The sequence below is a fragment of the Lysinibacillus sp. FSL K6-0057 genome (genome assembly GCF_038630885.1).
Classification (GTDB): Bacteria; Bacillota; Bacilli; order Bacillales_A; family Planococcaceae; genus Lysinibacillus; species Lysinibacillus fusiformis_F.
In genome coordinates this window covers 4,720,599-4,835,941 of sequence record NZ_CP152047.1, presented here as the reverse complement: position 1 = coordinate 4,835,941, position 115,343 = coordinate 4,720,599, and the positions used below count along the sequence as shown (strand labels likewise).

Annotated in this window: 109 protein-coding genes, 5 pseudogenes and 1 riboswitch (2 of these 115 cut by a window edge); of the genes and pseudogenes, 81 read left to right on the top strand and 33 right to left on the bottom strand. The window is 36.5% G+C overall.

What is annotated here, in order from left to right:
• From MHB40_RS24165 to MHB40_RS24135, 7 genes and pseudogenes are all read left to right on the top strand, one after another.
• A protein-coding gene (locus MHB40_RS24165) for a transposase (RefSeq protein WP_342533593.1) crosses the window boundary here: on the top strand, positions 1-988 show its 3' end. 1,169 nt of this gene lie to the left of the window's left edge; 988 of the gene's 2,157 nt are visible here — the last part of the coding sequence; its start codon lies off the left edge, out of view; it ends in the stop codon at positions 986-988.
• A pseudogene (locus MHB40_RS24160) lies at positions 963-2,642 on the top strand (ATP-binding protein). Before MHB40_RS24165 ends, MHB40_RS24160 begins: the two are co-directional and overlap by 26 nt.
• Positions 2,643-2,783: 141 nt before the next feature.
• Positions 2,784-3,092 (top strand): hypothetical protein, encoded by a 309-nt coding sequence (locus MHB40_RS24155; RefSeq protein ID WP_342442002.1) that lies wholly within the window; start codon positions 2,784-2,786, stop codon positions 3,090-3,092.
• A 27-nt stretch (positions 3,093-3,119) separates the two neighbouring features.
• Entirely contained in the window at positions 3,120-3,707 is a 588-nt protein-coding gene (locus tag MHB40_RS24150) for a hypothetical protein (RefSeq protein WP_342442001.1), read from the top strand.
• Positions 3,701-5,578: a TnsD family Tn7-like transposition protein gene (locus MHB40_RS24145; RefSeq protein ID WP_342533592.1), complete on the top strand. Its 1,878-nt coding sequence runs from the start codon at positions 3,701-3,703 to the stop codon at positions 5,576-5,578. The genes MHB40_RS24150 and MHB40_RS24145 overlap by 7 nt, the downstream gene beginning before the upstream one ends.
• Positions 5,559-7,115 (top strand): Tn7-like element transposition protein TnsE, encoded by a 1,557-nt coding sequence (locus tag MHB40_RS24140; RefSeq protein WP_342533591.1) that lies wholly within the window; start codon positions 5,559-5,561, stop codon positions 7,113-7,115. Before MHB40_RS24145 ends, MHB40_RS24140 begins: the two co-directional genes overlap by 20 nt.
• Before the next feature lie 56 nt (positions 7,116-7,171).
• The gene (locus MHB40_RS24135) at positions 7,172-9,583 is read left to right on the top strand and encodes an ATP-binding protein (RefSeq protein WP_342441998.1); all 2,412 of its coding nucleotides are present in this window, start codon (positions 7,172-7,174) and stop codon (positions 9,581-9,583) included.
• A gap of 602 nt (positions 9,584-10,185) precedes the next feature.
• Here the strand turns inward: MHB40_RS24135 and MHB40_RS24130 are convergent.
• The gene (locus MHB40_RS24130; protein ID WP_342533590.1) at positions 10,186-10,764 is read right to left on the bottom strand and encodes a GNAT family N-acetyltransferase; all 579 of its coding nucleotides are present in this window, start codon (positions 10,762-10,764) and stop codon (positions 10,186-10,188) included.
• Between the two features lie 588 nt (positions 10,765-11,352).
• Positions 11,353-11,712 carry a hypothetical protein gene (locus tag MHB40_RS24125; protein ID WP_342533589.1) on the bottom strand — a complete coding sequence of 120 codons (360 nt, stop codon included), beginning with the start codon at positions 11,710-11,712 and terminating at the stop codon, positions 11,353-11,355.
• A 509-nt stretch (positions 11,713-12,221) separates the two neighbouring features.
• Between MHB40_RS24125 and MHB40_RS24120 the strand changes: the two genes are divergently transcribed.
• The 6 genes from MHB40_RS24120 (at position 12,222) to MHB40_RS24095 (ending at position 17,888) form a co-directional block, all read left to right on the top strand.
• On the top strand, positions 12,222-12,395 hold the full coding sequence (locus MHB40_RS24120; protein WP_342533588.1) for a hypothetical protein: 174 nt from the start codon (positions 12,222-12,224) through the stop codon (positions 12,393-12,395).
• 700 nt (positions 12,396-13,095) lie between these two features.
• Positions 13,096-14,115, top strand: coding sequence for a hypothetical protein (locus tag MHB40_RS24115; protein WP_342533587.1), 1,020 nt, complete (start codon positions 13,096-13,098; stop codon positions 14,113-14,115).
• A 341-nt stretch (positions 14,116-14,456) separates the two neighbouring features.
• Entirely contained in the window at positions 14,457-14,723 is a 267-nt protein-coding gene (locus MHB40_RS24110) for a hypothetical protein (protein WP_342533586.1), read from the top strand.
• Positions 14,724-14,893: 170 nt separating this feature from the next.
• Entirely contained in the window at positions 14,894-15,118 is a 225-nt protein-coding gene (locus MHB40_RS24105) for a hypothetical protein (protein ID WP_342533585.1), read from the top strand.
• Entirely contained in the window at positions 15,102-16,097 is a 996-nt protein-coding gene (locus MHB40_RS24100) for an ABC transporter substrate-binding protein (RefSeq protein ID WP_342533584.1), read from the top strand. Before MHB40_RS24105 ends, MHB40_RS24100 begins: the two co-directional genes overlap by 17 nt.
• 132 nt (positions 16,098-16,229) lie before the next feature.
• Positions 16,230-17,888: an AraC family transcriptional regulator gene (locus MHB40_RS24095; protein WP_342533583.1), complete on the top strand. Its 1,659-nt coding sequence runs from the start codon at positions 16,230-16,232 to the stop codon at positions 17,886-17,888.
• Positions 17,889-18,226: 338 nt separating this feature from the next.
• On the opposite strand, the gene MHB40_RS24090 is transcribed toward MHB40_RS24095, so the two are convergent.
• The 4 genes from MHB40_RS24090 to MHB40_RS24075 form a co-directional block, all read right to left on the bottom strand.
• Positions 18,227-19,273 carry an NAD(P)/FAD-dependent oxidoreductase gene (locus tag MHB40_RS24090; protein ID WP_342533582.1) on the bottom strand — a complete coding sequence of 349 codons (1,047 nt, stop codon included), beginning with the start codon at positions 19,271-19,273 and terminating at the stop codon, positions 18,227-18,229.
• The gene (locus tag MHB40_RS24085) at positions 19,274-20,251 is read right to left on the bottom strand and encodes an ABC transporter substrate-binding protein (protein WP_342533581.1); all 978 of its coding nucleotides are present in this window, start codon (positions 20,249-20,251) and stop codon (positions 19,274-19,276) included.
• Between the two features lie 99 nt (positions 20,252-20,350).
• The gene (locus MHB40_RS24080) at positions 20,351-21,952 is read right to left on the bottom strand and encodes a helix-turn-helix domain-containing protein (RefSeq protein ID WP_342533580.1); all 1,602 of its coding nucleotides are present in this window, start codon (positions 21,950-21,952) and stop codon (positions 20,351-20,353) included.
• A gap of 300 nt (positions 21,953-22,252) precedes the next feature.
• Positions 22,253-22,786: a DUF3267 domain-containing protein gene (locus tag MHB40_RS24075; protein ID WP_342534818.1), complete on the bottom strand. Its 534-nt coding sequence runs from the start codon at positions 22,784-22,786 to the stop codon at positions 22,253-22,255.
• A 473-nt stretch (positions 22,787-23,259) separates the two neighbouring features.
• Here MHB40_RS24075 and MHB40_RS24070 point away from each other — a divergent pair, with 473 nt between their 5' ends.
• The 27 genes from MHB40_RS24070 to MHB40_RS23940 all read left to right on the top strand — a co-directional run bounded on the left by MHB40_RS24070 (position 23,260) and on the right by MHB40_RS23940 (position 53,514).
• Positions 23,260-24,852, top strand: coding sequence for a sensor histidine kinase (locus tag MHB40_RS24070; protein WP_342534817.1), 1,593 nt, complete (start codon positions 23,260-23,262; stop codon positions 24,850-24,852).
• A gap of 115 nt (positions 24,853-24,967) precedes the next feature.
• Positions 24,968-25,645 carry a response regulator gene (locus MHB40_RS24065; RefSeq protein ID WP_342533579.1) on the top strand — a complete coding sequence of 226 codons (678 nt, stop codon included), beginning with the start codon at positions 24,968-24,970 and terminating at the stop codon, positions 25,643-25,645.
• A gap of 51 nt (positions 25,646-25,696) precedes the next feature.
• A complete protein-coding gene (locus tag MHB40_RS24060; protein ID WP_342533578.1) occupies positions 25,697-26,641 on the top strand; it encodes a tripartite tricarboxylate transporter substrate-binding protein in 945 nt (314 codons plus the stop codon).
• Positions 26,642-26,978: 337 nt separating this feature from the next.
• Positions 26,979-28,271: a CitMHS family transporter gene (locus tag MHB40_RS24055; RefSeq protein ID WP_342533577.1), complete on the top strand. Its 1,293-nt coding sequence runs from the start codon at positions 26,979-26,981 to the stop codon at positions 28,269-28,271.
• 325 nt (positions 28,272-28,596) lie between these two features.
• The gene (locus MHB40_RS24050) at positions 28,597-29,085 is read left to right on the top strand and encodes a VOC family protein (protein WP_342441975.1); all 489 of its coding nucleotides are present in this window, start codon (positions 28,597-28,599) and stop codon (positions 29,083-29,085) included.
• 366 nt (positions 29,086-29,451) lie between these two features.
• Positions 29,452-30,450, top strand: a complete 999-nt coding sequence (locus tag MHB40_RS24045) for an ABC transporter substrate-binding protein (RefSeq protein ID WP_342533576.1) — start codon at positions 29,452-29,454, stop codon at positions 30,448-30,450.
• Positions 30,451-30,587: 137 nt separating this feature from the next.
• The gene (locus tag MHB40_RS24040) at positions 30,588-32,249 is read left to right on the top strand and encodes a helix-turn-helix domain-containing protein (RefSeq protein WP_342534816.1); all 1,662 of its coding nucleotides are present in this window, start codon (positions 30,588-30,590) and stop codon (positions 32,247-32,249) included.
• Between the two features lie 213 nt (positions 32,250-32,462).
• A complete protein-coding gene (locus MHB40_RS24035) occupies positions 32,463-33,155 on the top strand; it encodes a stalk domain-containing protein (protein ID WP_342441972.1) in 693 nt (230 codons plus the stop codon).
• A gap of 501 nt (positions 33,156-33,656) precedes the next feature.
• Complete coding sequence (locus MHB40_RS24030; RefSeq protein ID WP_342534815.1) at positions 33,657-35,015, top strand: TraB/GumN family protein; 1,359 nt, start codon at positions 33,657-33,659, stop codon at positions 35,013-35,015.
• Between the two features lie 184 nt (positions 35,016-35,199).
• Positions 35,200-36,153 carry a sugar kinase gene (locus MHB40_RS24025; protein ID WP_342533575.1) on the top strand — a complete coding sequence of 318 codons (954 nt, stop codon included), beginning with the start codon at positions 35,200-35,202 and terminating at the stop codon, positions 36,151-36,153.
• A 12-nt stretch (positions 36,154-36,165) separates the two neighbouring features.
• Positions 36,166-36,786, top strand: a complete 621-nt coding sequence (locus MHB40_RS24020) for a bifunctional 2-keto-4-hydroxyglutarate aldolase/2-keto-3-deoxy-6-phosphogluconate aldolase (RefSeq protein WP_205446105.1) — start codon at positions 36,166-36,168, stop codon at positions 36,784-36,786.
• Positions 36,787-36,799: 13 nt separating this feature from the next.
• The gene (gene uxuA, locus MHB40_RS24015) at positions 36,800-37,864 is read left to right on the top strand and encodes a mannonate dehydratase (protein WP_342441970.1); all 1,065 of its coding nucleotides are present in this window, start codon (positions 36,800-36,802) and stop codon (positions 37,862-37,864) included.
• Positions 37,865-37,873: 9 nt separating this feature from the next.
• On the top strand, positions 37,874-38,896 hold the full coding sequence (locus tag MHB40_RS24010) for a zinc-binding alcohol dehydrogenase family protein (RefSeq protein ID WP_342441969.1): 1,023 nt from the start codon (positions 37,874-37,876) through the stop codon (positions 38,894-38,896).
• Positions 38,889-39,722: an SDR family oxidoreductase gene (locus MHB40_RS24005; protein WP_342441968.1), complete on the top strand. Its 834-nt coding sequence runs from the start codon at positions 38,889-38,891 to the stop codon at positions 39,720-39,722. Before MHB40_RS24010 ends, MHB40_RS24005 begins: the two co-directional genes overlap by 8 nt.
• A 36-nt stretch (positions 39,723-39,758) precedes the next feature.
• Complete coding sequence (locus MHB40_RS24000) at positions 39,759-41,024, top strand: MFS transporter (RefSeq protein WP_205446101.1); 1,266 nt, start codon at positions 39,759-39,761, stop codon at positions 41,022-41,024.
• A 21-nt stretch (positions 41,025-41,045) separates the two neighbouring features.
• Entirely contained in the window at positions 41,046-42,545 is a 1,500-nt protein-coding gene (locus MHB40_RS23995) for an altronate dehydratase family protein (RefSeq protein WP_205446100.1), read from the top strand.
• 12 nt (positions 42,546-42,557) lie between these two features.
• Positions 42,558-43,823 (top strand): hypothetical protein, encoded by a 1,266-nt coding sequence (locus MHB40_RS23990; protein WP_342533574.1) that lies wholly within the window; start codon positions 42,558-42,560, stop codon positions 43,821-43,823.
• Positions 43,811-44,818 (top strand): zinc-binding alcohol dehydrogenase family protein, encoded by a 1,008-nt coding sequence (locus MHB40_RS23985; protein WP_342533573.1) that lies wholly within the window; start codon positions 43,811-43,813, stop codon positions 44,816-44,818. Before MHB40_RS23990 ends, MHB40_RS23985 begins: the two co-directional genes overlap by 13 nt.
• Positions 44,819-44,833: 15 nt before the next feature.
• On the top strand, positions 44,834-45,832 hold the full coding sequence (allD, locus tag MHB40_RS23980) for an ureidoglycolate dehydrogenase (protein ID WP_342533572.1): 999 nt from the start codon (positions 44,834-44,836) through the stop codon (positions 45,830-45,832).
• A gap of 75 nt (positions 45,833-45,907) precedes the next feature.
• Positions 45,908-46,906 (top strand): LacI family DNA-binding transcriptional regulator, encoded by a 999-nt coding sequence (locus MHB40_RS23975; RefSeq protein ID WP_342533571.1) that lies wholly within the window; start codon positions 45,908-45,910, stop codon positions 46,904-46,906.
• 144 nt (positions 46,907-47,050) lie between these two features.
• Entirely contained in the window at positions 47,051-48,262 is a 1,212-nt protein-coding gene (locus MHB40_RS23970) for an MFS transporter (protein ID WP_342533570.1), read from the top strand.
• A 163-nt stretch (positions 48,263-48,425) separates the two neighbouring features.
• The gene (locus tag MHB40_RS23965; RefSeq protein WP_205446094.1) at positions 48,426-48,662 is read left to right on the top strand and encodes a small acid-soluble spore protein Tlp; all 237 of its coding nucleotides are present in this window, start codon (positions 48,426-48,428) and stop codon (positions 48,660-48,662) included.
• A 316-nt stretch (positions 48,663-48,978) separates the two neighbouring features.
• Complete coding sequence (locus MHB40_RS23960; protein WP_205446093.1) at positions 48,979-49,512, top strand: RNA polymerase sigma factor; 534 nt, start codon at positions 48,979-48,981, stop codon at positions 49,510-49,512.
• Positions 49,499-51,133, top strand: a complete 1,635-nt coding sequence (locus tag MHB40_RS23955) for a DUF4179 domain-containing protein (protein WP_342533569.1) — start codon at positions 49,499-49,501, stop codon at positions 51,131-51,133. The genes MHB40_RS23960 and MHB40_RS23955 overlap by 14 nt, the downstream gene beginning before the upstream one ends.
• Positions 51,134-51,282: 149 nt before the next feature.
• The gene (locus tag MHB40_RS23950) at positions 51,283-51,564 is read left to right on the top strand and encodes a transporter suffix domain-containing protein (RefSeq protein WP_205446091.1); all 282 of its coding nucleotides are present in this window, start codon (positions 51,283-51,285) and stop codon (positions 51,562-51,564) included.
• Positions 51,554-51,985 (top strand): MarR family transcriptional regulator, encoded by a 432-nt coding sequence (locus MHB40_RS23945; RefSeq protein ID WP_342533568.1) that lies wholly within the window; start codon positions 51,554-51,556, stop codon positions 51,983-51,985. Before MHB40_RS23950 ends, MHB40_RS23945 begins: the two co-directional genes overlap by 11 nt.
• A gap of 248 nt (positions 51,986-52,233) precedes the next feature.
• Positions 52,234-53,514 (top strand): histidine--tRNA ligase, encoded by a 1,281-nt coding sequence (locus MHB40_RS23940; protein ID WP_342534814.1) that lies wholly within the window; start codon positions 52,234-52,236, stop codon positions 53,512-53,514.
• Between the two features lie 62 nt (positions 53,515-53,576).
• On the opposite strand, the gene MHB40_RS23935 is transcribed toward MHB40_RS23940, so the two are convergent.
• Both MHB40_RS23935 and MHB40_RS23930 read right to left on the bottom strand, forming a co-directional pair.
• Positions 53,577-55,199 (bottom strand): hypothetical protein, encoded by a 1,623-nt coding sequence (locus MHB40_RS23935; protein ID WP_342533567.1) that lies wholly within the window; start codon positions 55,197-55,199, stop codon positions 53,577-53,579.
• Complete coding sequence (locus MHB40_RS23930) at positions 55,196-55,978, bottom strand: ABC transporter ATP-binding protein (RefSeq protein WP_342533566.1); 783 nt, start codon at positions 55,976-55,978, stop codon at positions 55,196-55,198. The genes MHB40_RS23935 and MHB40_RS23930 overlap by 4 nt, the downstream gene beginning before the upstream one ends.
• Before the next feature lie 219 nt (positions 55,979-56,197).
• Here MHB40_RS23930 and MHB40_RS23925 point away from each other — a divergent pair, with 219 nt between their 5' ends.
• Positions 56,198-56,719, top strand: coding sequence for a GrpB family protein (locus MHB40_RS23925; protein ID WP_342533565.1), 522 nt, complete (start codon positions 56,198-56,200; stop codon positions 56,717-56,719).
• A 50-nt stretch (positions 56,720-56,769) separates the two neighbouring features.
• Here the strand turns inward: MHB40_RS23925 and MHB40_RS23920 are convergent, their stop codons facing one another.
• Positions 56,770-57,981, bottom strand: coding sequence for a Zn-dependent hydrolase (locus MHB40_RS23920; protein WP_342441957.1), 1,212 nt, complete (start codon positions 57,979-57,981; stop codon positions 56,770-56,772).
• Positions 57,982-57,986: 5 nt separating this feature from the next.
• Complete coding sequence (locus MHB40_RS23915) at positions 57,987-58,682, bottom strand: L-2-amino-thiazoline-4-carboxylic acid hydrolase (protein WP_342441956.1); 696 nt, start codon at positions 58,680-58,682, stop codon at positions 57,987-57,989.
• 136 nt (positions 58,683-58,818) lie between these two features.
• Between MHB40_RS23915 and MHB40_RS23910 the strand changes: the two genes are divergently transcribed.
• From MHB40_RS23910 to MHB40_RS23895, 4 genes are all read left to right on the top strand, one after another.
• A complete protein-coding gene (locus tag MHB40_RS23910) occupies positions 58,819-59,700 on the top strand; it encodes a LysR family transcriptional regulator (RefSeq protein WP_205446082.1) in 882 nt (293 codons plus the stop codon).
• A gap of 86 nt (positions 59,701-59,786) precedes the next feature.
• Positions 59,787-61,226 (top strand): sodium/proline symporter, encoded by a 1,440-nt coding sequence (locus MHB40_RS23905; protein WP_342533564.1) that lies wholly within the window; start codon positions 59,787-59,789, stop codon positions 61,224-61,226.
• Between the two features lie 192 nt (positions 61,227-61,418).
• On the top strand, positions 61,419-62,867 hold the full coding sequence (locus tag MHB40_RS23900) for a PLP-dependent aminotransferase family protein (protein ID WP_342533563.1): 1,449 nt from the start codon (positions 61,419-61,421) through the stop codon (positions 62,865-62,867).
• 4 nt (positions 62,868-62,871) lie between these two features.
• Complete coding sequence (locus MHB40_RS23895) at positions 62,872-63,780, top strand: D-alanine--D-alanine ligase (RefSeq protein ID WP_342533562.1); 909 nt, start codon at positions 62,872-62,874, stop codon at positions 63,778-63,780.
• Here MHB40_RS23895 and MHB40_RS23890 read toward each other — a convergent pair.
• Together MHB40_RS23890 and MHB40_RS23885 are read right to left on the bottom strand one after the other, a co-directional pair.
• Complete coding sequence (locus MHB40_RS23890) at positions 63,757-64,152, bottom strand: hypothetical protein (RefSeq protein ID WP_342441952.1); 396 nt, start codon at positions 64,150-64,152, stop codon at positions 63,757-63,759. The genes MHB40_RS23895 and MHB40_RS23890 overlap by 24 nt on opposite strands.
• A 50-nt stretch (positions 64,153-64,202) precedes the next feature.
• Positions 64,203-65,042, bottom strand: a complete 840-nt coding sequence (locus tag MHB40_RS23885) for a YitT family protein (RefSeq protein ID WP_036079667.1) — start codon at positions 65,040-65,042, stop codon at positions 64,203-64,205.
• Between the two features lie 157 nt (positions 65,043-65,199).
• On the opposite strand from MHB40_RS23885, the pseudogene MHB40_RS23880 reads away from it, so the two are divergent.
• The 4 genes and pseudogenes from MHB40_RS23880 to MHB40_RS23865 form a co-directional block, all read left to right on the top strand.
• Positions 65,200-65,387, top strand: a pseudogene (locus tag MHB40_RS23880) (ATP-binding cassette domain-containing protein); the annotation flags it as partial.
• 197 nt (positions 65,388-65,584) lie between these two features.
• The gene (locus MHB40_RS23875; RefSeq protein ID WP_342441951.1) at positions 65,585-66,028 is read left to right on the top strand and encodes an SRPBCC family protein; all 444 of its coding nucleotides are present in this window, start codon (positions 65,585-65,587) and stop codon (positions 66,026-66,028) included.
• A gap of 11 nt (positions 66,029-66,039) precedes the next feature.
• On the top strand, positions 66,040-66,591 hold the full coding sequence (locus tag MHB40_RS23870) for a DUF4303 domain-containing protein (protein WP_342441950.1): 552 nt from the start codon (positions 66,040-66,042) through the stop codon (positions 66,589-66,591).
• A gap of 13 nt (positions 66,592-66,604) precedes the next feature.
• Positions 66,605-67,726 carry a serine hydrolase gene (locus MHB40_RS23865; RefSeq protein ID WP_342441949.1) on the top strand — a complete coding sequence of 374 codons (1,122 nt, stop codon included), beginning with the start codon at positions 66,605-66,607 and terminating at the stop codon, positions 67,724-67,726.
• 31 nt (positions 67,727-67,757) lie between these two features.
• On the opposite strand, the gene MHB40_RS23860 is transcribed toward MHB40_RS23865, so the two are convergent.
• Positions 67,758-68,216, bottom strand: coding sequence for an SMI1/KNR4 family protein (locus MHB40_RS23860; RefSeq protein WP_342441948.1), 459 nt, complete (start codon positions 68,214-68,216; stop codon positions 67,758-67,760).
• Between the two features lie 127 nt (positions 68,217-68,343).
• On the opposite strand from MHB40_RS23860, the gene MHB40_RS23855 reads away from it, so the two are divergent.
• Together MHB40_RS23855 and MHB40_RS23850 are read left to right on the top strand one after the other, a co-directional pair.
• Positions 68,344-68,871 (top strand): cupin domain-containing protein, encoded by a 528-nt coding sequence (locus tag MHB40_RS23855; RefSeq protein WP_342441947.1) that lies wholly within the window; start codon positions 68,344-68,346, stop codon positions 68,869-68,871.
• A gap of 687 nt (positions 68,872-69,558) precedes the next feature.
• Complete coding sequence (locus MHB40_RS23850) at positions 69,559-69,978, top strand: Rrf2 family transcriptional regulator (RefSeq protein ID WP_342441946.1); 420 nt, start codon at positions 69,559-69,561, stop codon at positions 69,976-69,978.
• 50 nt (positions 69,979-70,028) lie between these two features.
• Here the strand turns inward: MHB40_RS23850 and MHB40_RS23845 are convergent, their stop codons facing one another.
• Positions 70,029-70,433: a carboxymuconolactone decarboxylase family protein gene (locus tag MHB40_RS23845; RefSeq protein ID WP_048393996.1), complete on the bottom strand. Its 405-nt coding sequence runs from the start codon at positions 70,431-70,433 to the stop codon at positions 70,029-70,031.
• 110 nt (positions 70,434-70,543) lie between these two features.
• On the opposite strand from MHB40_RS23845, the gene MHB40_RS23840 reads away from it, so the two are divergent.
• The 6 genes and pseudogenes from MHB40_RS23840 to MHB40_RS23815 all read left to right on the top strand — a co-directional run bounded on the left by MHB40_RS23840 (position 70,544) and on the right by MHB40_RS23815 (position 73,600).
• Positions 70,544-70,963, top strand: coding sequence for an Lrp/AsnC family transcriptional regulator (locus tag MHB40_RS23840; RefSeq protein ID WP_342441945.1), 420 nt, complete (start codon positions 70,544-70,546; stop codon positions 70,961-70,963).
• A 15-nt stretch (positions 70,964-70,978) separates the two neighbouring features.
• A complete protein-coding gene (locus tag MHB40_RS23835) occupies positions 70,979-71,314 on the top strand; it encodes a GNAT family N-acetyltransferase (RefSeq protein WP_342441944.1) in 336 nt (111 codons plus the stop codon).
• A gap of 21 nt (positions 71,315-71,335) precedes the next feature.
• Positions 71,336-71,503: a hypothetical protein gene (locus MHB40_RS23830; protein ID WP_342441943.1), complete on the top strand. Its 168-nt coding sequence runs from the start codon at positions 71,336-71,338 to the stop codon at positions 71,501-71,503.
• Between the two features lie 87 nt (positions 71,504-71,590).
• A pseudogene (locus MHB40_RS23825) lies at positions 71,591-71,856 on the top strand (hypothetical protein).
• A gap of 137 nt (positions 71,857-71,993) precedes the next feature.
• Positions 71,994-72,587, top strand: coding sequence for an NADPH-dependent FMN reductase (locus MHB40_RS23820; RefSeq protein WP_205446069.1), 594 nt, complete (start codon positions 71,994-71,996; stop codon positions 72,585-72,587).
• A gap of 74 nt (positions 72,588-72,661) precedes the next feature.
• Positions 72,662-73,600 carry a ring-cleaving dioxygenase gene (locus MHB40_RS23815; RefSeq protein ID WP_342441942.1) on the top strand — a complete coding sequence of 313 codons (939 nt, stop codon included), beginning with the start codon at positions 72,662-72,664 and terminating at the stop codon, positions 73,598-73,600.
• 141 nt (positions 73,601-73,741) lie between these two features.
• Here MHB40_RS23815 and MHB40_RS23810 read toward each other — a convergent pair whose 3' ends face one another.
• The 3 genes from MHB40_RS23810 to MHB40_RS23800 are packed head-to-tail and all read right to left on the bottom strand — an operon-like array spanning position 73,742 to position 76,965.
• Positions 73,742-74,683 carry an alpha/beta hydrolase gene (locus tag MHB40_RS23810; protein WP_342441941.1) on the bottom strand — a complete coding sequence of 314 codons (942 nt, stop codon included), beginning with the start codon at positions 74,681-74,683 and terminating at the stop codon, positions 73,742-73,744.
• Between the two features lie 29 nt (positions 74,684-74,712).
• Positions 74,713-75,786, bottom strand: coding sequence for an LLM class flavin-dependent oxidoreductase (locus MHB40_RS23805; RefSeq protein WP_342441940.1), 1,074 nt, complete (start codon positions 75,784-75,786; stop codon positions 74,713-74,715).
• Positions 75,787-75,789: 3 nt separating this feature from the next.
• Positions 75,790-76,965: an MFS transporter gene (locus MHB40_RS23800; protein WP_342443787.1), complete on the bottom strand. Its 1,176-nt coding sequence runs from the start codon at positions 76,963-76,965 to the stop codon at positions 75,790-75,792.
• 293 nt (positions 76,966-77,258) lie between these two features.
• Between MHB40_RS23800 and MHB40_RS23795 the strand changes: the two genes are divergently transcribed.
• Together MHB40_RS23795 and MHB40_RS23790 are read left to right on the top strand one after the other, a co-directional pair.
• The gene (locus MHB40_RS23795; protein WP_342441939.1) at positions 77,259-77,840 is read left to right on the top strand and encodes a TetR/AcrR family transcriptional regulator; all 582 of its coding nucleotides are present in this window, start codon (positions 77,259-77,261) and stop codon (positions 77,838-77,840) included.
• 275 nt (positions 77,841-78,115) lie between these two features.
• On the top strand, positions 78,116-79,513 hold the full coding sequence (locus MHB40_RS23790) for an amino acid permease (RefSeq protein ID WP_342441938.1): 1,398 nt from the start codon (positions 78,116-78,118) through the stop codon (positions 79,511-79,513).
• A gap of 89 nt (positions 79,514-79,602) precedes the next feature.
• Here MHB40_RS23790 and MHB40_RS23785 read toward each other — a convergent pair whose 3' ends face one another.
• Positions 79,603-79,992 carry a RidA family protein gene (locus MHB40_RS23785; RefSeq protein ID WP_342441937.1) on the bottom strand — a complete coding sequence of 130 codons (390 nt, stop codon included), beginning with the start codon at positions 79,990-79,992 and terminating at the stop codon, positions 79,603-79,605.
• A 422-nt stretch (positions 79,993-80,414) separates the two neighbouring features.
• On the opposite strand from MHB40_RS23785, the gene MHB40_RS23780 reads away from it, so the two are divergent.
• A complete protein-coding gene (locus MHB40_RS23780; protein WP_342441936.1) occupies positions 80,415-81,467 on the top strand; it encodes an AI-2E family transporter in 1,053 nt (350 codons plus the stop codon).
• Positions 81,468-81,797: 330 nt separating this feature from the next.
• Here the strand turns inward: MHB40_RS23780 and MHB40_RS23775 are convergent, their stop codons facing one another.
• Complete coding sequence (locus tag MHB40_RS23775) at positions 81,798-83,021, bottom strand: IS110 family transposase (RefSeq protein WP_342440652.1); 1,224 nt, start codon at positions 83,019-83,021, stop codon at positions 81,798-81,800.
• Positions 83,022-83,286: 265 nt separating this feature from the next.
• On the opposite strand from MHB40_RS23775, the gene MHB40_RS23770 reads away from it, so the two are divergent.
• Entirely contained in the window at positions 83,287-83,820 is a 534-nt protein-coding gene (locus MHB40_RS23770; RefSeq protein WP_342441935.1) for a GNAT family protein, read from the top strand.
• A gap of 240 nt (positions 83,821-84,060) precedes the next feature.
• The gene (locus tag MHB40_RS23765; protein ID WP_342441934.1) at positions 84,061-85,092 is read left to right on the top strand and encodes a S66 peptidase family protein; all 1,032 of its coding nucleotides are present in this window, start codon (positions 84,061-84,063) and stop codon (positions 85,090-85,092) included.
• 128 nt (positions 85,093-85,220) lie between these two features.
• On the opposite strand, the gene MHB40_RS23760 is transcribed toward MHB40_RS23765, so the two are convergent.
• Positions 85,221-86,564 (bottom strand): MATE family efflux transporter, encoded by a 1,344-nt coding sequence (locus MHB40_RS23760; protein ID WP_342533561.1) that lies wholly within the window; start codon positions 86,562-86,564, stop codon positions 85,221-85,223.
• Positions 86,551-87,018: a GNAT family N-acetyltransferase gene (locus MHB40_RS23755; RefSeq protein ID WP_342441932.1), complete on the bottom strand. Its 468-nt coding sequence runs from the start codon at positions 87,016-87,018 to the stop codon at positions 86,551-86,553. The genes MHB40_RS23760 and MHB40_RS23755 overlap by 14 nt, the downstream gene beginning before the upstream one ends.
• Positions 87,019-87,104: 86 nt before the next feature.
• Here MHB40_RS23755 and MHB40_RS23750 point away from each other — a divergent pair, with 86 nt between their 5' ends.
• Positions 87,105-87,935: a MerR family transcriptional regulator gene (locus MHB40_RS23750; RefSeq protein WP_342441931.1), complete on the top strand. Its 831-nt coding sequence runs from the start codon at positions 87,105-87,107 to the stop codon at positions 87,933-87,935.
• 92 nt (positions 87,936-88,027) lie between these two features.
• Here the strand turns inward: MHB40_RS23750 and MHB40_RS23745 are convergent, their stop codons facing one another.
• Positions 88,028-88,381, bottom strand: coding sequence for a hypothetical protein (locus MHB40_RS23745; RefSeq protein WP_342441930.1), 354 nt, complete (start codon positions 88,379-88,381; stop codon positions 88,028-88,030).
• Positions 88,382-88,403: 22 nt separating this feature from the next.
• Complete coding sequence (locus tag MHB40_RS23740) at positions 88,404-89,087, bottom strand: DUF2225 domain-containing protein (RefSeq protein ID WP_205446054.1); 684 nt, start codon at positions 89,085-89,087, stop codon at positions 88,404-88,406.
• 336 nt (positions 89,088-89,423) lie between these two features.
• On the opposite strand from MHB40_RS23740, the gene MHB40_RS23735 reads away from it, so the two are divergent.
• Together MHB40_RS23735 and MHB40_RS23730 are read left to right on the top strand one after the other, a co-directional pair.
• Positions 89,424-90,197: a Cof-type HAD-IIB family hydrolase gene (locus MHB40_RS23735; RefSeq protein WP_342441929.1), complete on the top strand. Its 774-nt coding sequence runs from the start codon at positions 89,424-89,426 to the stop codon at positions 90,195-90,197.
• A gap of 71 nt (positions 90,198-90,268) precedes the next feature.
• Entirely contained in the window at positions 90,269-90,865 is a 597-nt protein-coding gene (locus MHB40_RS23730; RefSeq protein ID WP_342441928.1) for a DedA family protein, read from the top strand.
• A gap of 30 nt (positions 90,866-90,895) precedes the next feature.
• Here the strand turns inward: MHB40_RS23730 and MHB40_RS23725 are convergent, their stop codons facing one another.
• From MHB40_RS23725 to MHB40_RS23705, 5 genes are all read right to left on the bottom strand, one after another.
• Positions 90,896-91,633, bottom strand: a complete 738-nt coding sequence (locus tag MHB40_RS23725) for a cyclase family protein (RefSeq protein WP_342441927.1) — start codon at positions 91,631-91,633, stop codon at positions 90,896-90,898.
• 89 nt (positions 91,634-91,722) lie between these two features.
• A riboswitch (SAM riboswitch) is annotated at positions 91,723-91,829 on the bottom strand.
• Positions 91,830-91,925: 96 nt separating this feature from the next.
• The gene (locus tag MHB40_RS23720) at positions 91,926-92,324 is read right to left on the bottom strand and encodes a hypothetical protein (RefSeq protein ID WP_205446050.1); all 399 of its coding nucleotides are present in this window, start codon (positions 92,322-92,324) and stop codon (positions 91,926-91,928) included.
• 126 nt (positions 92,325-92,450) lie between these two features.
• Positions 92,451-94,022, bottom strand: coding sequence for a helix-turn-helix domain-containing protein (locus MHB40_RS23715; RefSeq protein WP_342441926.1), 1,572 nt, complete (start codon positions 94,020-94,022; stop codon positions 92,451-92,453).
• A 74-nt stretch (positions 94,023-94,096) separates the two neighbouring features.
• Positions 94,097-95,047, bottom strand: a complete 951-nt coding sequence (locus MHB40_RS23710) for an ABC transporter substrate-binding protein (protein WP_342533560.1) — start codon at positions 95,045-95,047, stop codon at positions 94,097-94,099.
• 159 nt (positions 95,048-95,206) lie between these two features.
• Positions 95,207-96,391, bottom strand: coding sequence for an MFS transporter (locus MHB40_RS23705; protein ID WP_342533559.1), 1,185 nt, complete (start codon positions 96,389-96,391; stop codon positions 95,207-95,209).
• Between the two features lie 109 nt (positions 96,392-96,500).
• Between MHB40_RS23705 and MHB40_RS23700 the strand changes: the two genes are divergently transcribed.
• Positions 96,501-96,884, top strand: a complete 384-nt coding sequence (locus MHB40_RS23700) for a helix-turn-helix domain-containing protein (RefSeq protein WP_205446046.1) — start codon at positions 96,501-96,503, stop codon at positions 96,882-96,884.
• A gap of 55 nt (positions 96,885-96,939) precedes the next feature.
• On the opposite strand, the gene MHB40_RS23695 is transcribed toward MHB40_RS23700, so the two are convergent.
• Positions 96,940-97,785 (bottom strand): aldo/keto reductase, encoded by an 846-nt coding sequence (locus MHB40_RS23695; protein ID WP_342533558.1) that lies wholly within the window; start codon positions 97,783-97,785, stop codon positions 96,940-96,942.
• A gap of 331 nt (positions 97,786-98,116) precedes the next feature.
• Here MHB40_RS23695 and MHB40_RS23690 point away from each other — a divergent pair, with 331 nt between their 5' ends.
• Positions 98,117-98,557, top strand: a complete 441-nt coding sequence (locus tag MHB40_RS23690; protein ID WP_205446044.1) for a VOC family protein — start codon at positions 98,117-98,119, stop codon at positions 98,555-98,557.
• 406 nt (positions 98,558-98,963) lie between these two features.
• On the opposite strand, the gene MHB40_RS23685 is transcribed toward MHB40_RS23690, so the two are convergent.
• Positions 98,964-99,842 carry a LysR family transcriptional regulator gene (locus MHB40_RS23685; RefSeq protein WP_205446043.1) on the bottom strand — a complete coding sequence of 293 codons (879 nt, stop codon included), beginning with the start codon at positions 99,840-99,842 and terminating at the stop codon, positions 98,964-98,966.
• 173 nt (positions 99,843-100,015) lie between these two features.
• Here MHB40_RS23685 and MHB40_RS23680 point away from each other — a divergent pair, with 173 nt between their 5' ends.
• From MHB40_RS23680 to MHB40_RS23625, 12 genes and pseudogenes are all read left to right on the top strand, one after another.
• Complete coding sequence (locus tag MHB40_RS23680) at positions 100,016-101,212, top strand: MFS transporter (protein WP_342533557.1); 1,197 nt, start codon at positions 100,016-100,018, stop codon at positions 101,210-101,212.
• Positions 101,213-101,251: 39 nt separating this feature from the next.
• Positions 101,252-101,923 (top strand): annotated as a pseudogene (locus MHB40_RS23675) (ankyrin repeat domain-containing protein); the annotation flags it as partial.
• A gap of 69 nt (positions 101,924-101,992) precedes the next feature.
• Entirely contained in the window at positions 101,993-102,562 is a 570-nt protein-coding gene (locus MHB40_RS23670) for an ankyrin repeat domain-containing protein (protein WP_342534813.1), read from the top strand.
• A gap of 378 nt (positions 102,563-102,940) precedes the next feature.
• Positions 102,941-104,233, top strand: a complete 1,293-nt coding sequence (locus MHB40_RS23665) for a cytosine permease (RefSeq protein WP_205446040.1) — start codon at positions 102,941-102,943, stop codon at positions 104,231-104,233.
• Positions 104,234-104,442: 209 nt separating this feature from the next.
• Positions 104,443-105,110: pseudogene (locus MHB40_RS23660) on the top strand (response regulator transcription factor).
• Positions 105,107-106,480 carry a HAMP domain-containing sensor histidine kinase gene (locus MHB40_RS23655; RefSeq protein ID WP_342533556.1) on the top strand — a complete coding sequence of 458 codons (1,374 nt, stop codon included), beginning with the start codon at positions 105,107-105,109 and terminating at the stop codon, positions 106,478-106,480. Before MHB40_RS23660 ends, MHB40_RS23655 begins: the two are co-directional and overlap by 4 nt.
• A 109-nt stretch (positions 106,481-106,589) precedes the next feature.
• On the top strand, positions 106,590-107,501 hold the full coding sequence (locus tag MHB40_RS23650; RefSeq protein WP_342533555.1) for an ABC transporter ATP-binding protein: 912 nt from the start codon (positions 106,590-106,592) through the stop codon (positions 107,499-107,501).
• Positions 107,498-108,208 (top strand): ABC transporter permease, encoded by a 711-nt coding sequence (locus tag MHB40_RS23645; RefSeq protein WP_342533554.1) that lies wholly within the window; start codon positions 107,498-107,500, stop codon positions 108,206-108,208. The genes MHB40_RS23650 and MHB40_RS23645 overlap by 4 nt, the downstream gene beginning before the upstream one ends.
• Complete coding sequence (locus MHB40_RS23640; RefSeq protein ID WP_205446035.1) at positions 108,208-108,945, top strand: ABC transporter permease; 738 nt, start codon at positions 108,208-108,210, stop codon at positions 108,943-108,945. Before MHB40_RS23645 ends, MHB40_RS23640 begins: the two co-directional genes overlap by 1 nt.
• Before the next feature lie 20 nt (positions 108,946-108,965).
• The gene (locus MHB40_RS23635; RefSeq protein ID WP_342533553.1) at positions 108,966-110,228 is read left to right on the top strand and encodes an erythromycin esterase family protein; all 1,263 of its coding nucleotides are present in this window, start codon (positions 108,966-108,968) and stop codon (positions 110,226-110,228) included.
• Positions 110,229-110,297: 69 nt separating this feature from the next.
• Positions 110,298-111,182, top strand: a complete 885-nt coding sequence (locus tag MHB40_RS23630; RefSeq protein ID WP_342533552.1) for an AraC family transcriptional regulator — start codon at positions 110,298-110,300, stop codon at positions 111,180-111,182.
• Between the two features lie 96 nt (positions 111,183-111,278).
• Positions 111,279-111,437 carry a DUF1540 domain-containing protein gene (locus MHB40_RS23625; RefSeq protein ID WP_004231699.1) on the top strand — a complete coding sequence of 53 codons (159 nt, stop codon included), beginning with the start codon at positions 111,279-111,281 and terminating at the stop codon, positions 111,435-111,437.
• A gap of 47 nt (positions 111,438-111,484) precedes the next feature.
• Here the strand turns inward: MHB40_RS23625 and MHB40_RS23620 are convergent, their stop codons facing one another.
• Both MHB40_RS23620 and MHB40_RS23615 read right to left on the bottom strand, forming a co-directional pair.
• Entirely contained in the window at positions 111,485-111,727 is a 243-nt protein-coding gene (locus MHB40_RS23620) for a group-specific protein (protein WP_205446032.1), read from the bottom strand.
• 73 nt (positions 111,728-111,800) lie between these two features.
• The gene (locus tag MHB40_RS23615) at positions 111,801-113,138 is read right to left on the bottom strand and encodes a PLP-dependent aminotransferase family protein (RefSeq protein ID WP_342533551.1); all 1,338 of its coding nucleotides are present in this window, start codon (positions 113,136-113,138) and stop codon (positions 111,801-111,803) included.
• A gap of 118 nt (positions 113,139-113,256) precedes the next feature.
• On the opposite strand from MHB40_RS23615, the gene MHB40_RS23610 reads away from it, so the two are divergent.
• Positions 113,257-114,168 carry a DMT family transporter gene (locus MHB40_RS23610; protein WP_342533550.1) on the top strand — a complete coding sequence of 304 codons (912 nt, stop codon included), beginning with the start codon at positions 113,257-113,259 and terminating at the stop codon, positions 114,166-114,168.
• On the top strand, positions 114,165-115,082 hold the full coding sequence (locus MHB40_RS23605) for a DMT family transporter (protein WP_342533549.1): 918 nt from the start codon (positions 114,165-114,167) through the stop codon (positions 115,080-115,082). Before MHB40_RS23610 ends, MHB40_RS23605 begins: the two co-directional genes overlap by 4 nt.
• Before the next feature lie 17 nt (positions 115,083-115,099).
• Here MHB40_RS23605 and MHB40_RS23600 read toward each other — a convergent pair whose 3' ends face one another.
• Positions 115,100-115,343, bottom strand: the end of a protein-coding gene (locus tag MHB40_RS23600) for a HAMP domain-containing sensor histidine kinase (protein ID WP_342533548.1). The gene runs 851 nt beyond the window's last position; only the last 244 of its 1,095 coding nucleotides appear in the window; the start codon falls outside the window, past its right edge; it ends in the stop codon at positions 115,100-115,102.

Sequence of the window (115,343 nt, the reverse complement as noted above, 5' to 3'; positions counted from 1 at the left end):
TAACTTAAATATTAAAATCGAAAACACAACAGCATACCGAGGCGATTTAAAGGGGATTGTAGAACGCAAATTCCGCACCATTAACGGCAAAGTGAAGCAAAAAGCCCCTGGTGCTATTCAAAAAGAATACAGAGAGCGTGGAGACAGAGATTACAGATTAGATGCTACGTTAAACTTAAAAGAGTTTACAGCGCTCATCATTACGCTAGTTTTGCAGCACAACCATAAAATTATTGATAAGTACCCAATGGAAAAAGAAATGATTACGGATGGAATTGTGCCAACGCCAATTAACTTATGGAACTGGGGCATTCAAAATCGTAAAGGGCGTCTTCGAACTGTGGACCGAGATATTTTACGATTAAATGTATTGCCTCGTGATAGAGCAACTATTTCACGAGCAGGCATTAAGTTTAAAAACTTACTATACGGTTCGAAACGAGCGATTGAAGAACAGTGGTATGCAAAGTTGAAAAATAAAAGTATTGATATTGTTTATGATCCGCGTCATTTAGAAAAAATTTATATCCCGAATGATAATGGAATGGATTACGAAACATGTATATTGCTAGAGCCAAGCCAGCAATACAAACTTGATTTTTTAGAAGATGTTGTGTTCCAGCAACAACTAAGAAATGAGCTAGAAGAAGAGGAACGAGCGAAGCAAATACAGCTAACAATTAATGCAGATACAATGATGGAGCAAATTATTAAAGCAGCGGAGAAAAAGAAAAAACAGGCACAGCATCAACCAAAAAGCAAAAAAGAAAAGCTCGATGCTATTCGAGATAATAAAACGATTGAAAAAGCCGCTAATCGTGAAGAAGAAAAATTTGATTTAGCCCCTATTGTCGCGGAGCAACCGGCAGAAATTATTGACTTTGCATCGCATACAAAGTTAGAACAGCAGCCAGAAAAGAAAACATCTTCACGCTTGATGGAAAAACTAAAACGGAAGCGAGATGAGCAGTTTGGAAAAGATGAATAATGTCGTTTTAAAAGGCGATGTAGAAGTAGCAAACTATAAGCCACAACAACTGACAGAATATGCTCAAAATCCGTTCATCGAAGCGCTCCCTCCTATTTTTAGTGAAGATGATGTATTGGACCGCTTTATGGTAACACCACGTATTAGCGAGCAAGATAAGCAAAGTGAAACGAACATTCGCTATCACGTACTAAAGCGAGTAAAAAACTTCATTCAGCCATTACCAATTCATTTTGAAGTAGAACGTCGTTTATCAACATTAATCCGTAGAGGTTATTTAGCACGTAATCCATTAGATAAATCATTCCTTGAACGAATTCGAGTGTTACACCACTTACGCGAAGATGAAGAACAGGCACACAAATATATTGATGAACGATTGAATCATATTCGCTCAACGGCAGACAGTTTATCCATTATAGGCATTTCAGGTATCGGTAAAACAACAGCGATTGAACGTTTGTTGTTAATGTATCCACAAGTGATTAAACACCAAACGTATGAAGAGCAGCCTTTTAATAATACACAAATCGTTTGGCTCAAAATTGATTGTCCTTACGATGGTAGCCTTTCAACATTATGCAAAAGCTTTTTTAAAGCAATTGATGATTTATTAGGGACGCGCTATTTAGAGAAGTTTGGCTATTTAAATCGTGTTACTTCAACAATGCTATTGCATATGACCTCATTAGCAAGCATGTACGGTATTGGTTGGTGTACTTGTGATTGATGAGATTCAACACTTACTACATGCGAAAAATGATCAAGAAGAAATGCTGAATTTCTTTGTAACACTTTCAAATACTGTCGGGATTCCAACTGTTTTAATTGGAACATCCAAAGCCCAGCAATTATTTAAAGGCAACTTCCGTCAAGCAAGACGCGCGGCGAGTGATGGTGCAATTATTTGGGATCGGATGGATGAGCAAAGTGAAGAATGGGAATTCTTTTTAGAAACGTTATGGGAGTTGCAATGCCTAAAAATACGCTCACCGCTTACAGAAGACGTTAAAAAGACATTTTACGAGGAATGCCAAGGGATAACGTCTGTAGCCGTAAACCTCTTTATACTGGCTCAGGAACGGGCGTTGTTTGATGAAAATAATGAAGATGAAATTATTACATCCAAAGTGCTTAAGCAGACAGCAAAAAAGGATATGAAAATTATCCAGCCGATGTTAAATGCCATTCGTAATAATGACTTTGCAGCGATGTATAAGTACGAGGATATTATGATTAATTTAGATGAGTTGATGATGAATCATAAGAGGAATACGCAGTATGAAGGGAAAGTTAAGGCTGCGATGCGGGAACGACAAAAATCGAATGAGTACAAGCGTATAGAACTAATAGAAACAATTAATTTTGAAATTAATGCATTAGGGATTTTTTCTACATTATCTTCAAAAGAAATTAATAATGTGATTAAAAAATTGTAGAGTCTACTGCTTTAAATATAGACTCCATCTCCTTAAAACAACAAATTATTGAGGAATTATTAGTTTTAAGTAAAAAGAGAGAAACAGGGGGGGTTACTTCTACGGGAACGGTATTGTTAGAATTGCATAAGAAAGCTAGAAACCAAAAAGTTCATATTTATAAGGTCTTCAGAGAGAATAATTTTATAAAAGATACCATACAAGAAATGTACTGAAAAAAGCGGTAATCAATCCGCTTTTTTTATTGACAAAAAAAGTTGGGAGTTATAAAGTTTTCATATATAAAACATTATTAGTTTTTAATTCCCGAATAAAAAAACTTTTGTTTTGAATAACTTATAGAAAAGAGATTGAAAATGAGTGTTAAACAATCTAAAAAGTTTTATGCTACTAGAATAGACCATGAATTATTACTGAGATGTGCAGAAAATAAAAATTTAAGCAAGAAGGCGTATCGAGTATTACTTTATTTGTTTTCAGTAGCTAATTCCCAAGATTTTGTAGAGGTTAGTCAAAAAGAAATTGTTATGAAAATTGATATGGATAAGACATCAGTTTCTTTAGCATTAAAGAACTTAAAAGAAGAAGGTATTATTTATCACTTTCCTTATGGGCAAAGTATTAAATTTGTTGAAGAAGATACTGAAGATGAGTTCTTTTACTAAAATAAATGAAAGTGAGTGATTGATTTTATGGTTAGTTCATTAGAAGAGAAAAGAATAAAGGATAGTCATCATGAATTACGGAATATTAGATTGAAACATGGAATTACTAAAAAAACAGATTTAGAGGAAGTGTTAAGTAGTTATTTGAATGGTAATTATAGACTAGCTTTTTTAGGAGCCTACATTTATTTGATCACACCTATAGCTATAAATTCGAAAAGACTATACAAAAATAAAAATAAAAGAAAATTTGACAAAAAAGAAGACCCATATAAATTTAATTTAATTAAAGCTTTGGAAGAATGTACATTTCTTAACTCAAAAGTTAAGGAGGAACTTGGACAATATCATGAGATACACTTAAAATCATTAAAAAATAATAAAAATTTTATAAAAAATTTATCCCTCTCTCGAATTAGAAATATTACAGTACATCCAGAAGATGACTTGCATAAGTTGTTGAAGGAACAGTTGGATTATAAAAAATTCACACTTTTATTACTACAATTAGCCCCAGTAGTTCATAGGGAGTACCAAAACTATTTTAATAGTAATAATGGTAAACTAAAACGCAAATCAAGAGAAAAGCAGCTTTATCTTGAAAGAATTTGTTAGAAATCTTAGTTGGAGGAACTAAAAAAGTGCTACCTTTCTTCACAAACCCATATCCGAATGAATTGTTGTATTCAGCCATTGCGCGTTACCACTTTTATAGTGGGAATCTTGATTGTAAAGATACGTTGGAAGAGTTGTTTGGCAGTCGTTGTGTGATACCGAGTGTGGAGATTGGTAGTTATTTTTCTGTTCTGGCGGAAAAGTTAGGTCCGCACTACTCGGTGGAATCGCTTTTAGCCAATCATACCATTTATCCATACTATGCTTCGTTTTTATCGAAAGCGCGGCAACAGGAAATTTTGCAGGATGTATTACAAGATGGACAGGCACTATATGCAAGACTTGGCATGATAGCAGGTAGCGTTTGTAAAAAAGATGGCTTATATTATTGTGCTGAATGTGCAAAAGAGGACAATGCAAAGTACGGAGAGCCATACATTCATAGGGAGCATCAGCTTCAAGGTAGTGATTATTGTCCACATCATGAAGTGCCGTTACGTAAATATCCAACCGTATCGGATAGTCGGATACAATACATTCGATTTGAATTGAAGCATATGAATTTAACAGCTATTTATGACGTTGATCCGTATCAAGAAATAGCTGTAACAATAGCAAAGCAAGCCTACCAATTATTGCAGTTACCATTGCATAGGCTTTCAAGAGAAGTCGTCACATCAAAGTACCGAGCATTATTAAGAGAGCAAAATTTAATAACAGCCTCTAATCGTATTCGACAAAAAGAGCTGTACCAAGCAGTAAGTTCACATTTTACCAACAGCTTTTTACAGCGTTATGAAAGTGAGCTAGATGAGGCGTATGAATACAATTGGTTGAAGGTGTTATTACGAAATAGTAAACGTCATGTTCATCCATTGCGTCATTTATTTTTATTGCATTTTTTACAACAAGATATAGAGCGTTTAATAACAGCTTCAACAGATAAAGGGGCATTCGGTTCTGGTCCATTTCCTTGTTTAAATAAGGCTGCATCACATTATAAGCAGTTGGTTATTCAGGATGTAGACGTAACAAGGGATTTTAAAACGAAAAATTTAATTGGTACATTTACATGTTCATGTGGGTTTATTTATGCAAGAAAACATACAACGGATATTTTTAAAATAGGACGAGTAAAGGCTTTTGGAGAAGTTTGGCTACAAAGATTAAACGAACTAGCGAATGAAAAACTAAGCATCCGAGCTATGGCTAGAGAATTAGGCGTAGATTCGAAAACAATTAAAAGGAATTTAAATGGAAATGTCGAATTGAAACACTGTAAGGATTCTAGAGAAGCAGAAGCCAAACTGGCATTATATAAAAATGAATTGCTGGATGGTATAAAACAATTTCCGTCTTTTTCAAGAACTGAGTTGAGACAGCAATTTGAGAAGCAATATATTTATCTATATCGCCATGATAGGGCTTGGTTAGAAGCAAATTTACCAGAGAGACAACTGAAGCAAAAACCAACGAAGTTTGTTGATTGGACGAGGCGAGACCAACAGTATGTAAAACAAATAAAGTTACTGTATAAGGAGTTGTTGCAACAGGAAAAACCTGTACGCATAACAACTACAACATTAGGTAAGCGTTTAGGGATATTAGCTAACTTGGAACTTCATTTAAATAAGCTTCCTCAAACGAAACAGCTACTACAGGAAATCACAGAATCTGTGCAACAGTTTCAATTACGTCGTTGCTACAAAATCATCGATGAACTACTACAAAATAACGAGCCAATAATTTTATGGCAAGTGCAACGAGTAGCAGCAATTAAATCACATCATTTTCATGAAATAAAACCTATATTAGAGCGTTATATAGCGATGAAACAGGAAGTGACGAACGATGAGCGAACAACCAGTTAAACTACAGCATTGGCCTTTCAATAAAGAAGAGCAAGCACAATTAATTTGGATTAGCTCTCCTTTTTGGCATGAGAAAAAAATAATGATTTATGTTTATTTTAGAGCAAACGGCAAGACTGAGAAAGTTTTAGCGGATTGGGGTACACTTCCAGCTTTAGCTATTCAGCATTATTATATGGGTGGGGACATTACAAAAAGTATTCCCCCTCAAGGTATCAACGAAATAGAGCTAACGATTTATCCAAATAGTGTGTCTACCCATGAGCGAAATTGGCAAGTGCAAGGTACTAATGATAAAGATGTATCGAGAAGTTTTGGTGTTAAGCAAGGAAATAAATATTACACATTGCCTGTAATAGAAGTAGTTCGTAGTATTCTAGCACCAAATCGCTTTTTACTTTACCGACTTTTTGAAATGAATTCATTTCCGCAATATTTTATTGAAAATTATTACCCAGACAAAATTCATTTAGATTTTTCATCACTCTATAATATTAAATATACAAAAACAACTTTCTTATATCAGCTTGTATGGCTAATTACAAATCGCGATTTAAGAAACGTATTTGAAAATGTTGCTTATACGTTTAATCAAAAAGGAACTCTAAAGTTTGATTGGTCTTTTACAAACTCAATTACGATTAGAGCTATCGTAAAACCGAATGCTATTGGTGGTACTGTGTTACGAGTGATAAGCGTAAAAAACAAACAGATTCCGTACAAAGAAATTACATACGAACATCCAGAAATAGCTCAATCTACTAAAGCAAATGAGCCGAAGAAATATACATTACAGACTAAAAAGAATTTAACTGGTCAGCAAGATGAAATAATTTTGGATGAAGAAATCAAGGGTACAACAGATGATTTTGATGTCATTGAAATGGACAATCAAATGCATGAATATATCGAAATGCCGAAAGTGACTAAAATCCCCCGTAGGACTAATAAAAAGCGTGAATTTGAAAATGAAAATACGAAGAAGAGATTTATTAATGCTGACAGCAAACGATCCACAGCAGATGTAGGAGGAAATCAAGTTGCTAGAGGATTGGAGCAACAGTCGTTAATCGATATTCAAATTGAAGGCGAGCTAGGCGAGTTTATAAAAGTAATGCGAGTGCTGCAAGATTTTCCAGAATTACAATCTATCAACATTATTCAAGGTAGTTTGAAAGAGTTTTCTGATACGAAACGTTTTGTTTATTTGAGTGATGGTTTGATGGAGAGGAAGTATGTGATTGCAGAAGTGAGGTTATTCTCAGGAAAGGTCGTTAATGTGATAGAAGTTGAAAGAGAAGAAAAAGCAATTTCAACTTTCATTTATTTTTCTAATAGACTTGAGGATAAACTGTACGAACTAAATGTAATACTCAAAGGTTTAATAGATAACAATGGTGTATGGGATAAGGCACAGTTAAGTTATAAGCGGATAAATTATTTAACTTTGAGACATGGGAAAAAGCAAAAAAATCACAGAGCAAAATTATTAGAGAGGAAAATAGAGGAATTATCTCGTGTGTGTGTATTAAATTAGATAATTGGAATATAATTGAATTTTGGTTAATAAAATTGATATAGAGGTGGAGTAGCGTGTATTTATCACAGATTCAAAATAATGAGTTAGATAAAATAGTGAAGAATTTTGAAGTAGCGTACAGATCATATATTGCGGAAAAAGTTTTTTTAAGTTTCACAAGTGAATTATTGTTTGAGCAACAGATAAATAATCTATTGAGTACAACAAGTCAAACGTCCATTATACAAACAGGTAAATTTGAATCGAAATTAAAGAAAATAAAAGCCAACAAAAAAGATTTTTATAAATCTATTCAATACAGTATCAATTGTTTAAATACAAAGGACTATGAATCTGGACAAGACAATTCAGTTTTATATGTAAGTGAAATTGTAGACCTGACATTGCTTTTATATAATCCTCTTTTTCTTGAGATTGGGCAACCTTTTGAAACAATAGAATCCTTTATATATTCATCGGAAAAGTATAAATCAATTAGGAATGATTTATCTCATCCTGCTTCAAGTAAAGTTTTAATGAAAGATGCTCAAGAAGTATTACTGTTCATAACACAAATTATGAAGGTCATAAAAGATAAATATTTTTGGTATTGTGATAAAAAAAATATTGAAAACTATATAAGTGATTTTTTTACTATAGGGAAAGAACAGGTTTTTAAAATACATAATTTAAATGAGATAGCTTGGGATACTAATACTATTTTGTTTAGAGAACCGGAAATACAAGAATTGCAGGAGGCTATCTTAGGGAAAGATGAGTTCTATAGGCGAGCAGGTTCTTTGGTGGTATATGGATATGGTGGAGTAGGTAAAACTTCATTAATTTTAGAATTTATAAGAGTTTTACATAGGAAAGCATTTGATAAGGAATTAAGAGTAGATTTAGATTTCTTACTTTATTTTTCTAACAAAAAGGAAGAATTATCGATAAATGATAGTACTGGTGATTTGAAAATAAACCAATTAAGATGTCAAATTCAAAATTCTAATGAATTAAAAGTGAATATTTTAAATTATTTAAAATTAAGTGCCATATCTGAAGCTGGAAGTACCTACAGAAATGGTGGGATAGTAGTTATTGATAATTTTGAAACTTTTTCTGAATTTGATAAACAAGAAGTAATGAATTTTATTCAACAAAGTCCACGGAACATCCAATATATCTTGACATCTAGAAATGAAGAATCATGTGAATATAAATTAAATTTAAAAGGTTTTAGTGAACAAAATAATGGTTTAGGATTTATAGAGAAGTATGCTCAAATAATGGGTATAGATTTAGAACATATTTCAGAAGAAGATAAAAAATCTTTACTTTATGAATCACAAGGAAATACTCTTATTATTTTATTAGCTATGGACAGAATTAGTTCTAAAAAGAAAACAATAAATGAAATAATAGCAGAGTTAAGTACAATTTCTACTGAAAATACAGAAATAATAGCTGAATTCATGTATAAGAATACTTTTGATCAAACCATAGCTGAGCTTCAGGAAAGAGATTTAGAAGCAGTGGAAATATTAAGAATAATTGCTTTATATGATGAACCTATAGATATTTTTTCTATAAGTAAAATAGCAGATTTAAAAATAAAAAATGTAGAAACTACATGTGTATATTTATCAACTAAATTAATTGTAACTAAATCAGCGGAGTTATATTCTATGTCTGAATTTGCAACTAAATTTATATTTTTCAATCTTTTACCAAATGATGTTGAAAAGAAGAAATTAGAATTAAAAATAGCAGAGCATAAACAAGAAGTGAAGCAAAATATCAGTTTTTTAGAAGAGAAAATAGAGAAGTTTACAGATTTAAAAAACATTATGGCAGATTGGAAGCCAACTAACTATGTTGATAAAATTGCCATTACAGAAGTTTATGCAATGTATCAACAGAATAAAAATAATCAAAGTATCTCGATGAAAAAGTTAGAGGAAATTGAATCAAAGATACACAGTATTGAAGTTAGAACCCCTCACCCGTATATAAGGTTTCAAAAGGCACGTATTTTTAAAATGTTAATGGATGAAAGAGCCAAAAATCAGTATGAAAAATTATATTGTTTAAATATAATAGGCGAGTCTTTAGAAAGAACTATTATGACTATTAAATACAAATATCCAAATATTAAAAGTACTAAGTCTTATGCAGCTGTTTTATGGATTCATGCTCTTTCATTAGATGATGAAAGAGGTATTGAAATAGGTGAAGTTATAAAATATTTGGAAGAGGCTTGCTTAATCTGTGAAAGATATAATCATAAAGGTGATATGTACCATAAGATTTTAATGAAATTATCAACTGTGAACAGAAAATATTCTGAGCAAGGTGGAGATAGAATATATTTAGAGAACAGTAAAAAGTGTTTAGAAAAAATATTAGCAGACAGTCCTAGAGGGAAAATTAAGCAATCTTGTAATAAGAAGATTAAAGAAATTGAGGATATGCTTTTAACAATTTAATTAATCTTTTTTACAAAAATCTACTTGTAATAAAAATCAGCCCAAGTGTTTTGATCAATCTTTTTTCAAAATACTTGGGTTCCTTCTATATATTAAATCAATGTTTGTAGCCTACATTTGATCAAACTTTATTCCAAATCAACAATTGTTGTGTCCATATACAACTCAAACGTGATGCACACAACTTAGTCTCGATGTAAACAACTCTATCGTGACATACACAATTTAGTCGTGACGTAAAACGTTTGGAAAATATAAAAAATGATTAGTTTAGATATGGAATAAAATTTTAATTTAACGATATTAACCTATATATGAGAAAAAATCTAAAGAGCATGTTTTGATTAATCTTTTTCCAAAACATGCTCTTTTTGTAGCTTTGGAATAAAAATTGATTAAAAAATATCCCTCACCTCTTATCTAATTGCAACTTCAAAAACTCCACTTTGAAAAAGGGTTGATCAAAATGGAGTTACTCTTTTTATATAAGTATGAGATTTTTATAAAAAAGGTTGATCATTTTCCAGCTATGTTACTCAACAATCGCGCCCGATTGTTGAATAGTATTATTGATAAATATGTCATTCATAACTTAGAAATGATTAAAATGATTTTTCAAAACAAACACATTGGTGAATACGTTTATTATTTGTAAATTGGTCAATATCTTTCCCAACGTAATGAGTAAAAGCATTAACTAAGTATAGATTGGGCATATTACTTTGAATTCGATGATTCATTTCATTTCCTTCAAAATAAACGTGATAATAGGAATCAACGATATTAAAATTCATTTTTTCATACCAGTTCTGAACCCATAAATCATCTCTTGTCCAAGCCTCAAAACGATTTAAATTCACTCTTCTAGCTTTAGTTTCAGCAGCATAGAGTAATTGTTGTCCTATTCCACGTCGGGAGAAATCCGGATGAACAGCGATATGCCAAATCATCCCTCCTAACCCTTCTCCTCTGGAGCAAACTGTTCGTTCTTCTATTTCATATTCTACATCAATAAGCCCAACGATTTGACCGTCCAACTCTGCGACTAGCTCGATTGCTGGATTTTCATAACATTCTTTCTTATTTAGTACATTATCAAAATAGGCAGTCTGTAAAAACGCAAGTGTTCGGCATCTTACCCAACCAGTCTCGTCATTAACCCTATAGTCTCTAATAATCACTTTTTTCCCTCCGGATTTTAGGGACCACGTAGTTTATAGGGGATTTATACGCTCGTCCCTTAAAATAGATTCACCCCATTAAATATGTTCGCGATTTTCATAATATACCGCCTCCTTCTAATTATAATTATTTAAATTTTATCAAATTCCCCCAAAATATACACTGACAAAATGACAGTTTTCATACACTATAAAATGGCTGCCAAAAAAGAAATAGCGCAATTCTTGCTACAGAATTGCGCCCGATTGTTGAATATTGTTTCATCTAAATCCCCAGCAATTAAAGTATAGGATTGAGAAAAATAAAGATTTACAACATCTCTATATGCAGTTTTTTATTCAGAAAATACCCCCTACAACGTTTTCTGCAAAGTATCGAAAAGTCTTATTGTGGCTATCTTTATATACCTTTGTATAAAAAGCTGTATAACCAATATCCAAAGAAAAAGCCAAGAAACGTTTGTTTTACAGCGTTTCTTAGCCCTTTGCGTCTGCCCAACTTTGATTTGGGAACGTTATTAAGATTTAGTTTGTATATATTATAATCTCTGAAACTTAAAGATTTCTGATAACAAAACATATAAATTTTTAACCAGTTTCCGTTGTTATTTGTTCAAGTGTTTTCCATACAACAATTTTTTCAACTTCTTCTCCGTCACTATCAAATTTAATTTTCAACCTCCGTGCTTTATCTGCTTTTACATCACCCAGCGAAAGCTTTATCACAATTTTTCCTTCACCATTAATTTCTAAACCGTTTATATTTTTTAACTCCCTATCATATGTTTCGCCGTGTATACCAGTTCTCCTTAATGGGTCTGCTCCAAAAATCTCATACTTTATACCATCTTCTTCGTATGTAGTAAGCGGGTCTGGATAATCTTTAACGAATTCAATCGATTTTAACGTTATCGGTGAATCACCCGTCCATTGAATTGGTACTACCACATGATAAGTTTCTTTTTCCAATCAGTACCGAATTGCCCTAATAAAAATTCACCGTCCAACTCCTTGACCTGCTCGCTACACCCCCCTAATAAAACTAAACAGAATAGGACACTTAAATACTTTAGAACTCCCTTCATATAAACACTTCCTTTGAAAATATTCTACTACAGCAAACTATATTCCATTATTAAATTTAAATTCCGTCAACAATCATTAATACCTTATAATGGTTTAATAAACTATATTTGTTGATGAAAGATGTGTAAATATGGACATAGGACTTGCTGTGGTTATTTTTGTTTGTTCATTTGCTATCTTTGATGCAATTAGAAAATTAAATAACAACATTATCGAACAAACAGAAGAAATAAAAAAGCTTTGGGAAGGTTATACTTCAACTAACGGGTGCAGTTGTTGAATAAGCGCTGTGCTTTAATCGGATTAGATTGAAAAAAGTGTATGTTAAAATTCGAACAAAATAAATTTATATGTAGGGAGATGACTACTTTATGAAAAAGAGAATTTCTATAGTATTAGCAACGATAGCTATTATTACTTTTGGTGTTTTTACTTATTATGGGTCTTTGACCGAGGGTAATAAGGAAACCGACAGTATTGTAATAGATAAAGATGGAGAAGTAGTAGAACCACTTAGTGGTAATAACGATAATATGGGTCATTAATACACATTAATATCGGCAGACATTTTTCTTGATGTTCTATTTGTACCAATACTCTCCTAAGCAATCGGGCGCTTTAGTGCAACAAGGACTTATAAGCTATACAAAACAATCATAATAAACATTCCCAAATGAAAGTTTGGAAACACATGAAAAAGCCACAAAATGAAGTTTAGTTATTCTATCTAAAGGGCGCTTTCCTTGAATAGGAGAGTGTCCTTTTTCATGAAAAGGGCCATTTAATTGAATAAAATATAATAATTATTGGATGCGGAGATTGTGAAGAAAAGTACTTTAACTAACGAAGAAGATTAGTGAAAGAAAATGGTTTTATTACATAGGGAGTAGCAAGGGAATAATAAAAGTTGGCTTGTTTCAGCATTAAACAACAATGAATAAAGCGGTAGTCAACTATGACTGATTGGCACTTTTTTCAAGGCCCTAAAGATAGATTAAGATGTTGAGAAAAAAATAAAAGAATGATAGACTTTGAACGGAAATGTAGTAAATACCTACCACGAAAAAGAAAGTTGATTAATAAAAATACAACAACAAACTTCGGAAAAATGCTATATAATAATGATTTTACTATGTTGCTTTATAGGTGGTCTAGGAATACAGCGCAAATTTATACAATATATACTTAACCGATTTTCTAGTGAAAGAAGAAATATTTTTCTTTATATTTAAAAGGGGTACAATCATGAAATTCAAAAGCAAATTTTTAATATTATGTGGCTTAGGCGCTGCATTACTTGTAGGGTGTTCAGATACCGAAACAAAAGATGGGAAAGAGTTAACCGATACACAATCAGAACTTTCTCAGGAAACAGTTACAAATCAAGAAGTCGTGGAATTAAGTAATTTAAGAAACAGTTTGCTTGAATTTGTTTGGGATTACAAAAGATACGGGAGTTACAATTTTGAAAATACAACAGTCTTTGAAAATGCTAAAGTATTAACAGAAGAAGAGCGTATACAAAAAATAAAACGGATTTATCAACATTTAAGCAATCTAAGCATGATCGATGACAAAATACTGCAAATTTATCAGGCTTCTTTAAAGGATGCTGCGATTCAATTAAACAAAAAGAATTTAGAGCTAATTGAATTAGAACCTAAAGTTTTTAAAGATGGCGGATACGGTCTTATGCTTAAAGCAGAACCTGAAGAAAAAGATTTAACTCGTTACAAAGAATTGTTAAATGAAATGATCAAAATAATTGATACGGAAAAAGAAAATATTTTACGATTGGAAATTGCGATCGTGAATACTTTTGATGTTTCCGAAGAAGATGTGAAGGATTTCATAGAATATAAAAAAATGATTCCGTCACAATTAAAAGACAAATACTCTCTTTATTCAGAAGATATATGGAATATAAACGTCAAACCAATGTTACCACTTGAGAAATATGCCGATTTATTGGCATATACAAGTGATGTGAAAGCAATTTTAGAAGATCACCTAGAAAATAAATATGCTAAAAAAGATTATGAATTCATCAGTCAATTGAAAACTATTGAAGAATATGAAAATATACTTTCAGCGTATAAAACTAATTTAAACGAAGAGACTTTTAAGGATTATTATAAAGCCTCTTTATCGATTCATAATTATTTAGTCGCAAAAGATTCTTTCCTTTTAACTAATTTAGACTTAACAACGTATTATGAAGTGATTAATTATGAAGGACAATTCTACAGTTTGAAATTATTCTAGCTCTTCAGTAAACAATAATAACCCCCGTACTTTATAAGAGAGTGATTGAAGAGAAAGTTTATTTAAATTAGGTAAACAGGTATGGATATTGAAATACGAAGAGCAACTAATGAAAGTTGGGATTATTTAAATATTAACTAATGAGAGTTCTCATTAAATAGTTGCGTTATTATCACTGTAAAGTTTATGAAAAAATGTACTTAAACTAACGGTGCAGGTTCATTAGATAAAAATCGGGTATATTTGGTAAAGTTAATAAAAGAAATTGAAATATAATGGATGACAAAGTGGAAAATGAGCTTTTACTTTTTGAGCAATCAAAAATTTAGGGGTGATTAGTGATGACACTTAAATGGTTGTGGATATTGGTTATTGTATTTTGCGTACTAGAATGGATTTCAATCCCATTCATAAGTGCATTTACAGGAAAACTGTATCAAGTAGTTGATGGTGTATTAATAATTACTTTTATTATTTATCCATTATTTTTCTTAACTGCTCTTTTATTATTACAAAAGGGGAATAAAACAATTGGTGCGGTAATTTTGCTTATTCCACTAATTGTGTACGCCCCCGTGTTAATAAGCCTTCAAACGTTGGTTAAATAATGTATTACTAATTGAGCTAATGGGGTGCTTTAGTGCAACAAGGGTTAAAAAATTATCGAACTTTTTTATAAAAAATTTAATCTATCCCATTAAATAAGAGCATGTTTTGATCAATCTTTTTTCAAAACATGCTCTTTAGCGTTGTTCTCATATCAAGGTTGATATCGTTGATGAAAACTTTACCATTGAATATTTATGGAGGTGAAAATCGTGCAGATGGCCCGTCCATTACTCCTATACAAACGCTGTGGCTATTGACATTTATTCAATTAAATAGTTGCGTTTTCTTTATTGTTTCCCCTATTTGTACAAGCTATAATAATGCTGTAAATGATAATCATTTTCAATTAAGGATTGGAAGGAAAGGGGCAACAAAGTGTGAAGAAATTACTTGAAAAGCGAATTATATTATGGGCAGGGGTGTTATCCCTGCTGTTGATATTATCGGCATGCAGCAGTTCTAATGGAAACGTGTCTGATGAGAAGGTAGAGGATAGTCAGGAAACAGTTCAATCTGATGAGTCAAAAGAGGAAAGTGCGACAACTGTTCAATATACAACAATTACAGGTGAACAGGTTGAAATACCTGCAGATCCAAAACGAGTGGTTTATTTGGGTCCGACGCTTGGCGATTTCTTGGTGATGGATATTCCAATTGTTGGTAGTAACCTTCTTCATGCTACTAATCGTAGTTACTATGAGGGTAAAACGGCTGGAATAGTTGATGTTGGAAATCCTGGTGACCTAGAGGCGATTTTGGCTTTAAAACCTGATCTCATTATTAATAGTTACCACAAGGATGCAGAACGGAATGAGGCATTGTCAAAAATTGCTCCTACTATCCCCTTTAACCCATCTCTACCTTATATAGAGCGTGTAAAGGAGATTGGAAATATCTTTGACCAACAGGAAGAGGCAGATCAATGGATTGCTAAGTTTGAAACTCAGTCGAAAGAAATGTTTGATAAGCTTCAATTAGCAGAAGGGGAGACAGCAACAGTTTTCATACAGGAAGGTAAAGCGCTTTATGTTATGGGCAATCGATCACTTGGTGCTTTTATTTATCAAGAGAACGGCTTCACCATACCACCTGCTATAAAGCAACATGTTATTGATGAAGGGCAAACTTTCGTTGCAATTTCAGAAGAGCTAATTCCAGAGTATGCTGGTGATCATTTGTTTGTACTTATACTCGCTAATGATGAAGAAAGTAAAAAAGGAGCTGACCAACTGCTGCAAAGCCCGATATGGGAGACTTTGCCCGCTGTCCAAAAGGGAAATGTTTACGTTACTTCTGCTGAATGGAATGCAGATAACTTGTTAGCTATGGAACAATTATTAAAAGAACTGCCACAATGGATGAACAAACAGTAAGAAACCGGATCTGCCAATTCAGTTCTTTAAACCGTTATTTTTCTATAATAACGCATACTCGACCGATAGTTGAAAGCGGGTCATTATATGTTATGATAATGATAATCACTTTCGATTATTGGAGAGTTGCTTATGAATCTTTCATCCCTGTATATCAGGCTACAACACTATGATCGGTTTCAAGTTGACCAGATGATGTCAGCGATTAGCCATAATGAGGGAGTTAATTACAATGAAAAAAACTTCTGTACATTATTAATAGCACTTAGCCATGACATACGGCTGTATGTAGACAAAATTGCAATCAATTTGCGACAAGGAAGTTGCATACTAGTTTTACCTGTACAAAGCTACACTGTGGAATCAACTAACAAAGAGGCACAGCTTGCACGCTTTACTTTTGAAACCTTTGAAGTAGAGGAATTGACTTTGAATAAGGTTGCTTATCCACCCTTGCTTTATGGTTATCCCTATAATCTGTTATTTTCTCAAGTCAAGCAAGTATTAGGAAATGAAGCTAATCGATTTTGTTCCTCTCTATCCATATTAGAAATGGCGATGATGCAAGGAAGACTTCAGCTAATTCTAGGTATGATGGCTCAATTAGATCAGCAAGCTACCCAGTTGCACAACGAAGAAAAGATAAACTTAGTTCAACAGACTGTACAGTATATGGAGCAGCATTATGATGAGAGCTTGACAGTAGAACAACTTGCTAACATGGCCGGAATGGTTAGATGGCAATATAGTCAACAGTTTAAAATATTAACTGGCAAAAAGCCAACTGATTATTTGACTCATTTACGTATAAACCAGGCTAAAGAGCTTCTGTGTAATTCTGCCGAGCCATTAAGAAAAATATCTCGGCAAATTGGGTTTAAGGATGAATCTTATTTCAGTCGGTGCTTTCATAAATTAACTGGAAACACTCCACGTGAATATGTGAATATCTATTTTCATACTCAGCAAAAGACAGTTATCGATTCATTTGGCAGAGAGATTCATGTCCCTAAGGATGCAACACGTATTGTGACGGATGGTAAATTTACACTTGGAGAATTACTCGTTCTAGGCATATCTCCTATAGGAGCAGCCATCTCTGTCATGAAAAATAGTTTGATTTATCACAATAAGCTGCGAAATATTCATAGTGTCGGGTATTGGGTAGATCCGGATAAAATAGCACAGCTGCAACCCGAGATATTATTGCTTAGCTATTTTCATCCTGAACAAGATTTGCAGAAACTAGATGCGATCGCACCTACTGTTATACTAGATAGTAAGTTTAGTTTATTTGAGCGGTTACGGTATATCGCTAAACTATTTGAACGGAGTACAACGGCAGAGAAGTGGATTACTACATATGAGGACAAAGTAAGAGTGGTACGTAGGCAATTAGCAGATGCTTATGTTGCTGGGGAGACAGCTGCTGTTTATCTCAAGTTGGGTGAAAAATTTTATATTATGGGCCAGAACGGATTGGCTGCTAGCTTGTATGAATCGCTTGGCTTTCGACCCTCTGCTAAAGTGATGCACCTAATCGAACAAAAGCAAGCATGGATAGAAATTCAGCAGCATCAAATGAATCACTATGCTGGAGATCGTAATTTCATCTTGGCTGCTCCACAAGAATTGCAAACTGTTGCAAACTGTCCACAGATTGCGGCATTAACCGAATTAACTCTTGGTAAGACTCATATTATAGATTATACATGGAATTATGATGATCCCATTACACGTGGACGATTGTTAGAGGTATTGCCGTATATTTTTAAGAAGAAAACGATGTGATTAGATTTAGCATCAAAAAGGTACATACTAAGCATGCTGAGTTTTATTTGATTTACTAGTTATTATTCACTCAACTTTCACAGCTTGAAAATCTAATTCTCAATGTGACTTGTAAATCTGTAAAAATAATTACATTAACAGAAATCCTGTGTTTACTATGCAGGATTTTTTTTATTATTGCGCAACAACAAGCTGGTTGGGCTGCGGCAACAATCTCTTGATAAGCCATAGTTAACAATTCAAGATGTGCCTTCTAGTGGATGTGTACAACGTTTTAGATAAAAAACCCATTAGATAAACAGATGATTTGTTTATCTAATGGGGGAGATATTAGCCAATCACTTATGTGTAGCTACAGCTTTATTCTTTTGTTGTAACGCTTCGTTTTTTTCAGCGAAGCGGTCATTGTGAGAAGAAACGCCTGCCATTTTTGATTCAGTAGGGTCGATGTATAATTTGGCGCTATTGACAGCAAGGACAGCATCATTAAATGCGCCTGCTATCAGTCTTATTTTCCCTTCATTCGTTACAATATCACCTGCGCCAAAGATGCCTGACATGCTTGTGCACATTTTTGGTGTAACGGAAATGCCCCATTCTTCAGTGGCTAAGCCCCAATCCATAATGGCGCCACCAAAGTGTCGGTCAAACCCATGATTAACAAGTACTTCGTCTACTTCAATCTTTGTCGTATCATCTGAATCAACATGATGTAATGTAACATGTTCGATTTTATTGCCATTGCCATGTAAACGCGAAACCGTATAAGGAACATAGGTTGTTGCCATAGATTTCATGCGTGTTACAGACGATTCAAAGGCACTAAAGTCATCCCGTCTATGAATGACATATACTTCTTTGGCGATAGGAGCCATTTCAATAGCCCAATCTACAGCTGAGTCGCCTCCACCAGAAATGAGTACACGTTTATCTTTAAACCTATTGATGTTCGTTACCGTATAGTGAAGGTTGTTTAGTTCATAACGGTCAGCGCCTTCAACTGTTAATTTCTGAATGCGTGTGATACCGCGTCCTGTAGCTAAAATAATCGTTTTCGTATAATGCTTCTCGCCTGTTTTAGCTGTTAAGACGAAAATGCCATCATCTCGTTTTTCCATACCAACAACTTCTTGACCAAATACGATTGTCGGATTAAATGTCATAGCTTGCTTGATTAAGGAGTGAATAATATCTTCACAGCGAACAGGCTCAATGCCACCAACATCCCAGACTAGCTTCTCAGGATAGGTGCGCATAAACCCTCCTAATTCCTGTTTTACTTCGATAATTTTTGTTTTCATTTCACGCATGCCACTGTAAAAGGCAGCATACATGCCTGCTGGCCCACCACCGATAATAATTACATCATAAATTTCTTGCTCCATTTAAGGCACCAACTTTTCAACTAAATAATCAAGGAATAGTGGAGAGCCAATTAAACCTTCACCTACAACATAATCTGCTGTTTTTAATGGGTAAACCTTGCCTGCTTTCACAGCATCCATAGCTTGCCACATTGGGCTATTCTCTAAATCTTTCATGGATTGTTCGCTACTATAATTTTGCATTTGACGTTGTTCGACAAAAATATGATCTGCGTCAAGTTCAGGAAAAACTTCTAAGGAAATAGGCGTGAACCACTCATTATTATCTTTCAACATAGTTGGAATATTTAATCCAAGTTGTGTGTATAGCATGTCACTACCAGGGCTACCCTTTTCAGTGCCTAGCACACGATATTGATTTTGTTCTACACGTAATACGAGAATTTTTTCGTCACCTATAGCATTGTGTAGCTTTTCTTTGGTTTCTTCTATTTTTTCCCTAAATTTTTCGAGAGCAAGTGTAGCTTCTTTCTCTTTATTGAACAGTTCACCAAGCACAGGAACATATTCATCTATTGCAACGCCTGCTTCAACAGCAACAGTAGGGGCAATTTTACTTAAAGCTTCGTATTTTTTAGCATCAATCGCTGCACCTTGAGCAATAATGACATCTGGTGCTGCTTCAAGAATAACTTCTAAATTCTCCTCATATTGCACAGTCGGAATGATTTTAACATTGTTGTCATTGAATAATTTGAAACGATACGCAGGTTCAATTTCTTCAACGACTGTCACCATTTGAGGCATTACACCGATTTCAATTAAGTTTTCAGCATAGTTAGAGTTAAGGACTAACATATTTTTAGGTTCGGTAGGGATCGTGACATCACCGTAGGCATCTTTCACAACACGTGTTGTAGGCTCGCTTTTTTCTTCTTGCTCCTTTGCCTCATTTCCGCTCTCTTTGTTAGTGCTTGAGCAAGCCACTAATGTTAAAGCAACTAACATAAAAAGTATATATTGCATCGTTTTTTTCATTGATTAAAGCTCCTTTTCTATTTGATAATGATTATCACTATCAAATAATAACAGGTTATGAGAGCGTCTAATATAGCATAAAGTGCCTTAAAAATTGGATTATTGTGTTTTAGGGTAAACAGCTAAAATTGATTGTTCAATCTGTTGCATAATTTTCCTTTTGCCAAATACACTGCAATTGTTAATCCATAAACCAGTATCCACATAAAAAACACGCTTATTTTTCACAGCATCTAAATTTGCCCACTGCTCACTTTTTTGTAGAGTAGCTAAGCTAAGGTCTGCAGTATAATAATCCATTATGCGCTTTTCAATAAACAAATAGGTAGGATTGGCTGCCACTAATTGTTGTAAAGAACATGTGTTGAAACTATTTTCATTTGCACGCAATATGTCAGGCATTTGTAGGCCAAGTTCCTGATATAAAAGGATAGCCGAGTCACTAGAAGACTCACCGAAATAGCGATAACCCAACTCCTCCACACGTAAATAAAGTACAGTAGCATCCTTTGCAATATGCTGTTGTATTTTATTTTTTAGAACCTCTACATGTGTCGCAAGTTCCCGAATGATTTGTATAGCTTCCTTCTCTTTATGAAACAATTCACCAAAATAACGAATGAGTGATTTTAAATCATAAGGTAGCCCAGTGATAACAGGGGCGATCGTTTGGAAATGTTGTTTGGTCTCTTCCGTTAAGTCGACACCGATAATTAAATCGGGTTGTTGCTGTACAATGGTGTCTTGTTGAATCACATATTGTGGCATTTCTAAAATGGTTATACCAACTTCATGAAAAAGCATCTTTTGATATGTTGGCGTTAGGGAGCTAGTCACAGTAACACAATGAGGTGCAACACCTAATGCAATCGCAATTTCTGCGTGTGCAGGTGAGAGAAAGCAAACACGATAATCACCAATGCTCTTTTTGAATTGCTTAGGTGGGCGACCAACAATGCGTTTAAACTGTCGACTAAAGTTTTGCACATCATCAAAGCCCACTTTCTTTGCGATGTTTTGTGATAAATCATCTGTTGTTAATAGCATTTCTTGTGCACGGAAAATACGATAGCTAATTAAATAAGCGATCGGTGTTTTATCATATAACTCAATGAACTTTCTCGAATAATACCATGGGCTGTATCCAGCAATAGCTGCTAGTTCATCTCTTGTCATCATTTGATTATATTTATTTTGCATATAAACGACAGTCTGTTCAATTCTTTGCTCAAGTGTGTATGCATCTGTTGGTCGCTCCTGTTGTAATTCCTTCAGCAAGCTGTATAAAATAAATTGTTTAATGGTGATAGGGAGAGGGTCTATGTTTTTAGCGAGCGACATGCGAATATCTGCGATGACCGTTTCAGGCACTCGTTGAATGGAGTAACCATTCATTGTATCGATAGACCAATTACAGATTGATTTCATTTCTATATCATACAGATCAAAGCTAATTAAATAGCCTGAAAAATCAAGCCGGTTTGTATATGTAAGTTGGATAACCGCACCACTATCAAGGGCAATTAAATGCCCAAATACAATATGTTCATTGTGCCCATTAATGGATAGAGTGGTTTGGCCATCCGTAATCAATAACAGAGCCGCACTATCAAGATGTATCGTTGATTTTTGAAATAATGATTTGGCTAAATCTTTTATTTCTGTGCAATGTGCCAGCCAATTAGGATTAGAATCAAGCATTTTTATACTCCTTTAATTCGTTGTGATAAAAGTATACTACGGAATATCACTGCAGCAGCATAAAAGCGGCAAGTCATTACAGAACGTTGAAATGTATAGAAACCTCCCTACGAAAAGGGAGGTTTCTAATAAAGCGAATATATGGGAATAAGAAATCTTAAACTCACCTTAAGATATATGGATAGGTTTGAGTTTTTTAAGCTTTTAGTGATGAGGTTATAATACTGTTCTAACAGGTTTGTTTGAAGAGTATGTGCAAGGTTGTCACATACCTTGATTGTATGAGTAACTCTATAAACCCTATTTAACTCTATAAAAACCTCTGTAAAAAACAGCGCTTTTCGGTTTAATGGCAATTAAAAATGAATTAATGATATCTGAAGCGGAAATGACTGCGTTAATCCAGCTTACAAATACTATGATTGGTTTGATATTACTTGGTACATATAAGGCCATAATGGCAGGGATTACTGATAATACAATAAAGGGTAAGCTCATAAAGAACCAAAATCTCGATTTGGATAAGACTGCGTTGGTATTTAGCCAAAAAAATCCACTGAAAGTTAAGCTAATATCGCCTTTTTTGTTTATGGTAACAATATGTATATACTCATGAATGATGAAAACTATAATAACGATTATAATGAGAGAAAAATTATTAATATAAGTGAAATGTGTTTCAAAGAAAAAGGGCATCAAAAAAATGATAAACTGAAGTAGATAGACAAACTTCATATAATGTTTGCGATACCAATCATTCTGTATGAAAGGAGTCCAATCTGATAAATCCATATCTATCTGTGGTAAGTGTCGAAACCAAAATATGATAAGTATTACCTCCTTAATTAAACCAATTCATCTCAATTATTTTAACATAAAATTCCATAAAAAATCAGGGGATTTGTATAATTAGCTCGATAAAGATAAATGCACCTATTTAGTGATCAGGTATACTTTAATCATTAGGGGCGTTAGTTCAAATAAAACATTGTTATCTCTTATATGAAACCTTCTACTGATTTAGGTGGAAGGCTTTTATAAATTCAAAAATCCCTTTGAATTATAGTATAATCAAGAAATTAAGCTGGATTCAAACTAGGCTTTCCTCTGATATTTTAGTAAGTTCTTTAGATTTTTCTAATTAAAACAATCATAACAGTCAAATTACCATGAACTGCGTCTGTGGTATCCTCTTAAATCAACAACAAAGGGATTTAAACCTTTTAGTTAAGCGCAATGGTATATTCTTAATAAAAGTAGGGTGAAAATTAATAATAATGAATTACACTAGTTGAAAAGGGTTAAGTATATTGAACAAAAAAAAGATTCCATTACAAACAAAAATATTGGGACTAATTAGCACGTTAATTCTTTTTATTGTTTTTCTTCTCGCCAGCATATTTGCTTATTTGCAATATGTTGATGCTAGGACTCAAGTTAAACAATTGGCATTGCAATCGGCTATGACTATCTCGCTTATGCCAGAACTGAAAGAATCCATTGAAAAAAGTGATTTAGAGCTACGTTTTCGCCCAATTGCTGATCAAGTAATAGATCAGGTAAATGCAGAAAATATTATTATTGAAGATCGGGAGAAGATTATTTATTCGCATCAAGACCCAAGTCAAGTTGGTCAGAAGAATTTTGATCATACAAATAATTATGGGTTAATATTTGGCGGTTCTAATAATTTTGAAGTGGAACGAGAGAGTGGTTCTGTTTTAATAGGGAAGGTTCCGATCATTGCAGACAATGGAGAGTACACTCGTGTAATTGGAACCGTAGCAGTTGAATACGCGGAAAAAGACATCTATCAAAATATTTACAAACGAATTAAATCCATTCTTATTGCATCTCTGATTGTTTTAATTTTAGGAATCATTGGTGGTATTTTTTTAACCAAAAGTATTAGAAAAGATACGATGGGGCTGGAACCGCATGAAATCTCCTCATTATATAGAGAAAGAAGTGCCATTCTATTATCAGTCAAGGAAGGAATCATTGCAGTTGATCAAAATGGATTCTTAACTTTAATCAATCATTCTGCAAGGTCAATGTTGAACCTCATGGATGAATCCTTGATGGGTCAACATATCCAATATGTCTCACCAATAATTAATATTGATCATGTATTACAGAAAGGTAAGCCCATTCATAGTGTAGAGATATTAATTAATGATAAAGTATTTATTTTTAATTTTATTCCAATCATCGAAAATGAACAGATTGTAGGTGTAGTTTCAAGTTTTCGTGATAAAACGGAGCTTAAAAAGCTTATTGATACGATCACAGAGGTTCGTGAATATTCAGAGGGACTTCGTGCGCAAACGCATGAGTACTCTAATAAACTTTACTTATTATCAGGATTAATCCAATTAGAGAGATATCAGGATGCATTTGAATTTATTCAAAAGGAGTCAGCCAATCATCAGCACCAGAACAGAATACTATTCAATCAAATTCATGATACAAATGTTCAAGCTATATTATTAGGGAAACTAGGCAATGCATCGGAAAAGAAAATTGCCTTTGAAATTGATCCCGATAGTTATGTAGATATCTTACCAAATCACATTGAAATCACGGATATCATTACAATCATTGGAAATCTTATTGATAATGCATTTGATGCCGTAGCCAATCAAAAAGAGAGAACGGTGAACTTTTCAATTACAGGAATTGGGAATGATATCATTATTGAAGTAGCAGATAATGGCAAGGGAATTGCTGAAGACATGTTAGATTCTATATTTGATTTACGTAGTTCATCTAAAGGAGAAAATAGAGGGTACGGATTATTTAATGTTAAACAAATTGTAGAATCTTTAGGTGGAACAGTAGAAGTAAAAAATGACAAAAATGGTGGGGCCATTTTCACGGTATTCCTACCGAAAAAATGAAACTTACTCAGTGAAATAATCTATAGTTCTACTGATGTTGAAATTGGGGGTTTACTCCCATCTAAGTCGGTTGTCTAAATGCCAGTAAAGCAAGATAAAAGAAGGAGAGGGAACAATGATTAAGGTTGTCATTGCGGAAGATGATTTTCGTATTGCACAAGTGCAAGAACAGTTTTTGCAAAAGCTACCAGATGTAAAGGTCGTTCAGAAAGCATTGAATGCAAAGGAAACGATGGACATACTAGAGAAACACGAAGTTGACTTGCTTTTTTTGGATATCTATATGCCGGATGATCTTGGAACAAATTTATTAGCAAAGATACGGGATCATTATCCAACAATCGATATTATTATCGTGACTGCTGCAACGGAAAAATCGATGCTTGAGACGGCAGTCAGATATGGTGTCAGTAACTATTTGTTGAAGCCAGTGACAATGGAGAAATTTGTGGAAGCCGTTGAAGAATATAAAAAAAAGAAACGGCTACTAAGCCATCGTGATGAGGTGGATCAAACATTGATTGATCGATACTTTGGTGTCGCTAATCAATCATCTGCAACTCAAAAGGATTTACCCTCAGGTGTAGATCGTCATACTTTGGACAAAGTGACAAATGTAATGAAAGAAATGAAAGGCGGCATTTCCATTGAGGAAATGGGTGAACAAATTGGGGCATCTCGAACAACTGCAAGAAGGTATTTAGAGTTTCTCGTTTCAATAGATGTCTGTACGGCAAAACATGAATATGGAGTTGTTGGAAGGCCTGAGAGGAAATATTACTATAAAGAATAACAAGGTTGACTCAAAAATAAGGACAAGGAATGAACAATGAGAAAAAAAATAATGAGTATTTTCGTGCTTGTTGTCATGCTTTGCTTTGGGTGTTCACAAGATGAGGGGCAAGAAGCGATAAAAGATACCGTAACAATCATTGCCCCAAGCTCTATTGGCGGAGGTTGGGATAAAACAGCAAGAGCCATACGGGACATTTTACGGAGTAACAACTTGATTGATGAGGACATTCATATACTGAATAAAATTGGTGCGGGTGGAGAGCTAGGGTGGAAATATACTAAACAGCAAAAAGATCATGTGCTAGCAATGAATTCAAGCCTACTCATTACCAATCATTTATTGGGGCAGAGTAAGTTAACCTATAAAGATTTTACACCGATTGCCACTTTGGCTACAGAATGGGATGTTGTAATTGTCTCGAAGGATTCAGAAATAAAAAGTGCAAAAGGTTTAATGGAAAAGCTGAAAGAAACACCCCAAGCCTATAAAATAGGTGTCTCCCCGAGATTAGGCAATGATGATCAAATTTCTTTTGTTTTAGCGAGTAAACAGGCTGGAGTACGCCCTGAAAAACTAGATTTTTTAGTGTATGAAAATAGTGGTCAAGTAGTTGAGGCATTATTAAAAAAGCAAATAGATGTGGCAACGATGACTTTATCCGAGGCTAAAAAATATTATGATTTGAATCAAGTACAATTGCTCGTCATTTCATCAGAGAAACGATTAAAGGAGCTCCCCGAAATTCCTACATGGACAGATGAAGGAATAGAGGTTGTTTTTAAACATTGGCGCGGTATTATGGGACCACCTAATATGTCAAAAAAGGAAATCGAATTTTGGGAGATGACATTTGCAAAAATGGTCAAAACCGAAGAATGGAAACATATTTTGCAAAAATATATGTGGGAAGATTTTTATATGAACAGTAGTGAAACCTCTAGATTTCTTGATGAAGAAAATAAGAAATATGAGAAATTATTGGAGATTTACTAAGTAGATTTATTCTTATTATGCACAGTAATATATTTGCTTTATTAGGTTGACTATTGAGACCTATGTGTTTGCTTTTTTACCGTTTCATACAGATGGTAGAGAGAATACATAGTCCAAGGTTAGCCTCTTTTTTTTTGCACATCTAAAGTAGACGGTACATGAATCGAATGCTTTTTCGTGAACAAAATGTACGAAATAGCTATAAAGAAATTAATAAACATTAATTTGTAAACGATTACATTTGCTCGATGTTATTTTATTATTAGGTGTAATATTCGGAAAATTAATTATTTATCAAATTGATAAATAATTTTGAGGAGCAATTGGGGGGAGTATTATGCTAGCAATTTTAGGCTTTTTAATGATAATAGTATTTATGATTTTGATTATGACTGGCCGTCTTACAGCAATGATTGCATTAATTGTAGTTCCAATTACGTTTGCAGTTATTGGTGGATTCGGAAGTGAGATGGGTCCTATGATGTTGGATGGGATTAAAGGTGTCGCTCCAACAGGGATTATGATTTTATTTGCCATTCTTTTCTTTGGTATTTTGATTGATGCTGGAGTCTTTGATCCAATCATTAAAACGATTCTTAGGTTAGTAAAGGGTGATCCTGTTAAAATTGCTATCGGAACAGCTGTATTAGCTCTACTGATTTCTTTAGATGGTGATGGCACGACAACATACATGATTACTATTTCTGCCTTTCTACCGCTTTATAAAAGAATTGGCATGCGACCAATTGTATTAGCGGGTATTGCCGTTTCAGCTTCAGGTGTGATGAACCTTCTACCTTGGGGAGGACCAACTGCAAGGGTTATGACCGCTTTGAATCTGGAAATGTCTGAGGTTTTTACACCAGTGATTCCCGCGATGATTGGCGGAGCTATCTTTGTTCTGTTCATGGCATTTACGTTCGGAAGACAGGAAAGAAAGCGGATTGGTATTATAGAATATGATTATGAAGCGGCAGCTCAGCCTGCTGCTACAGTCGAAGATGACTATTTGAAACGTCCAAAACTAATTATCTTTAACTATGCTCTGACAATCGTTCTTTTAGTAGCGTTAATTATGGAGTTATTACCACCTGTTACATTATTCATGCTTGGTTTTGCGATTGCGATTACTGTAAACTATCCAAAATTGAAAGATCAAAAAGAACGTGTTGCGAATTATGCTGACAATGCATTATCTGTTGTTTCGATGGTTTTTGCAGCTGGGATCTTTACAGGCATTCTTTCAGGTACATCGATGGTAGATGCGATGGCAAACTCAGTGATTCATTATATTCCAGATGCAATGGGTTCTCATTTTGCTGTTGTGACAGCCATCCTAAGCGCACCTTTTACATTCTTTATGTCAAATGATGCTTTTTACTATGGAGTACTGCCGTTACTTGCCAAGGCAGGAGCAGTATATGGTATCGACCCAGCCTTAATTGGTAGAGCTTCTCTTTTAGGAATGCCAGTACACCTTCTAAGTCCGCTTGTTCCCTCTACGTATTTATTAGTAGGTATGGTTGGAGAGGATTTCGGCAAACTACAACGTATCTTCTTAAAGTGGGCTTTCGGTTCTACGATTGTCATGATTATTGTCTGTGTAGTATTGGGGATCTTCCCCCTTTAAAAGCTATAGCACATGGGGTTACCTAATGAAAAACTTTTATCTATAAGTGTAGAAGAAGCCTTATTTTAATGGGCTTCTTTTTTATATTGCTATTGGGGTGCCAGCTATAAGGTTTATAGAGTTGTTTCAGAAAAGGCACTTTAAAGCGTTTTTGTTCGTAAAAAGGACCATCCTAATATACGATAAAAAAGATTAAGAAATAGGATTATTAGTTCATGTTAGTTATAGATATTTGCCAATGGTGGATAGTTTGTTGAATAGGGGGAAAAAGCTATTCAGCAATCAAAAAGAAATGATTAAAATTAGGAGAAAGGTGGTATGAAATATGAAAATCCGTAAGATTGATCATGTGGGGATAATCGTAAATGATCTTCCTGCAGCGAAAGCATTTTTTCTTGACTTTGGCCTTGAGGTGTTGGGGGAAGGAAAAGTGGAGGGTGAATGGGTGAAAAGGATGGAGCGGGTAATAGGGCTTCAAGATGTTAAAGAGGGCGTTGCAAGGTTGCGAACGTCAGATAGTGACGCAAATCTAGAAATAGTAATGTTGCGAACGCCAGACGGTGAGACGAATATTGAACTAGTAAAGTTTAACGCACCATCAAATGAAATAGGCATCCAGCATCCTTTAGCAAATACTCTGGGTATCCAGCATATTGCCTTCAATGTTGAAGATATTGAAGCCCTTGTTAGCAAATTGACAAAGAAAGGCGTAGAACTTGTTGGTGAAATCTATAACTACGAAAACGTTTATAAATTATGCTATGTTCGCGGGCCAGAAGGGATTATTTTGGAGCTGGCTGAAGAAATCAAATAGAATAGCCAATCAGAAAACTAATTGATAAGAAAAGAAACCACTTTGAGCTAATCCTTTTTCAAAGATGGTTTCCTTTTTGCTTCTAAAGGGAGCTAATACTTATACTTAAATTTCCCCATTTTCTAACTTGAAGGTCTAAATTGAACAAATAATCAATACAGACCAAACCCTATAATGGCACCAAGGGTATTTAGTCTAGATGCTCAGTTGCTTTCTAAATTTAAACTTTTCATATCCTGACTATTGACATTTATCCAAATAAATCGTTGCGTTTTTTCCATTGTTTACGCTTTTTATACCAACTATAATAATGCTGTAAATGATAATCATTTTCAATTAAAAGAAAGAAGGAAAGGGGCAATAATTGTGAAGAAACATCGTGAAAAGCGAAATATACTATGGGGAGGGAGTTTCCTCCTGTTATTGATGTTGATATTATCGGCATGCAGTTCTAATGGCAACGCATCTGATGTGAAGGAAAAGGAAAACGAGAAAACAGCTCAATCTGATGTGCAAGCAGAGGAAAGTGAGACAACAGTTCAATATACAACGATTACAGGCGAACAGGTTGAAATACCTGCAGATCCAAAACGAGTGGTTTATATTGGTCAGACGACGGGTGATTTCTTAGCGATGGATATTCCCCTTGTTGGTAATAATCTTCCTCAAGATCCTGCTAGTTACTATGGAGATAAACTTGAAGGCATCGTTGATATTGGAAATCCTGCTAGCTTAGAGACGATTCTGACTTTAAAACCTGATCTGATTATTAATGTTTATTACAAGGCGGATCCAAATCTTAACGAAGAATTGTCAAAAATCGCTACTACGATTCCCTTCAACCCAGCTCTTCCTTATGCAGAACGTATAAAGGAGATGGGGAATATATTGAGTAAACAGGAAGAAGTAACGAAAATTATTGCTAAGTTTGAAACACAGTCTAAAGAAATGTTTGATAAGCTTCAATTAGCAGAAGGGGAGACCGCAACAGTATTCTACCAGTTAGGTAAAATACTTTATGTTATGGGCGATCGTAACTTTGGTGCCATTATATATGGAGAAAACGGTTTTGCTGTCCCACCAGCTGTACAGAAGAATATTATTGATGTAGAAGGGGTATCTTTCCTTGAGGTTTCCGAAGAGGTACTTCCAGAGTTTTCTGGTGATCATTTGTTTGTAATTGTACAAGAGGATGAGGAAAGTGAAGCAGAAGCTGATCGACTGCTACAAAGCCCAGTATGGGGAACTTTGCCTGCAGTCAAAAAGGGAAATGTTTATGTTGTTCCTAATGAATGGAACACAGATAATTTATTAGCTTTGGAGCAATTGTATAAAAAGTTACCAGAATGGATGCACAAACAGTAAAAATTGTATTTGCCCAAGCAATTTTTTAAATCATTTGTATTCTAAAATAGCACATACTCGAACAATAGTTGATAGAGGGTCTTTATATGTTACAATAACAGTAATGAGAATCATTTTCAATGGTTGGAGAGTTGCTTATGAATCTAGCACCCCTATATATTAGGCTACAACAGTATGATCGATTTCAAATTGATCAGATCATGTCAGCCAGTAGCTACGATGAGGGAATAAATGGTAATGAAACAAATTTATGCACATTATTGATAGCACTCAGTCATGACATACGGCTGTATGTAGACAAAATGGCTATCGATCTACGACAAGGAAGCTGCATTCTAATTTTACCTGTACAAAGCTACACTGTAGAATCAAGTAACAAAGAGGCACAGTTTGTGCGTTTTACCTTTGAAACTTTTAAAGTAGAAGGAATGACTTTGAACCGGGTTGCCCATCCACCCTTGCTTTGTGGTTATCCCTATAATCTGTTATTTTCTCAAGTCAAGCAAGTATTAGGAAATGAAGCATGGATAAATAATCAACTTTGCTCCTCTCTATCCACATCAGAAATGGCGCTGATGCAAGGTAGACTTCAGCAGATACTAGCTATGATGGTCCAGTTAGATGAGCAAGCTAACCAGTTACTGAACGAAGAAAAGATACAATTGGTTCAAAAAACTGTACAGTACATAGAGCAGCATTATGATGAGGACTTGACAGTAGAACAACTGGCTAACATGGCTGGAATGGTCAGATGGCAATATAGTCAAAAGTTTAAAACGTTGACTGGCAAAAAGCCGACTGATTATTTGACTCATTTACGTATAAATCAGGCAAAAGAACTTCTGCGTCATACCACCGATCCATTGAGCAAAATAGCTCGACAAATTGGGTTTAAAGATGAATACTATTTCAGTCGGTGCTTTCATAAATTAACTGGAAGCACCCCACGTGAATATGCAAATATTCATCTTCATACGCCAGAAAGAACAGTTATCGATTCACTGGGCAGAAAGGTTCTTGTTCCTACAGGTGCAACACGTATTGTGACTGATGGAAAATTTACACTTGGGGAATTACTCGTTCTAGGCATAGCCCCTATAGGAGCAGCCATCTCTATCATGAGAGATAATGTGGTTTATCACAATAAGTTGCGAAATATTCATAGTATCGGGGATTGGGCAGATCCAGATAAAATAGCACAGCTGCAGCCGGAGTTCATATTGCTTAGCTATTATCCGCAAGACTTGCAGGAACTAGATGCGCTTGCTCCAACTGTTGTACTGGACAAGAAGTATAGATTGTTCGAGCGGTTACGGTATATCGCTAAACTAGTTGAACGGAGTAAAGCGGCGGAAAAGTGGATTACTACATATGAAGACAAAGTAAGGCTAGTACGTAGGCAATTAGCAGATGCTTATGTTGCTGGAGAGACGGCTACTGTTTATCTCAAGTTTGGTGCAAAATTTTATGTTATGTGTCAGACCGGATTGGCTGCCAGCTTGTATGAATCGCTTGGCTTTCGTCCGACTCCCAAAGTGATGCACCTAATTGAGCAAGGACAAGCATGGATAGAAATTCAGCAGCATCAAATAAATCACTATGCTGGAGAACGTAATTTTATCTTGGCTTCTCCCCAAGAATTACGAACTATTACTCACTGTCCACAGATCGCCACTTTAGCCGAGCTAACTCCCGGTAAGACTCATTTCGTAGATTTTTCATGGAATCATTGTGATCCTATCACACGTGAACGGTTGTTAGAGGTGCTACCATCTATTTTTAAGAAGAAAATTATTTGACTAGCAGAAAAAATAAAATCGCTCGATCCATTAGCTATGGGTCGAGTTTTTTTCCATTAATATTCAAATAGCGTACAAATAAACTAGTACAGAAAATATAATTTTACTAGATAAAAAGCTTGCTTAAAAATATCCTAGTATAAAATCTTTAAAGTTTATATGAAATTTCTGGTATAATTACATATATCTATGTTTATTCTAAGGGGTGATTTTGTGAAAAAACTATTTATCATAACAAGTTACTTAGGGTTTTTTATATTAGGAGGTTTGACTTTTACGTACTTCTCCACTACGGAAGCAGCAAGTGACATGAAAAAGATCAGCGTGTTTCAGGATCCAATCAATTACTATGTAGATAAGGTTGAAAAAGTCCCACCAGAAGGTCAATCTGGATTTAATTATCAAGGCACGATTTATGTCCCAATGCGTTTCGTCGCGGAATCTTTAGGTGAAAAGGTAACGTGGGATGGTAAAACAAAATCGGTTTATATTGGTGATGTTCCTCAATTTACCTCTTTAAAAGATGTAAAACCTATTGGGGGTGATGAAGACCACTTCTTCCATAACCCAAGCTCTATCGTTATTAGTACAGGTGAGAAGTTCGAGCGGTCCTATCAACTTGGTGGTTATCATGGGGGAGGCGCTGTTCAAGACCATACAGTGGAATACTTAGCAAATGGAAATTACAAGGGATTCGAAACCAATTTGGCACCAATTAAAAAATTATCAGCTAACTCTTTCGGAATAGGTTTCTTAAAAATTTATGCAGATAGTAAATTGGTTTATGATAGTGGAGCAATCAAAGACAAGGTAAAGGTTCATGTTAATTTAGATGGAGTTTCAAAAGTGAAATTTGAACTTGAAGGTAGTGGTTTAGGTATATTAGATCCTAAATTTGTTCAATAATCCCTCATACTATTAAACAAAAAGACGATGACAGCATAATTTGTCATCGTCTTCTTAGTGTTGAAAAACAAAATAGTCAATTGAAAGGTAGAAATGGATTTCCGTTGCAGGCTACTTGCTTTCCTGTGGGCGAGCGCCGAGCCGCTTCCTTCGCTACCGCTCCGTGTAGGGGCTCGCCTGTCTCGCTATCCCACGGGAGTGAAGCGGCTCATCGGAAGCCCCCTGGAAAGGACGCTGGCGGAACGGAAATCAACCCTCGCCTTGCAAAGTTGCTTTTTCTGCCGTTGACATCATCTTTTTTCAACAACATGAAGACGATGACAGCATAATTTGTCATCGTTTTATTAAATTTAACCTCTTCATAATTATTTCAAGAAAGATTAATGCCAATACATATTTGTCAATATTTTCACTTTTAAGTATAAAATAGTTGGATTTTATATGGTATAATTTCAAACGATACTGATACATATAATAGGAAAAGGGAGAGAAAAGAATTTGATGAAAAAGATGATGAAACGAACGAGTGCGGCGTTGCTTGGTGCCTCATTGATGCTGACGACAGTTGTACCTGTGATTCATGCAGAAGAGCAAACACCACCCCTAGTACCATCGATTAGCGAATGGGCGATAGAAACATTAAATGAGGGCGAAAAATACGGAATTTACTCAACTGAATGGTATTTTGATGGCTTCCTTCAAGAAATTTCAGTGGATAAAGTAAATGAACTTCTAGCTTTAACGGAAAAGAAAGTTGCTTCTCTAGGGTTAGCTGAAAATAAACAATATAAACCAATGAGTGTGAAAAACGATAACACACGTGGAGATATTGTGAAGCGTTTGTATAATATTGTTGCGCGCTATGATTTACCTGTTGGTACAGATGCTGTTCAATTTATGAAAGAGCATAATATATTACAAGGCTCTCCAAATGGACTGCAGTTAGAGAAAAAGGCAACGACTCAACAGGCTGTTTTACTAGCTGTCCGTTTTATTCAGAGTACATATGCACTTGCAGAGCAAGGATCTAAGGGGGTAGCCTGGACAGTAGAGGATGAGGATACACTTGTCTACTTATTAGGCTCTATTCATTTAGGAACACCAGACTTATATCCATTCGATAAAAAACTAGTAACGGCGTTCGATGAATCGGATGCGCTGTTAGTAGAGGCGAATATCTTGGATACAGAAGCACTTGAATACTATTCAGAAAAAGCAATGTATGCAGATGGCTCAACATTGAAAGATGCTGTTGCACCAGAAACATATGCGAAGCTTGAACAAGTGGCAAAGCTTTATGATCTTCCGATGGACCAGTTGACAGTGCAAAAGCCGTGGATGCTTTCTAGTGCATTATCAATGCTTGCAATGGACGATTCCTTTGGTATGACACCACAAGAGATGGCAATGCACGGTATCGATATATACTTTTTATTGAATGCACAGTTGCAGCAGAAGCCAGTGATTGAATTAGAAGGTACAAGAGCACAGGTTGATATGTTTGAAGCATTATCACCAGAGGCACAGGAGCAGTCATTAGTCGCTGTGTTGGATAGTATCATCAATCCATCTGAAGAGAATCAATCCGCAGTTCTTCAAGAGTGGTTTACAAGCTGGAAGCAAGGAAATGTTGAAGAGTTTGCAAAAAGCTTCCAAGCAATGGAAGGTACATCGTCTGAATTTAATGAAATGCTATTTGGTCTACGTGATGAACAAATGGCAAAGAAAATCATGAATGTACTGGAAGAAAAAGAAGGTAAGTACTTTGTTGTTGTTGGTTCAGGTCACTTCCTAATCGATAAAAATATTCGCTATCATTTGGAGAAAAACGGCTACAAGGTAAAGCCATTTTATCAATAATAATGAATTTCCCTCGTAAAAGGATAGATTAAATTCTATCTTTTACGAGGTTTTTTTATGCATGTAAGACAATAATGATCATTTGACGCTAACAATCTAAATAATCGGATTATTGTTGCAACGAAAAAAAAATCATGTTAGTATTAGTAAAACGTTTTACTAAAACGTTTTACTTGTGAAGGGGATGAAAATATTGAGAAATAAACGAATTGCAACGATTGGGGATGCAATGGTCGTTTTTAATCCATCTAAGACAGGTCCTCTACGTTTCGTTCCTTCCTTTGAGCGAGCTGTGGGTGGTGCAGAATTAAATTTTGCGATAGGTGTTACACGTTTAGATATGGAAGCAAAATGGATTAGTTGTATTGGAGACGATGAATTTGGCAAGTTAATTTATAACTTTGCGCGTGGTGAAGGAATCGATGTATCACATGTCTTACGAACACCACATATTCCAACGTCTATCTACTTCAAGGAAATTCGGGAAGACGGTGCAGGTAAATCGTTTTATTACCGCAACCCATCACCATTACTTGAGCTAACAGAAGACCGTATAGATGAGTCAGTACTTGATGATGTGGACTTATTACATATTAGCGGCGTGTATTTAGCGGTATGTAAACATAACATTCAAGTTGCATTGAAATTGATTGCTTTAGCCAAAGTAAAAAATATTCCTATATCCTTTGATCCAAATTTACGTTTAAAACTATGGTCTATAGAAGATGCCCGAGCGGTATACGAAAAAGTGTACCCATCTATCAATCTTCTTTTAACAGGACAGGATGAATTTGAACTTTTATTTGAAGGGCGTACAGTTAAAGACGTTCAAGAGAGTTATAAAATAGATGAAATTATTGTGAAAAAAGGTGAGCAAGGCGCCACAGTTTATACAGCTAATGAACAGTATGAACGAGAAGCTTTTTCCATTCGTGCCATTGATACAGTTGGAGCAGGGGATGCATTTGATGCAGCCTATGTCTATAGCTATTTAAATGGTGATGATATCGTAGAACGCCTCCGTTTGGCCAATGGGGCAGGTGCATTGGTAGCCACGATTAAAGGAGATAATGAAGGGCTCCCATCCTTGCAAGAATTAAGGCAATTTATCGGCGATGAAAAACTAATTGAGCGTTAGGAGTTGTCAGGAATGCAAAAAATCGAAATTTTGAAAGCGTTGTCAGATGCAAAAGTTGTAGCGGTCATTCGCGGAAATTCACCTGAAGAAGCGACAGAAATTTCAAAAGGGGCAATTACAGGTGGCATTCGAGCAATTGAAATAACGTATACAACACCTTTTGTTGAAGAAACCTTTAAAGCATTACGTCATAGTGATGCAATAATTGGAGCTGGGACAGTATTGGATGTTGAAACTGCACGCCACGCGATTTTAAACGGTGCAAAGTTTGTTGTTAGTCCGAGCTACAACGCTGCGATTGCAAAGCTTTGCAATCGCTATAGCATACCATATTTACCAGGCTGTATGACCATTACAGAGATGGTGACAGCACTTGAAGGTGGAAGTGACATTATTAAATTATTCCCAGGAAATCAATTTGAACCAAACTTTATTAAAACCGTTAAAGGGCCTCTACCACATATCACAATTATGCCTACAGGCGGTGTTGGCTTGGCTAATATGAACGAGTGGTTAGAAGCAGGCGCAGTTGCAGTTGGGATTGGTAGTGATTTAAATAAAGCATTTGCAAAAGATGGATACGCAGGTGTAGTTGAACGTGCCAAAGCGTATATTGAAAATCTATCAAACTAGGAGGTAATGAAGTATGAATATGACGTTTAGATGGTATGGTCGTGGCAATGATACAGTGAAATTAGAAGATGTGAAACAAATACCGAATGTAAAAGGAATTGTTTGGGCACTTCATCATCTACCAGCAGGAGAAGTATGGACTAAAGAGGCCATTCAAGATGAAGTTGATTATATACAGTCTTTTGGATTCCATACAGATGTTGTAGAAAGCGTCAATGTCCATGAAGATATTAAATTAGGATTGCCGACACGTGATCAATATATTGAAAACTATAAACAATCTATTCGCAACCTAGGCGAAGTGGGTGTTAAAGTCATTTGCTATAACTTCATGCCGGTATTTGATTGGACACGTACAGACTTATTCCATCCATTAGAAGATGGCTCAACGGCTCTCTATTTTGATAAGGAAAAGGTCATGAATTTAGATCCACAAGAACTGGTGAATGAAGTAAGCGCTTCTTCGGATTTAACACTCCCAGGATGGGAACCAGAACGATTAGCCCGACTTTCAGAATTATTTGAGCAGTACAAAGAAGTAGATGAAGCCAAACTTTGGAACAACTTAGCTTACTTCTTACAAGCCATTTTACCAGTTGCAGAAGAAGCAGGTATTCAAATGGCGATTCATCCAGATGATCCACCGTATTCTATCTTTGGCTTACCGCGCATTATTACAGGAGCAGAAAGCTATGAAAAAATAATTAAAATCTCTGATTCCATGGCGAATGGTTTTACGTTCTGCTCAGGTTCAATGGGAGCAGACCCACAAAATGATATGGTAGCCATCGCTGAAAAATATGCATATCGTGCTCCGTTTGCCCATATCCGCAATGTCAAGATTATGGAAAATGGTAGTTTCTTTGAAACATCGCATTTTACTTCGGATGGTTCAATCGATATTAAAAATATTGTACGCACATTAAATGACCAAAACTATGAAGGCTATGTACGTCCAGATCATGGTCGTCATATTTGGGGAGAACAATGTCGTCCAGGTTACGGTTTATATGATCGAGCACTTGGCATTATGTATTTAAATGGTCTTTGGGATGCTTATGAAAATCTAAAGAAATAGGTGACATGTATGAAGGCACTACAAGTAATCAAACCTTTTGAAATGGCTTTAATTGACGTAGCAGAACCAGTGATAACAGAGTCAACAGATGTCCTAGTTCAAACAGAATATGTTGGTATTTGTGGCTCAGACATGCATATTTATCATGGCTCGAATCCATTAGCGACATTGCCTCGTGTACCTGGGCATGAAGTTGTTGGACGTGTGTTAGAGGTTGGCCAAGAGGTACAAGGATTAAAAGCTGGTGACAAAGTTGTTGTCGAACCGATTCGTTATTGTGGTGAGTGCTATGCTTGCCGTAAAGGACAACCAAATGTCTGCGAACAGCTTTCCGTTTTTGGTGTTCATGAAGATGGCGGTATGCGTGAGCGCTTTGTTGTTGCTGAAAAGCAATTGCATAAAGTAGCAGACCACACTCCTTTAGAAGAGGCAGTCTTAATCGAACCCTATACAATTGGCGCACAAGCAGTATATCGTGGTGAATTACAGGCTGGTGAGACACTCTTGATTCAAGGAGCAGGGCCGATTGGCATTTGTATTTTAAAGATGGCTAAATTAATGGATGCACGTGTGATGATTTCTGATTTGGATCCAGCTAAGCTCTCATTCGCAAAAGAACTTGGTGCGGATGAAGTTGTCAATGTAAAAGAACAAGATTTATTAGAGGCTGTTAATCAATGGACAGATGGAGTAGGTGTCAATGTATCTATTGATGCGGTCTGTATTCCACTAACATTTAAGCAATCTATTGATGCTGTTTCAGTTGCTGGAAGAGTGGTAGTCCTTAGCTTTGGAGAGGAAGCCATTGAGCTTGCCCCTCTACCAATCACAAAAAAGGAATTATCGATCAAAGGATCACGTTTACAAACATTCCAATTTGAAAACGTAGTGAAGCTTGTTGATGCTGAAAAGCTACAGCATCAAGGATTAATTACACATACTTTCTCATTACATGAAGCAAAAGCAGCCTTTGAATTTATAGAAAAAAACCCAAATGAAGTACGTAAAGTTATTTTAAAAGTAGGTGAGTAAGGTGCATCAAGCATTACAAAATAAAGTGGCTGTTGTAACAGGTGGTAGTGGTGTTCTTTGCTCAGAGATGGCGAAGGAATTGGCTAGGCAAGGTATGCGAGTTGCTATTTTAAATCGTACGGCGCAAAAAGGCGAGGCAGTCGTCCAATCGATTAAAGAAAATGGTGGAGAAGCAATTAATTTTTCTGTGGATGTTTTAAATAAAGAGTCATTAATAGCAGCGAGACAAGCAATATTACAGCAATATGGTCAAATTGATGTACTGATTAATGGAGCGGGCGGCAATCATCCAGATGCCATTACTGCTGATGAAGTATATAAAGAACAATCAACTACACCAAATTTCTTTGAATTAACGCCAAACGGTTTTGAAAGCGTATTCTCGAATAATTTTACAGGAACATTTTTAGCTGCCCAAGTTTTTGGCGAAGCATTGCTGAAAACGAAGGGGACGATAATTAATATTTCATCCATGAGCGCCTATGCTCCTATGACAAAAGTGCCTGCATATAGCGCGGCAAAGGCAGCGATTAATAACTTTACGCAATGGATGGCTGTGCATTTTGCAGAAGCAGGCTTACGTGTCAATGCCATTGCACCTGGATTTTTTATTACCGAACAAAACCGTAATCTATTGCTGACAGAAGACGGCTCACTAACAGCACGTTCAGAAAAAATCATTACAGCTACACCACAAAAACGCTTTGGAAAACCACAAGATTTATTAGGGACATTATTATTTTTAGCTGATGATACATACTCAGCATTTGTCACTGGCGTAACGATTCCTGTTGATGGTGGATTTATGGCATACTCAGGCGTTTAACAAAGGGGATCTATTTCAAATTTAGGGGTGAATGATATGAAACAACAAGGTATTTTTGGAGATGGCAAAACGGTTGTTATTGTCATGCTATTTTTAGCGGGTGTCATTAACTATTTAGACCGTTCAGCATTATCAATTGCAGCACCATTTATTCAAGAAGATATTCATCTAACGTCAACACAATTAGGGATTATCTTTAGTAGTTTCTCTGTTGGGTATGCCATTTTCAACTTTTTAGGTGGCATGGCTTCCGATAAATTTGGTGCCAAGTTAACGCTATTTGTAGCGATGATTGTATGGTCTTTATTCAGTGGAGCAATGGTATTAGTCGTTGGATTTGCTTCATTAATTATTGTTCGAATTGTATTTGGTATGGCGGAAGGACCATTGTCATCAACCATAAATAAAATGGTGAACAACTGGTTCCCTGCAGATAAACGTGCTTCTGTAGTAGGGCTAGCCAATAGTGGTACACCACTTGGTGGTGCGATTGCAGGTCCAATTGTCGGTTATATTGCATTAGCATATGGCTGGAAATATTCATTTATTGCGATTATGATCCTTGGATTTATTTGGGCAATTGTATGGTTTAAAGTGGTAAAAGAAAAGCCGAACAAAGAAGACAGTGTAGAATCAATGGCAAACTTAGAGATTGCAGCAGAAGATATCAATCATAGTCGTGGTCTATCTTACTATTTAAAACAACCAACTGTATTATTTACAGCCTTTTCGTTCTTTGCCTATAACTATATCCTATTCTTTTTCTTAACTTGGTTCCCAAGCTATCTAGTAGAAGCTCGTGGAATGGCTGTTAAAGATATGAGTATTGTGACGGTTATTCCATGGATTTTAGGGTTCTTAGGTTTAGCAATGAGTGGAATTGTATCGGATTTCATTTATAAACGTTTTATGCGTAAGGGAGTTTTATTCTCTCGTAAAGTCGTTCTAGTTACATGTTTATTCTTAGCCGCCGTATCAATTGGCTGTGCAGGTATTGTAACAACAACAGTTAGTGCTGTTGCGCTTGTTGCTACCTCTGTTTTCTTCTTATATTTAACAGGTGCTATTTACTGGGCAATCATCAATGACGTGGTGGAATCTAAATATGTTGGATCTGTTGGTGGCTTTATGCACTTCCTTGCAAACACGGCAGGTATTATTGGACCAACTTTAACAGGTTTCCTGGTAGACAGAACAGGAACGTTCTCTGCGGCTTTCCTACTTGCAGGTGGTTTAGCGGTCATCGCTTCATTAGCAGTTATTAAATTTGTTACACCAATTGTTCATAAAGAAATAGCTTAGAAATAGAAAGGATGGATTCAAATGAACAATCAGTCAGTTATTAAAATTCATCCAATGGACAATGTAGCCATAGCCTTGAGTGATCTTCCTCAAGGCTTTTTACTTCCATTGGATGGGACAGAAATAACTTTACAGCAACAAGTACTACGTGGGCATAAGATTGCCATCACAACTCTTTCTAAAGATACACATATCATGAAATATGGTTTTCCAATTGGTCATGCGACAGAAGAAATCTCAGCAGGTAGCTGGGTTCACTCACATAACATGAAAACCAATTTATCGGGTGAATTAAGCTATGAATTTAATCCAAAAACACATCCTGTAGCCGAACCTCGTCATGCACAGCGCACGTTTAAGGGCTATCGTAGAAAAGATGGTCAGGTTGGAGTGCGAAATGAAATCTGGATTATTAATACGGTTGGATGTATTAACAAAGTAGCTGAAAATCTGGCGAAGTTGGGCAATCAATTATTGAAGGCTGACAATTTTGATGGTGTACAGCATTTCGCCCATCCATATGGTTGTTCACAACTCGGTGATGATTTAACGTATACACAAAAAATATTAGCTAATTTAATTCACCACCCAAATGCAGGGGCAGTGATTGTATTAGGGCTAGGGTGTGAGAACAATTATATTGAGCTGTTTAAGAAAACAATCGGTCATTATGATGAACAACGCGTAGCCTTTTTAAATGTTCAAGAATCTGCAGATGAAATGGAAGAGGGTCAACTATTGCTTGAAAAAGCCTTTGACTATGTGACGACATTTGAAAGACAAGCATTACCTATTTCAGAGCTGAAAATCGGTTTGAAATGTGGCGGTAGTGATGGTTTCTCTGGCATTACAGCTAATCCGATGATTGGCGTATTTTCTGACCAATTGATCTCAGCAGGTGGTGCAACGGTGTTAACGGAAGTTCCAGAAATGTTTGGTGCTGAACAGATTTTAATGGAACGTGCAAAAGATGCCTCTGTTTTTGAGGATATTGTGCATTTAGTAAATAATTTTAAACAGTATTTTATTAAATATAATCAACCTGTCTATGAAAATCCCTCCCCAGGAAACAAAGCGGGTGGAATAACAACATTGGAAGAAAAGTCACTTGGCTGTATTCAAAAAGGGGGATTCCAAGAGGTAAAAGAGGTGCTTGATTATGGCGACCGTATGTCCACAAAGGGGCTACATTTACTAAATGGTCCAGGAAATGATCTTGTATCAACAACAGCACTTGCCTCAACAGGCTGCCAAATTGTCCTTTTCTCAACAGGTAGGGGAACACCGTTTGGAGGACCTACACCTACAGTCAAAATTTCAACAAATACACCACTTTATGAACGTAAAAAAAATTGGATTGACTTTAACGCAGGGCAGTTAGTGGAAGGTAAGCCGATGGATGTATTAGTCGATGAATTTATGGATTATATAGTAGCGCTAGCTTCAGGAGAAGTACAAACAAATAATGAGAAATATGGATTCAAAGAAATCGCCATTTTTAAAGATGGCGTGACGATGTAGGAGAGAAATGACATGAAACATCCTATTAAAATAATGCAAATAGGTGATGGGAATTTTATCAGAGGCTTTTTTGACCTAGCAGTTGAACAACTACAAGTCCCTTGCAGTATCGTTTCAGTTGCAGCAACAGCAAGAGGAAAAACAGTCAAACAGCTAGAAGAACAACAGTTGCAATTCACTGTGATGGAACGTGGGTTAAAAAATGGTGAGGTTGTAGAAGAAGAAACCACTGTTAAGATTATTCAAGATACGATTCATCCATATGAGAACTGGCATACATTTTTACAATATGCCCAGTCAGAAACATTAGAAATGATTGTGTCTAATACAACAGAGGCAGGAATTTATTACGAAAATATTCCTTATCCTACTGCCTGTCCAACAAGCTATGCAGCAAAGTTAACCGTCTTTCTAGAACAATATTACAATCATTTTCAAGGTGAAAAACAATTGGCAATTGTGCCTTTGGAATTAATAGAACAGAATGGCTCTACATTAAAAACAATTTGTCTACAGCATGCTAAAGACTGGAATTTGCCTACAGCATTTAATGAATGGCTTGCTACTTTAACTTTTTGTAATACACTTGTAGACCGTATTGTAACAGGTTATCCACAAGATTATCAGGGTGAGGATGCCCTTTACACAGTTTGTGAACCGTATTTCTTATTTGTAATTGATCAAAAAGAGCCATTTAAACATTGGCCAACAAGTCTTGATTTCCCTTTTGTCTTTGATGATTTAGACATGTATCGGAAACGCAAAGTCGCCATTTTAAATGGTAGTCATATTTTGCTTTCAGCATTCGGCAAGATTTTTAACTACACAACTGTAAGAGAGGCATTTTCTCATGCAGGCGTTCGAGTCTTTATTGAAAAAGTAACAAACGATTTTACTCAACGATTCCAAGTAGATGAACACTATCAGCAAGATGTCTTTGAACGTTTTTTAAACCCATTTATTGAGCATCAGCTATATGATATTCAATTAAATGAGTTATCCAAGTGGCAAACACGTATTGCTCCATATGCTGAAACAGAAATTTACTATCAAGCTTTAGCATTAGGGATGTATGCAATGAATCCAACACGCTTTTCCATGCGTGAATCGGATCAAGTTATTGAAAAACTAACTGAAATCCATAACCATTTTGAACAAGGTCAGACAGAGCCAATGCAACAATTCATCGAACAACATTTCCAGTGTGATGCAACCAAGGTTATTCAGCAATTATCCACAATTAATAGTTTATTGGAGGAAATAGCATGCGACAATTAATAATTAATGAACCATTTCAAATGGTAGAACGTGAAGTAGACAAGCCGAGTATTGAAGGAAGTCATGATGTTTTATTAAAAATCACACATATTGGCGTGTGTGGAACAGACACACATGCTTTTGCAGGTGAACAGCCATTCTTTAGTTATCCACGTGTGTTAGGTCATGAACTAGCTGCTATCGTAGAAGAAGTCGGTGAAGCAGTGAAGGACATTCAAATAGGTGATCGTGCAACAGTTATTCCATACATCCATTGTGGAGAGTGTGTTGCATGCCGTCGAGGTCAAACGAACTGCTGTAAATCCTTGAAAGTATTAGGTGTACATATGGATGGAGGTATGGGCGAATATATCGTAGTTGATGACAGTATCGTGATTACTGATAATGCTGTGTCAGGTGACCAATTAGCCATTGTGGAACCATTAGCTATTGGTGCCCATGCAGTACGTCGTTCAGAACTAACAGCAAATGATACGGTACTTGTTATCGGTGCAGGGCCAATTGGATTAGGAGCGGCTCGTTTTGCTAAATTACGTGGCGCAATAACAGTGTTAATGGACTTAAACGAAGAACGTTTAAAAGAAGGACAGGCATGGACGGAAGCGGATGGCGTGATTGTTGGTAGTCATGATGTAATGGCCCAGTTACATGATAAATTTAATGGCGAACTACCTACAGTTGTCTTTGATGCAACTGGCAATCAACAATCAATGGAATCTTCATTCCAGTATGTAGAAAATAGTGGCACATTAGTGTTTATTGGCTTAATGAAGAAGACCATTACTTTTAATGATCCTGAATTTCATTCCAAGGAATTAACGTTGAAAAGCAGCCGTAATGCGACGTTAGAAGACTTTGAGACGGTTATGAACTACATGCAGTCAGGAGCTATAAAGCAAGGCTATGTCACGAAAAATATTGCATTCGATGAAGCGATTTCTTACTTTGAGGCAAAACAATACAACACGAATAAAGCACAAATCTATTTTAAGTAATGGGGAGGATTTTCAATGAATATTTCTGTACCAGCATTAAAAGAAATCGTTGTTCGAAAATTCACAGCTGAGGGTGTTGACGCTGAAACAGCAGCGCAAGTAGCAGATGTTTTGATTTATGCAGATTTACGTGGTGTCAGTTCTCACGGTGTTATGCGTGTGGAGCATTATATAACACGTTTAAAGGCAGGTGGCATAACGAAAAACCCCCATTTTTCAGTAGAAAAAAGAGGCACAAATCACCTTCTTTTTAAAGGGAATAATGGTTTTGGGCATGTCATTTGTAAGGAAGCGATGGATGAAACGATTAAAATAGCTAAGGAACATGGCTCATGTACAACGATTATTCAAGAAAGTAGCCATTGTGGGGCGCTTGGCTATTTCCTTGAACAAGCAACGAGCGAAAATTTAATTGCTATTATGTGCTCTCAAACCGACTCAGCAGTCGTTCCTTTTGGGGGAAAAGAGCCTTACTTTGGTACGAATCCAATAGCTTACGGTTTTCCAACCAACGATAAACCGATCATTTTGGACATGGCAACAAGCAATGTAGCACTCGGAAAAATTTTATATGCACGTGAAAAAGGAGAGACAATCCCAAATTCGTGGGGAGTTGATGCACAAGGGGCGCCAACTACAGATCCTCACCAAGTCAAATCTTTAACACCGTTTGCAGGACCAAAAGGATATGGGATGGCACTTGTAGTAGATGTTCTTTCTGGAATTTTAGCAAGTGCAGCTTTTGGTCCACACATTTCAAAAATGTATGGTGATTATGAACAGAAACGAAATCTTGGACAATATTTATATGTATTAGATCCAAATATTTTTGGTGACGTCGAGCTATTCAAAGAAAATATTTCACAAATGATAAATGAATTACATGATACGCCAACAGCACCCAATTTTGATCAGGTACTGGTGCCTGGTGAGATTGAACAGAAGCGTAGTGCAGAAACAATGGATAAGGGCATTGATTTACCTGAACAAGTGTATAACTATTTGAATAGTTAATTTAACCAGTAAAGTATGCTATGCTACATAATACCAAGGAGAGTTTTCATATTTATAGGTAGGAGATTGATTTTAGTGAAAAAAACAACAATTGCCGATGTTGCACAATATGCAAATGTTTCGAATAGTACAGTATCGCAATATTTGAATAAGCGATATGAATATATGAGTGCAGACACTCGTAAGAAAATTGAAGAAGCTGTTGAAGCATTGCAATATCGTCCAAATTTAATGGCTCGTAGCTTAAAACAGAAATCTACCTTTACAATTGGTATTATTGTGGCGAATATTATCCATGACTTTTCAACGAAAATTATAAATGCACTGGAAGCAGAGTTCGATAAAGAGGGCTTCCATATGATTGTATGTAACTCGGCGGATAACCCTAAAAAAGAGAAAAAGCATATTGAAACTTTACTAGAAAAACAGGTAGATGGCTTAATCGTTTTTCCAACGGGAGAAAATAAAAATCTCTATATAAGGCTTCATCAACAAGCAATGCCAATCGTTTTTATTGACCGTTTTATTGAGGGAGTAGATATTCCAGCTGTGTTGCTTGATAATTTTTCTGCCATGAATACGGCAGTGGAGACGTTCCGCAAACAACCATTAGCCATTATCACTACCTCTTTAGCCTTACCGATTACTCCTCGTGTCGAACGTTTAGAAGGATTTCGTCAAGCGCTCAGAAACAGGAATCTGTTCGTTGATGAGCGCTATATAATAAATGGTGAACCAGCTGAGATGGCAGAGATATTCAATCAATTATTTACATTGGAACAACCACCAAAGGGAATCATTGCGGCAAATGATCGTATTTTTGAAGAATTAATGCTTTATATTAAAAAAAGAAATTTACATGTGCCTAATGATGTACAAGTAATCGCTGTGGACGATGTACCATATGCAAATTTTTTAACACCTTCCATTACAACATTGCAACAACCCATTTTACCAATGGCTCAGAAAGCGGCATCATTGCTCCTAGCAAAAATCAAAAAAGAACATCTTGCTGATGAACAAAAATTATATCGCTTTAAACCAATATTAATTCTGCGAGATTCAACTAATTAAAAAGGCAACCCAAAGCTATGATCTTAGCTAAGGGTTGCTATTTTTAGTTGCACCAATATTCATCGATAGATATGATTATCTAAAGGAATACTTTTATGTAAAAAAAGACCAATAATTCATTCTTAGGTAATGGAAAGGAGACTTATGCGTATTATTAGGAAGTATCGTCTCATTCTGTTTGGCTTTGGTTTCTCGTATTTAGGAAATTGGGTAAATCTAGTTGCACTCAATTTATTAGTTTGGCATTTAACAGAATCGCCTACTGCTATGGCTAGTATATTTATTGTAGGACCGATTGCTCGAATTTTAACAAGCTTTTTTGCAGGCTCCATTATTGATCGCTCGAATAAACAAAAATTAATGATCTATAGTGATATCATTCGTGGCATATTGATTTTATTGTTACCATTTACGTCTTCTATTTGGCTCATCTATTGCGTATTATTTTTATCTAATATTGCAAGTAGCTTTTTTGGGCCGAGTAGTACCTATTATATTTCGAAATATATTCCAGACGAAGATAAACAATCCTTTAATGCAATATTAGGAATGTTTAGCTCAGGCTCATTTTTAATTGGGCCAGCATTGGCTGGGTTTATCATTGCCATTTCAAATGTATCTGTAGCATTTTGGTTTAATGCCTTGACGTTCTTTATCTGTGCGCTCTCGATTTTTAAGCTTCCAGCAGTAGAAGATCATCAGGAAATGCAACGAAAACCCATTACTTGGAAGATGCTAAAAGAGGATTATGGTATTGTCTACGCTTATATTAAAAAAGAGCAAGTCTTTGCCAAAGTATTTCTATATTTTCAAGGTGCATTGATGATTGCCTTTGCATTAGACTCACAGGAAGCTACATTTATTAAACAAAAGCTACAAGCTTCAGATAGTCTATACGGTATCATTGTTAGTATCGCTGGGATTGGGGCGATCATTGGTGGAGCACTGGCTGCTCGTTATGCTAAAAGGTTTTCAACTAGACAATATATTGTCTATGGTCTGCTTTTGACCACAATTTCCTACACATTATTTTACTCTTCACCGAATGTGACAATAGCGATTATTAGCTTTATTGCATTAGGAATATGTATGTCATTTTGTAATGCGGGATACAGCACCTTTTATCAAATAAGTGTACCGACAGAAATTATGGGCCGTTTTGGTAGTATTTCCACAATGGTCATCAACGTGCTACAGATTGTCTTTACGTTAGCTTTAGGATTGCTAGCGGAATGGCTCTCCCTACAAATGGTATGTATTGCATTTGGAGTCATAGCTATTTTCATCGCCCTAGTTTTATCTGTATTTATGCATTCAAAATCGGCCTATGCAGGTCTGAAGGAAGAGATTGTTTGAATACAATGTCAGGTTATTATATGGGGAAACTTAATTGTTTCTAATTAAAGTTAGAATTATTGGATAGACCGCTATTATAAGATATTTTTTAGAAAAAGTTAGCACTCATATAATGACAAAATCATTCCAAAATAACCGTATGTCAAAATTTGAGGAGGTTAACATGGCTAATTCAAGACACCGAAAACCAGATGATCGATCCAATAATGTTGAACGCATGCGTGATATTGTTAAAAATACTGAAGAGAAAGTTCAGGAAGCAGAAATTAGTATGGAATTTGCAGATCCTCTAGAAAATAACAGGCTAAAAGAAAAAAATAAGCGACGTAAACAGTCAATTGAAGCATTAAAAGAAGAAATGAAAGATGAAATGGCAGCACGAAAAAAAGGTGAAGTTTAAAATTGGATTTTTAGAAGAATCAATTGTGATTCGGAATTTAGCCAAAAGAGATCTTTTAAAGGAAACCGAAAAAATCTGCATGTAACAATAGTGTCTTGAGTATTTGTTTACTATTTTCCACTAGGCAAAAACAGATGGATTAGATGTTCCATAATGGACCTCTATATTGCCATCTGTTTTTATTTTGAACATGTTTACTGGATTTTTTTACATAATCATTAGATTAAAAAGTATTTACATGAAATTCTGAAAAGATGAACCTTTTCTAGTAGTCAATTGTTTATAACGTAGAACAATTAGAAAGGAGTGCCTTGAATTGACAGAACGTGAATTATTCGATTCATACAACAAAGATGTATACCGTACCTGTTATTACATGCTACGGAACGCCCAAGATGCAGAAGACCTCTGCCATGATGTATTTGTCACCGTCTTTCGTCAGGATTGGAGAAGTGTAGAGCATACACGTGCTTGGATTTTACGAATTGCGATGAATCAATGTTTAAATTTGCTTAAAAGGAAGCAGGCTCAGTTAAAAAAAGTGAGTCAGGTACAGTTGCTGCAGGAGCAAACAACGGCAACAGTTAAATCTGTAGACACCATTGTATTGGAGAAGGCAGCAGAGGAGGAGTGGGATGCACTACTCAGACAGCTACCAGAAAAGTTAATGGCTGTTGTCACCCTTCGCTACATCGGTGAGCTATCATTAGTGGAAATTGCGGAAACACTAAAGATTCCGGTGGGAACAGTGAAATCGAGACTCCATAAGGCATTGAAAATTATGCGCAAAAAACTAGAACAAAATCAAAATCTATGGTTGAAGGGAGAGAATCAATTTGGAACGCATTGAAAAGAAATTGAAAAAAGAGATGAAGGCAGACCATAACATGAAGTATCCTGATTTTGAACAAATGTGGAGCAGTATCCAACAGGATGAACTAAAAATCATGGATGAACCGATCGAACTTCGACCGCGTAAAAGAAAGAGATTTGTTTTGGTTGCAGGATTAGCTGTCGCTCTAATGGCTACCCCTGTCTATGCAGCACTGAATTATGATTGGTCAACTATTCTTTCTTATAGAGCTGGTATTCAGTCTGCATTAGATCAGGGCTTAGGGCAGACGATTGAACAATCTGTTACGAAGGATGGATTTACGCTAACTGTACATACGGCGTTTATCGATGACAATAGAACCTTTCTTTTATATAGTTTGAAACCTGATGCCTCTTGGGATGGAGAGAATATTGGCTTTGAACTTACCGGACTTAAAGATTCCAAGGGTAACTTTATTGAAGGGAATTATACACATTCTTGGAATGAGGAGCTTGGTACCTTTCAGGGTTATTTTGAAACGGATTGGGTGGCTGAAGGACAGATGACAGAAGTGGAGCTTATGATGGAGAATATTCAGTTCATCAGCGATGAGAAATATTCTATCGACTATAATCCAAATGACTTGACTACGCAAGTGTTCCCTATTCAAAAGGATGGAGTTGACACAGTGTCTATTCAATCTTTTGAACAAGATGAAGGTAAAATATTGCTTAAAACGGCAGTTACACTTACAGATTTAAAAGTCCGAAATACAGGGATATTCATTGAGGCGATTAATAATACGAATCATTCAATTGAAACAGGGAAAAGATCTTTCATGGGAAGACAGGGAGCAAAAGGAGAATATTTTAGTCAGCAACTATTCGAGTCTGAAGCCTTACAAGAGGAGGGAACTAAATTCCAAATTTCTTATAACCGCATACTAGAAACAAAAGAAAGCACTTGGAATATGCAACTAAATCTCTCTAAAACACAACTGGAAAATACGTCATTTAAGAAAGTACTAGATATTCCAATTGACAACGTGCCTGGTGGAACTAAAATTCATGAAATGTCGGTTACACCGACCCAAGTTCGATTGATTCTTACTCACGAAAAATACGAAACTTTTCCTTATATGGATTATCAACTGGATGTAGGTGGAACTTTATTGACTGGGTATATTTCGAGTGAAGTTGGAGATCCTAATGAAACAGAGCTGCGCTTTGAAATAACTGGACTAAATGGAGCCTCTTTGGAAAATCAACCTGTAGCTTTCGTTGCTAGGAACCATGTTGAAGGTTTATACGGAGACGACAATTCAATCCAATTAACGAACATATCAGCAAAGCCTCAAAGTGTAACATCTAATATAGCAGGGTACTCAATTTCATGGACTTATTATATGAAGGACAATAACCTTTATGTGGAATCATTAAGCCCTGATCCAGAGTTTGCTGGAGTCAATCAAACCTATTATTTAGAGGGTAAAGAAAAAATCTATGGAACGCCTGAATATATGGGCATTCTTGAAAATAATAAAAGAATGGATGTTTATGAGAATTTTGACAAGAAGGAGCTAGAAATTCTCATTTTTAAATATTTAACTAACAAGCCAAATGATGAGCTACGTATACCCCTTACATTTGAAAAATAACAGCATTAATAACCCCATCTATTTGACTCTTCACGACTCAAATAGATGGGGATTTTTGTTTTCTTATAAAGATTAAAGTGCTTTACATAAAAAGAAATGTATAATATAGTTTAGTTAACTTAAATAAATTAATGCGCAGGAGAAGATACATGACCTCTAACGAAAAAACACAAAAATCATTTGCTTATAAGCTTGGATTAGGCATTATTATCTTTTCTCTTTCACTATGGTTAATCCCAATCATTACACCTTTCACACCGATACCTACAAAAGTAAAGGCTGGGATTATACCAGGAAGTATTATTGTAGCTGAAATCTTATTTTGGCTTGGTGCTTTACTTGTTGGAAAAGAGGTAGCTAACAAATTTAAAAGCTATCTAAATCCTAAAAAATGGCGAGAAAAAGGTGACACTCAAAAAAATGAAGAATAACAAGGTAGCGGAGCAAATTAATCAAACCATTGAAGATATTTGGATCATGCTTGAGAAAATGGAAAGGGCTTATACTAATTACTCCTTAAATAATCAGCAATATGTTCTTTTAACATTAGTGATTCGTCATCCGTCCTGTTCACCTTCAGAACTAGCAGATAAAATGGCTATTACGAAAAGTGCAGTGAGTCAGCAATTAGCTAAGCTTGAACAGGATGGTTATATAATGAAAAGGCAGCATGAAGAGGATAGGCGTGCATTTTCTGTTGAATTGGGTGAGAAGGGGCAACTATATAAACAGGAAATCGAAGCCTTTAATCAACAGATTACAGAAAAGTACCATGCTAATTTATCATCTGAAGAATTAGCTGAAATGTTAGCTACTCTAGAAAAAATGAAAAAAATACTGTATGAATTTTAGAAAAAGTTTGACATTTAATCTGGTGTGTCTTATAGTAACCCTTAATATTAAAGGGGGAATAAACATGGTCATTACTCTTGTCCAATCATTCACAACAAAACATCATCATCACTAGTCTTGCTATCTTTATTATCTTATTAATATTGAATAGGAAGACTATTTCTCATGTAATCGTATAAATAAAGCTGATTTGAAGCTTTATCGTTATACGGTTTTTTTATTGCTCAAAAAATGAGGAGGAGATTATGATGAAAAAAATGGACTATCAGAATGTTCGAGGAACACAAGATTATTTACCAGAGCAGGAGGCTACTCGTCGTGCGATACGCCGTACGTTAGAAGATACATTTATATCCTATGGCTGCAAGCCGTTAGAAACACCTATTCTTAACTATACAGAGTTGATGGCTTCTAAATATGCTGGTGGTGCTGAGATTTTACAGGAGATGTATACATTAACAGATCGAGGCGAGCGGGATTTAGCGTTACGCTATGATTTAACGATTCCATTTGCAAAGGTTGTAGCTATGAATCCAGCGATTGCTATGCCATTTAAACGATATGAGATTGGCAAAGTATTTCGAGATGGCCCCATTCAGGCTGGTCGTTTTCGCGAATTTACACAATGTGATGTAGATATTGTTGGGGTAGAATCACAGGCTGCTGAGGCGGAGCTAATGATGATGGCGATAGATGCCTTTGATCAGCTTAAACTTAAAATTAATCTCCAATATAATAATCGCAAGCTTTTAGTTGGTTTGCTGCAATTATTTGAGGTTGAACAGGATCAAATGAATCGAGTTATTTTAATTTTAGATAAGATTGAAAAAATAGACGAGAAAACAATGCTCGCAGAATTGCAGGCATTGGGGTTATTAGATAATAGCATTAATAAAATAAAGCGTTTTTTAGATGAACGTCCTCAAATAAGTATGGCGTATTTTGAAGGCTATGCGACCGAAAACAACTTTTTACAACAAGGTTTACAGGAATTAACGGAACTAACAGCTTATATAGAGGCACTTGGAATAAGTGGGCAATGTATTTTCAATCCATTTTTAGCGAGAGGACTTGAAATTTACACAGGAACAATTTATGAAATCTTTTTAGCTGATGGAACAATCCGATCAAGTATTGGTAGCGGGGGACGCTATGACAATGCAATTGGTGGCCTTTTAGAGACAGATCAAACCTATGCAACTGTTGGTATTTCATTTGGGTTAGATGTCATCTATACAGCTTTGTCGCTTTCGGGAAAAGTAGATCAAAACGCTCCTAGTGTGGATATTTATATTATTCCTCTGGGAACAGAAAAGGAGGCACTAAAGCTGGCAACTGTATTACGGCGAGAAAAATATAAAGTAGAAGTTGAGTTAAGTGGGAAAAAAGTGAAGAAGGCAATGGAAAAAGCCAATCGTGAAAACACACCAAAGGTCATTGTATTAGGAGAAAACGAGGTCAGTCAAAATATGTATAAAATAAAAGATATGAAAAGTGGTGAGGAAGAAATCGTTGCATTTACCTTTTAAACGCCATAGCATGGAAAAAACGGCTGATCCCACTCTATAATAGGATTTGAGCCGTTTTTTTGTTATTTTTCCGATTTAAAAACCAGTTTCCAAATCAAGATGTTGATGAAGAAAAACACAATGAAATATATAGTAGAGCCGTATGTTATCTGACTAGCTATTATATAGTGCAGCCCTACAAGTAAACCTAAAGGGAGCAATAACAAAAGAATCTTCCAGCCTTGCGCATCATTAACTTCATCATAGGGTTTGGTAAAAGGTAATTTGTTTGTCATCATGACGAAACAAAGGATGGTATACAACCAGCTTGTTACCAAAACAGCTAGTAAATCAGGGATAATTCGAATACCGTAAATATAGCTAAAGACTATACCTAGTACTAAAAATAACGGAATATACAAATTGATTAAAAATGCCTTTAAGCTACCTTTTTGTAAATCTGTATAGTCTTTAATCGGGAGCGTTTTATAAATCCAAGCAGCCTTATATTTAGCAGAGTGACCAAGCATAAGGACAGCGGATGGTATAATCATCATACTAAAGTAGATATTTAAATAGCCCATACTGCTAGCATAATCGACTTCTTCGCCCCTGCTAAAAGTAAATATGAAAATAAAGGGGATAATAAATGAAAAACCTAAAGATGGATAGACCTTCAACTTAAACTCTCGCTCTTGCTTCATCATCAGAGTGGCGAAGCGATAGAAAGCTCGTTCTTCGTGTGTTCTGCACACAATGGTTAATAAAAACGACTTTAATCGATTGTTCTTTTCTTTTTTTGATTTACTTGTACTTAGCAATTTTTGGAGATTGCGTTCAAAGGTTGGTATGAGCTTGATATATATCCAAATCGAAATAATAGGTACAATCACTGCTAAGAGGGTATAAATGACTGTCAATAAGGATGTGTCACCATGCAGTATGAGTTCATAAGGAGCAGCGAACCACATCGGTATTAAGAAGAGGCTCCACCAATGAAACGACACTACCATATCTAAATTGACGAATTCAAATGATCGAATAAGAACTTGATAGCCAACCATCAGCATTAGAGATAAAGCGATTTGTACATAATTAATCATATCCTTCAGCTTTTCGCCATCGAAGAATCGTAAAATGGCAATATATAAAATGGCTGTGATGGCAACTATAAATAAATTCATTAATAGAATCTCAAGACCTGTTAAAATAAAAAACACAATACCTTGAGTAAAAAGGCTGACTATTAGTGGGATGGCTGTTAGGGCCAATGTTAAATAGGATAAATAAATAAAAATATGCATAAATTTTGCTGCATTGATTGTTTTAGCTGAAATCGGCTTAGTTGAAAGTATGCTTTTATCTCGTACATCTAAAAGCACAGAAGAAAAATCAGAAATCAATGAAGTCATAATCAGAAATATAATCATTGCAAAGGCAATGCTCATTTGAAATAGAAAATTTTGACCAAATCCCATAAGCGGGATGAGTATAAGACCGAATAACGCATAAATCCATAGAGACTTAATATAACCGTACTTTTGATTGTCTTTCTTTTTGTTCTGATTAAATAGGGTTGGTACTTTCCGTTCATCCATCGTTAATTTAATATGAAGGATTCTTCTCATCATGTCATAATCAATGCCCATTTTTACAAAAAGCCATCGGAATTTATCAAGCAATTGTAGCGTTTTGAAATCTGTCATAATCGTCCTCCTTGAACGACGGACACAAATTTTTCTCCGATTTCCTGATGTTCATGAAATCCTGTTAACTGGTTAAAAATTCTTTCTAATGTTCCTTCGGTATTATCTGCTTGTAATTGGGCAAATGTTCCGTCCGCTGCAATTTTTCCATCATACAGCAGAATGATACGGCTACTGATTTTTTCAACTACATCCATAATGTGAGATGAGTAAAATATAGTCTTTCCGTTGGCAGCTAGTTGCGTTAGGATTTCTTTAAAAATCATGACACTGTTTGCGTCTAGGCCATTGATTGGTTCATCTAAAAATAGCAGGTCTGGATTATGTATGAGGCTTGCAATAATTAGTAGTTTTTGACGCATGCCCTTAGAATAAGAAGAAATTCTAGAATGGTACGCTTCACCAACTCCAAACAGCTCCATTAGCGATTTGGATTTGTCAGCCGCCTCCTCTAGCTCTAATCCATATAGCTGCCCGATGAAGGTTAAATATTCATAGCCTGTTAAGTTGTCATAAACATCAGCGATTTCAGGAACGTAACCAATTCGCCGTTTATAATCAATTTGGTCTTGCCTTATGCTTTTCCCAAAGAGCTTAATTTCGCCGCCATAATCACCTTCTAGGCCTAGAATTAGTTTTACAGTTGTACTTTTACCAGCGCCATTGGGGCCAATATAACCGATGATTTCACCTCTAGCTGCATGAAGGTCAATCCCCTTCAAGATTTCCTTGTTTCCATAACTCTTCGTTAAATTCGTAATCGTTAAAATTTCTTCCATTTTATAGCCCCTTTCAATTATTTAGAAAAATTAACCATAATTACACTATATCATATTAAAAGAGAGGATATTCTTTTTCTTGATATGAAACCAGTTAAATCAAAAATAGAGAGATTTTGTTATATAAAAGGAGATTGAAAAACGAAATAGATTTATTATTTTAAGGTAAATACGCATTATTTATAGTTGGCTTATTCCAAAAAGTGAGGTGAGCACCACTTGAAAAAAATTGAAGTGGTATTGTCAGAGTATGATGTGAATTGGGAAGAACAATTTTTATATGAGAAAAGAAGTATTCAAGAAGTTATTGGCCATGCAATATTAGGGATTGAGCACATCGGTAGCACATCTATCAAAGGTTTAAAGGCTAAGCCTATTATCGATATTCTTCTAGGCGTCCCAAGTATAGAAGTAGTCTCGGAACTAATAGAGGCGTTAAGAATTATTGGGTATGAATATGTTCCTAAACCAGAGCTAATGGAAAGAAGATTTTTTAGAAAAGGGCTATGGGGCCAAGGAACATGTCATTTACACATATGTGAATATAACAGTAGTGAATGGATTGACAAATGCCTGTTCCGAGATTATCTTCGATTAAATGCTCAAGCGGCGGATGAATATGAAACCTTAAAAGAACAGCTTGCTGATCACTTTCAGTATGATCGCCAAACCTATACCAAGAAAAAGGAACCGTTCATTCAAAAAATTATTGCTAAGGCGAAGAATAATGACTTTCTATAAAAGCCATTCTCAACAATATAGAGAATGGCTTTCTTCTATAGTATAGTAGCCTATCTAGCAAGTTCGACAACGGTATCATAAAAAATATTAGTTGCTACAACAATATCTTCATCTGAACTGTATTCTAATGGATTATGACTAATGCCGTCCTTTGAGCGAACGAATAGCATCCCAATCGGGGCAATTTCAGCAATATTCATTGCGTCATGCCCAGCACCACTTATGAGAGAATAAGGTCGTATACCTTGCTTTTCAATACTTGTAGTGAGTTGCTTTTGTAGTAAGGCATCGGTTTTTGCAGGCTTAATGCGTTGCAATACTTTTGATGCCAATGAGACATGTCTTCGTTCAGCAATTTGTTGCAGCTGTTGCATAATTTCTTGTTCTAGTGCGCTTACTTTATTTTCGTCAATATCACGAAGATCAATCGAGAACGTGACTTTACCTGGTATAACGTTTGTCCCATTTGGAGAGACCGTTAGCTTACCAACGGTTGCAACGGAATCTGTTGTATTGTTTAATAGTTGCTCAATAGCTAAAATCATTTCGCTTGCTGCAGTTAGAGCATCCTGACGAATCGGCATAGGTGTGGCACCAGCATGTTCACTGACACCCGTTACGGTTACCTCTAGCCATAAGGGGGCTGCAATACCTGTGACAACACCGACTGGTAGGTCTTCATTTTCTAACACTTTTCCTTGCTCGATATGCATTTCTAAATAAGCTTTAATATCATTACGCTGCACTTTTACTAAAGGATAAGGTGATAAATCGAAATCCTTCATGGCTTCTTCAATGGAAATGCCAGCTTCATCTGAGTGCTGTAACTGCTCCTCCGTTAAAAGACCAGCCATTGCACTACTGCCAAGGAGCCCGAAGCCAAATCTCGTTCCTTCCTCATCCTTAAAAGCGACAACTTGAATTTTTTTAGAGGGTAGCAACTGTTGCTCATGCATAGAATGTACCACTTCAATTGCTGCTAGCACTCCTAATGCTCCATCATATTTGCCGCCCTCTGGTACTGTATCGATGTGAGAACCCAGCATAATGGTTTCATTTCCTTCACCATATGTACCAATAAGGTTTCCAACTGCATCGATTGCGACATTCATTCCTGCTTGTTCCATATAAGTTGTGACTAACTCAATGGCCTGCTTTTCTTCTGGTGTGAACGAGAAGCGGTTAATGCCACCTGTCTTTTCATTGCGACCAATTTGACTTAAGTCTTGAAGATGCTGTACGAGCCTAACTCCATTAATCATGACCATCACTCTTTCATTTGGAATTGGAAGTGGCACTGTCCTTCACGTAAAACAAATTGATCATGTACCACCTCTAGATTTTTATTGTACCCTTTGGCAATAGAGGGGTCGATGACTTTGCAATATAAAATGCCGTATTTACCCATATCATCATCTGCCCATTGTTGACCTAGTGGGCAATGTGTAAACGTTTGTTCTACCTCATTTTCTTTATAGACGGTTTCTATTTCAAATAAATCACTACGACCCATATCATAGTTTGTTAAATAATGCTCTACTGAATTTTCTAGGCCGTTTGTGCGTGCACGTTGAGCAATACCTTGGCCTCGCTTATGGCCAAAACGTTCTACTGCCCGCATAATCACTTGTTCACCAGCTTCTCCATATTCATCTACAACTGGCTTGGCAATTTGTGCAAACATTTTGGAAAAACGGGCGAACGTTGTTAAATCCGCAAATTTCTCTTCACCCTCGACACTTGATGGTAAATATTCAAAGAAAGTATGATTTTCGCCTTCTGCTGTTGCCTTTTTTGCCATTGCTTCAGCGTCTTTTAAACCAAAGGCCTCCAACCCTTTTTGTACTAACCCCCGACCATGCTCTCCGTATTGCTCTGTAATGGAGAGATGTAATTCTGTAAACATTTTTGCAGTAATTATGTCCATAGATAAAGCCTTCATCATTAATTTTTCCTCTGCCATTTTATGAGCCCCCTCATCACAAATCATATTGATTTACTTGGATTTTATTTTTATTATAGAGGTGGCTAGTAATTTAAATCAAATGAATATTTACACAATCAAATATGAAAAAAAATCATAAAAGGGGCAGAATAGCATGGCTACATTAGCACAATATATTGCTTTCCATACACTTATCGATACAGGGAATTTTACAGAAACAGGCTTAAAGCTCAATCTCACACAGTCTTCAATCAGTCATACGATTAGTAATTTAGAGGCAGAATTAGGGCTTTCTCTAATTATTCGAAACCGCAATAATATTGTTTTAACGAGTGAGGGGAGAATAGTTTACGAACACATATCAAAAATATTGCAGCAACAGCAGCAACTTGAAACCTCCGTGGCAAATTTAAAAAATCTCATTGGGGGTACGTTATCGGTTGGTATTCTACCAAGTGTTTCATTGGTATTATTACCAAAGGTTTTAGCGTACTTCGAAGAGTATCATCCAGACCTACAAATTCGTTTGATGGAGGGAGACTATGACCAAATCGAGGACTGGCTTCATAATGGTATAGTAGATATTGGCTTTTTAGTACAGCCAAATTCTAAACATCTTGTATTTGATGCAATTTTTGATGATGAGCTTGTTTGCATTATGGCACAGGAGCATCCATTGGCGAATGAAGAGACGCTTTATCTAGAGCAATTGCAGGATGAACGCTGGATTATGCCTAAACGTACGATTGATCGGGATGTATCAAAGATTTTAGCTAAACATAAAATCCATCCCAATGTGGTATATGAACTATCGGTTGACCAAGTTATTTTAACAATGGTCAATGAAAATTTAGGCATTTCCATTGTGCCGAATTCCCTTTTACTACATGCACCAAGTAAGCTGATTAGAAAAAAATTTTATCAAGCATATATTAGACAGGTTGGAATTGCACACAAACACAGTATTCATCTTTCTCCGGGGGCTTTAAAGTTTGTAGAAATATCGAAATACTTTGCATCCTTTTTACAAAATTAGTTATTGACAATTAAAAAAACCCGAACTATTATCTGATAAAACCAATTGGGATTGTTTAGATTAATCAGATGGAGGACTTTGGGTATATGCATACAATTGTTTATGTTGAAATATTTATCTATTTACTCGCTATGCTAGGAGTGGGTATATACTTCAGTAAAAAAGATTTATCACATAATGATTACTTTCTAGGGGGAAATAAACTACCTGGCTGGGCGTTAGCCTTTTCTGAACGTGCAACTGGTGAATCCGCCTATATGTTTTTAGGGGCAATTGGCTTTATTTATGTGGCTGGGCTGTCTGGAATTTGGATTTTATCTGGCATGCTTTTAGGCGTTGTTGCATCATGGCTATTTTTATCAAAACGCTTTATGACAGAGCAACAAAAATATAAGGTGAATAGCCTAACAGATTATATTGCGGTTAAATTTCCAAAGCACGCAGATATAATTCGTTGGTTAGCTTCTGCAGTAATGGTGTTATTCTTTGTTTGTTATTTAGCAGCTCAATTTTCCGGGATGGGTAAAACCATTTATTCATTCTCAGGACTTAACATTACGTGGGGAACAATTATTATTGGAGCAATAATAATTGCCTATTCATGTATGGGAGGATTTATGTCTGTTGTTTGGACAGATACCATCCAAAGTTTTTTAATGCTGATCTCGTTCGTTATTGTACCCATTGCAGCTTATATGGAAATTCAACATCAAGGTTTAAGCATTTCAACAGAGCTTGCACAAATGGGCAATGGCGCAGATAGTTGGATTGGAGGCTTAAATGGACTTGCCTTAGGGGCGATGTTATTTACAAATTTATCATGGTTCTTTGGCTGGCTTGGAGGACAACCTCAATTGAGCTCTCGTTTTATGGCTATTACGACTGAAAAAGAGCGAATTACTGGCCGTAATATGGCGATTATTTGGACACTAATTGTCTATGTGGGTGCCTTTTTATCTGCCATTTTTGCGTCCACTTTGTATAAACAAGGCTCTATTGAGGACCCTGAAATGATCTTGCCACATATGGTATTTGAAATTTTACCTCCTTGGATTGCAGGAATTATTGTGGCTGGTATTTTAGCAGCTATTATGTCAACGGCTTCGTCTCAATTGTTAGTAATCACAACATCAATAAGTGAGGACATCATTCATAAAACATTACGTTGGAATATTTCCAGCAAAAAATTAGTTCACCTTTCGCGTCTAGTGGCTGTTATTAGTGGGATTGTTGGTATTATCATTTCACTCAAATCGGGTTCAGTGATTTATAGCTTAGTATCCTTTGCATGGGCAGGGATTGGCAATACATTTTCTGTTGTTATCCTTCTAATCTTTTTCTGGAAACGTGTTTCAGGCATTGGGGTCATTGCCACAATTATTGTAGGCTTTATTAGTGCAATTGCATGGTCCCTGTCACCTATGGAGGCCGTTGTGTCAGCCAAGGCAGCGACATTCTTTATTTGCTTAATTGTTGGAGTAGTCGTGTCTTTAGTATATCCTGATGAAAAAGGAAATACGGTCTAAAAAATATTTTAAAATAATAAAAATCTCCTCTTTTGAAGATGCATTTCTCAAAAGAGGAGTTTTCTTTTTATGCTTATGACCATATTGAAATATGATAGAAGGAAGAGCAACCACTCTAACAGGAAATTACATAATGTGTGGACCTTTTTGGTCATCATGGTTTATGCAAAAATGAAGCAAGGGGGTTAGGAAGTGTTTAGTGATTTTAAGCTTATGGATGAACGACCAGTTTATGTACAATTGAAGGATTATGTTCAAGACATGATTGTCAAAGGGCATCTGTTGGAACATCAAAAGCTTCCATCTACCCGTGAACTTAGTAAGTTATTAGCGGTCAGTAGGAATACGGTGCTGAACGCATATGCCGAATTAGAGCTAGATGGCATCATCTATGCAGTGAAGGGAAAAGGGCATTTTATCGGAAAGGTTACTACATTGAAAGCCTCTTCTATTGAAATAGATTGGAAGCAAAGGCTAAATGAAACAACTTTATTAGCAGATGAAATTGATTTAATACGGCAAGATATACACTGGCAAAAAGGCATGATTTCGTTTACTAGTATTGCTCCAGAAGAAAAGCTTTTTGATGTTGAAAATTTCAAAAGGGCGTTTCTCACAAGAATGTCCATTGAAGGAGATATTGTCTTGAACTATGGCTATGCCAAGGGGTATAAGCCTTTAATTGACTATCTTCTTAGCTATATGGAGATGAAAGGTGTAGACATTTCTAATAAAGATATTTTAATTACAAATGGTTTTACAGAGGGGCTAGATATTTTATTGTCCTCTTTAGCTAAAAAATCAGGGCGTGTACTATGTGAAAATCCTACACATCACGCAGCATTGAAGCTTTTCCGTTTACATGGGCTAGACATACATGGCGTCGATATGAAAGATGACGGGATTGATATGGATCAGGTGAAAAAAACGTTAGCAGATAAGGATTTTGATTTTGCCTATCTCATCCCGTCCTATCATAATCCAACAGGAATTGTCACTTCCTCGGAGAAAAGGAATGCTATTTTTCAACTTTTTTCCAAATATCAAATACCCATTGTAGAAGATGGTTTTAATGAGGAATTGAGGTATTCAAGCTCTCATTTGGCACCACTGATCGCTTTTAGTGGTATAGGTAATAACGTTGTCTATATTGGCAGCTTTTCTAAAATTCTTTTCCCTGGCTTACGTGTTGGTTGGATTTTAGCAGATAAGGCGTTAATTGATAGCTTAGAAAGCATGAAAAGAGCTCGAACGATTCATACATCAACACTGGATCAGGCAGTGTTATACCAATATTTACAGGATGGTTATTTTGAAAAATATCTGAAGAAAGCAAGATTTGTTTACAAGAAAAAATATGAGCTTGCTCGTCAAGCCTGTATGCAATACATTCCCTTTAGCAGGATAACAGGGGATGGAGGACTTCACCTCTTTATAGAGCTAAAAGAGGAAGTAGATGCACGTTTACTGTTGGAGAAGTGCTATGACAAGGGCGTGGTGTTTTATCCAGGAGATGTATTTTATACAAACGGGAGAGGCAGTAATACATTTCGTTTAGGTTTCTCTCGTTTAGCAGATGACGATATTGTTCGTGGTATTCAAATCATTGGTGATACATTGAAAACCGATATGAGGAGTTGAGAAAATGAAGGTTGGCGTAATTATGGGTGGTACTTCCTCTGAAAAGCAGGTTTCCATCATGACAGGTAAGGAAATGGTCACTCAATTAGATAAGCAAAAATACGAAGTTGTTGCCATTACATTAGATGATAACAAAGAGATAATTGACAAGGTGCGTGACATTGATGTGGCTTTGTTAGCACTTCATGGTAAGTTTGGAGAGGATGGTACAATTCAAGGGGTGCTAGAAACATTGGGTATTCCTTATACAGGAAGCGGTCTTCTAGCAAGTAGTTTGTGCATGGATAAAAATATGGCTAAAAAAATACTTCGATATGAAGGTGTTGCAACACCAGATTGGATACATCTCGTAAAGGGAGAGGAGCTGCCCTTACAGGATATAGAGCTTATTGGTTATCCGCTTGTCGTTAAACCAAATGCTGGTGGCTCTAGTGTAGGTGTCCACATTGTCCATGATCTGAGTGCCTTATTGACTGCTATTGCAGAGGTATTTAAGTGGGATAACGAAATTATTATTGAGCAGTATTTGATTGGTGACGAAATTACATGTCCAATCCTCAATGAGCAGCTATTGCCAGTCCTTTCAATCAAACATACGGCAGTGTTTTTTGACTACCAGGCAAAATATGATGATGCTTCTACAATAGAGGAACCTGTAGAACTCCCACTTGCGATTCATGATCGTGTGGCTAAGGCTGCGATGATCAGTTACAAGACTTTAAGATGCAGTGTCTATGCTAGAGTAGATATGTTGATTAAGGATGGCGTTCCTTATGTGTTGGAGGTTAATACATTACCTGGCATGACACAAAATAGCCTCCTACCGAAAAGTGCCCTTGCTGCGGGAATCAGCTATTCAGCACTATTGGACAGCATTATCGAAAGCTCCTTACAGATTGATAGAAATAGGTAGATAGAAAAACAAAACCATTAATAGCATTTTTGTGAAAGGTGAAAATGGATCTCCGTGGCAGGGGACTCGCCTGTCTCGCGATCCCACGGGAGTCAAGTAGCCTTCCACTCCAACCCATAAAAATGTTAACTTTTTAGCAAGGTTTTCAAATAAAGTGAAGGTGTTCACTACTGTTAGTATGAAAGAAAAGGAAAAGAACTTTTGCAGAATGGTTGATTGGAGTAAAGCCAGCGTCACAGAGGAGCCCTGGAGCGAACGGAAGTGATTGAAGCGGCTCATCGGACGCTCCCTGGAAAGGACGTTGGCAGAACGGAAATCAACCCCTCGCTTTGCCAAAAGGTCTTTTTCTGCTAGTGACATCATCTTTTTCAACAACATAAAACACCTTTTGTAAGTAATGACAAAAGGTGTTTTAGACTGTTTTATGATTTTGCTAATTCAATAAAGCCTTCTCCGAAAACGTCCCTTACATCATGAATGGCAATAAAGGCATCCTTGTCGACTTCTTTGACAATTTTTTTGAGCTTTACAACTTCTTGTTTACTAATAACAATATACAAAATTTCCTTTTGTTCCTTTGTATAATAGCCATGACCTGATAGAACAGTTACCCCGCGATTCATATAAGCAGTTACCTGTCCAGCAATGTCTTCAGGTTTCTTAGAGATAATGGTAACTGCCTTTTTAGGGTTAACCCCTTCAATAACAAACTCCATTACCTTTGTACCAACGTATAGCATGACAATCGTTAGCATTAATGCCTCCGCACCAATGATAAAATAAGACGAAAAAGCAACAATTAAATCGAAGAATAAAAGTCCATAGCTAATACTCCAGCCTAGATATTTGTTAGTGATTCTAGCTAAAATCGTAGAACCTGCTGTTGTACCACCAACTCTTATAATTAAGCCAATACCAACTCCAGCAAATACGCCACCAAAAATCGTATTGACGATAATTTCATCTGAGGAAATAGACCAAGTTTCTGTTAAATGTAAAAATAAAGAATGGAATGAGACCGCAATGATTGTGTAGATTGTTGTTTGTCTATTTAAAAATTTATAACCAACAATAAGTAAAGCTGCATTCATAACAAAGCTGACAATACTTGGCGACCATCCGAACAGATAATAAGCAATAATCGTTAAGCCTGTTACGCCCCCCTCACCTAAATCATTTGGAATAACAAATAAGTTAACTGCTAGGGCAAAAAGCAGTGATCCAAGCATAATCATTAAAATATCGATAACGTATTTCTTCATTCACATAACACCACCAATTCAAATTTTATTTTTTCTTAAATTCCATACTATATCAGGTTTTCACCAAATGGTATACTTTTTGGATGTTCATTTGTGATATATCGACAGTAATTAATGTGTCTTTAGAGAGAATTTTTGAAACTTGACATATTATAGCTTCACTTTACACGTTCAAGGGAAGGTACTATTACTCGAGGTCAGCTTCCAAATTCCATTAGTAAAAAAATTGCGCTTACGGGTAACAATGGTAGTGGTAAAAGTACATTACTACAACATATAGCCAATAATGGTGAGGGAATAGCCATTTCTCCAAAGGCTAAAATAGGTTATTTTCATCAGATGAGCTAACAGTTTACTGGAGAGGAAACAGTGCTGCAATTTTTAAAGAACCGCTCTGATGATAATAAAAAGATATATTAAGTGAAAAGGTGCGATTCCATTAGGAGAATCGCATCTTTTTTAGTGAATTTTTATTAGGAAGGAAGGTTAAAGGAAAATTTTGGCGAAGGTGTAGATAGACAATATGAAAAGGATGATGAACGATGATAAATACGGATGTGACGACGAAATTAAAAATCAATCAGCCAGCCCATAAAGTATTTGAAGCCATTATATCTCCTACTGAAATCGGGCATTATTGGTTTTCTAGCAGCTCTGAAAGATGGGGAGAGGGTAAAAGAATCACACTTAAATATGCTGAGTATCGTGCAGAGGGTGTGATCACCGTTCTTGAAATGGAGACGAATAAAAAAATTGTGTTTGTATGGGGAGAAGAGCATGGTGAAGTGACGATGGTTACCATCACATTTGAAGAATCACAAAGTGAAACAATTATTACTGTAGTAGAATCAGGGTTAAATGTACATGACCCAGAAATCGTGGCAAAAATGATGGGCCAAAAAGAGGGTTGGGTCTATACATTAACGTGCCTCAAAGGATATTTAGAAAATGGGATTAGCAATTTAAGAGCTTCTCTAATTCATTAAGGAGGTAAGATATGTCAGAGATCGATAGCATGGAGCAATTGGCAGATGTAATAGTTTGTGCTGCGAGAAAAACATTTCTGGATCTTTTTAAAAATGGTGAACGGTATTATTACTGCACGTTATGCACCACTGGAGAAGGGCATGCCCCGAGCGTTTCAGCTTGGTCATGGGAAGCGCTGGAACGACAAGCTGCTAAACAAACTAACAGTAACATATCTGAAAGAGCATCTCTTATCAAATGGTCTTATGCAGATTCTCCCTATTATTGCTATGGAGAAGAAAACTTTTCGAATGTTCGGCAGTGCTTTAATAAGCGCCCATACATCTATACTCTTGAAGGGGAAGCATGGCAGCAAGAACTGGCATTACGGCTAGCAGCAATGGAGCTAGCCATGAAAAAGCTTGATGAAGAGGGACTATTCGCCTTGAATCAAACAAGGGACTCTGTATGCATACTTGTAGAAGTGATGCCGCCAGAAGAAATAAACACCGAAATAGCATTACGATTAAATCACCAGTCGTCTACAGCACTACAGCAATGGTTGTTGGAAGCAGCCGAGTGATGGAGGGATGAATATGAAAAAGCTGTATTGGGTGATTGGCAGTATTTTGGTTTGTGTAGGATTTGTATGTAGCGTTATTTTTTGGAAGTTTCAAAAGGAAATCAAGAGGGACGATTCTGAATATATTGTGCAATTTATGAAGGAACATAAAGAGGATAAAAATATTTCCGTTGTCATTCAATATAATCAACAACATTGGGTGGAGCTAAACACCAAGGAACAGCTACCATTAGCAAGTACGGTTAAAATGATCGTTGCCATCGCCTATGCTCAACAAGCAGCAGATGGCAGCATTAATCCTCAAGAGCAGGTCCCACTAAAGGAGTTAGAGGCATTTTATATCCCTAAAACGGATGGCGGCGCACATGAAGCATGGTTAGCGCAGTTAAACCTTGAGGGGGCGGATCGTGTGCCTTTAAGTCAAGTAGCAAATGGCATGATTGCCTATAGCTCTAATGCAAATACGGAATATTTAATGCACGTACTCGGCTTTCAAACAATTAATGATGTGCTTACTCAGTTAAATGTAGAGGATCATGAACCTTTGTATCCAATTGTAAGTGCACTCCATATTCCTATTCACTTGATGGCGGAAAAAAATTTAACGAAAAAAGCAACATTAACGGCTATGCGAGAAATGGATATGGCTGAATATCGTGAGCGGGCAATGGCTATTCATGCGAATTGGATAGAGCATCCTTTGACAATTGAGGAGAAAGCAAAAGCACAAAAAATGCTCAATATGGATTTTCAAAGGATATGGTCAGACCGTTTAATAAGGGCCACAACAAATGATTACATCTCTATTTTAGAAAAATTGAATAATAAAAATTTCTTTAGTCCAGAGGTACATAAATATTTAGATCCCGTGTTGGAGCAATTAATGCAGAATCCTAGAAATCAAACATGGCTAAAACATGCTGGTCAAAAGGGAGGATCGACTGCATTTGTGTTAACACTAGCAGCCTATGCAGAAGATAAAGATGGAAATAAAACAGAAATAGCCTTTTTCGCTAATAACTTAAATACATTAGAGCAGATTAAACTCTCAAATAGTATGAATAGTTTTCAGTTAAAATTTCTTACAGATGATAAATTTCGTAAGCGTTTAAAAGAGGAATTTTCCGAGTTGTGAGTTGCCTCCATAAATAAGGCAACTCATGCTATTAACTACGTTCATCAATCAATTTTTCAAGAAATTCTGAGAAGGAAGAGGCATATTCATAGATCATGTCATTCATTAAGTCATAGCACATAACAGGAAATTCGCTGAGTTCATCTTTAGACGATCGATCAAAGAAGTACAATTCGTCAGCGTCTGGAACAAATAAATCTAATCTATTCGGATATTGTTTACACCAATCTTCATCAGCCAAGTTAAGACGATGGATATAGAGAATATCGTGATCATTGATGTCTCTGTATGCTGGTTGACCGATCGAGAGAATAGATCCACCATTCAGCTGCCCATTACCATAATTTTTTAACCACCAGCGATAGGATGGTGGTAAGTTGAATCCTAACTCTGCTTCAACTTCTACTATCCAATCATCTTCAGCACCGTGTCCAGGAAACCATTTAATCGCAGTAGTGCTTGCGAGTTTTTCTGCTAATCTAGCATACATGCCAACTACCTCCAGTCTATATTTAAATATTACTCAATTAAGAATTCAAAGTGCAAACTACATATGAGTACCTTCTTTCAATCAACTGCATACTATAGCGTTATCATGCATGAGAGGATTGAGATAAATGTATCACCCTTATTACGGTAATTATCAATCGTATAATTACGGTTATCAACCTGTTTATTGGGCCTATCCAAATCAGGTAGAACGAACGCCAAGAAGTAATATCCAGAATGATTTTGGACCAGGTCCATTCGTTGTCGACATTGAAGAGGCTACAAAGCGCAATAAAAATTATCGTACAGCACTGTGGACAGGGTCAAACCTACAAGTAACGGTGATGAGTCTCAATGTTGGGGAAGATATTGGCTTAGAAGTACACCCTCACGTCGACCAATTCATTTGTATTGAGGAGGGGCATGGATTAACTCAAATGGGGCCAACTAAAGATTATTTAAACTATCAGAGACATGTCACAGAAGATACGGCTATCATGGTGCCTGCTGGAACATGGCATAATGTTACGAACACAGGGGATAAACCACTAAAGCTTTATACGATTTATGCGCCACCAAACCATCCATTTGGGACTGTTCATGTGACAAAGGCTGACGCTATGGCTGAAGAAACGGGCTATGGACAGCATGAATAATAGATCCTAAAAGAAAGCATGTTTTCATACAAAAACATGCTTTTTTAGTGTTGAAAAACAAAACCATCCATAGAATTTGTGTGAAAGGTGAAAATGGTTTCCGTTGCAGGCTGCTTGCTTTCCTGTGGGCGAGCGCCGAGCCGCTTCCTCCGCTCCCGCTCCGTTTAGTGGCTCGTCTGTCTCGCTATCCCACAGGAGTCAAGTAGCCCTCCACTCCAACCTACAAAATGTTAACTTTTTAGCAAAGGTTTTTAAATAAAGTGAAGGTCTTCACTACCCATTTTATGGAGGGCTTTTGACCCTCATCACTTCTTCGCAATGAAATTAAGAGTCTATCCTTTCTTTAATCATACAAATAATGGGCTAATTTGATTACTACGGCTAGCTAGTATGAAAGATAAGGAAAAGCCACTTTTGCAGAATGGTTGATTGGAGTGGAGCCAGCGTCACAGAGGAGCCCTGGAGCGAACGGAAGTGAGTGAAGCGGCTCATCGGACGCTCCCTGGAAAGGACGCTGGCGGAACGGAAATCAACCCCTCACCTTGCAAAGTTGCTTTTTCTGCCGTTGACATCATCTTTTTTCAACAACATGAAAGCGTGTTTTCATACAAAACATGCTTTTTTCTTTAATTATGGTAGAATGTGTTTTAATTGCAGATAGTAAAGGTCCTGAATGAAGGGTGATGAATGATGAAGTATTCAAAAGCAACAAACTATGCTTTACATACAATGGTGTTTTTAACACGCAATCCTAAAGGGAAATCAATGAGTGTCGAGTCTTTAGCAGAAGTACAAAAATTATCTCCAACCTATCTATCGAAAATATTAACAAAGCTTGTGAAGGCAGGTTTAATTGAGTCGAATCCAGGTGTTAATGGTGGTTACCGTATTTCTAAGCGCCCCCAAGAAATTTCGTTTTTAGAGGTGATATATGCGATTGAAGGACAAACCTCATTATTTAGTTGTTCTTCTGATCACGAAGATTCCTTCCATCATCAAGGCTGTCTCATTGAGCAAGTGATGGTAGATGCTGAGAATAATATGAAAGAAGAGTTGAGTAAGAAATTTATTATAGATATAGCTAATAAAATCGATTTAAAAGGATAGCATATTGAATTGAGTGAATCGGAACTAGGGGTTTCTCCCCTAGCTCCTTATTATTTTAATTGCATAAGAGCACCAAAATATTGCTGTGCTGTCGTGAAGCAAATAAATGCTAGTAGCTCGCTAATCTCGGCTTCTGTTAAATAATCCTTTAAGACAGCCGTGACATTGGGGGCGGTGTGCCCCTTAGCAGCTAAGAATGCTTCCGCAAAACCTGTGCATACTGCCGTTTTCTCATCATAGTTCTGGGGATCAGGCTTGCCTTTTGCCTGACAATACTGACAGCCATTTTTTTGAGCTAAAGTTTTTCGAACCTCTTCTTTTAATGAAGCGGATAGATGCCCGTCTTTTTCGAGTACCTCCCCCAACTGCTGCCAGTGCAGCTGAATTCCCTTGTTGTAGCCTAATAATTGTTGAAAGGGTGTTAAGCCCTTGTCATATAATTGAATAAGCGTCATCAATCATTCCTCCTTCTATTAATTAGTGTAAAATGTTCATAACGAAGTTAACATATCAATTCGAAGGGAAATATGATTGTTTTCCTTCAAAAAGAAGGGGTATTTACAAAATGGATTTCATTAACGAAATGATACTTAAAGAATTAAAAGAAGATAGTCGAATTTCTATGAGCGAGCTAGGGAGAAGGGTTCACTTATCTGCACCAGCAGTTCGCGAAAGAATACGGCAATTAGAGGAACAGAACGTTATTAAGAGGTATACATTGGATATTAATAAAAAAGCATTGGGTTATCCAATTGACGCTATTGTTGAAGCGACAATCAAAAATAACCGCTATGCAGACTTTAAAGAACATCTGAAGGTTTATACAAATATAGACTTCTGCTATCGCATTTCAGGTGAGTCATGTTTTTTATTAAAGGGGCATTTTCAATCTTTTCCTGATGTAGAGCAGTTTATTGATGCATTACAGCCATATGCGCATACAAAAACTAACTTTATTTTTTCAGATATATGTGAGGACAAATAAAGGAAGGAAATAGTTATGGAAATCAAATTATTTAAAGAAGAAATTGATGATTTAGTTCATTTGTTAACGCAAAATAAATGGTTGTATCACACCAATCCATACATAAAAGAAGAGGCTGTTCGAGCCGCATACGTAGAGGGATACTATCAGAACAATCGTGAAACACATTGGATACTTGAAGATGGAGAAAAAGTTGGCGTGATCTTTATTCATGATATAAACGATACGATCCCTCTTTTTGATCTGCGCTTAGATGCAAATGTTCGAGGCAAAGGATACGGTGTCAAAGCACTTCATTGGCTACAAGAATACCTGTTTGGCGAAAGAGGGAAGATTCGCATTGAAGGCTAGACAAGAGTTGATAATATCGGAATGCGAAAATGCTTTAGTAAAGCTGGCTTTGTGAAGGAAGGGTATTTAAGAAATGCTTGGGAAAATGAAGATGGTACCGTGACAGATAGTATTGTCTATGGTGCCATTAAAGATGATTGGGTAGTAGGGAAATCAACGCCAATAAAAATGGATGAAGTCCCATTTTAAAGTGTTTGAGAGGAATTTTAGCATGGAAAAGACGTATTAACTGCTTTAAGAAAATCATGGTCCATTCAATCGAGTTCTAAATGATGTGTGGACAACCCTGCAAAAGGACAATGTAGCGTCACTTCATTAGTTGTACAGGATATTCTTGGCGGAGAAAATTAGAAAGACATTTCTCGAGGAGGGCTGGCACTTTTCTAATGTCATGAATGGAGAAAGAAAGGATTTCTCCATATCGAATCGACTACCAAGACATTGAATCAAATAGAGTAGAGGCTTTTCAAGATACCAATGATAGTCAATATCGTTATTTAACATCACATGTTTATAAGCTTTTAGGGAAGGCAGAGAATTAATTTTCTCTGCCTTTTTAAATTTAAAAACAAAGTTGTTGACGTTTATAAAAATATCGTGTTATCATTATCTCGAATTCAAGATATATAAATTCAAGATAAATGAATTCGAACCTTTAGCTTCGTCAGGAGGTATAATAATGGGGTTTTTTAATAAATTTTTTAGCTCAAAAAAAGAGGAGGAACAAACAATGGCAGAATTAAATATCGGTATTATTATTGGATCAACTCGTGAGGGTCGTGTAAGCCCCCAAGTAGCACAATGGGTAAAGGAAATCGCAGATCAACGCGGTGACGCAAACTATACAGTGATTGATATTGCTGATTATAAATTGCCATTATTAGGTGAGCCAGGGCAGGATGCTTCGGGCGCACAAGCTTGGTCAGAAATTATTGCTAAACAAGATGGTTTTGTGTTCATCGTACAAGAATACAATCACTCCATTACAGGGGCATTAAAAAATGCACTAGACTATTTACGTGTTGAATGGAATAACAAAGCTGCAGGAATCGTTTCTTATGGCTCTGTAGGTGGTGCTCGTGCAGCGGAACATCTACGTGGGATTATGGGAGAGCTTTTAATCGCAGACGTACGTGTTCACCCAGCCTTATCTTTATTCACAGATTTTGAGAATGGAACAGACTTTAAACCAAAAGATGTTCAAACGGATTCAGTGAATCAAATGTTAGATCAATTAATCCCATGGTCTAAGGCGTTATATACAATTCGCTAAGATTTACAGATTGAGGTAGATATTAATTGGGCACAGTATAGGTGAGAAAAATAGTCATGAAAGGGCTTGTTAACATGAAGAAACATACAGCAGGTATTCACCATATCACAGCGATCGTAGGACATCCGCAAGAGAATATTGATTTTTATGCAGGCGTATTAGGCTTACGTTTAGTAAAGCAAACAGTAAACTTCGATGATCCTGGCACATATCATTTATATTTCGGTGACAAAGGTGGGAAACCAGGAACAATCATTACCTTCTTCCCTTGGGCTAATGCTTATCAAGGACGTATTGGTGATGGTCAGGTTGGCGTTACAACGTATGTTGTACCAGAAGGGGCACTGCCATTTTGGGTTAATCGCTTAGCGAAATTCTCGGTTCCTTTCCAAAAAGCTGAACGTTTTGGTGAGCAAGTCATTCAATTCGATGATCCACATGGTTTGCATATTGAACTCGTGGCACGTGCGGAAGGCGAGTTCAACGAATGGACATTTGGTGAAGTGACACCAGAGGTTGCTATTAAAGGTTTTGGTGGGGCTACACTATACTCAAGTCATCCAGAAGAAACTGCAAAAGTTTTAACAGAGGTAATGGGTCTTGAAAAAGTAGCGACAGAAGGTGACTATACGCGTTTTACATCTAGTGCAGAAATCGGCAATACAGTGGATTTAAAAACGACTGCAGGTCAACGTGGTCAAATGGGTGTAGGGACGGTTCACCATATTGCGTGGAGAGCTCAAGATAATACAGATCATTTAGAATGGCAAGAGTATGTGATGAATCAAGGACAACATGTAACGGAAGTAAAGGATCGTCATTATTTTAATGCAATTTATTTCCGTGAACCTGGCGAAATTTTATTTGAAATCGCTACAGATCCTCCTGGATTTGCTCATGACGAGACACCAGAGACAATGGGTAGCCAATTAATGTTGCCACCTCAGTACGAGCAGCATCGTGAACAACTAGAAAGAACATTAATCCCGATTAAAGTACGTGAGCTTGAATAAGCAGGCTTGCGGGATCAAACTAAGCTAAAGTTGGCGGGATTTTGAGATAGAAAGTCCACAATAGATATACAATTAATGCGAAAATGTTGATAGCTAACATTTTCGCATTTTTTATCTTTTTATTAGAAGCCGAAGTGCTAATCAAAAATTGAGTGCGCGTGCCATGGCATCTAAATAATTCTGAATAGCCTGCTGACTTACTTTTGCTTCAGGCACAAAGACCTCAAAACAATGGTAACTGCCAGGGTAGAGGTGGAATTCAACATCGACTCCTGCCTGTGCAAGGCGTGTTACATAATCAATGGTTTCATCACGAAATAAATCAAGCTGGCCGATACATATATAGGTTGGCGGTAATCCTGCTAAGTTTTCAGCTCTTGCAGGGACCGCATACGGGGAAAGGGCATTGATGTCCTTTTCTTCTCCTAAGTACCAACGCCAAGCAGTCAAATTATTTGTTCTACTCCATGTTGCATGATCATCAATAATCTCATAGCTGGAAGGTGTTATATTTCGGTTATCAAGCATCGGATACAGTGGCATCTGGAATATAATTGCTGGTCCTCCTTTATCACGAGCCATTAATGCAAGTGCTGCTGTTAATCCTCCACCACCGCTTGCACCAGCAATTGCCACCCGTTTGACATCGATACCAAGTGATTGGTCCTTATTAGTCATCCAAACTAATCCAGCATAACAATCTTCAATAGCCGCTGGGTAGGGATGTTCAGGCGCTAGTCGGTAATCGATGGATACGACAACGCAGTTAGCTGTCTCAACAAAGCGTTCACATAAAACATCATCCATATCAGGGTGTCCCATGACAAAGCCGCCTCCGTGAATCCAAAGCATAGCTGGAAGTTTATCCTGTTTCCGTTTAGCTGGCTCATAGATTTTAACCAGCATTTCATTCCCGTCACCTCTAGGAATCATACGGTTGGTCGTAATTACATGTTCTGATTTTTTCGAAGGTGGATTGGACAAGAGACTTCGACTCCAAGTTAAATCCTCCTCCAATCGAAAGCCAGGAAATTCTGAGTAAGCCTGCCTTAATTCTGGTAAGACTCGGTTAATAATGGTCATATAAATTCCTCCTGTTGAATAATAAAATCTTAAAGAAATGGCTTTCCTTCTAGAGCCATTTCAGCTTCCCATTTGGCGACTTCCTCACGTACACGAGGAGCAACTTCTGTTCCAAGTAGTTCTATAGCTTGCATGACTTGAGCATGTGGCATGGTACTTAAAGGCACGTATAGCATAAACCGTGTAATTCCTACATGTTTACGAAGATGAATAATTTTTTCAGCAACTGTATTTGGATCACCAACATATAATGCTCCTTCAAAGCTTCTTGCAGCATCATAACTAGAACGGTCATAATAAGGCCAGCCTCTTTCCTTGCCTAATTTATTCATACCAGCCATTGTTGATGGGAAAAATGTGTCTGCTGCCCATTCCGTATTCGGTCCAACAAAACCTATTGAATGAGAACCTATCTGAAGTTTTGATAAATCATGACCTGCATGAAGCGCTGCCTTTTTATATAACTGTACAATCGGTGCAAATTGCATTGGGCTGCCACCAATAATTGCTAGCATAAGGGGTAATCCTAAAAGGCCAGCACGCATAGCAGATTGTTGATTTCCTCCACTAGCCACCCAGATTGGGAGAGACTCTTGAACCGGTCTAGGATACACACCTAAATGTTTGATTGCTGGTCGATGTCTACCTTCCCAAACTACTTTCTCAGACTGACGAATTTTGAGTAGTAAGTCTAAATGTTCCTCAAATAATTCATCATAATCCTGTAAATCGTAGCCAAATAAGGGAAAGGATTCGATAAAGGAACCACGACCTGCCATGATCTCTGCACGTCCATTTGATAGTCCATCCAATGTGGCAAAATCCTGAAAGACACGTACAGGATCAGCCGAAGAAAGGACAGTTACTGCACTTGTGAGTCGAATGTTTTTCGTTTGGGAAGCAGCGGCAGATAGTACCATTGCGGGAGAGGATGCAGCATAATCTTCGCGATGATGCTCGCCTATGCCAAAGACATCCAATCCTACTTGATCTGCAAGAATGATTTCTTCTACAACTTCACGTAAACGCTGTGCATGACTAATTACTTCACCACTGTGAACGTCTGGTTTTGTTTCTACGAAAGAAGTAATTCCTATTTCCATTTGTTATCTCTCCGAATCAATTGAATTTGTAAATCGTTTTGTAGTTGCCCAAAAAAGAAGAGCAATTGTACTAATCGAGGCGCCAAGTAAGCAAACTCCTCCCCAACCAAAATGCGCATACATTTGAGTTGAAGCGATTGAACCACTAGCACTGCCAATAGAATAGAACACCATATAGCCTGCGGTCAGTCGACTTCGTGCTTCTGTACGCAATGGGAGAATCATTGTCTGATTGGTGACATGTATCGCCTGCACTGCTAAGTCAAGCAACACAATCCCAATAATTAATGCCAAGAACGACTTTTCTAAATAATTAATAAATATCCAGGAGATAGGTAAAAGCGTTAAAGCAATACCTGTCGTTCGTTGACCATAGCCTTGGTCAGCAAATTTCCCCGCCTGTGCGGCAGCTAATGCACCAGCCACTCCAACAAGACCAAAAGCGCCAATTACAGTGTGTGATAGAGCTAATGGTGGTGCACTAAGTGGCAGAACCAGTGGCGTCCATAAAATACTGAAATCGGCAAAAATCAGCATAGCTAGAATAGAGCGGATACGTAATGTTCGTTCTTGAATAAACAGCGTGAACACGGATTGAATTAGCTGAAGATAGGATAGTGATTTTACTTCACGCTCGTCCCGTGGTAACACTTTTATAAACATCCCAACCATTAGAAGCATCAGAGCGGCGGAGACTAGATAGACAGAGCGCCACCCTGCAAGGTCTGTTACTAACCCAGCAAAGGTACGAGCAAGTAGTATGCCAATGACAATGCCACTTGTAACAATGCCTACGACACGACCTCGTTCTGTAGAGGAAGCTATAGTTGCAGCGAACGCCACAAGGGTTTGAGTCACGACTGCAAGTAGACCAACTAAGGCCATACCCACGAATAGCACTACAACATAGGAGGCAGTAGCGACTATAAACAAAGCCACGGTGGATAATAGCATTTGTCCAATAATTAAGCGTCGTTGGTTTAGTAAATCTCCAAGTGGTACTAGAAGTAGTAAGCCTAGACCATAAAAAATTTGCGTGATAGTAATAATCAAACCAATAATCGATTGATCAATAGCAAAATCATTAGATAATTCATCTAGCAGCGGCTGAGCAAAATAAATATTGGCGACAGACATTCCGCAGGCTGTAGCGAATAATAATGTTACAGCTCGGGGCATAGAAGACGGTTGATTTATATGAAGTGCATCATTTGCTTTGTCCACACTGTAACCTCCATTCCTAATTGAATTGTAATTATAACATACCGTTCGGTATAAAATAATTATTGGTAAATATATCTTAACTATATTTGTTTTGTCAATATTTATTTGGAATTTATTTTTTGTTTAATTCGATTGATGAAATGAAATTGACAATAAAAAGAGCCACATATAAAATAATTACATACTGTTTGGTATTGTAAAATATAGTGATTAACTTACTATTTCTTTCTAATGGGGGTGTATCAATAATGGCAAGAACTCGTGAATTTGATGAGGCAAAAGTGTTAGAGGCAGCAATGCAGTTATTTTGGGAGAAGGGATATGAAGCAACTTCTTTAAGTGATCTTACAGCTAGAATGGGGATTCAGCGTCCTAGTATTTATTCAACCTTTGGTGATAAAAAGGAGCTATTTGAAGCGGCACTTCGTAGATATACCACATCACGGGCGTCCGAAATACGGGCTAAACTTCAAAGTTATACCTCCGTAAAACAGGCGTTTTCTATATTTTTTGAAGAAGTAATTACTGCTGAATATACGAAAGATCTTAGTAATGGCTGCTTTTGTATCAATACAATGGTTGAATTAGCGCCACATGACGAGAAGTTCGAAATCTTGACGAGAGAGCATCAACTCTATCTATCAGTAATTTTTCAGGAGACAATTGAACGAGGAATTCAATCAGGAGAGTTAGAGGAAGACACGGATGCAAAATCTTTAGCGCAGGCATTAATTGTTGCGTTAATAGGTTTAACAGTTATGCTGAAATCCCAGCCACAACGTTCATTTGTTGATAATGCCATTGCAACGACGCTGACATTGCTTAAATGAATGGATAAAACTATTAAAAGTATAAAATTAAGTAGTTTCTGTAACCCTTTATAATAATATTTTAAAGGGTTTTTTGCGATTCATTTTCATGAGGAAAGAAAAAATTTAATAAAACAGATTGATTTATGATGGCACACAAATTATTCTAATAAAAATGAATTATTATAATAATCTAATCATTGACTATATTTAGAAAATTATATAATATACTAATTATTATTAAAAATGTATAAAAATGATAGAAACTATCTTTTAGTGAAAGTGGAGTGGTTATTATGGCGAATTTTCTACGAACAAAGTCAATCGAGCAGGCCAATAAGATAACTGAAGTAGAACGCTTTAAACTTAAGCGAGAACTGGGATCATGGCAGTTAATGCTATATGTTTTAGGGGCTACAATAGGGGCAGGGATATTTGTATTGCCTGGAACGACTGCTGCTTTACATGCGGGTCCAGGGGTAATTGTTTCTTTCCTCATTGGTGGACTAGTGACAATTGCTGTTGGACTAGCTTATGTTGAATTTGCAGCAATGGCCCCCGTCGCCGGAAGCGCTTACACCTATTCTTATATTGCATTAGGTGAAATTATTGCATGGATGATCGGATGGGATTTATTATTGGAATTTACCGTAATTGCTAGTACAGTGGCTGTTGGCTGGAGCGGTTATGTAGATTCATTTTTACAATCGATCGGTATCCATTTACCAGCAGTTCTAACAAAAGATATTGCACATGGCGGAATAGTCAATCTACCAGCAGTCATTGGGTGGTTGATCGTAGCTTGGATTGCGTTAAGCGGTATTAAAAATGTTGGTCGTTCAAATACATTATTTACAATTGCGAAGGTTGGAGCGATTATCTTGTTCCTTGCTATAGGAACTTTCCATGTGAATCCTGTAAACTGGACGCCATTTACACCATTTGGTTGGTCGGGTGTCATGGCAGGAGCAGCATTAGTATTCTTTGCCTTTACAGGTTTTGATGGGGTGACAACAGTACTTGAAGAGGTGAAAAATCCACAAAAGACAATACCAAAAGCATTAATTGGGGGACTAAGTGTTTTAACACTTATTTATGCTCTTGTAGCAGCAATTTTGACAGGGATTGTACCATTCCCTGATTTAGATGTTCCAAACCCAACTGTGTTTGCCTTACAATCTGTTGGAATTCAGTGGGGAGGTGCAATTATTGCTGTAGCAGTTATCTTTGGGTTACTTGCAACAATGATTGCTAATACAACGAGTGCTACACGTGTTCTGTTTGCGATGAGCCGTGATGGACTTCTCCCTGAGCGAATTGCACAAACTAATAAAAAGACTGGCGTACCTGTATTATCAATTGTCATTGTTGTATTGACAGGTATTTTATTATCAGGATTTTTATCTATCGGTGAATTAGCGGAATTTGCTAACATTGGGGGTCTAACAGCATTTGCTTTAACGACAGTTAGTGTAATTGTTCTTCGTTACACACGACCAGAACAACCACGTGCGTTTAAAGTTCCAGCAATCTGGCTTGTAGGAATCGTTGGGGTTGGGGGTTCATTAGCGCTAATCTTTAGTCTTCCACTATTTACAATTCTACGCTTTTTCATTTGGCTGTTCATAGGTTTAGTTGTTTACTTATTGTATGGCTATAAACATGCTAAAATAAGCTCTACTGATAAAGAGTAATAATAAAATGCGACCCCTTTAGAGCCATCTAAAGGGGTGTTTTCTATAAACAATTCACATATTTCTATAACATTCAACATAATATGAGCTTATAATTCCTTACAAGCCCATGCATCAATCTCAACCTTTAAAGCAGGCGTAGCGAGTGCAACGACATACATTAATGTTGTGCATGGAAGATGTTCCCCGAAAAAGTCACTGATCATTTCCTTTCGTTGATTAGCATCCATATCTCCCACTAAATAAAATACGAGCTTTGTGATATCTTGAACCTCCATATCGGCACTATCTAGATTTTTTTTAATATTTTCTAGTGCCACCTTCAACTGAGCTGTTGCATCTTCAGGTATAGTTCCATCTGGCATCATGCCGATTTGTCCAGATAATGTTAACCATCGCTGTGGGTCAGTCACTTCAATTTGATGAACATAAGGAGCAACGGGTGGATGAATGTTCTGAGGGTTTCTCGCAATTTTCATAGAATCAGTCCTTGTCTCTGTTTAATTTATATCTCTAATCAAAATAGCATAATGTAACAGTTGATAAAAGTTCTATACAAATACCATTATAAAAGAACATACAAATTGGATATGCGGGTTTAAAGGGTTATAATAGATTTATAGAATTTAGGCTAATACGCTGGTAAAGCTTTCACAAAGGATAAAAGTATCGACTTTTTAATTTGACAAGACATACAATTCACTTCACCCCCGCCTAAGGTTTTATACAGACACTTCTAAAAGAAACATAAATTTCGTCTTATTTTGAAGGTAGATGGCTATACTCATTAAATGAGAGGGAAATTTTTACATAAGAATGATGCGTATTGTTATAAATCAATTTTATAGTGTAGCCCTAGGTAGCAGAGGCAGCGAGGCCGTTTTGTAGAAGGAGTGAATAAATGAATAATTTCTTTCGGAGTAATGGATTTAAGCGTTTTATTATTCTAGTTGGGATTGCTCTTGCATTATATTTAATGCGTAGTATGATCAATCTAATTTTACTTACGTTTATTATTACTTATTTGATGAACCAGCTTACTACGAAGACTACGAAAAGCATAAGAAAATATACGCCGATGAATGAAAAAGCTGTGACGGTAACGTTATACCTTTTACTTGTTGCGGGTATTGTAGCAGTCATTTACAAATATTTACCGATTGTGACCCAGCAAATCACGCAGCTTTTCGACCTCATTGCAAGCTTTAATCTCGATCCAGATGACAATGAGATTGCGAGATACTTAGCACCAACTTTTGAGAAAATAGAGCTGGGGAAATATTTAGAGCAAGGTGTGGATTTAACTCTTAAAAATATTACGAATATTGGTAAAATCATTATGCAAATTTTGATTTCTCTAATATTAAGTTTATTCATCTTGTTAGAAAAGAATCGTATTATTGAATTTACAGCCAAGTTTAAGGATAGTAAAATTGGTGCGCTTTACGATGAACTTCATTATTTCTCAAGAATATTCATCCGCTCATTTGGAAAAGTAATTGAGGCACAATTTATTATTGCTGCAGTCAACTGTGTGTTATCAGTAATTGCCCTTTCTATTATGGGCTTCCCACATCTGATTGCCCTTGGGATTATGCTCTTTATTTTAGGCTTAGTTCCAGTCGCAGGAGTTATCATTTCGTTAATACCATTAAGTATTATCGCCTATAGCATTGGTGGCTTGATGTACATCGTCTACATTTTAGTCATTGTCATGGTATTGCATGCTATTGAAGCTTACTTCTTAAATCCAAAGCTTATGTCCGCAAAAACAGATTTACCGATTTTCTATACGTTTATGGTCATTCTCTTCTCTGAGCATTTCCTGGGTGTATGGGGACTAATCATAGGTATTCCACTATTTATGTTCCTGCTTGATATTCTAGGTGTAACTTCCTCGGAAGACCCTGTGAAGAAATCGGTGAAGGTACCCACTGAAAAACAAATAGAATAGTTCTAACAAAGAGGCTGGGACAGAACTCGATTATTTTGAAAAATAACGAAAACAGATAATAACTTTTTCGCTTCAATGAGTAGAGTGCTCCTTCCTAAATCAAAAAAATGTTAGACCCAAATGCAATCGGTCTAACATTTTTTCTTTTTGTCCCAGCCTCTATTTCTTACGATTAGTCAACTTTATTTAATGAATAATTTATATTTTTATGAGTGTGAAGTGGTGAGGGATATCCCTCATCACTTCACACTCATTTTTAGATACGCCAAAAAGACCTGACGATTTTTATTTTTTTCGAAAGGTCATTATGATATAGTTCTATGTAGGTGATTACGATTTCTGAGCTGGTAGTGCGGACTCATAATCGTAAAGAATGCCACGCGTCAGTAACTGAAATGTCACTTTCAGAAACTTATTGATGCAGGCGATGATCGCAACCTTATGAGGCTTCCTCTGAGGTTGCTTTTTTAATTTGTAGTAATAGTCCACAAAATGATTCGGTTTTCCTTTAGCCATAAGCATTGCGCACACCATAAAATATAAAATCTTTCGTAAATGTTTGTTTCCTCGTTTATTAATTCTGTCTCGATATTGCATATTCCCAGACTGGTACCGCATAATATCAATGCCTGCGTAAGCGTTCAGTTGTTTCGCATTTTGAAAGCGGTGGATGTCACCAATCTCTCCAATTAATCGGCACGCCGTTGAATCGCCAATTCCAGGAATCGATCGAAATACTAGATATTCTTTTCGTCCTTCCGACAATTCCACCATCTGTTTCACAAGCGTATCTTTCTTCTCTTGTAAATCCGCAATGCGAGCTGCGTAATCTCGTGCTTGATCACAACGAATATCTGTTGGTTTAATCGCGGGGTAACTATTTTCAGCTGCTTCTAATAATGTAATAGCTTTAGCCTCCGCACGCATTAGCGAGAGGTTTTTTCGCGTATTGGCCTTTAAACGATTTTTAATCATCGTTTTTGAATGGGCTTGTAAAAGTGCGGGGTGTGGATAGAGTTGTACAATATTTAAAAATAGTGCTGAACTCGGTGTAATCAGCTTTTCTAATTCTGGAAAACTCAGCTGTAAAATGGCATGCATTCTACTTTTGAGTAAAATGATTTCTTCATCAATTTCATCGTAGTAACGAGTCAGTGCACGCATCTGTTCATAATAATCGTCTTGTATGTACGTTATTTCGCGTTCCATTTTAAAATGAGTCTTCGCAAGTTCATGGGCATCACTAATATCGGTTTTATGACGACGCATCGTTGCCATCTGTAAATTCGCTTCAAGTGGATTCATGCGGCAGTATGCGTAGCCGTAATCTTTGAAAAATGCTTCGATAGGTTTTGAATAGGTACCTGTTGCTTCAAATACGATAGCTGGTGCTTGTCCATCTTGTTTTGACATCTCTACTATTCGTTCGTGTAATCGCTCAAAATCACCGCGTGTATGAAGTAGCACACCTTCGAATTCACATTGGCGGTGACCATCATAAATCGCAACAGTACTTTTTCCTTTACTGACATCTAACGCAATGACATGTTTCATCTCATTCTTCTCCTTTTGACCAATCATAGAAGCCTTCACAGTACCTTATCGATTCCACTTTCTTATACACGATCTCTTGGACCCAACATACTAAACTGATTCATATAAGGGCATGAAGTTAGCCGGTTTAATATACGGACTCACAAATGGTCCCAGAGGCTGGTCGGCTTTTCTTCACTTCTACTATAAAAAAATAGTAGCACAAACCATGGCCTTGGTTTGTACTACTAATGTTAGTATGTTTAATGCACAAGAGGTGTTTAGAATGATAAAAGGTCAACAGGTTTATTTAAGAGAAATTCGTGAGGATGATAGCGATAGTATTGTAAGATGCTTTCAAAATGAAGAAATCATGTATATGACCGGAACACGGAACATTTTAACAAAGGAACAAATCAAAGAGGCTATTATACGCTTTAAAGGAGATTCTTCTCGCTATGATTTTGCTATTTGCTTAGTCGATAATGATCAGGTGATTGGCGATTTGGCGATTATGGAAGTGGATTTAGATAATAAAAAGGCGATGTTCCGTATAGCTTTACATGGTATAGAGGATTGTGGTAAAGGTTTTGGGTCAGAAGCAGTTAGACTTGCTCAAAGATTTACATTTGAGGAGCTAAATTTGAACCGCTTAGAATTACAGGTCTACTCACATAATAGTAGAGGAATTAAATCCTATGAAAAGGTCGGGTTTAAAAAAGAAGGTGTTTTGAGACAGGCTCTGTTTATGAACAATACTTTTTCTGATGAAATCATTATGAGTATGTTGCGTGATGAGTATATGAAACTACAAAATTAGAAATTTAACCAGCACAGATTTTTGTGTTGGTTTTTTTTCTTAACGCAAGTATAATTGGTAAAAATTACTTATTACTTTATTTTTGTGTGAAGGACAGAAATAGTCTCGAAATTTTTCACTGCTGTATCATTAGTTAAAATGCATTCTAAATCTGATATAGCAAAACGAATAAAGAGACCTAGAATCGGTTTGCTGTTGTAGAAACAGTCACTTTTTTGCAGAGTAAAGGAGAGATGGTAAATGAAAATACAATATCCTACTTTAAAAATGCCTCTAACGATTGGCGTGACAGCACCATCTAGTGGAGTTGAACAGCATCTTCATCTATTAATAACAGAGGCTGAAAAACAATTAATACAAAGAGGAATGAAAGTTATTATTGGAAATACTACCTGGACGCAGTTTAAAGGTAGAAGTACAACAAAAGAAAAGCGCGTCTCTGAACTGATGGACTATTTATTGGATGAGAGTATAGATGTCGTTATGCCACCATGGGGGGGCAGTTTTCTAATGGAGATATTACCTCTAATCGATTGGGACGAATTAAAAAAAGCAGGTCCCAAATGGATATTAGGCTATTCAGATATTAGTACTTTATCTTTTGTATACACAACCAAGACAGGATACGCATCTGCACATGGAGTGAATTTTACTGAATTATCAGCACCTCAATGGGATGAACTTTCTTCTAAATGGATAGATGTGATTTCATGTAAGGTTGGTCATTCAATAACTCAAAGCTCTTCTAACTATTTTCAATCGAGCTGGGAGCAAGTTTATAAAAATCCAGCTACAGGATTCTATTTCGACAATGCAACCGAATGGAAAGTTCTAAACCAAGAGTTTAGTAATCGTATGACAGGTAGGTTGATAGGTGGCTGTTTAAATACATTGCAAATTCTTATAGGTACACCCTTCGATTACGTCCAATCCTTTATTAACGAATATTGTTCTGAAGAGGGAACAATATGGTATTTAGAAAGTGTTGGTATGGATGCAGCAAAAATTTACCGAGCTTTGTGGCAATTAAAGTATAATGGTTGGTTCAATAAATGTAATGGTGTCCTAATCGGGAGAGCAGGACTATATGAAAATCTAGGGGACTTTACATTAGCGGATGCACTACAAGATATCTTTGATGATATGAAAATACCAGTTTTCTATGAAGTAGATATTGGACACGTACCCCCACAATTAATTCTAGTGAATGGAGCAGTTGGTGAAGTAGTTATTGAAGAAGGAAGAGGCACACTAAAAATGCAATTTTGCTAGGCAACCTTCAAATTAAAGATGTACTTTATGTAGCATACAAGTTTAGATACTGCTGACGATAGTGGTAGTTTTACTAAAAAATGGCTGTTAGGAAATAAGAGGGGACCCTGATGAGGTCCCCTTTTATTTTAAGCATGTTCAGGAGAAGAAATGGTTCTTGGATTTTTCCTAATGTATAGGTAAATAAGCAAGGCTGTAATCCCTTCTGCTACTGGGAAGGTCCACCAAATGGCCTGTGAGCCAAGTATCTTGGGTAGTATGATGAGAGTAGGGATAAATAAAATAATACTACGTAGTAACATAATTGTTGTGGCAATACGAATTTTTTCAATGGATTGAAAGAATTCTGCGAACACCATGTTGATTCCTAAAAATACATAGCCAATGGCGAAATGCACAAAGCCTTGTGCTGCCATACTGCGAATTTCAAATGAGCTATCTCCGAATAAAGCCATTAATTGTGAAGGGAAAAGAAGAGCTATAAGGGCAGTCGTTAACCCTAAAATAAATGCAGTAGCTAAGGCGATTTTTAGTAAAGCTGTTAATCTTTCTAGCAACCTTGCCCCGTGGTGATAGCTAACTAATGGTTGTAGGGCCATACCAACCCCAAGAAAAATAGTTAGCAAGACAGTATGGATATAATTGACCATTGCATAGGCTGTAACGCCATTTGCACCTAGATAATGTAAAAAGGTAACGTTATACAAAATAATAATAACAGCAACAGAAGCTTCAACAATAAAGCTAGGTAAACCTACAGCAAACATTTTTTTTAGATCTGATAGATTAAAAAAGGAAGTGACAAACTTTAACTCAGCTTGTGGACGGAAAAAATGAAGACATAGCACAGATGTACCTATAATTGTAGCTATTGCTGTTGCTAAGGCACAGCCAGTCACACCATAATCTAGTACGAAGATAAAAACATAATTTAAGAGTATATTCAAAACAGACGTTGTAATTAAGCCCAGCATAGCTAACTTTGGGTTGCCATCATTTCGAATAAAAATACTTAAAAGATTTTCAATCGTGTAAAACACCCCAAAGAGCAAAATAACATGTAAATACTCCTGCACATAAGGATAGGTATCATCACTCGCCCCAAATATATAAGAAATGTCCTTTAAATTTAACGCGAGGAATCCAATAATCGTGATGACAACCACTAGCATTGTAGAGAACGACAGTGTAAATAGTTGATGAGCACGTTGCTTATTGCCCTCTCCTAAAGAAATCGAGAAAAGGGTAGCCCCTCCCATACCAATCCATAGAGAAATCGAAAGCAAAATGGAGAAAATAGGAACGGCTATATTCACTCCAGCTAAAGCTGTAGGTCCCACGCCATGACTAACGAAAATGCCATCTACCAAAATATTGATGGACATCAAAAGCATCCCGATCATTGCGGGGAATAAGTATGATAAAAATAATGGTTTCAGTGGTCTTGTTTCAATTGGATTAATGGTTGTCATAAGCATGCACCTCCAAAACCATTACTTTTTCCCCTTTATCATCTAGCTCACCATTAAATATAAAACCGAATTGTTTATACAACTGGACAGCTACAGCATTATTGTCATAAACACTTAAATATATCTGAAGACAGTTGAACTTTACTGTTAAATATTGAATAAGCTGCTGTAAAAAATGTTTTCCCAAACCTTGTCCTTGGTATTGTTCTGCAATTAGATAGCGATCAAGCCATACGCGTTGACTGTAATCATTATGAGGGAATATGCCATACATAGCGAAGCCTATAGCGGTGTTATCTTTATACAGACCTAAAGGTGTAAAACGTCGATCCATTTCCGCCTCTGCTAAGCATTGGTCTGTAGATTCAATAAAATGTTGCTGATTGTCAGCGATGCGTAATGCTAAAATTTCTTTCTTGTTAAAAGCTGTAATGTCACGAATCTCCGTGAACATAATGTCAAAACCTTTCTATTTTTATTTTGAATAGGTACAATCTAAAGTATATAGTAACTATATAGTCAAGGGAGGAAACTCAAAAAATGCTTAATAAAAATGTAAAATATTTTACAACTGGAGAATTTGCTAAATTATGTAAGGTAAATAAACAGACACTTATTTATTATGATCAAATTGGTTTATTATCTCCCATCATGAAGGATAGTAAGGATTATAGGTATTATTCACTTGCTCAATATGATTTTTTCGGTGTTATTGAATTATTAAAGGCAGTGGGGATGTCTTTAAAGGATATTCAGCAGTATATGGCAGAGAAATCACCTGAAAATTTTTTAGAATTGATGCATCAACAAAAAGAGCATGTTGCGAAGAAACGTAGAGAACTAGAAATGATTGAGAATATTATTGATGTCAAAATCAAAACGACAGAGGAAGCACTGCATCTAAATTTTAAGGACATTACGATTGAGTACTTTCCTGAAGATACATTATATTTGAGTAAAAATATCGAGAATTCTACAGAAGAGCAGTTTGTGAAGGCTGTATCTGACTTTATTGAGGAATTGGATCGCTCTCAATTAGATACGGGGTATCCCATTGGAGGGATAACAAGAAGAGAGCAAGTGTTAGCTGGAAATTACGATAACTATAGTTATTTATATATTGAGCAACCTCATCCAAGAGAAGGGCATCCTTATTTTAAGGCGATAGAGGGTGAATTTGTGATTGGTTATCATGTTGGCCCCTCTTCAAAACTTGGTGAGACCTACACACGGTTATTTAATGTCATGCATGAAAAGGGTTATGAGCTAGGCCAATATGTATACGAGGAATACATTTATGATGCCGTAATGAAAAATAGAGAAAACGAGTATGTAACCAAAATTATGATGGAAGTAAAAAAAGTGAAATAATTCACAGGGACTTAAAGTTTAGGAAATTTGGTAGTAATAAAAAAACATCTCCGTTTGTGAAGGGAACTAGCACAAATGGAGATGTTCGAATGCTATTTATAGTGATACGTACTTGCCCTTACATGGTTACGTTGAATTTGGTTAAACCACGCATGATCCTTTTCTTCTTGTTTTAATGTACCAACAATGGAGGAAGAGCAACTTACGCAAATTTTAGCTTGTGTAATCTGCCCACATCGTTCGCAAGGGGCTCCTAGATTAGGGAAAATGGAGTTCTTTAATTTCCCTGCTTTTACCCATTTGTAGAGCAATTCGGATGATACGCCTGTTAAAGCGACAACTTCATCGTTTGTTAAGTAGCGATTATTTTTTCTTAATAAAAAATGATGTAACTCTGAAAATATATCCTCTTCTCTCACGTCAATTTTCTTTTGAAATAGCAACATAACTAATCATCTCCTCGTCCCATTAATTAATGATTTCATTAATTGTTATAGGTTGTTCATCATATTTATAATTTTCCCAACGATTACGTGCAAGCTTGCGATATTTCGCCGAAACATTTCGATCAGCGATTAAGCGTGAAAATCCTTTTTTAGCTTCAGGGATATCACCAAGTCGAAGGCTTAATTCAGCATGTAAAAACTGAATTCTCTCTCCACCTTCTTGATTTGAGGCAAAGGATTTACTATAAAAGTCTCTAGCTGCAAAAAGGTAGCGCTTTTCGGATTCTTCGTCATTTTTTAATCGATAGAGCCAAGCAATTTTTAGAGCGAAATTCGCCATTAAAAGAGCTTCCTCCATTGATGCACGGGATACTAAATAGGCGAGCTTAAAACTGATAATGGCATCATCAATTGTACGTTCCTGACAGATATCCATAGGTTTCTGGAGCTCTTTAATGTATAGTTCATCAATGAGTAGCATGAAAGGTCCATATGTCCGTGTCATAGATTTATGATAGGCATAGCCACAATGTGGACACACGGCAACTTCATACAGCAAAGGGTTTAGGCCATCATAAACAGGCATGAAATCCGTTTGTTCTTCGATAATTTTATATCGATTAGGGCGAACTTTATATGTTGTAAACTGCTTTTTGCAAAATTTACAATCTACACTACTTTCATAGTAGTAAATGTTAAATGCCATAAGAATCAACTCCTTTGCGTGCTCTAGAATTTTATTTCTTTTGTTCTATTTATACGTAAGAATTTATCGTTCAATGTATTTAAGTGATTATCTTTTATTTTAACAATTTTGAGTTCTTTGGTATACTCCTTTAGAATTATTAAAATAAAAATATTCATGGATTTATTAGTTAAATATTATTATAAATACGCTTGTAATAGTTTTTATCGGTGTTGCGAATGGAAGTTATATAGTTTGCTGAAAGTTTGTCAAAATACTTTCACATATTTCATGGAAAAGAAATAATAAACTTGATTCTTGTGGTTCTAAATTACTATTTATGTAGGGGGACTCAAAATGAAATATAACATCGTGTTTTTTGATGTAGACGGCACATTAATTAATTATGAGGATGGCTGTGTGGAAGAAAGTACAAAACAGGCTATTCAGCTATTGCAAGACAAGGGAATCCATCTTGTAGCGGCTACCGGAAGACCTTTATCCATGTGCTCTGAGTTAAAAGAGCTGGGGATTGAAACCTTTATTACAGCAAATGGAGCCTATGTGAAACATAAGGATCTTGTCATACATAAAACACCCATTGCTAAAGATATTGTCCAAAATGTACAGGCTTTTGCGCAGGAACAACAGCATAGCCTAACATTTTTTACAGAGCAACTGTCCATGAATAGCATACAAAGTCCAGTAGCTTTAAGAGCGATGCAAGAAACTTTATCTTTACGGGATTTTCCACTTGTAAATGAAACAATTGTAGATGAAGAGGTTTTTCTCATGTGTCTATATGCAGATGAGCTGGCTGAAAAAAGATATGCTAGCCAATTTTCGAATATATTTTTGCAGCGATGGCATCCTTATATTGTGAATGTATTACAGCAGGATGTTTCGAAGTCATTAGCTATTAAAGCGGTACTGGATTATTTTAACATTAGCCCTGAGAATGCCATTGCCTTTGGCGATGGGGATAATGATATTGACATGTTAGAGTATGTAGGGTTAGGGATTGCCATGGGAAATGGTAGCACAGCTCTAAAAAGTGCTGCCAATTTTGTTACAAAGAAATCTACTGATGGCGGTGTCAATTTTGCTTTACGTCAACTTCAAGTCATTTAGAGTGCTGAGGTTAGACTGTCATGAAACTTATATAGCAGGTCGATTTTAATAAATTTTAGGTGGGATGATTTATGGCACAACACGTGCAGTCTCTAATTGAACATTACGGATACTTTGGGATTATCGTAATTCTAATTGGAGGCATTGTTGGGTTGCCACTTCCTGATGAGGTCTTTTTAACTTATGTAGGCTATAGTGTTTACCGAGAAAGCCTTGAACACATTCCTGCCTTAGTCAGTGCAATGATTGGTGCAGTTGGAGGCATTACTTTAAGCTACTATATCGGTTATCGTTTTGGCTTACCGTTATTGCAGAAATATGGCCCTAAAATTCATATTACAGAGCAAAAAATTGATTTTACGAAAAAGATGTTTACAAAAATTGGACCTACCTTATTATTAATTGGCTATTTTATTCCTGGGGTACGTCATTTGACAGCATATATTGCAGCTATTAATAATTATCCTTATAGGAAGTTTGCGCTTTTTGCCTATACAGGTGCATTTATTTGGACGTTCACATTTATATCATTAGGAAAGATGCTTGGGGAGAAATGGCGATTTGTTGGATACTATTTAACCCATTATAGTATCTATCTCATCCTATTGTTTATTCTAGGAATGCTTATTGCTTACTTTTTATTCAAAAAAAGAAATGGACAAAAATAAAAGTCGGTATACGCTATACCGACTTTTATGTTATGGCAAAATAGCAAATGAGCGCACAGGGAAGCCTGATGCTTTTTCTGGCTTAGGTACGATATTGAAGATGATAGCACCCTTCGCAGGTAGCTTGTCCAAATTAGTCATTAACTCAATTTGATAGGTGTCTTGTTCAAGCACGAAATATTCGCCATCTAGCTTGCCATTTTTACGAAAATCAGCGGCAGAGTCCGTATCGAATGTTTCATGACCAATTGCGCTTACCTTGCGTTCTTTTAGTAAAAACTGTAAAGCCTCTAAACCCCAGCCAGGGATGTGGTTATGTCCTTCTGCATCCTTATTACTGAATGCCTCCTTATCTGGCCAGCGCTTACTCCAATCTGTACGTAATGCTACAAATGTTCCTGCTTCAATTTCTCCATGCTGGGCTTCAAAATCACGAATATCTTCAACACTTAATGAAAAGTCATGGTTGCTAGCAGCCTCTTGTGATTTATTAATGACGACAAGGGGAAGAACGAGTTCTTTTAGTTCTAATTCTTCTAAGTACCGAGTGTCTCGTACAAAATGAATAGGTGGGTCGATATGTGTGCCATATTGACCAGGGAACGTAAATTGTTGGGCAAAAAAACCATCCTCATGAGAGAATAATGTTTCAAATTTAGCGTCCTCAAACATAAAAAAATGTGGTGAATTAGGGCCGAATGTATGTGTTAAATCAACCCATTGTTTTGATTTTAATAATTGCAAAGCTTGTAAAAGTTCATTAGACATCAATTTCCCTGCTTTCTGTTGAAATTAGTGGTAAATAAAAGGAGTCCCCTTATAGAAGAGGACTCCTGCATTAACAACGGTAGTTCTTCTTCTCATCTTCAAGGCGGATCATTTTGCCAATTGGAATTAGCACCATACTGTTGAGCTGGTTGCTGAGACTTCATCGGGCCAATCCCTCCGTCTCTCTTGATAAGAAAAGTGATATAAGAATTTTCAGAAATAACAATACAAATACTTTAGCATAGTTTTTTATAGTTTACAAGTTCACTAGGGATACAAGGTTAAAGTTTTTTCACCAATTTAAATTTAAGGTTACTCCACAACAATCATGATCAATAAGACGTATTCTAAAACTATCTGGTGTATAGTTTGCTTCAAATTTCATCGTGATGCCTGTTGATGTGATTAATCTATCAACCTCTGTTTTATTTGAAAGCTGTGCAGCATTCATTAGATCATGTGCAAATTGTTGGGAGCTATCAATTTTATCCGTAAGTAATTGAGCTTGCTGCATCATCGCCTTTATCCGTGTAGCTGAAATTTTCAATTTATGTGTGTCGACAGGTGGAAAGGGATTAGTGGTCGGCATTGCTAAATGTTGAGGAATAGGTCTTACGGCAAGCTGATGGACGGATGGCGACGTTGGATAATGATAGGGATGAACAAAGTACGGATAAGGATTGTAATACAATGTAATTCCTCCTATCCTATAGCTGATATCTTATCTTATGTAGCCAAATGGCTTTCGGTGTTACTTTCAGTATCAAGTTTGTCCTAAAACATTGAAAAAGGAAGCTATAGTGGGCTTCCTTTTTGTTTAGCCTAGGATATTCAAGACATCATCAATTTTTTTACTATGTGATAAAATGCCATAATTCATCCATGTTAAAAAGTCTACTTCATAGACACATTTACTTTTAACTGCGGCTAGGTTTTTCCAAGTGGGCGTTTTTAAAATAGCACGTTCCTCATTTTCATAAATAGAATGTTGTTTATCAAATGTAATAAACAAGTGATCTGCGTCTAATTGCAGCAATTGATCAAACGTCAGTTGTGCTTTACGTTGATTGTGCGGAATACTCCATACCAGTGGATGTGGCATTAAACCTAAGTCACGATATAAAATGGGCCCCGTATAGCCACATTCAGGACCAGCGTATAGGGTAATGCCAATGGCTGAAATACGGAGAAATGCCACACTTTGCCCATAAACGGATTTGCTAAGAATTTCTTTTGCTTGCTGTACCTTATCCTCATATTGTAGGACCACGTCTTGCATCAAGGAGGTCTTTCCTGTTAAATCAGCAATTTTAAATAAAGTAGATTGCCAGTTCTCACCAGGATGTGAGATATGGCAGACAGGAGCTACCTCATTTAAATGATGAAAGGATTCCCAACGCTCCACACCAGAATCTAGCATAATTAAAGTTGGTTTATAGTGAAGAAGTCGATCCATTTCTCTATTTTGTACATCAATATCTGGCACTTCTTGGAGACCTAAATAGTCTTGTTTTCCCCATTTTGAATGACTGAATTGAGCAATTGGCGTAATCCCAAGGGCGACAAAGAAATCTTCTAAAAATGGTGCAAATACACGTAGATTGCTGCTTTGATTTCTTCGATATTGCCCTGGAGAGATGCCGACCTGTTCTTTAAAACGACGATTGAAATAATACTCATTATTAAATCCGACAGACTGACTAATTTCAAATACTCGATCATTTGTCGTCATTAATAATTGCTTAGCTTTTTCAAGACGAATGTTATTTAAATAGTGAAGAGGGATTTGCCCCGTAATCTCTTTGAAAATGCGGGTGTAATTCCATCTTGGTACATCGGCTAATTCGGCCAACTGCTCAACCGTCCACTCTTTTTCAAAATGTTTATGTAAGTGGTTAATGGACTGCTCAACAGATTGGCGATCATTTTTTTGCACCTGCTTGGGTATAGCTTGATGTAAGAGCAATAACATCAGCTCTTGAAAGTGCACATGCTGCTCAAAAATCGTATGCTCATCCTCCGCTAGGCGGTTTTGATAAATGGCTTCTAGCAGTCTGTGACATTGCGAAACGGGGAGGAGACGTTGCTCTTTAACACGCGTAAAATGGTTAGAAATAGTCTGATTATTACTGAGATAGACAATGTTGAATTGTAATTGATAATAACATAGGTGCTTGCTTTGGATGTGAATACTAACCGTGTTATTGGGCGGTATCAATATGCACTTTTCTTCACTAAGATGTATGGTGTTAGGATCTATTTCTAGCTTTCCACTGCCACTCATTACGATGAAAAGTGTATAGAAATCACTACTAATCAACTGCGTGTTTGATGATTGAATTGCATAAGAGATATTTTGTAACGTATAAACATGTGTTAAGTTACCCATTGATGATTCACCCCTTTATGTTGAATTTGAAGAAAAACACAAAGAAAGCCCTCTTAAGAGCTTTCTTTTGAACATTATTTTACGAACCATTTCTCTAGATCATCATACTTTAGCAAGTTAGCTGTGATGGCACCTGATTGCCAATATGTTCGATCAGCAATATAGACATGCCCATTTTTTACAGCAGGTAGTGTTTTCCATAGTGTACTATCTAACCATTTAATTGCTTCTTGGTTTTCTTCAGACTCCCAAGAGCCGTTTGAAGGGAAAAGGATGATATGATCCGCATCTAATTCTGGAATAGCCTCTTCAGATAAAATCTCGTGGAACTCTGTCATGTCACGGGCTAATGGATGTGGTGTTAAGCCTGTCTCTGTGTAAATATAGCCAGTATAGCGATTTTTAATGCCAAATAACGCTAATGTATTATCTGCTACATTTAGACGTACAACAGCAACTGTTTCGTCTCCAATAGACTTATCTAAGTCTGCTTTTAAATTGGTTACACGTTGCTCATATTGATCAACCATTTCTTTTGCTTTATCCGGAATATTTAAAACATCCGCTATAGTTTTCACGATTTCACGTGGATCTTGTAGAATATCTTCTTTTAAGCGGTAAGTAGGCGCTATCTTCGAATATTCTTCATACTTTGCCTTATCCGCTGCACCATCTACAATGATTAAATCAGGCTTAGCTTGTAGTAATGTTTCTATACTACCAGTAATGTCGAACTCAGGAACATCTAATCCTAAATAGTCTTGTTTACCCCAGGATGGGTGATACCATTGCACTACAGGTTTTACATCCAAGGCAGTTAAATAATCTTCCAAATAGATAGCAGCTACACGCTGTGGGTTTGTAGGGATTTCTACTTTTCCAAACTCATCTTCTACAATTCTTGTATCTTTAGTTGATTGTTCCTCTTTAGCTGTATCCTCTTTTACTTCATTTGAGCCACAGGCACTTAATACGAACATTAGTGCAAATAAAACTACAAATGAAAAATATCGACCTCTACGCATTGCTATTCACTCCTATAAATTTACTAAAACAATAAGAATATCATTTTAATCTAGAATGATAATCATTCTCGTTTGATTCAAGTAAATTATAGGACACAATATATCAACAAACAATACACAATCTCTACTTCTTTTTTATACAAAATGAAATTTGGCTTCCTAATGTTTTTTATTATCGAAGGTTAACCATAATAATGTAACAATAGCTGCGAGCATAACCATTAAAAATCCATACAAGGGAGTATGTGCTAATGATTGATGGCGAATAATAAAGCCTCCAATATATGATCCTAAAAATATACCAATGTTGAAGGCGGAAATATTTAATGCAGAAGCCATAGAAATAGCTGATGGCACATATTTTTCAGCCAGTAGCACAGCATATAGCTGCAATCCTGGTACATTCATAAACATAAATAAGCCCATTACCAATACCATGATTAATCCGATAATAGGTGATTCGAGCGTGAAGCCAATGCCAAGCAACGCCAAGGCGAGTCCTACAAATATAATAAAGATCGAACGTAGCGGATTATGATTAGCAAAATGACCACCTAATGTATTACCGATCGCAACGCAAATACCATAGACCACTAAAATAATGACTACTGCATGAGGAGAATACCCCATATATTGCTCTAAAATAGGTGAAACATATGTGTAGACAACAAAGGCACCACCGTATCCAATTGCGGTAATGAACAGGATTAAGATCATACGAATATTGCCTAACACTTTGCCGATATCACGAATAGAGATGGGATTGCCTTTTGATAATTGGCTAGGTACTAAAATCGCATTACTAATTAAACCGATGATTCCAATTACAACGATAAAGATGAATGACATACGCCAGTCTGTTACTTGACCAATAAATGTACCAAGTGGAACACCTGTTACAGTAGCCAAAGTTAAGCCTGTAAACATAAAGGCAATAGCACTTGCTCGTTTATTTGGTTCCACTACATCGGCGGCTATAACAGAAGCGATGGACATAAACACACCATGTGCTAATGCTGAAATAATACGTCCGATTAATAGTAAAGCGAAATTAGGTGCTAAAGCGACTGCTAAGTTCCCCACTATAAAAATGGTCATGACAAGCAATAATACAGTTTTTCGACTAAGGCGGGATGTTAAGGCTGTTAATAATGGAGCCCCAACAGTTACCCCTAGTGCATATATAGAAACGGTTAAGCCAGCTGTGCTGAGAGAGATACCAAAATCATTTGTAATTAATGGTAGAAGCCCTACGCTGATAAATTCAGTTGACCCTATACCAAATGCACTGATTGCAAGGGCTAGCAAGGTTAATTTAGCATTTGGCTTTTTTGATTTTGACATACTACGACTACTCCTTTGATTTTTTTTATTGTGTGTAGTAATATTCATACATACCAAAAAGACATGTAGAGTACTTTTAGTTACTTTTGAATATTACAGGAGGTTTACGATGCAAAAAATTTATAATATTGGTGTTGAAGCTACGCTAGAAGTTATTGGTGGTAAATGGAAACCGGTTATTCTTTGTCATTTAAACCACCATGGTAAAATTCGAACAAATGAATTTCGACGATTGATTCCAGGTATTTCACAAAAAATGCTCACTAGTCAATTAAGGGAACTGGAGCAGGCTGGATTAATCAATCGAAAGGTCTTCAATCAAGTACCACCAAAAGTTGAATATTCATTAACACCCTATGGACAAGGGATGGAACCTATTCTGAACATGCTTTGCACTTGGGGTGAAAAACATGTTGAATTATTACAGGATAAAGGTGAAGATGTACTGTTAAAACAACGTGATGAAGATATCGCTATGCAGCAAACATCATAATGAGGGGAGAAAGAGACTGTCACATACTAGACAGTCTCTTTTCCCTTTTTAGTGCTTATAAAGCAAAGTCAAATTCATCTGGATTTGGTCCAACACGTTGCTCCAGGTTCATCTCATTGATCAAAGCCATTTCTTCGTTAGTTAGGCTAAAGTCGAAGATATCCGCGTTTTGCATCATACGCTCTCTACGTACTGATTTTGGAATCGTGATTACGCCATTTTGTATATCCCAGCGCAAAATAACTTGAGCATTCGATTTTCCATATTTTTCTGCGATTTTCGAAATTGTTGCATCTTCAAGAAGTCCACCTTGCATTAAAGGTGCCCAAGCCTCAAGCTGAATATCATGCATGTCACAAAATGAACGAAGCTCAGCTTGCTGTAAGCGTGGATGGAATTCCACCTGATTCACAACAGGCTTAACACGAGCAAATGATAGTAAATTTTCTAAGTGCGCAACAGTAAAGTTACATACACCAATTGCTTTGATCTTTCCTTGATCGTATAAGTCCTCTAACGCTTTCCAAGAATCAGCATACTTCTCTTTACCTGGCCAATGAATAAGGTAAAGATCTAAATAGTTCAATCCTAGTTTTTCTAGGCTTTCCTCATATGCCATAATGGTTTCTTCATAGCTTAATCCGTCGTTCCAGACTTTTGATGTTATAAACAAGTCTTCACGCTGTAAGCCTGTAGATGCTAATGCCTGTTTAATACCTTCCCCTACACCAACTTCATTGCCATAAATAGCAGCAGTATCAATACTACGATAGCCGACCTCAATAGCGTTTTTAACCATTTCAGCAGTAGCATCATTCTCTACTTGAAAAACCCCTAAACCCATACCAGGCATTTGTAGGCCGTTATTTAAAGTGATTGTATCTTGTAAATGAGTAATCATTTTTAGTCCTCCATGTTTTGTGATTGTTTGATTGCTTACTCATTATGCTGCTAACATACCCTCAAAAAAAGTACGTACTTTTTTGTGTCATAGAAACGTAGAGGTAACTTTTGTGAGCTGACAATGATTAGAGGAATAAAAATATTTATTAATGAAGCTATTAAATAAAAATGTAAACACCTGATTGGTCTTAACTACTAGTAAAAAAAATTGAGTGGTCTATAAAAAGTATTTGGACAGAAGTAAACGAATATTTTTCTTGGAGTAATAAAAGGAAATGTATGTTCGATAGAGAATTTAAATAGTAATACTTTAAAAAGGGGATTGGAAGATGAATCGATTAAATTTAATCACATTAGGTGTAAAAGATATGGTGGAGTCTTTAACTTTTTACCGAGAGGGGCTTGGCTTTGAAGTAGTGGTATACGGAGAGGAGACGAATCCCGATGTTATGTTCTTTAATAATGGAGGAACAAAAATATCGTTATTTCCAATTGAACGCTTGGTCAAAGATATCAATGAAGCTAATCCACCAGAAATTAGTCAAGGCTTTGGCGGAATCACTCTTGCCTATAATGGTAAATCAAAAGAAGAAGTGGATCGAGTCTTTGCATTAGCAAAAAAGGCCGGAGCCAAAATTGTTAAAGAGCCCGAAACGGTATTCTGGGGTGGCTATAGTGGCTATTTTCAAGATCCAAATGGCTACTATTGGGAGGTTGCCTATGGCGACATGTGGCAGTTTGATGAGAATGATATGCTGATTATTCAATAACTGTTCAAAAAGATGATATCAACGGCAGAAAAAGCAACTTTGCAAGGTGAGAGGTTGATTTATCTGTATTCTTTAGAGGGGATAAGCTCTTATTGGAGAAGTGATGCGTGACAACACCCCTCCATAAAGAGTAGTAAACACCTTCACTTTATTTGAAAACCTTTGGCTAAAAAGGTAACATTTTTGTGGATTGGAGTGGAAGGCTACTTGACTCCCGTGGGATAGCGAGACAGGCAAAACTCTAAACGGAGCGGTAGCGGAGGAAGCGATTCGGCGCTCGCCCACAGGAAAGCAAGTAGCCTGCAACGGAAATCCATTTCTACCTTTCAATTGACTGTTTTGTTTTTCAACACTAAGAAAAGAGAGCAAACTAACGTTTCTAGTTTGCTCTCTTTTTTATTAACCGCTAACAATAGTGCTCCCTCATTAAATCCACAAAATTTTGAGCGGCTTTGGATAAGTAATGATTCTTTAGCCATACAAGTCCTACGGAAGTGGATAATTCTGCTGATGGGATTTTGTATGCATGAAGTGGTAAATCTTCATATTGCTTTAAAATGGTTTCAGGTACGATAGAGGAGCTAAAGCCAGAAGCAATTAAGTTCATTAACAGTGCCGTATCTGAACATTCTCCGACAATATGGGACTGCAACTGGAAGCGAGAAAATGCTTCTAATATCGAATAATGTACGCCTAACCCTTCTGTGCTTGGTAAAAGGATTGGCCAATTTTGTATTTCAGCTAAAGAAACATCGTGTTCTAACAAGTCGAACTTCTTGGACTGTATAAAGTAAAATGGTTCTGAGTACATATGAAGAACAGAGAAATCATCTAATTCTAAAGGTAAGCGAATGATGGCAAGTTCTACAACACGATCCCTTACTAATTTACAAAGATAAGAAGATTCGTTTTGTTGAATTTTATAGGTCACCTTTGGATAATGTTGTTGAAATTGTTGTAGCAATTGGGGCAGCTCAACAACTGAAAATGTATTAATGCCTAATGTCAATCGTCCATGAAGGCCTAATCCAACATCCTTAACCTCTGCTTCTGCCTCTTTCATTAATTGAGCAACCTGCAATGCATATTTATATAAGGTCTTTCCCGCCTCAGTTACTTCGAAATATTTCCCGCTTCTTTCTACCAATTTTGAACCGAGCTCTTCCTCCATCGTTTTTAAATGCTGGCTTAATGGTGGCTGAGAAATATGTAACCTTTCTGCTGCGGCAGAAATCTTCTTTTCCTCAACAATTGCAATAAAATAGCGTAGCTGTCGAATATCCAAATCCTAAACACCTCTTTATTATAGGTAAAACCTAAGTAAAATATATTTTTTTAATATTTTTCATATAGTTAAAGCCATGTTAGCATAGTTAGTGAAAAGAAAAAAGGAGAGCTTTTCCTTTTTTATCACTAGAAATTAGACCAATGCACCTAAGCGTGAAGGAGAAAAAATCAATGCAAACTAAAACAGTATTTTCACTTTTATTGGTTTATATGTTTCTTGCGATGCTTGGTGCAGGACTTGTCATACCTATTCTCCCTCAGCTTTTAATCGAATTTGGAGCAAGTGGTAAAGCAGCAGGTTACTTAGTATCTGCTTTCGGTTTAACGCAATTTTTATTCTCTCCTATAGCTGGGAATATTGCTGATAGATATGGTCGTAAGCCAATGATTATCGTTGGCTTATTATTATTTGCCTTATCCAATCTAATTGGCGCTCTTGCAAGCAATTTTACTATTTTTCTCGTGGCACGGTTTATTGGAGGGATGGGTTCTGCGGCATTAGTTCCGTCTATTATGGCCTATATTGTAGATATTACCTCGGATGAAAAGAGAACGAGAGCCATGTCTTTTTTAGGTGCATCTATGTCTTCGGGATTTATTGTTGGACCAGGGTTAGGAGGGCTTTTAGCAGAATTAGGTACACGTGCGCCATTTTTTACCTCGGCACTTGTTGGTCTTGTAGCTGCGATGAGCTGTCTAGTGATATTGCCCGAATCACAAAAAGCTCGTGTACAAATAGAAGCTACTTTCAAGAAAGAAAACATTTTTATACAGCTTGTTCAATCTATCAAATCACCGTACTTTATTTTGCTATTTATGGTGTTTTCACTGACATTTGGATTAGCTCATTTTGAAACAGCATATCCATTAGTCGTAACACAGAAATATGGATTTACAACTAGACAGATTTCCATTTTATTTATGATTGGTTCCTTAGGGGGAACAGTGACTCAATTATTATTAACAGGCTGGCTTACGAATAGATTTGGAGAAAAGCGGATTATTAGCAGTATGCTTCTTCTCTCGGCTTCAGCGCTTGTACTCTTGCTTCTATCAGCTAATTTTTTCTATGTAATGGTGATAACCATGCTCTATTTTTCGTTTAATAATATTTTGCGTCCTACCATTAATACACTATTGTCGAAAGAAGCAGGGAATGAACAAGGATTCGTTGCAGGTTTAAATAATGCTTATATGAGCCTCGGTCAAATTTTTGGACCAGTGCTAGCAGGATATTTATTTGATGTCCATATTAATTTACCTTATTTATTTGGTGCGCTCGTGTTAATCGTTAGTAGTGCGATTGCTACGAAACGAATAGGAATGAAGAATGAAGACCGTTTGCAACATAAAAGTTCAATACACTAGCAAAAAGCGGATGATTTAAAATAGGAGCTGAACATCTACATGTTGAAGAAATGGATTATTGCATGCTTAGCAATAGGTTTATGGCTACAAGCATGTGTTCCTAACGATCATAATGATACTGAAGTGGTAATTGAAGTGAGTGATCAACTACTTCAAGCAGCAGAGCAGGGAGATATGGCTAAGATCAATAAACTAATCACCCAAGAAGATATTGACTTGAATATACAAGATACAAAAGGGCGTACACCACTCATGATTGCAACCTATAACAATGATGTGGCAATGGCTAAGGTTCTGATTGATGCTGGAGCGGATGTTAATATTCATGATGATATGCAGAACAATCCTTTCTTGTATGCAGGTGCAGAAGGCTACATAGATATTTTGAAACTTACAAATAATGTGGGAGCAGACCCAGCACTGACCAATCGTTATGGAGGAACAGCATTGATTCCTGCATCAGAGCATGGCTATGTGGATATAGTTAAATTTCTCTTGGAACAAACAAAAATAGATGTGAATCATGTTGATAATTTAGGTTGGACTGCGCTTATGGAAGCTATTGTTCTAGGTGAAGCTGGGGAAAAGCAGCAAGATACAGTAAAAGTTTTACTTGCCCATGGAGCGGATATGAGGATAGCCGATTTAGAGGGTAGGACGCCATTACAACAAGCTGAGAAAAGAGGTTTGAAAGAAATCACTCAAATTCTAGCGACTGAAAGCTTTAATAGATTATCTGAATCTGAAAAAGTCCAAATAACAAAGCAATTCTTCAATGCAGTGGCACAGGGGAATGTTATGCAAATAACGGAGATTTTAAATAAGGGAATTGACATAAATATTGCCGATGAACAAGGAAGAACGGCTGCGATGCTTGCAACCTATAGAAATTTTCCGGAAATCGTAAAGGTTTTAATTGAACATGGGGCAGACATCAATAAGCAAGATAATATTGAAAACAGTCCTTTTTTATATGCGGGAGCAGAAGGATATTTAGAAATTTTGAAGTTAACGATTGAAGTAGGTGCAGACACTACTATTTTAAATAGATTTGGTGGGACGGCCTTAATTCCTGCATCAGAGCATGGCTATGTGGAGAATGTTCGAGAGATGCTTGAGCATACAGACGTAGATGTGAACCACATCAATAAACCAGGTTGGACTGCATTGTTGGAAGCAATCTACTACGGCGACGGTGGACCAAGATATCAAGAAACAATACAGCTATTAATCGAGCATGGTGCTGATGTAAATATTGCTGATGCAAAGGGAATCACACCACTTCGGTACGCACAGTCGCGTGGCTTTAAAGAAGTGAGTCAGATGCTTATACAGGCAGGAGCAAAATAACAAGTGTGAAAAGCAAAGTGTAGTGAGTCCTGAATGGGCTTCTACACTTTGTTTTGTTTAAATAATGTTCATTTATGTCTAAATTCTGACTTTCAGCTTAAAAAAATTGTGCATATATACCAAATTATCTAATGAGATTTCGGAATGTTTGTACAGGGACAAAATTTGACTAATCTTTAAAATAGAAAATGAAAGCGCTTTATTATCCGCGGATAAAGTACTGAAACATACGTAGGGAAGGGGTGATCAAATCAATTAATAAATGTTATGAGGGAATAGGCGGGTTCTAAGATGTTTAAGTGGTAAGGAAAGTGTTCTCCAAATGATTGAAATACTAAGTGCTTTCTCTTAAATACATAAAAAATTGGAGTGAAACCAATGTCAACGATAACTAATGATCAAAAACAAGGACTAGATCCAGAGTTTGAACACACGGCTGTACCAAAAGAATATCGAAAAAGCTTCTCCTCTGTTTCTGCGGTTTGGTATAGCTTTCCTCTAGTATTAACGAGTGCTGTTATTGGTGGTGTTGTGACAGCAATGCTTGGATTTAAAATGGGTGTTGCAGCAATTCTAACGGGTAATCTGTTATTGTGCATTATTGTTGGAGCACTGAGTTATCTGGCTGGGAATACAGGAGAAAACTTTGCTATTTCCGCAAAAAGAACATTTGGTCAACTAGGCTATTTAGCAGTTTCAGGATTACTATCAACCGTTGTAGTTGGGTGGTTTGCATTAATGGTAGGCCTTACTGGCGATACAATGTTTCGTTCATTTGGAGCCAACTTATTATTTATGACGATTTTAGGTGGCGTGCTTTATGTTGGAGCCACTTTTATTGGCATTAAAGCTCTCACAATTTTAGGCTATATTGCAGCACCCATGTATCTCATTCTAGGGATTGTCTCAGTAGTCATTGCCTTTAAAAATGGTTCTTCTGATATTATTCATTTCCAACCAATAGCAGGTGTAGGGGCTTTATCCTTTGGAGCAGCAGTAACAATGGTCTTTGCCACTTTTACTGACTCAGGTACAATGACAGCCGATTTTACACGATGGGCAAAAAACGGGAAACAAGGATTCTTTGCCGCATTTACAGCATTCCCCATTTCAAAATTTCTAGCAGAAGTAATAGGAGCTATTATTGTAGCAACTGGTATTGTGTTACAGCCAGAAGCAACTGGCGGAGACTTTATTATGATCTTAGCTGATGCCGGTCCGTTTCTTTCCATTTTAGCTATACTCTTTGTATTTATAAATTTAGGTGTAGGTTGTACACATTGCTTGTACAACGGTGCTGTAGGATGGTCTCATATGACTGGTGGTAAAATGAGAACACTAACAATTGTCCTTGGTATAATCGGAATTATTGTCGCAATTTCAGGTATATGGAATGCCTTCCAAACGTGGTTAAATCTACTTGGCTTAATTGTACCTCCAATTGCTACTATTATTATTATGGATCAGCTTGTCTTAAAGAGAAAAAATGATGAGACGAAAAAATGGCAGCCTTTATCATTCATCTCTTGGGGCTTAGGAGCGCTTGTTGCATTAACGGTAAATGAATATGCGCCTCAGTTATCTGTTGTCGTAGCAGGTATTGTATCATCAGCTATTTTCTTCTATATCGGTAATATGTTTACGAAATCCACTCCATCAAATCACGCATAATATCAACCTCTAAAACGCAACTTTTACAAGCTATTAAAAGTTGCGTTTTTTTATTTCTACGCAATAAATCTACGTTATCAAATTTTCTAAGAAAACAAATAGTATTTACCATATAATAACCATGTATGGCAATTATGTTTTAGTTAAAGATATCATGAAAAATATGGTATTTTAATATAGGTTTAGGTCATCAACGAGGAGGATAAACATTGATTCGTATATTATACATAGAAGATGAAAAAGAAATCGGACAATGGGTAAGCAAGGAATTAACTGAACGGGTTATGATGTGACGTGGCTAGAGTCGGGGGAGGGTCTTGAGCAACACATTACCACAAAAGATATTGCTATATTGGATGTGATGCTACCTGGATTGGATGGTTTCTCCATAGGTAAAAGAATTAAACGCGAAAATAAAGACCTGCCAATTCTAATGTTATCAGCACGAACGGCTGTTGAAGATAAAATTGAAGGGCTACATTTTGCTGATGATTACTTAACAAAGCCATTTCACCCTGATGAGCTAGTAGCAAGGCTGGAAGTATTATTGAGAAGATATCAAAAAAATGATGATGTACTGGCATTGCAGCATCTTAAAATTTATACGAAAGATATGCGAATTATCAATACGATAAATGAAGAAGAAATTCCTTTGACGGGTAAACAATTTTATTTATTGCAATATTTTATACGACACCTAAATCAAATTTTAACGAAGGAGCAACTCTATGAGGGGGTTTGGGGTGAGAGCTATATAGAAGGTGATAAAACCCTGATGGTGCATATACGGTACTTAAGAGAAAAGATAGAAATAGATCCTGCAAAGCCCATGATTATTGAAACAATCAGAGGAATTGGCTATAGGGTGAAACTATGAAATTTTTTCGATCATTATTAGCGAAATATATGCTCATTATTTTATTCGCCATATCCATTGTTCAAATTTCCTATCTTGGTGTTGCTATTTTCGTATTAGGCATTACAAAAACAGGGACAGGGGAATTTTCCAGCGGAGTTCTCGTAGAAAGTGATATTGAAAAGCAATGGCATGCTCAGGCTAAAAATATGACCAATGTGACAGATGATACTATTACGCAGCTTTTTCAAAAGTGGCAAGAGCAATTTCCTACTGCTTCTATGTTTTGGGTAAGTGAGGAGGGGAACTTACTGACTACTTTGAATGTAAAGGAGCAGTTGCCAGCAAAGTGGACACCAGCCTATACAACCCAATTTATAAAAGAGCGCTATGGAGGCGATCCATTTACTGTTATAGCCTTCTTAGACGATGATATGTCAAATGGCTTTATTGTACTAGAGATTTCAAGAGTAGCATTTAATCCTCCGCTTATTAAGGTCTACGATAACTATGGGAACTTTTTATTTTTTGGTGTTGTTGCCGTTATTCTATTTTTTATTGTGGTTTCGCTTTTGTTTTTCAAGGGAATTCGCAAAAGACTATTACATCTTCAAGAAGCTATGGAGATACGTGATGTAGATGGTTTACCTATTGAAATTCATGTGAAAAAGAGAGACGAAATTGGTCAACTGGAGCACAGTTTTAATAGAATGGTCAGCGAGCTGCGAGAAAGCAAGCAACGCCAACAAAAAGAAGAGCAACTAAGACGTGAACTGATTGCTAATTTATCACATGATTTACGGACACCTTTAACGAAAGTAAGAGCACAATCCTATTCAATTAGTAAAGAGGCATTATCAGAGGACGGGAAGCAGGCATTAAAGGCTATGGAAACATCCATAGTGAATATTGATGCTTTAATTGAAAATTTGATGTCCTACACATTGCTTATGGCAAGTAAATATAAATTTGAACCGAAAGACATCAATGTGATTCGATTTGTGCGGGAACACCTAACGACATGGTACCCAGTTTTTGAGCGAGAAGGTTTCACCATCGATATTGAACTGCAGGCATTTGAACCAGTTGAATGGCGTGTTGATCCATTATGGTTAGGACGAGTATTTGATAATATTTTCCAAAATATACTGCGTCACGCGAATAGCGGGAAATATATAAGCGTGAAAACGGTATCGACGGAGAGTTATACAGCATTTATTATTGAGGATCATGGGCAAGGAATGAAAAATGAATCAAATGCAAAGGGTGCAGGAATTGGCTTATCGATTGTTGATGTCATGATAAGGGGCATGCATCTAGAATGGGATCTCCATTCCGATCATTCCGGCACAAAAGTCATCATAAAGAATTCTGCGAAGCTTGAGAAATAAATGCTTCGCAGAATTTTTTATGTTAGAAATATTTTTTAAACAAAATTTAAACTTGGCCCATACCTGTTTTTAAACTTCCCTTTTTATGATAGTTAAAGAGGTGAGGACATTGGAATATATCGTACAAACACAAAACTTATCAAAAAGCTTTGGGAAAGAGCAAGCTGTATCAAATTTGAACTTACAAATACGTAAAGGTGAAATATATGGATTTTTAGGACCGAATGGGGCAGGTAAAACGACTACAATTCGAATGCTTCTTGGTTTAATGAAGCCATCTTCGGGGACAATTAAAATCTTTCAAAAGAATATTACCAAGGAACGCATCCAAATATTAGCGAAGGTTGGTTCATTAGTAGAAAACCCTTCCTATTATCCGCACTTGACGGCATATGAGAATCTGGAGGCACTAAGAAAAATACTAGGTGTACCGAAATCTCGAATTGATGAAGTTCTGGAAATTGTCCGTTTGAAGGAAGCTGCCAACAAAAAGGTAAAAGGTTTTTCTCTAGGAATGAAGCAACGTCTTGGTATTGCAGCTTCTTTACTACATCATCCTGAATTACTTATTTTAGATGAACCAACGAATGGTCTCGATCCTTCAGGGATTATAGAAATTCGTAATTTAATTAAAAGATTACCAGAGGAATATGGCATGACCATTATTATTTCCAGCCATTTATTATCAGAGATTGATCAAATGGCTACACAAGTAGGAATTGTTTCTAAAGGCAAATTGATTTTTCAAGATTCTATTGAGGCGATGCGCCGATTTGCCCAACCAAAGGTTACCTTTAAAGTGAACAATGGCGAAAAAGGATGGCGTTCCTTATTGGCAAATGGCATTAAGGCAGACTATCAAGATGGTGTGATTTTCTTAGAAGAATGCTCAGATGAAAAGGTTGCCCATATTGTCAAAGTTCTTGTTCAGGAAGGTATGTCAGTATTCCGAGTGGAGGAAGAGAAACGTTCATTGGAGGATATATTCCTGCAAATGACGATGGGAGAGCAGGGGATATGATGGGAAAGCTGTTAACTGCTGATTTCTTAAAAATCAAGCGCAAAGGATTATGGCTTCTAACGCTCATCGGTCCTTTAGGCGTGGTTGCTCTGCAAATGGTCAATTATGGAGTAAGAAAGGATTATCTCTTACAGCAAAGTGAGGATGATTGGGGCTATTTCTTACTAAACGTGCATTCATTTACACCGCTTGCCATTGTCTTGGGCATTGTCATTCTCACATCATTCATGGCGAGCATTGAAAATGAAACCAATGCTTGGAAGCAGCTCATCGCATTACCTGTTTCCAAATTAACCGTGTATTTGTCGAAATTTACGCTGTTAGCTATCTTACTATTTTTGGCTTCAACGCTATTAATGCTTTTTACGTTGAGCTTTGGGCTGTTTTTAAAATTAGGTGATACCGTACCTTACATGGAGCTAGCTAAATTTAGTTATTTCCCTGCTTTTGCAGCATTGCCTATCTTGGCTCTTCAATTGTGGATTGCGAGTGTAAGTTATAATCAAGGAATCCCTATAACTGTAGGCATTATCGGGGTGATTTTTGCCTATTCTTCCTATGTTCTACCTGATTGGATGATATGGAAATGGCCATCATTGATGAACCATTGGAATGAGCCGATAATCAATGTCTTATTAGGCGTAGGAATTGGTATTTTACTCTATGTAATCGGCATGATTGATTTTACAAGAAGGGACGTGAAATAATGATTGCTTTACTTCAAGCTGAGTGGTTTAAGTTACGTAAATCAAAAATGGTACCGATTATTTTGGCAGGACCCATGATCGGGCTTTTCATTGGTCTATCAGCTAATTTAGAAGACAACATACAGGGGATTGAAATCAATGAATGGTATATTTCTCTGTTTTCGATGAATTTAACATACGCTCTATTATTTTTACCTCTTATTTCAGGTGTTTTTACCAGTCTCATTTGTAGGTATGAACATCAGTCGGGTGGATGGAAGCAGCTTTTGGCACTGCCCGTAACAAGGGGGAAAGTATTTGTAGCCAAATACGTGTTGGTTATGCTGCTTGTTTTGGCGATGCAGATATTGTATTTAGGCTCTGTCTTTGCTGTTGGGATGGTAAAGGGTTACACAGATCCCTTTCCTATAGAAATTGTTTGGAAAAGCATAGTAGGAGGCTGGGTAGCGACCTTGCCATTAGTAGCCTTGCAATTATGGATGTCCATTATGTTTAAAAGCTTTGCTGCACCGTTTGCTGTTAATGTTATATTTACGTTACCTTCTATTTTAGCGGTGAATTCTGAACGTGTTGGTCCATATTATCCGTGGGCTCAACCTTTTTCAATGATGTATATAGGTGGCAAAACAGATGATGTGTTTTTTGTGCCGTGGGAGCAATTGTTAACAGTTGTAGGGGGTGGATTCATCCTGTTTTTCCTTGGAGGTTATTACTATTTCCAACGCAAAGCCATTTAACACCTTAAAGGAGAATTGATATGAGAATGTTGAAACGAAGCTTACGATTTTTAACTGCATCTGTACTGCTAGTAGCTTTAGCAGGATGTGGAGAAGGTGAGGTTGTAAAAGATGCCTCGCAATATACTAGTGAAATAAAAGAAATCAATATTCCTGACGAAGTGAAAATTATTGGATTTGGGGAAGCCACACATGGCAATATCGAATTTCAAACGTTAAAAAAAGATTTGTTTGAGACGATGATTAAAAATGAAAATGTCCATGTCTTTGTCTTAGAAGGAGATTTTGGTGGAGCCCAGCAGATTAATCAATTTATCATGAATGGTGCTGGAACAGCAGAGGAAGCTATAAAAGCTTTAGACTATGGCATCTACAAAACTGAGCAAATGGTAGAGTTTGTGCAATGGATGCATGACTATAATCAGACAGTCGATGAACAAGATAAAATTTATTTTTATGGCAATGATATGCAACGCTATGATTACAGCAAAAAAGGGTTGCTTGATTATTACGCCAAGGTACATGCTGACAATGCGCAGAAATTCACGACTGAGCTAGAGCATGTTTCCAATAAAACGATGAGAGATTTATCAAATAGTCAGCTAAACGAGCTGGATAAAACGATAGATACAATAATTAACGATTTACAATCAAACAAAGCGATATATGAGAAAAAATCATCAAAGGATGACTTCTCCTTTGCTGCACAATACGCACAAATTATGAAACAGCGTACACAATTATTTTTAAATGATGATAACTACATGAATTTACGGGATCAATATTTAGCTGAAAATTTACAATGGATTGTTGAGTACGAAGCAACACAAGGTCACAATAAAGTATTAATGTCTGCTCATAATGGTCATATTGAGAAAACTTCTGCTTCGATGGCAGGCTATCAATCAATGGGACAATATTTAAACGAGCATTTTAAAGATCAATATTTTGCAATTGGCACAGACTTTGTGAAAAATACATTCCAAGCACAAAATGGGTCTGGTGAACGAAAGGAATACACGATTGAGCATCATAATGCTTTAGTGGATGCCTTTAGTGACATCGATAGCAACATCTTTTATGTGGATTTTGAAGCTGCCAAACAATCGAAGGAGCTGGCGAATATTCTATCCAAAAAGCAAAGAATGGGCAATATCGGTGATGATTTTCGTCCATGGTATAAGCTGACACAAATGCTGTATACCATTAAAATGACGCCTGAGGAAGCTTATGATGGTCTCATTGTTGTGCAGGAAGCAACACCAACAAAAATAATTGATTGAGTTAAATTTAGCAACCTCCATCAAAAAATCTGTTTCCTTCTCCAGTATGATAAAGATGAGGTGAGTAACATGGAGTATAGTCAGGCAACACAAAGAACTATTGCCTATATCGAGGAGCAATTGATGGAACAAATTTCACTTGAATGTCTTCCTAATACTGCTGGCTATTCGAAGTACCATCTAAGTCGTATTTTTAAGCAAGAAACGGGAGTTACGATTGGTGAATACATTCGTATACGCCGGCTAGCCATGGCTGCGAGTTATTTGATGTACTCTAATGAATCGATATTAAAGATTGCATTTACACTTCAGTTTCAATCACAAGAAGCTTTTACAAGAGCCTTTAAAGAAGTTTATGCTGTACCACCAGGGAAGTACCGAAAATTGATGCAATCACTAAATATGTTGGAGGAGGAAAATTACATGGAAACAGTTGAACAGGTTAAAGGTTGGATGTTGAGTGGAGCGAATCCAGAATTATATAAATTTCATACAGATGACAAGGTGTTTCATTCAGGGAAGCGTTCAGGCGTATTGTATTCCACAACTGCATCAGCAAATCAGGGACAATTCGGTACGATGATGCAGGGCTTTCAGGCAACTAACTATAAAGGAAAGCGCTTGAAAATGTCATGCTATTTAAAGACGGCAGACGCTACAAAGTGTGGTGCATGGATGCGTATTGACAATGGTACGGGTGATACCATTCAATTTGATAATATGAATCAGCGTTCTGTGATAGGTTCTACTGAATGGAATCACTATTCTATTGTCTTAGACGTACCTGAAGAAGGTGACTCCATTTATTTTGGTGTGTTATTAATTGGTTCGGGTAAGGTATGGGCAGATGGTTTTCGATTTGAGGAGGTTGACGACAAGGTACCCTCTACAAATATGCTTACACAAGAACATTTATCGAATCATCCAACTAATCTAGACTTTAGTATGGAGTAAATCAGACAGCACTAACTAAATCGTGAGATGACTTTTTTGAATTACGTATTGATTACCTCGAATTTGTTAAAGATAACAAAGAGGAGGTGTGAGACAATGGCACAAGAAATTCTTTGTGAAGTCAATAACTGCACATTTTGGGATTCTGGTAACAAATGCACAGCCGAAAAAATTTATGTTGTCAGCCAAAAGGGACAACATGCTTCCAACAGTGAAGAAACAGACTGTAAAACATTCGAACCTGAAACGCATTAATGTAAAAGGGTAGCCATAAATATGGTTACCCTTTTTCCCTTTCTTTATTAATAAATATCCACCTTTTCTTTGTTAAATAAAAGAGCATGTGCATTTTTTACTTTTTCTTCTACATAATCTAACGAGTATTTACCAACGGAATCCGTTAAATCACCAATTGCGCGAGATAAATTATCGATGATTGGAATAAGTTTGTGCAATTCAATGCAGTCTTTGTCTTTGTGCATCTCATCCATGATTTCATAAGCAAGACGCTGAATTTTTCTTAATCGTAATTTTTCAGCTTGCATTGTATCCCCCTTATAGAAGCATTTAAGATGTCTCATTATATGAGCTACAATAAGGTTTCATGAATGCTATTCTTTAGAAGTAATGTTTAGGGCTATGAAGGGCTAGCACTATTTCCCTTATGCCAGCATCAATTTTGGATTCTTCTACATTCGATACATTTATTTTTAAAATACGTTCATGATAAAATACATCTAAATAATTGCGGTTTATAGGATCCAGCAAAATATTTTGTTGTGCCAAATGTTGAATAAGCTTATTAGTATTCACCTGCCTCGGTAGAACGATATGGCTATGCATACAGATTTCCTTAGAGGATGAATACTCTGCCAGATGAGTTGCTATAGATTGCTGAAGTTGATTCGCTCGGCTTGCATAAGCTTCACTGACTTTCTTTTGATAACGCTCAAACATGCCACTTTTCAAGTAAAGCTCTAATGCAGCCTGAGAAATCATGGAGCTATCAATATCAGTGGTATTTTTATACTGTTGAAAGGTATTAATCAAAACATTTGGTAAAACGGCAAGTCCAATACGTAAGCCAGGAAACATAATTTTAGAAAAGCTTTTTAAATAGATAACATGCTGCTGTGTATCATCTGTATAGATGGGATCTATTTTCGAATTTTGCTCGAAATCCGCTAAATAATCATCTTCAACAATGTAAACATTATATTGATAAGCAAGTTTACGGATTAGATCCTTTGTCTTTTTGCTATAAGATGTACCTAGAGGATTGTGCAGGCGTGGCATCGTGTAAAAAAACTTTATGTCATGTTTGCTGAAAATGCTTTCTAATTCATGTAAATCAATGCCATCCGTTGTTCTTTTGATGCCGATTGCTGGTATTCCATAGGTTTTTAAATAATCCATATATAAATGGTAACTAGGTTGTTCCACTAAAATGGTTGAGCGACCATTTGGAAATGGCATAATACTTAGCAAAGACAAGGATTGCTGGACGCCAGAAGTAATGAAAATATTATCTTCCTTTGTAAACAGTTGATAATTTGCTAATAATTTTTTTGCTTCCTCTATTAATGAAGGTAGGCCTTTTGGTGTTCCATATCTAAATAAATCTGCTTGGTATGTGTCGATGGCTTTGTTAATACAATGCTGAAAATCTTGGTATGGAAAAGCATGCCAACTGGGTGATGATGTAGCAAAATCTATGTAATTTTTCATTTTCGGTTGGATGGGCAGCTGATGATCGACAACATAGTAGCCACTTTTAGGCAATGCATAGATAAGATGCTGATTCTCCAGTTTTTTTAAAGATGTTAAAATCGTACTCTTACTACAGGAAAATTGTTGTGATAACTGGCGAATAGAAGGAAGTTTTGCACCTGCATGAAGAGAGCCTGTTTGGATTTGAGTCAGGAGCTGAGAATAAATCCATTCATATTTAAGCATATATAACCTCCAGCACATCTGTATCGGTACAGATGTGTTTTTTTCATATCGTCAATGTGTTCTCTTTTTAATACGATAACAATACCGGCCGGAATGATTTGAGAAGGAGCATTATCGTATGTCAGAAAAAAGAAAAGCCTATATAGCAGCGATTTCGTATGCATTTATCATTGGCCTTTCATTCATGTTTGTGAAAGTTACATTAACAGTGGCGAGTCCAATTGATACATTAGCCCATCGCTTTACGTTTGCCTTCATCGGTATTGTTATTTTAATGGTATTTACGAAAAATGAGCTAACAATAAAAAAATATGATGTACTAAAAATTTTACCGTTAGCCATATTGTATCCCATTGTTTTTTTCACTTTTCAAGTGCTTGGGCTTGCTAGAATTTCCTCTTCTGAAGCTGGAATTATTCAAGCAACGATTCCTATTTTTACATTAGCACTAGCAGGTTTATTGTTAAAGGAAAAAGCTACTCGTGGACAGCTTGTCTTCATTAGTTTATCTGTACTTGGAGTTATCTACATGCTAATTATGAATGGAGCCAATGCGACTACAGGAAATGTCATCGGAAGTGGATTCATTTTACTTTCAGCCCTTGCTGCGTCGCTTTATAACGTGTTTGCAAGAAGGCTTACAAAGCAATATTCATTACTGACCTTAACGTATGTGATGACATTATGTGGATTTGTCATTTTTAACGGGATGGCTCTTGGAAATCATTTGGTGAATGGTACAATCAATGAATTTTTTCAGCCATTAACACATGTTGATTTTGTCATCGCGATTTTATATTTAGGGCTATTATCTTCGCTCGGTACGTCCTATTTATCCAATTATGCGTTATCTAAATTAGAAGCTTCCCAAATGAGTGTCTTTAGCAATTTTGCTACGCTCATTACAATACTTGCAGGCGTTTTGGTTTTACAGGAAGTCTTTCACCTTTATCACTTTATTGGTGGAATCCTCATCATTATTGGCGTCATAGGAACAAATTATTTTGGGCATAGGAAGGTAGTGCAATGAGAAAATACAGCCTTTTGCTATTAATAAGTTGTATATGGGGCTCTCAATTTTTCTTCGTAGCATTAGTTACGAATGATGTGGGAGCTGTTACTTTATCTTTGTTAAAAGCTTTAATCGGTGCAATCTGCTTAAGTATCATGAGCTTATTTTTGAAAAGAGAAAACTACTTAGCAAATAGTAAATTATATATTGGGATTGCCATTTTTGAAGTAGTGATTCCCTTCGTCCTCATTGCGCAAGGTCAAAAATATGTATCCAGTAGTATTGCGTCTATGCTCATAGCAATGGTCCCGATTATTACGTTAGTGCTCTTTGTTTTTTTCTTTAACAAAAAAGTTAGTCCGTTTCAAACGGCTAGCATTCTATTAGGCTTTTTGGGGATCATCATTCTTTCTTGGCCAACACAAGGGATGGGTGGTTCAGGCACAGTACTAGGGAATGTGCTGCTACTATTAGCAGCATTGAGCTTTGCATTTTCGTTAATTTTAATGGAGAAGTTAGAGGATGGTTCGCCAATCGTTCATATGAGAAATATTTTAGGAATTGCCACTGTGATTTTATTACCAATGGCATTTATCCTTGAACAACCATTACTATTAAGCATAGATGGGATTCAGATCGTTTCCATTGTTATATTAGGCATTTTCCACGCAGGGATTGTGTATATGCTTTATAATCTTTTAATTAAAAGTGAGGGTGCTTTATTTGCCTCTTTTAGTAATTATATTGTTCCCATAGTAGGTGTTCTACTTGGATATTTGATGTTGAAGGAACCGTTATTAATCCAACATTTCATAGGGATATGCATTATTCTTTGTGCTCTTTTGTTGTCGAAAGAGCGGGTTGTTGAAAAGAAACAAGAAGTGGGGAATATCAAAGAAGTGAACGTAGGTTATAAAAAATCACCTCGATAGTGTACGAGGTGATTTTGCTATTTTTTCGGAAATGTAACAATGAAGGTAGCCCCTTTAGCAAGTTCACTTTCTAGGGCGATGGTGCCTCTATGTGCTTGAATAAGTTTATAAACGATTGCCATACCTAATCCAGTGCCTTCTGAAGAAGTATCTGTTGTTGTTCCACGATAATACTGTTGGAATATTTTATCCTGTATATCGGGAGTCATACCAACACCGTTATCCACAATGTGGATTTCAACATGTTGATCGCTATCAATA

Coding starts and splice junctions, on each gene's coding strand:
- MHB40_RS24155 (WP_342442002.1), top strand. CDS start 2,784: ATGAGTGTTAAACAATCTAAAAAGTTTTATGCTACTAGAATAGACCAT.
- MHB40_RS24150 (WP_342442001.1), top strand. CDS start 3,120: ATGGTTAGTTCATTAGAAGAGAAAAGAATAAAGGATAGTCATCATGAA.
- MHB40_RS24140 (WP_342533591.1), top strand. CDS start 5,559: ATGAGCGAACAACCAGTTAAACTACAGCATTGGCCTTTCAATAAAGAA.
- MHB40_RS24120 (WP_342533588.1), top strand. CDS start 12,222: ATGAAAAAGAGAATTTCTATAGTATTAGCAACGATAGCTATTATTACT.
- MHB40_RS24115 (WP_342533587.1), top strand. CDS start 13,096: ATGAAATTCAAAAGCAAATTTTTAATATTATGTGGCTTAGGCGCTGCA.
- MHB40_RS24110 (WP_342533586.1), top strand. CDS start 14,457: ATGACACTTAAATGGTTGTGGATATTGGTTATTGTATTTTGCGTACTA.
- MHB40_RS24105 (WP_342533585.1), top strand. CDS start 14,894: ATGAAAACTTTACCATTGAATATTTATGGAGGTGAAAATCGTGCAGAT.
- MHB40_RS24095 (WP_342533583.1), top strand. CDS start 16,230: ATGAATCTTTCATCCCTGTATATCAGGCTACAACACTATGATCGGTTT.
- MHB40_RS24090 (WP_342533582.1), bottom strand. CDS start 19,273: ATGGAGCAAGAAATTTATGATGTAATTATTATCGGTGGTGGGCCAGCA.
- MHB40_RS24085 (WP_342533581.1), bottom strand. CDS start 20,251: ATGAAAAAAACGATGCAATATATACTTTTTATGTTAGTTGCTTTAACA.
- MHB40_RS24080 (WP_342533580.1), bottom strand. CDS start 21,952: ATGCTTGATTCTAATCCTAATTGGCTGGCACATTGCACAGAAATAAAA.
- MHB40_RS24065 (WP_342533579.1), top strand. CDS start 24,968: ATGATTAAGGTTGTCATTGCGGAAGATGATTTTCGTATTGCACAAGTG.
- MHB40_RS24060 (WP_342533578.1), top strand. CDS start 25,697: ATGAGTATTTTCGTGCTTGTTGTCATGCTTTGCTTTGGGTGTTCACAA.
- MHB40_RS24055 (WP_342533577.1), top strand. CDS start 26,979: ATGCTAGCAATTTTAGGCTTTTTAATGATAATAGTATTTATGATTTTG.
- MHB40_RS24050 (WP_342441975.1), top strand. CDS start 28,597: ATGAAAATCCGTAAGATTGATCATGTGGGGATAATCGTAAATGATCTT.
- MHB40_RS24040 (WP_342534816.1), top strand. CDS start 30,588: ATGAATCTAGCACCCCTATATATTAGGCTACAACAGTATGATCGATTT.
- MHB40_RS24030 (WP_342534815.1), top strand. CDS start 33,657: ATGAAAAAGATGATGAAACGAACGAGTGCGGCGTTGCTTGGTGCCTCA.
- MHB40_RS24025 (WP_342533575.1), top strand. CDS start 35,200: ATGAAAATATTGAGAAATAAACGAATTGCAACGATTGGGGATGCAATG.
- MHB40_RS24020 (WP_205446105.1), top strand. CDS start 36,166: ATGCAAAAAATCGAAATTTTGAAAGCGTTGTCAGATGCAAAAGTTGTA.
- uxuA (WP_342441970.1), top strand. CDS start 36,800: ATGAATATGACGTTTAGATGGTATGGTCGTGGCAATGATACAGTGAAA.
- MHB40_RS24010 (WP_342441969.1), top strand. CDS start 37,874: ATGAAGGCACTACAAGTAATCAAACCTTTTGAAATGGCTTTAATTGAC.
- MHB40_RS24000 (WP_205446101.1), top strand. CDS start 39,759: ATGAAACAACAAGGTATTTTTGGAGATGGCAAAACGGTTGTTATTGTC.
- MHB40_RS23995 (WP_205446100.1), top strand. CDS start 41,046: ATGAACAATCAGTCAGTTATTAAAATTCATCCAATGGACAATGTAGCC.
- MHB40_RS23990 (WP_342533574.1), top strand. CDS start 42,558: ATGAAACATCCTATTAAAATAATGCAAATAGGTGATGGGAATTTTATC.
- MHB40_RS23985 (WP_342533573.1), top strand. CDS start 43,811: ATGCGACAATTAATAATTAATGAACCATTTCAAATGGTAGAACGTGAA.
- allD (WP_342533572.1), top strand. CDS start 44,834: ATGAATATTTCTGTACCAGCATTAAAAGAAATCGTTGTTCGAAAATTC.
- MHB40_RS23970 (WP_342533570.1), top strand. CDS start 47,051: ATGCGTATTATTAGGAAGTATCGTCTCATTCTGTTTGGCTTTGGTTTC.
- MHB40_RS23965 (WP_205446094.1), top strand. CDS start 48,426: ATGGCTAATTCAAGACACCGAAAACCAGATGATCGATCCAATAATGTT.
- MHB40_RS23950 (WP_205446091.1), top strand. CDS start 51,283: ATGACCTCTAACGAAAAAACACAAAAATCATTTGCTTATAAGCTTGGA.
- MHB40_RS23945 (WP_342533568.1), top strand. CDS start 51,554: ATGAAGAATAACAAGGTAGCGGAGCAAATTAATCAAACCATTGAAGAT.
- MHB40_RS23940 (WP_342534814.1), top strand. CDS start 52,234: ATGAAAAAAATGGACTATCAGAATGTTCGAGGAACACAAGATTATTTA.
- MHB40_RS23935 (WP_342533567.1), bottom strand. CDS start 55,199: ATGACAGATTTCAAAACGCTACAATTGCTTGATAAATTCCGATGGCTT.
- MHB40_RS23930 (WP_342533566.1), bottom strand. CDS start 55,978: ATGGAAGAAATTTTAACGATTACGAATTTAACGAAGAGTTATGGAAAC.
- MHB40_RS23920 (WP_342441957.1), bottom strand. CDS start 57,981: ATGATTAATGGAGTTAGGCTCGTACAGCATCTTCAAGACTTAAGTCAA.
- MHB40_RS23915 (WP_342441956.1), bottom strand. CDS start 58,682: ATGGCAGAGGAAAAATTAATGATGAAGGCTTTATCTATGGACATAATT.
- MHB40_RS23910 (WP_205446082.1), top strand. CDS start 58,819: ATGGCTACATTAGCACAATATATTGCTTTCCATACACTTATCGATACA.
- MHB40_RS23905 (WP_342533564.1), top strand. CDS start 59,787: ATGCATACAATTGTTTATGTTGAAATATTTATCTATTTACTCGCTATG.
- MHB40_RS23895 (WP_342533562.1), top strand. CDS start 62,872: ATGAAGGTTGGCGTAATTATGGGTGGTACTTCCTCTGAAAAGCAGGTT.
- MHB40_RS23885 (WP_036079667.1), bottom strand. CDS start 65,042: ATGAAGAAATACGTTATCGATATTTTAATGATTATGCTTGGATCACTG.
- MHB40_RS23875 (WP_342441951.1), top strand. CDS start 65,585: ATGATAAATACGGATGTGACGACGAAATTAAAAATCAATCAGCCAGCC.
- MHB40_RS23870 (WP_342441950.1), top strand. CDS start 66,040: ATGTCAGAGATCGATAGCATGGAGCAATTGGCAGATGTAATAGTTTGT.
- MHB40_RS23865 (WP_342441949.1), top strand. CDS start 66,605: ATGAAAAAGCTGTATTGGGTGATTGGCAGTATTTTGGTTTGTGTAGGA.
- MHB40_RS23860 (WP_342441948.1), bottom strand. CDS start 68,216: ATGTATGCTAGATTAGCAGAAAAACTCGCAAGCACTACTGCGATTAAA.
- MHB40_RS23855 (WP_342441947.1), top strand. CDS start 68,344: ATGTATCACCCTTATTACGGTAATTATCAATCGTATAATTACGGTTAT.
- MHB40_RS23850 (WP_342441946.1), top strand. CDS start 69,559: ATGATGAAGTATTCAAAAGCAACAAACTATGCTTTACATACAATGGTG.
- MHB40_RS23845 (WP_048393996.1), bottom strand. CDS start 70,433: ATGACGCTTATTCAATTATATGACAAGGGCTTAACACCCTTTCAACAA.
- MHB40_RS23840 (WP_342441945.1), top strand. CDS start 70,544: ATGGATTTCATTAACGAAATGATACTTAAAGAATTAAAAGAAGATAGT.
- MHB40_RS23835 (WP_342441944.1), top strand. CDS start 70,979: ATGGAAATCAAATTATTTAAAGAAGAAATTGATGATTTAGTTCATTTG.
- MHB40_RS23830 (WP_342441943.1), top strand. CDS start 71,336: ATGCGAAAATGCTTTAGTAAAGCTGGCTTTGTGAAGGAAGGGTATTTA.
- MHB40_RS23820 (WP_205446069.1), top strand. CDS start 71,994: ATGGGGTTTTTTAATAAATTTTTTAGCTCAAAAAAAGAGGAGGAACAA.
- MHB40_RS23815 (WP_342441942.1), top strand. CDS start 72,662: ATGAAGAAACATACAGCAGGTATTCACCATATCACAGCGATCGTAGGA.
- MHB40_RS23810 (WP_342441941.1), bottom strand. CDS start 74,683: ATGACCATTATTAACCGAGTCTTACCAGAATTAAGGCAGGCTTACTCA.
- MHB40_RS23805 (WP_342441940.1), bottom strand. CDS start 75,786: ATGGAAATAGGAATTACTTCTTTCGTAGAAACAAAACCAGACGTTCAC.
- MHB40_RS23800 (WP_342443787.1), bottom strand. CDS start 76,965: ATGCCCCGAGCTGTAACATTATTATTCGCTACAGCCTGCGGAATGTCT.
- MHB40_RS23795 (WP_342441939.1), top strand. CDS start 77,259: ATGGCAAGAACTCGTGAATTTGATGAGGCAAAAGTGTTAGAGGCAGCA.
- MHB40_RS23790 (WP_342441938.1), top strand. CDS start 78,116: ATGGCGAATTTTCTACGAACAAAGTCAATCGAGCAGGCCAATAAGATA.
- MHB40_RS23785 (WP_342441937.1), bottom strand. CDS start 79,992: ATGAAAATTGCGAGAAACCCTCAGAACATTCATCCACCCGTTGCTCCT.
- MHB40_RS23780 (WP_342441936.1), top strand. CDS start 80,415: ATGAATAATTTCTTTCGGAGTAATGGATTTAAGCGTTTTATTATTCTA.
- MHB40_RS23775 (WP_342440652.1), bottom strand. CDS start 83,021: ATGAAACATGTCATTGCGTTAGATGTCAGTAAAGGAAAAAGTACTGTT.
- MHB40_RS23770 (WP_342441935.1), top strand. CDS start 83,287: ATGATAAAAGGTCAACAGGTTTATTTAAGAGAAATTCGTGAGGATGAT.
- MHB40_RS23765 (WP_342441934.1), top strand. CDS start 84,061: ATGAAAATACAATATCCTACTTTAAAAATGCCTCTAACGATTGGCGTG.
- MHB40_RS23760 (WP_342533561.1), bottom strand. CDS start 86,564: ATGACAACCATTAATCCAATTGAAACAAGACCACTGAAACCATTATTT.
- MHB40_RS23755 (WP_342441932.1), bottom strand. CDS start 87,018: ATGTTCACGGAGATTCGTGACATTACAGCTTTTAACAAGAAAGAAATT.
- MHB40_RS23750 (WP_342441931.1), top strand. CDS start 87,105: ATGCTTAATAAAAATGTAAAATATTTTACAACTGGAGAATTTGCTAAA.
- MHB40_RS23745 (WP_342441930.1), bottom strand. CDS start 88,381: ATGTTGCTATTTCAAAAGAAAATTGACGTGAGAGAAGAGGATATATTT.
- MHB40_RS23740 (WP_205446054.1), bottom strand. CDS start 89,087: ATGGCATTTAACATTTACTACTATGAAAGTAGTGTAGATTGTAAATTT.
- MHB40_RS23735 (WP_342441929.1), top strand. CDS start 89,424: ATGAAATATAACATCGTGTTTTTTGATGTAGACGGCACATTAATTAAT.
- MHB40_RS23730 (WP_342441928.1), top strand. CDS start 90,269: ATGGCACAACACGTGCAGTCTCTAATTGAACATTACGGATACTTTGGG.
- MHB40_RS23725 (WP_342441927.1), bottom strand. CDS start 91,633: ATGTCTAATGAACTTTTACAAGCTTTGCAATTATTAAAATCAAAACAA.
- MHB40_RS23715 (WP_342441926.1), bottom strand. CDS start 94,022: ATGGGTAACTTAACACATGTTTATACGTTACAAAATATCTCTTATGCA.
- MHB40_RS23710 (WP_342533560.1), bottom strand. CDS start 95,047: ATGCGTAGAGGTCGATATTTTTCATTTGTAGTTTTATTTGCACTAATG.
- MHB40_RS23705 (WP_342533559.1), bottom strand. CDS start 96,391: ATGTCAAAATCAAAAAAGCCAAATGCTAAATTAACCTTGCTAGCCCTT.
- MHB40_RS23700 (WP_205446046.1), top strand. CDS start 96,501: ATGCAAAAAATTTATAATATTGGTGTTGAAGCTACGCTAGAAGTTATT.
- MHB40_RS23695 (WP_342533558.1), bottom strand. CDS start 97,785: ATGATTACTCATTTACAAGATACAATCACTTTAAATAACGGCCTACAA.
- MHB40_RS23690 (WP_205446044.1), top strand. CDS start 98,117: ATGAATCGATTAAATTTAATCACATTAGGTGTAAAAGATATGGTGGAG.
- MHB40_RS23680 (WP_342533557.1), top strand. CDS start 100,016: ATGCAAACTAAAACAGTATTTTCACTTTTATTGGTTTATATGTTTCTT.
- MHB40_RS23665 (WP_205446040.1), top strand. CDS start 102,941: ATGTCAACGATAACTAATGATCAAAAACAAGGACTAGATCCAGAGTTT.
- MHB40_RS23655 (WP_342533556.1), top strand. CDS start 105,107: ATGAAATTTTTTCGATCATTATTAGCGAAATATATGCTCATTATTTTA.
- MHB40_RS23645 (WP_342533554.1), top strand. CDS start 107,498: ATGATGGGAAAGCTGTTAACTGCTGATTTCTTAAAAATCAAGCGCAAA.
- MHB40_RS23640 (WP_205446035.1), top strand. CDS start 108,208: ATGATTGCTTTACTTCAAGCTGAGTGGTTTAAGTTACGTAAATCAAAA.
- MHB40_RS23635 (WP_342533553.1), top strand. CDS start 108,966: ATGAGAATGTTGAAACGAAGCTTACGATTTTTAACTGCATCTGTACTG.
- MHB40_RS23630 (WP_342533552.1), top strand. CDS start 110,298: ATGGAGTATAGTCAGGCAACACAAAGAACTATTGCCTATATCGAGGAG.
- MHB40_RS23625 (WP_004231699.1), top strand. CDS start 111,279: ATGGCACAAGAAATTCTTTGTGAAGTCAATAACTGCACATTTTGGGAT.
- MHB40_RS23620 (WP_205446032.1), bottom strand. CDS start 111,727: ATGCAAGCTGAAAAATTACGATTAAGAAAAATTCAGCGTCTTGCTTAT.
- MHB40_RS23615 (WP_342533551.1), bottom strand. CDS start 113,138: ATGCTTAAATATGAATGGATTTATTCTCAGCTCCTGACTCAAATCCAA.
- MHB40_RS23610 (WP_342533550.1), top strand. CDS start 113,257: ATGTCAGAAAAAAGAAAAGCCTATATAGCAGCGATTTCGTATGCATTT.
- MHB40_RS23605 (WP_342533549.1), top strand. CDS start 114,165: ATGAGAAAATACAGCCTTTTGCTATTAATAAGTTGTATATGGGGCTCT.